General features: G+C 69.7%; 90 protein-coding genes (1 of these 90 only partly in view). 44 read left to right on the forward strand and 46 right to left on the reverse strand.

Annotation, left to right across the window (positions count from 1 at the left end):
• Nucleotides 1-551, reverse strand: the 5' portion of a protein-coding gene (locus OEB96_RS08960; RefSeq protein ID WP_266215083.1) for an SIMPL domain-containing protein. It extends 79 nt beyond the left edge of the window; only the first 551 of its 630 coding nucleotides appear in the window; it begins with the start codon at nt 549-551; its stop codon lies off the left edge, out of view.
• A gap of 164 nt (nt 552-715) precedes the next feature.
• Here OEB96_RS08960 and OEB96_RS08965 point away from each other — a divergent pair, with 164 nt between their 5' ends.
• The 3 genes from OEB96_RS08965 to OEB96_RS08975 are packed head-to-tail and all read left to right on the forward strand — an operon-like array spanning nt 716 to nt 4,555.
• Nucleotides 716-2,803: a spondin domain-containing protein gene (locus OEB96_RS08965; protein WP_266215084.1), complete on the forward strand. Its 2,088-nt coding sequence runs from the start codon at nt 716-718 to the stop codon at nt 2,801-2,803.
• Nucleotides 2,804-2,850: 47 nt separating this feature from the next.
• A complete protein-coding gene (locus tag OEB96_RS08970; protein WP_266215085.1) occupies nt 2,851-3,654 on the forward strand; it encodes a hypothetical protein in 804 nt (267 codons plus the stop codon).
• A 22-nt stretch (nt 3,655-3,676) separates the two neighbouring features.
• Nucleotides 3,677-4,555, forward strand: coding sequence for a radical SAM protein (locus tag OEB96_RS08975; RefSeq protein WP_266215087.1), 879 nt, complete (start codon nt 3,677-3,679; stop codon nt 4,553-4,555).
• A 23-nt stretch (nt 4,556-4,578) separates the two neighbouring features.
• On the opposite strand, the gene OEB96_RS08980 is transcribed toward OEB96_RS08975, so the two are convergent.
• From OEB96_RS08980 to OEB96_RS08990, 3 genes are read right to left on the reverse strand one after another with little or no spacing between them, the layout of a single operon-like run.
• Nucleotides 4,579-5,124 (reverse strand): hypothetical protein, encoded by a 546-nt coding sequence (locus OEB96_RS08980; protein ID WP_266215088.1) that lies wholly within the window; start codon nt 5,122-5,124, stop codon nt 4,579-4,581.
• Complete coding sequence (locus OEB96_RS08985; RefSeq protein ID WP_266215089.1) at nt 5,111-5,893, reverse strand: hypothetical protein; 783 nt, start codon at nt 5,891-5,893, stop codon at nt 5,111-5,113. The genes OEB96_RS08980 and OEB96_RS08985 overlap by 14 nt, the downstream gene beginning before the upstream one ends.
• A 5-nt stretch (nt 5,894-5,898) precedes the next feature.
• A complete protein-coding gene (locus OEB96_RS08990; RefSeq protein ID WP_266215090.1) occupies nt 5,899-6,192 on the reverse strand; it encodes a hypothetical protein in 294 nt (97 codons plus the stop codon).
• 1,115 nt (nt 6,193-7,307) lie between these two features.
• On the opposite strand from OEB96_RS08990, the gene OEB96_RS08995 reads away from it, so the two are divergent.
• Nucleotides 7,308-7,940: a hypothetical protein gene (locus OEB96_RS08995; RefSeq protein WP_266215091.1), complete on the forward strand. Its 633-nt coding sequence runs from the start codon at nt 7,308-7,310 to the stop codon at nt 7,938-7,940.
• A gap of 3 nt (nt 7,941-7,943) precedes the next feature.
• Here the strand turns inward: OEB96_RS08995 and OEB96_RS09000 are convergent, their stop codons facing one another.
• Entirely contained in the window at nt 7,944-8,435 is a 492-nt protein-coding gene (locus OEB96_RS09000) for a hypothetical protein (RefSeq protein WP_266215092.1), read from the reverse strand.
• Between the two features lie 67 nt (nt 8,436-8,502).
• Between OEB96_RS09000 and OEB96_RS09005 the strand changes: the two genes are divergently transcribed.
• Both OEB96_RS09005 and OEB96_RS09010 read left to right on the forward strand, forming a co-directional pair.
• On the forward strand, nt 8,503-9,018 hold the full coding sequence (locus OEB96_RS09005; protein ID WP_266215093.1) for a DUF4351 domain-containing protein: 516 nt from the start codon (nt 8,503-8,505) through the stop codon (nt 9,016-9,018).
• Nucleotides 9,015-10,778, forward strand: a complete 1,764-nt coding sequence (locus OEB96_RS09010) for a cytochrome P450 (RefSeq protein ID WP_266215094.1) — start codon at nt 9,015-9,017, stop codon at nt 10,776-10,778. The genes OEB96_RS09005 and OEB96_RS09010 overlap by 4 nt, the downstream gene beginning before the upstream one ends.
• A gap of 22 nt (nt 10,779-10,800) precedes the next feature.
• Here OEB96_RS09010 and OEB96_RS09015 read toward each other — a convergent pair whose 3' ends face one another.
• The 5 genes from OEB96_RS09015 to OEB96_RS09035 form a co-directional block, all read right to left on the reverse strand.
• Nucleotides 10,801-11,889, reverse strand: a complete 1,089-nt coding sequence (locus OEB96_RS09015) for a DUF1513 domain-containing protein (protein ID WP_266215095.1) — start codon at nt 11,887-11,889, stop codon at nt 10,801-10,803.
• A 45-nt stretch (nt 11,890-11,934) separates the two neighbouring features.
• On the reverse strand, nt 11,935-14,217 hold the full coding sequence (locus OEB96_RS09020) for an NADP-dependent malic enzyme (RefSeq protein WP_266215096.1): 2,283 nt from the start codon (nt 14,215-14,217) through the stop codon (nt 11,935-11,937).
• 106 nt (nt 14,218-14,323) lie between these two features.
• On the reverse strand, nt 14,324-15,520 hold the full coding sequence (locus OEB96_RS09025) for an AAA family ATPase (protein ID WP_266215097.1): 1,197 nt from the start codon (nt 15,518-15,520) through the stop codon (nt 14,324-14,326).
• The gene (locus tag OEB96_RS09030) at nt 15,517-16,335 is read right to left on the reverse strand and encodes an RNA ligase family protein (protein ID WP_266215098.1); all 819 of its coding nucleotides are present in this window, start codon (nt 16,333-16,335) and stop codon (nt 15,517-15,519) included. Before OEB96_RS09030 ends, OEB96_RS09025 begins: the two co-directional genes overlap by 4 nt.
• Complete coding sequence (locus OEB96_RS09035; protein ID WP_266215100.1) at nt 16,332-16,991, reverse strand: class I SAM-dependent methyltransferase; 660 nt, start codon at nt 16,989-16,991, stop codon at nt 16,332-16,334. Before OEB96_RS09035 ends, OEB96_RS09030 begins: the two co-directional genes overlap by 4 nt.
• Before the next feature lie 240 nt (nt 16,992-17,231).
• Here OEB96_RS09035 and OEB96_RS09040 point away from each other — a divergent pair, with 240 nt between their 5' ends.
• The gene (locus OEB96_RS09040) at nt 17,232-18,635 is read left to right on the forward strand and encodes a protein kinase domain-containing protein (protein ID WP_266215101.1); all 1,404 of its coding nucleotides are present in this window, start codon (nt 17,232-17,234) and stop codon (nt 18,633-18,635) included.
• Nucleotides 18,636-18,751: 116 nt separating this feature from the next.
• Here OEB96_RS09040 and OEB96_RS09045 read toward each other — a convergent pair whose 3' ends face one another.
• Both OEB96_RS09045 and OEB96_RS09050 read right to left on the reverse strand, forming a co-directional pair.
• Nucleotides 18,752-19,255 (reverse strand): hypothetical protein, encoded by a 504-nt coding sequence (locus tag OEB96_RS09045; RefSeq protein WP_266215102.1) that lies wholly within the window; start codon nt 19,253-19,255, stop codon nt 18,752-18,754.
• A 281-nt stretch (nt 19,256-19,536) separates the two neighbouring features.
• Complete coding sequence (locus OEB96_RS09050; protein ID WP_266215103.1) at nt 19,537-22,419, reverse strand: M16 family metallopeptidase; 2,883 nt, start codon at nt 22,417-22,419, stop codon at nt 19,537-19,539.
• Between the two features lie 148 nt (nt 22,420-22,567).
• Here OEB96_RS09050 and OEB96_RS09055 point away from each other — a divergent pair, with 148 nt between their 5' ends.
• The 8 genes from OEB96_RS09055 to OEB96_RS09090 all read left to right on the forward strand — a co-directional run bounded on the left by OEB96_RS09055 (nt 22,568) and on the right by OEB96_RS09090 (nt 33,263).
• Nucleotides 22,568-24,247: an FG-GAP repeat domain-containing protein gene (locus tag OEB96_RS09055; RefSeq protein WP_266215104.1), complete on the forward strand. Its 1,680-nt coding sequence runs from the start codon at nt 22,568-22,570 to the stop codon at nt 24,245-24,247.
• Between the two features lie 90 nt (nt 24,248-24,337).
• Nucleotides 24,338-25,987: a hypothetical protein gene (locus tag OEB96_RS09060; RefSeq protein WP_266215178.1), complete on the forward strand. Its 1,650-nt coding sequence runs from the start codon at nt 24,338-24,340 to the stop codon at nt 25,985-25,987.
• On the forward strand, nt 25,869-26,972 hold the full coding sequence (locus tag OEB96_RS09065; protein WP_266215174.1) for an ATP-binding protein: 1,104 nt from the start codon (nt 25,869-25,871) through the stop codon (nt 26,970-26,972). The genes OEB96_RS09060 and OEB96_RS09065 overlap by 119 nt, the downstream gene beginning before the upstream one ends.
• Entirely contained in the window at nt 26,969-27,985 is a 1,017-nt protein-coding gene (locus OEB96_RS09070) for a ParA family protein (protein WP_266215105.1), read from the forward strand. The genes OEB96_RS09065 and OEB96_RS09070 overlap by 4 nt, the downstream gene beginning before the upstream one ends.
• A 32-nt stretch (nt 27,986-28,017) precedes the next feature.
• The gene (locus OEB96_RS09075; RefSeq protein WP_266215106.1) at nt 28,018-29,112 is read left to right on the forward strand and encodes a class I SAM-dependent methyltransferase; all 1,095 of its coding nucleotides are present in this window, start codon (nt 28,018-28,020) and stop codon (nt 29,110-29,112) included.
• Between the two features lie 288 nt (nt 29,113-29,400).
• Nucleotides 29,401-31,863, forward strand: coding sequence for a protein kinase domain-containing protein (locus tag OEB96_RS09080; protein ID WP_266215107.1), 2,463 nt, complete (start codon nt 29,401-29,403; stop codon nt 31,861-31,863).
• 13 nt (nt 31,864-31,876) lie between these two features.
• Nucleotides 31,877-32,374, forward strand: a complete 498-nt coding sequence (locus OEB96_RS09085; protein WP_266215108.1) for a low molecular weight protein-tyrosine-phosphatase — start codon at nt 31,877-31,879, stop codon at nt 32,372-32,374.
• On the forward strand, nt 32,364-33,263 hold the full coding sequence (locus OEB96_RS09090; protein WP_266215109.1) for a fructosamine kinase family protein: 900 nt from the start codon (nt 32,364-32,366) through the stop codon (nt 33,261-33,263). The genes OEB96_RS09085 and OEB96_RS09090 overlap by 11 nt, the downstream gene beginning before the upstream one ends.
• Before the next feature lie 22 nt (nt 33,264-33,285).
• Here the strand turns inward: OEB96_RS09090 and OEB96_RS09095 are convergent, their stop codons facing one another.
• From OEB96_RS09095 to OEB96_RS09115, 5 genes are all read right to left on the reverse strand, one after another.
• A complete protein-coding gene (locus OEB96_RS09095; RefSeq protein WP_266215110.1) occupies nt 33,286-35,007 on the reverse strand; it encodes an FAD-binding protein in 1,722 nt (573 codons plus the stop codon).
• 63 nt (nt 35,008-35,070) lie between these two features.
• Nucleotides 35,071-36,318 carry a cytochrome P450 gene (locus tag OEB96_RS09100; protein ID WP_266215111.1) on the reverse strand — a complete coding sequence of 416 codons (1,248 nt, stop codon included), beginning with the start codon at nt 36,316-36,318 and terminating at the stop codon, nt 35,071-35,073.
• Nucleotides 36,319-36,341: 23 nt separating this feature from the next.
• Nucleotides 36,342-37,565: a PAS domain-containing sensor histidine kinase gene (locus OEB96_RS09105; protein WP_266215112.1), complete on the reverse strand. Its 1,224-nt coding sequence runs from the start codon at nt 37,563-37,565 to the stop codon at nt 36,342-36,344.
• A 172-nt stretch (nt 37,566-37,737) separates the two neighbouring features.
• Nucleotides 37,738-39,111 (reverse strand): UbiD family decarboxylase, encoded by a 1,374-nt coding sequence (locus OEB96_RS09110; protein ID WP_266215113.1) that lies wholly within the window; start codon nt 39,109-39,111, stop codon nt 37,738-37,740.
• Nucleotides 39,112-39,162: 51 nt separating this feature from the next.
• Complete coding sequence (locus OEB96_RS09115) at nt 39,163-40,230, reverse strand: Rpn family recombination-promoting nuclease/putative transposase (RefSeq protein ID WP_266215114.1); 1,068 nt, start codon at nt 40,228-40,230, stop codon at nt 39,163-39,165.
• 180 nt (nt 40,231-40,410) lie between these two features.
• Between OEB96_RS09115 and OEB96_RS09120 the strand changes: the two genes are divergently transcribed.
• Both OEB96_RS09120 and OEB96_RS09125 read left to right on the forward strand, forming a co-directional pair.
• Nucleotides 40,411-42,546, forward strand: a complete 2,136-nt coding sequence (locus OEB96_RS09120) for a CHAT domain-containing protein (RefSeq protein WP_266215115.1) — start codon at nt 40,411-40,413, stop codon at nt 42,544-42,546.
• A complete protein-coding gene (locus OEB96_RS09125; protein WP_266215116.1) occupies nt 42,530-44,686 on the forward strand; it encodes an nSTAND1 domain-containing NTPase in 2,157 nt (718 codons plus the stop codon). The genes OEB96_RS09120 and OEB96_RS09125 overlap by 17 nt, the downstream gene beginning before the upstream one ends.
• A 61-nt stretch (nt 44,687-44,747) precedes the next feature.
• Here the strand turns inward: OEB96_RS09125 and OEB96_RS09130 are convergent, their stop codons facing one another.
• From OEB96_RS09130 to OEB96_RS09155, 6 genes are all read right to left on the reverse strand, one after another.
• Nucleotides 44,748-46,328: a class I adenylate-forming enzyme family protein gene (locus tag OEB96_RS09130; RefSeq protein ID WP_266215117.1), complete on the reverse strand. Its 1,581-nt coding sequence runs from the start codon at nt 46,326-46,328 to the stop codon at nt 44,748-44,750.
• Between the two features lie 97 nt (nt 46,329-46,425).
• Nucleotides 46,426-46,662 carry an acyl carrier protein gene (locus tag OEB96_RS09135; RefSeq protein ID WP_266215118.1) on the reverse strand — a complete coding sequence of 79 codons (237 nt, stop codon included), beginning with the start codon at nt 46,660-46,662 and terminating at the stop codon, nt 46,426-46,428.
• Nucleotides 46,641-47,912: a mandelate racemase/muconate lactonizing enzyme family protein gene (locus OEB96_RS09140; RefSeq protein WP_266215119.1), complete on the reverse strand. Its 1,272-nt coding sequence runs from the start codon at nt 47,910-47,912 to the stop codon at nt 46,641-46,643. The genes OEB96_RS09135 and OEB96_RS09140 overlap by 22 nt, the downstream gene beginning before the upstream one ends.
• Entirely contained in the window at nt 47,902-49,551 is a 1,650-nt protein-coding gene (locus OEB96_RS09145; protein ID WP_266215120.1) for a GH3 auxin-responsive promoter family protein, read from the reverse strand. Before OEB96_RS09145 ends, OEB96_RS09140 begins: the two co-directional genes overlap by 11 nt.
• 5 nt (nt 49,552-49,556) lie before the next feature.
• The gene (locus OEB96_RS09150; protein WP_266215175.1) at nt 49,557-50,498 is read right to left on the reverse strand and encodes an alpha/beta hydrolase; all 942 of its coding nucleotides are present in this window, start codon (nt 50,496-50,498) and stop codon (nt 49,557-49,559) included.
• A 9-nt stretch (nt 50,499-50,507) separates the two neighbouring features.
• Nucleotides 50,508-51,290, reverse strand: coding sequence for an SDR family NAD(P)-dependent oxidoreductase (locus OEB96_RS09155; RefSeq protein ID WP_266215121.1), 783 nt, complete (start codon nt 51,288-51,290; stop codon nt 50,508-50,510).
• 236 nt (nt 51,291-51,526) lie between these two features.
• Between OEB96_RS09155 and lat the strand changes: the two genes are divergently transcribed.
• The 6 genes from lat to OEB96_RS09185 all read left to right on the forward strand — a co-directional run bounded on the left by lat (nt 51,527) and on the right by OEB96_RS09185 (nt 59,624).
• A complete protein-coding gene (lat, locus tag OEB96_RS09160; protein ID WP_266215123.1) occupies nt 51,527-52,876 on the forward strand; it encodes an L-lysine 6-transaminase in 1,350 nt (449 codons plus the stop codon).
• Nucleotides 52,877-53,063: 187 nt separating this feature from the next.
• The gene (locus tag OEB96_RS09165) at nt 53,064-54,065 is read left to right on the forward strand and encodes a glycosyltransferase family protein (RefSeq protein ID WP_266215124.1); all 1,002 of its coding nucleotides are present in this window, start codon (nt 53,064-53,066) and stop codon (nt 54,063-54,065) included.
• 84 nt (nt 54,066-54,149) lie between these two features.
• Nucleotides 54,150-56,090 (forward strand): lipopolysaccharide biosynthesis protein, encoded by a 1,941-nt coding sequence (locus OEB96_RS09170; RefSeq protein WP_266215125.1) that lies wholly within the window; start codon nt 54,150-54,152, stop codon nt 56,088-56,090.
• Nucleotides 56,091-56,213: 123 nt separating this feature from the next.
• Nucleotides 56,214-56,897: a hypothetical protein gene (locus OEB96_RS09175; protein WP_266215127.1), complete on the forward strand. Its 684-nt coding sequence runs from the start codon at nt 56,214-56,216 to the stop codon at nt 56,895-56,897.
• Between the two features lie 10 nt (nt 56,898-56,907).
• Nucleotides 56,908-58,584 carry a hypothetical protein gene (locus OEB96_RS09180; RefSeq protein WP_266215128.1) on the forward strand — a complete coding sequence of 559 codons (1,677 nt, stop codon included), beginning with the start codon at nt 56,908-56,910 and terminating at the stop codon, nt 58,582-58,584.
• A 14-nt stretch (nt 58,585-58,598) separates the two neighbouring features.
• Nucleotides 58,599-59,624 carry a hypothetical protein gene (locus OEB96_RS09185; protein WP_266215129.1) on the forward strand — a complete coding sequence of 342 codons (1,026 nt, stop codon included), beginning with the start codon at nt 58,599-58,601 and terminating at the stop codon, nt 59,622-59,624.
• Between the two features lie 13 nt (nt 59,625-59,637).
• On the opposite strand, the gene OEB96_RS09190 is transcribed toward OEB96_RS09185, so the two are convergent.
• The 6 genes from OEB96_RS09190 to OEB96_RS09215 form a co-directional block, all read right to left on the reverse strand.
• Nucleotides 59,638-60,297 (reverse strand): HNH endonuclease family protein, encoded by a 660-nt coding sequence (locus tag OEB96_RS09190; RefSeq protein WP_266215131.1) that lies wholly within the window; start codon nt 60,295-60,297, stop codon nt 59,638-59,640.
• A gap of 15 nt (nt 60,298-60,312) precedes the next feature.
• Nucleotides 60,313-61,140: an AAA family ATPase gene (locus OEB96_RS09195; protein WP_266215132.1), complete on the reverse strand. Its 828-nt coding sequence runs from the start codon at nt 61,138-61,140 to the stop codon at nt 60,313-60,315.
• 360 nt (nt 61,141-61,500) lie between these two features.
• Nucleotides 61,501-62,724, reverse strand: coding sequence for a hypothetical protein (locus OEB96_RS09200; RefSeq protein ID WP_266215133.1), 1,224 nt, complete (start codon nt 62,722-62,724; stop codon nt 61,501-61,503).
• Between the two features lie 138 nt (nt 62,725-62,862).
• On the reverse strand, nt 62,863-63,873 hold the full coding sequence (locus OEB96_RS09205; RefSeq protein WP_266215134.1) for a phosphatase domain-containing protein: 1,011 nt from the start codon (nt 63,871-63,873) through the stop codon (nt 62,863-62,865).
• A gap of 126 nt (nt 63,874-63,999) precedes the next feature.
• Nucleotides 64,000-65,025 (reverse strand): succinylglutamate desuccinylase/aspartoacylase family protein, encoded by a 1,026-nt coding sequence (locus OEB96_RS09210; protein WP_266215135.1) that lies wholly within the window; start codon nt 65,023-65,025, stop codon nt 64,000-64,002.
• A gap of 89 nt (nt 65,026-65,114) precedes the next feature.
• Nucleotides 65,115-66,293: a YncE family protein gene (locus tag OEB96_RS09215; RefSeq protein ID WP_266215136.1), complete on the reverse strand. Its 1,179-nt coding sequence runs from the start codon at nt 66,291-66,293 to the stop codon at nt 65,115-65,117.
• 97 nt (nt 66,294-66,390) lie between these two features.
• Here OEB96_RS09215 and OEB96_RS09220 point away from each other — a divergent pair, with 97 nt between their 5' ends.
• The 4 genes from OEB96_RS09220 to OEB96_RS09235 are packed head-to-tail and all read left to right on the forward strand — an operon-like array spanning nt 66,391 to nt 72,099.
• Nucleotides 66,391-68,217 carry a hypothetical protein gene (locus OEB96_RS09220; RefSeq protein ID WP_266215137.1) on the forward strand — a complete coding sequence of 609 codons (1,827 nt, stop codon included), beginning with the start codon at nt 66,391-66,393 and terminating at the stop codon, nt 68,215-68,217.
• Nucleotides 68,214-69,425 (forward strand): multiheme c-type cytochrome, encoded by a 1,212-nt coding sequence (locus OEB96_RS09225; protein WP_266215138.1) that lies wholly within the window; start codon nt 68,214-68,216, stop codon nt 69,423-69,425. The genes OEB96_RS09220 and OEB96_RS09225 overlap by 4 nt, the downstream gene beginning before the upstream one ends.
• A gap of 24 nt (nt 69,426-69,449) precedes the next feature.
• The gene (locus tag OEB96_RS09230) at nt 69,450-71,261 is read left to right on the forward strand and encodes a hypothetical protein (RefSeq protein WP_266215139.1); all 1,812 of its coding nucleotides are present in this window, start codon (nt 69,450-69,452) and stop codon (nt 71,259-71,261) included.
• A gap of 34 nt (nt 71,262-71,295) precedes the next feature.
• On the forward strand, nt 71,296-72,099 hold the full coding sequence (locus OEB96_RS09235; protein ID WP_266215140.1) for a hypothetical protein: 804 nt from the start codon (nt 71,296-71,298) through the stop codon (nt 72,097-72,099).
• A 28-nt stretch (nt 72,100-72,127) separates the two neighbouring features.
• Here OEB96_RS09235 and OEB96_RS09240 read toward each other — a convergent pair whose 3' ends face one another.
• The 5 genes from OEB96_RS09240 to OEB96_RS09260 all read right to left on the reverse strand — a co-directional run bounded on the left by OEB96_RS09240 (nt 72,128) and on the right by OEB96_RS09260 (nt 78,001).
• On the reverse strand, nt 72,128-72,568 hold the full coding sequence (locus OEB96_RS09240; protein ID WP_266215176.1) for a type II toxin-antitoxin system VapC family toxin: 441 nt from the start codon (nt 72,566-72,568) through the stop codon (nt 72,128-72,130).
• Nucleotides 72,569-72,578: 10 nt separating this feature from the next.
• Nucleotides 72,579-72,887 carry a hypothetical protein gene (locus tag OEB96_RS09245; RefSeq protein ID WP_266215141.1) on the reverse strand — a complete coding sequence of 103 codons (309 nt, stop codon included), beginning with the start codon at nt 72,885-72,887 and terminating at the stop codon, nt 72,579-72,581.
• A 71-nt stretch (nt 72,888-72,958) separates the two neighbouring features.
• The gene (locus OEB96_RS09250) at nt 72,959-73,339 is read right to left on the reverse strand and encodes a HEPN domain-containing protein (protein WP_266215142.1); all 381 of its coding nucleotides are present in this window, start codon (nt 73,337-73,339) and stop codon (nt 72,959-72,961) included.
• 203 nt (nt 73,340-73,542) lie between these two features.
• Complete coding sequence (locus OEB96_RS09255; protein WP_266215143.1) at nt 73,543-75,540, reverse strand: DNA gyrase/topoisomerase IV subunit B; 1,998 nt, start codon at nt 75,538-75,540, stop codon at nt 73,543-73,545.
• A gap of 28 nt (nt 75,541-75,568) precedes the next feature.
• A complete protein-coding gene (locus tag OEB96_RS09260) occupies nt 75,569-78,001 on the reverse strand; it encodes a DNA topoisomerase IV subunit A (protein ID WP_266215144.1) in 2,433 nt (810 codons plus the stop codon).
• 198 nt (nt 78,002-78,199) lie between these two features.
• Between OEB96_RS09260 and cysC the strand changes: the two genes are divergently transcribed.
• The 3 genes from cysC (at nt 78,200) to OEB96_RS09275 (ending at nt 82,379) form a co-directional block, all read left to right on the forward strand.
• On the forward strand, nt 78,200-78,802 hold the full coding sequence (gene cysC, locus OEB96_RS09265; RefSeq protein ID WP_266215145.1) for an adenylyl-sulfate kinase: 603 nt from the start codon (nt 78,200-78,202) through the stop codon (nt 78,800-78,802).
• A 141-nt stretch (nt 78,803-78,943) separates the two neighbouring features.
• Complete coding sequence (locus OEB96_RS09270) at nt 78,944-81,040, forward strand: DUF1592 domain-containing protein (RefSeq protein ID WP_266215146.1); 2,097 nt, start codon at nt 78,944-78,946, stop codon at nt 81,038-81,040.
• A 4-nt stretch (nt 81,041-81,044) separates the two neighbouring features.
• On the forward strand, nt 81,045-82,379 hold the full coding sequence (locus OEB96_RS09275) for a DUF1552 domain-containing protein (protein WP_266215147.1): 1,335 nt from the start codon (nt 81,045-81,047) through the stop codon (nt 82,377-82,379).
• Between the two features lie 36 nt (nt 82,380-82,415).
• Here the strand turns inward: OEB96_RS09275 and OEB96_RS09280 are convergent, their stop codons facing one another.
• The 3 genes from OEB96_RS09280 to OEB96_RS09290 form a co-directional block, all read right to left on the reverse strand.
• Nucleotides 82,416-83,351, reverse strand: a complete 936-nt coding sequence (locus OEB96_RS09280) for a hypothetical protein (protein ID WP_266215148.1) — start codon at nt 83,349-83,351, stop codon at nt 82,416-82,418.
• A gap of 57 nt (nt 83,352-83,408) precedes the next feature.
• A complete protein-coding gene (locus OEB96_RS09285) occupies nt 83,409-84,305 on the reverse strand; it encodes a hypothetical protein (protein ID WP_266215149.1) in 897 nt (298 codons plus the stop codon).
• Between the two features lie 168 nt (nt 84,306-84,473).
• Nucleotides 84,474-85,700 carry a sigma-70 family RNA polymerase sigma factor gene (locus OEB96_RS09290; protein ID WP_266215150.1) on the reverse strand — a complete coding sequence of 409 codons (1,227 nt, stop codon included), beginning with the start codon at nt 85,698-85,700 and terminating at the stop codon, nt 84,474-84,476.
• A 315-nt stretch (nt 85,701-86,015) separates the two neighbouring features.
• Between OEB96_RS09290 and OEB96_RS09295 the strand changes: the two genes are divergently transcribed.
• Nucleotides 86,016-86,543 carry a hypothetical protein gene (locus OEB96_RS09295; protein WP_266215151.1) on the forward strand — a complete coding sequence of 176 codons (528 nt, stop codon included), beginning with the start codon at nt 86,016-86,018 and terminating at the stop codon, nt 86,541-86,543.
• A 25-nt stretch (nt 86,544-86,568) separates the two neighbouring features.
• On the opposite strand, the gene serS is transcribed toward OEB96_RS09295, so the two are convergent.
• On the reverse strand, nt 86,569-87,951 hold the full coding sequence (gene serS / locus OEB96_RS09300) for a serine--tRNA ligase (protein WP_266215152.1): 1,383 nt from the start codon (nt 87,949-87,951) through the stop codon (nt 86,569-86,571).
• Nucleotides 87,952-88,006: 55 nt separating this feature from the next.
• Here serS and OEB96_RS09305 point away from each other — a divergent pair, with 55 nt between their 5' ends.
• Nucleotides 88,007-89,080, forward strand: coding sequence for a D-alanine--D-alanine ligase family protein (locus OEB96_RS09305; RefSeq protein ID WP_266215153.1), 1,074 nt, complete (start codon nt 88,007-88,009; stop codon nt 89,078-89,080).
• A 64-nt stretch (nt 89,081-89,144) separates the two neighbouring features.
• Here OEB96_RS09305 and OEB96_RS09310 read toward each other — a convergent pair whose 3' ends face one another.
• Together OEB96_RS09310 and OEB96_RS09315 are read right to left on the reverse strand one after the other, a co-directional pair.
• Nucleotides 89,145-90,122: an Rpn family recombination-promoting nuclease/putative transposase gene (locus tag OEB96_RS09310; protein ID WP_266215177.1), complete on the reverse strand. Its 978-nt coding sequence runs from the start codon at nt 90,120-90,122 to the stop codon at nt 89,145-89,147.
• 90 nt (nt 90,123-90,212) lie between these two features.
• Nucleotides 90,213-91,286, reverse strand: a complete 1,074-nt coding sequence (locus OEB96_RS09315) for a mechanosensitive ion channel family protein (RefSeq protein ID WP_266215154.1) — start codon at nt 91,284-91,286, stop codon at nt 90,213-90,215.
• Between the two features lie 197 nt (nt 91,287-91,483).
• On the opposite strand from OEB96_RS09315, the gene OEB96_RS09320 reads away from it, so the two are divergent.
• The 12 genes from OEB96_RS09320 to OEB96_RS09375 all read left to right on the forward strand — a co-directional run bounded on the left by OEB96_RS09320 (nt 91,484) and on the right by OEB96_RS09375 (nt 102,333).
• Nucleotides 91,484-92,314, forward strand: a complete 831-nt coding sequence (locus OEB96_RS09320) for a GNAT family N-acetyltransferase (protein ID WP_266215155.1) — start codon at nt 91,484-91,486, stop codon at nt 92,312-92,314.
• A 99-nt stretch (nt 92,315-92,413) separates the two neighbouring features.
• The gene (locus OEB96_RS09325) at nt 92,414-93,262 is read left to right on the forward strand and encodes a hypothetical protein (RefSeq protein ID WP_266215156.1); all 849 of its coding nucleotides are present in this window, start codon (nt 92,414-92,416) and stop codon (nt 93,260-93,262) included.
• 5 nt (nt 93,263-93,267) lie between these two features.
• Nucleotides 93,268-94,986: a DUF3556 domain-containing protein gene (locus OEB96_RS09330; protein ID WP_266215157.1), complete on the forward strand. Its 1,719-nt coding sequence runs from the start codon at nt 93,268-93,270 to the stop codon at nt 94,984-94,986.
• Between the two features lie 20 nt (nt 94,987-95,006).
• On the forward strand, nt 95,007-95,810 hold the full coding sequence (locus OEB96_RS09335; protein WP_266215158.1) for a hypothetical protein: 804 nt from the start codon (nt 95,007-95,009) through the stop codon (nt 95,808-95,810).
• Nucleotides 95,811-95,922: 112 nt separating this feature from the next.
• Nucleotides 95,923-96,765, forward strand: coding sequence for a receptor L domain-containing protein (locus OEB96_RS09340; protein WP_266215159.1), 843 nt, complete (start codon nt 95,923-95,925; stop codon nt 96,763-96,765).
• Nucleotides 96,766-96,891: 126 nt separating this feature from the next.
• On the forward strand, nt 96,892-98,175 hold the full coding sequence (locus OEB96_RS09345; protein WP_266215160.1) for a vWA domain-containing protein: 1,284 nt from the start codon (nt 96,892-96,894) through the stop codon (nt 98,173-98,175).
• Nucleotides 98,172-99,065 (forward strand): receptor L domain-containing protein, encoded by an 894-nt coding sequence (locus OEB96_RS09350; RefSeq protein ID WP_266215161.1) that lies wholly within the window; start codon nt 98,172-98,174, stop codon nt 99,063-99,065. Before OEB96_RS09345 ends, OEB96_RS09350 begins: the two co-directional genes overlap by 4 nt.
• Nucleotides 99,066-99,098: 33 nt before the next feature.
• Nucleotides 99,099-99,545 carry a group I truncated hemoglobin gene (locus OEB96_RS09355; RefSeq protein ID WP_266215163.1) on the forward strand — a complete coding sequence of 149 codons (447 nt, stop codon included), beginning with the start codon at nt 99,099-99,101 and terminating at the stop codon, nt 99,543-99,545.
• Between the two features lie 99 nt (nt 99,546-99,644).
• Nucleotides 99,645-100,517, forward strand: coding sequence for a hypothetical protein (locus OEB96_RS09360; protein ID WP_266215164.1), 873 nt, complete (start codon nt 99,645-99,647; stop codon nt 100,515-100,517).
• Nucleotide 100,518: 1 nt separating this feature from the next.
• A complete protein-coding gene (locus OEB96_RS09365; RefSeq protein ID WP_266215165.1) occupies nt 100,519-101,133 on the forward strand; it encodes a hypothetical protein in 615 nt (204 codons plus the stop codon).
• A 128-nt stretch (nt 101,134-101,261) separates the two neighbouring features.
• Nucleotides 101,262-101,915: a hypothetical protein gene (locus OEB96_RS09370; RefSeq protein WP_266215166.1), complete on the forward strand. Its 654-nt coding sequence runs from the start codon at nt 101,262-101,264 to the stop codon at nt 101,913-101,915.
• A gap of 73 nt (nt 101,916-101,988) precedes the next feature.
• Nucleotides 101,989-102,333, forward strand: a complete 345-nt coding sequence (locus OEB96_RS09375) for a hypothetical protein (protein WP_266215167.1) — start codon at nt 101,989-101,991, stop codon at nt 102,331-102,333.
• A 22-nt stretch (nt 102,334-102,355) separates the two neighbouring features.
• Here the strand turns inward: OEB96_RS09375 and OEB96_RS09380 are convergent, their stop codons facing one another.
• From OEB96_RS09380 to OEB96_RS09405, 6 genes are all read right to left on the reverse strand, one after another.
• The gene (locus tag OEB96_RS09380) at nt 102,356-103,915 is read right to left on the reverse strand and encodes an AAA-like domain-containing protein (protein ID WP_266215168.1); all 1,560 of its coding nucleotides are present in this window, start codon (nt 103,913-103,915) and stop codon (nt 102,356-102,358) included.
• A gap of 74 nt (nt 103,916-103,989) precedes the next feature.
• On the reverse strand, nt 103,990-104,472 hold the full coding sequence (locus OEB96_RS09385) for a hypothetical protein (RefSeq protein ID WP_266215169.1): 483 nt from the start codon (nt 104,470-104,472) through the stop codon (nt 103,990-103,992).
• 280 nt (nt 104,473-104,752) lie between these two features.
• Nucleotides 104,753-105,631, reverse strand: coding sequence for a hypothetical protein (locus OEB96_RS09390; protein ID WP_266215170.1), 879 nt, complete (start codon nt 105,629-105,631; stop codon nt 104,753-104,755).
• Nucleotides 105,632-105,645: 14 nt separating this feature from the next.
• Nucleotides 105,646-106,260, reverse strand: a complete 615-nt coding sequence (locus OEB96_RS09395; RefSeq protein ID WP_266215171.1) for an RHS repeat-associated core domain-containing protein — start codon at nt 106,258-106,260, stop codon at nt 105,646-105,648.
• Nucleotides 106,254-107,324 (reverse strand): RHS repeat domain-containing protein, encoded by a 1,071-nt coding sequence (locus tag OEB96_RS09400; protein WP_266215172.1) that lies wholly within the window; start codon nt 107,322-107,324, stop codon nt 106,254-106,256. The genes OEB96_RS09395 and OEB96_RS09400 overlap by 7 nt, the downstream gene beginning before the upstream one ends.
• Before the next feature lie 65 nt (nt 107,325-107,389).
• Nucleotides 107,390-108,976 (reverse strand): hypothetical protein, encoded by a 1,587-nt coding sequence (locus OEB96_RS09405; RefSeq protein ID WP_266215173.1) that lies wholly within the window; start codon nt 108,974-108,976, stop codon nt 107,390-107,392.
• Nucleotides 108,977-109,115: the final 139 nt, after the last annotated feature.

The following is a 109,115-nucleotide window of genomic DNA, read 5'->3' on the forward strand; positions in this document are numbered from 1 at the left end:
CTCTCGAGCGCCGCGGTGCGAAACGGCGAGGGCGGCGCGGCATCGACGTCGGTGGAGATCGTCATCGGCTCGCACAGCTCCACCTCGGCCGCATCGGCGAGCACCCTGGCCTGCGCAAAGGCATCGTCGACCGCGAGCTGCAGCGCCTGCGCTCGATACGGCGCGTCGTTCTGCAGGCGGTAGTCGATCCCGCTGCTCTGGTTGGCCCCCGCGGCGATGCCCTCGTCGAACACCCGTGCGGCGTGGTCGACCTTGGTTCTCACGCGGACCCCGTCGGTGGCGCGGAAGCCCACGATGCGGCTCGTCCCCGTCGCCTGGTCGTAGCGGAGCATCGGGCTCACGCCGAGCCCGAAGGTCGAGATCCCGTGGTTGGGCACGCCCGACACCGCGTCGATGACCTGCTGCGTGGCGGTGGCGTTGGCGGCCACCGCCTGCTCCGCGGTCTTGCCCTCGGTGATCACCCTCAGCTGCACGATGGCCTCGTCGGGCATGACCTCGACGTGACCGTGGCCGGTGATCTCGATCGTTCCCTGGAACGCTTGCTGTCCCATCCCTCGCCTCCTTTCCGTGGTGACGTCCTGCGCGTCGATCCACCACGCATAGTGTGATCCGCGTGATCGGCTCCGCTGGCGCCGGGTCGGGGCGAGGCGCCTGGCGACGACGAGGTCGCATGCGCTCCGCGAAACCGGATACCCTCGGCGAGAGCCCGACGATCGTGACGCGCATCCACGCCATCGGCGCCCGGTTCGGGCTGGTCTTGCTCGCGGGCGGCTGCCACGGGGCGCCGCCGCTCGACGCCGAAGGCACGAGCACCGGCGAGGCGACCGTCACGACCAGCGGAGCCTCCACGACCACCGGTCCCGACAGCACCTCCGTCGATCCCGACGGCAGCTCCGACACCATCGAGCCCCTCCCTCCCCCGGGTCCGGCCGGCTTCGTGGTGACGCTCGAGAACCTCACCCACACCGGCCTGATGCAGAGCCCGCTGTCGGCCGGAGTGTGGGCCGTTCACGCCGTCGACTCCGACGTGCTGTTCACCCCCGGCATCCCCGACGATGGCGAGGGGCTGCACGCGCTGGCCGAGGACGGTGAGCCCGCGATGCTCGCCGGATCCGTGGCCAGCCACGCCGGGGTGGTGAGGACGGGGGTGTTCGAGCCCACCACCATGGCCGGCCGCCCCGGACCGCTGATGCCGGGCGAGGCGACGCAATTCGTCGTGATCGCCGAGCCGGGCACGCGACTGTCGCTGGCCACCATGCTCATGGGCTCCAACGATCTGTTCGTGGCCACCAAGGCCCCGGGCGTGTCGCTGTTCGGCTCCGATGGCCTGCCCCTTCCCGAGCGGGACGTGAGCGCGAGCCTCCAGCTGTGGAACGCGGGCACCGAGATCGACCAGGCTCCCGGCCAGGGTCCCTGGCAAGCGCTCCACGGCGGCAGCCCCGGCCTCGGGCCGCCCGAGCTCCCCGGCGTGTTGCCCCACCGGCACTCCACGCGAGCGATCCCCCTGGGACCCGATCTCGTCGCCGTGACCGTGGACGTCGACCCCATGGATCCGGACGCCCTGATCCTGACCCTCACCAATGTCTCGCAGGATCGCGGCACCATGGTCACCGCGCTCTCGAGCCTGTCGTGGGCGCTGCACGACGACACGGTCGAGCTGCTGACCGAGGGCGCCCCCGCCTCCCCCGAGCTCGAAGCGCTGGCCGAGGACGGCGACCCCGCGCCGCTCGACGCCTGGCTCGCCGGGGTGACCGGCGTGGAGCAGCACGGGGTGGTGCTCGGGCCCTGGTTGCCCGGCGACCAGCTCGTGCTCCCGCTCGCCCCCACCGCGGACTTTCCTCGGCTGTCCCTGGCCGCGATGGTGGCGGAGAGCAACGACGCGTTCCTGGCCATGGGTCCCGGGGGCGTGCGGCTGTTCGACGACGAGGGCCTGCGCGACGACGACGACATCGCGGACGACATCGCGGCCACCCTGACCCCATGGGACGCCGGCACCGAGGCCAACGAGGTACCCGGGGCGGGTCTCCACCAGGCGCCGCGCCAGGTCGCGCCCGACACCGGGCCCCCCGAGCCCGAGCCCGTGGGCGTGCGCCGCTACGCCGACGTCACCGACGATCTGACGGGGCCGCTGGCGGGGGGCTTCCTCTCGGTCGGCGTCACCCGCAGCGGAGCGACCTTCACGATCACGCTCACCAATACCAGCGACACGACCGCGTTCGCGGGCCAGCTCTCGCCCACGGTGTGGGTGATCCACGACGACATCGTGCACGTGTTCGACGAGGGCTTCCCCGCCAGCGAGGGGATCGAGCATCTCGCCGAGGAGGGCTCGCCCTACGCATTGTTCACCGAGCTCGGCAGCTCCTTTGGGGTCTACGACTTCGGAGTGCAGGCCGACCACGCCGGGCCCGGGATCCCGACGACGGGCCCGCTGCTGCCCGGCGATGCCTACGCGATCGAGGTCACGCCCCAGTTCCCGTTCCGCTTCCTCGGTCTCCTGGCCGCGATCATGCCGTCCAACGACACCTTCGTGGCCCTGGATCCGGCCGGGGTGGCGCTGCTCGACGAGCGGGGAGCGCCGCGGCCCGCCGCCGTGGTCGAGGCGGAGATCGCCGCCCGGCTGCGGGCCTGGGATGCCGGGACCGAGGGCAACCAGGCGGGCGCCGCGGGCTACGACATGGCGGGACCGATCTTCGACCAGGGCCCGCCGCAGGGCTGGGCCTTCGTCCGCGAGGCCAGCGAGGACCCGATCTGGTCGTGGCCGCAGGCGCCGCGGGTGATGCGGATGACCGTGGCCCCGATGTGACGAGGAGGCCCTCGCCTCCCGCTCGAGCGCGCTATCGTGCGTGCGTCATGCAGCGCGCTCGGCTCTCCTTCATTCGCTCGCCCAACACGTGGATGGCGGCGCTCGTCGGCCTCGTCGCGACCGGCTGCGCCGAGGGCAACGCCACCAGCACCACCGGTCCGGACCTCGGCGCCTCGTCGTCCGGAGAGGCCGACGACAGCGAGGCCAGCTCCACGAGCACCACCGCCACGAGCATCGGCACCGGGGATGGCAGCAGCACCGGCTCGGCCGACGACGCCAGCACCAGCACCACCGACGCCCCCGGCGACACCAGCACCGGCCAGTGCCCGGCCGGCACCGAGGGCTGCCCGTGCGCGGCCGGGGCCTGCGACGACGACCTCTTCTGCCTCGACGACGTGTGCCAGGCCGCGCAGTGCGACGGCGACCTGCTCGAGCCCAACGACGACGAGGCCACCGCCACCGATCTCGGGATGGTCGACGACTCCGACGAGGGCGGGATCGTGTCGGCCTCGCTGCATCACCCCGGCGACGTCGACTGGTACCGCTACCAGGGCGACGACGACATCACCGGCAACGTCGACCCTGCGCGCGAGATCGTGGCCTCGGCGGGCCTGCGGCTGTGCAAGTTCCTCGAGTGCGACAACGGGCTGGCGCAGACCGAGTTCGAGTGCCCGGCGGGGACCCAGTATGCGCTCTCGCCCAGCGCACGGCCCGGGTGCTGCGCCAGCGATGGGATCGCCCTGCCCGACCTCAACTGCACCGGCGTCACCGAGGACAACGCGATGGTGTACATCCGCGTGGACATGCCGCAGGAGGCCTGCGTCACGTACAGCGTGTCGTATCACTACTGACCGGCTCACGGGGGACGACGCGATGGTGGACTACGTCGGCAGGATCTACAGGCCGCCCTCCGAGGCGCGCAGCTTCTTGCTGCAGGTGACGGTGGGCTGCAGCCACAACCGCTGCAGCTACTGCGACATGTATCGGGACAAGCAGTTTCGGCCCAAGGAGTGGGCGACGATCGAGGCAGATCTGCAGGAGGCCGCGCGGGTCGGACCGAGGTTTCGGCGGGTGTTCCTGTGCGACGGGGACGCGTTGATCCTGCCCACGCGCAAGCTCCTGCGGATCCTCGAGGGGATCCGCGAGCACCTGCCCTGGGTCGAGCGCGTGGGGACCTACGGCGACACGCGCAGCGTGGGACGCAAGCCCGTGGAGGAGCTGACGGCGCTGCGGGAGGCCGGACTCGGGATCGTCTACCACGGGATGGAATCGGGCGACGACGAGACCCTGCGGAGGATCGACAAGGGCGGCACGGCGGCGGAGTGCGTGGAGACGGCGGGGAAGCTGCGCGAGGCCGGGCTCGCGCACTCGGTGATGGTGCTGCTCGGGGTCGGCGGGCGGGACCGCAGCCACGAGCACGCGCAGGAGACCGCCAAGGTGCTCACGAAGATGGATCCGCCGTTCGTGGGGGCGCTGACGACCACGGTGGTCCCGGGGACACCGCTGGCAGCAGCGCAGGCGCGAGGGGAGTTCGCGCTGCCCGAGAAGTTCGCGATGCTGCAGGAGCTGCGGGAGATCGTGGCGGGGAGCGAGTTCTCGGCGTGCCGGTTCTCGGCGAATCATGCGAGCAACTATCTGCCGCTCACGGCCGACCTGCCGCAGCAGAAGCGAGAGCTGGTGGGGTTGCTCGATCGGGTGCTCGAAGCAAAGGACGAGCGGCTGCTCAAGCCGGAGGGGCTGCGGGGGTTGTAGAAGCGGGCGCACCCCGGCCTGCATCACAAGCCAATGTCCCGACCCCTCTCGACGGCCACGACCTCGACGAGTCGCGGCCTCGGCGGGGGCTCCGGGCAAGGGGTCTCATCGGCATGGATGCGCGGACCAGGGCATAGCGTGATGCCGTACCGCGCGAGCACCTGACGCTCCTTGGGTCGTGCAACTGGCGATCCATCTTCGATCCAAGCGGGCAATCCGAAGAAGTGCTCACGGTAGAGAGCTGCCACGTGGCGCTGGATCCTCCGGCAGATCCAAGCGTCATCCTCGAAGTGAAGCCATGGCGCATACTCGACGACTTCCTGCACGATGGGTGTGCAGCGGTCTTGCGTCAGATCTGCCTCGGGGTCGATCACGAGGATGCGACGCGCCAATTCGGCATCTTCCGCCACCTGCCGCTGCAGTTCGAGGCTCTTGGGGCACCACTCGGCCACGACGAGCACCAGCTTCTCCCTCGGGAGCCACCGCTCGGGTGCGAATACCAGGAGCAGCGAATACGCGCACGTGAACCCGATGAGGCCCGCGATGGCGAGCTTTCTAGGGTCCGCCATCCGCCGCCTCCTGTAGCCGCCTTTGATGACCGCGCAGATAGGGGACCAGAGACTCCACGGAACGAAGCTTGAGGACATCGTGTGCCTCGGTCAGCTCTCCCCGTCTGCCCTGCTCGGCCATGAAGTCACGGTATCGGGCCCAAGAGTCGATGAGTTTCGGCAAGCGCTCGAGATCGAAGAGAACAGGGTCCCCCCAGTGGGATTGCAGGTGTTCGTGGATCGCCGTCATCGCGGGTCGCGTCGCAGCGGGCAGCGGGATGACCACTCCCAGCCTGGCACGAGCGAGGCAGCCTATGTAGTCGTGGCAACGGGGATCGTTCGCGGACGATGCGGGCGGAATGCTGCTCTCGTCACGCAACGCGGAACTCGCGTAGACGATCGTGCCTCGTCCAGCACCGTCGCCAAGGGCGACATAGGAGATCGTATACGAGCACACGCCACGGATCGTGCCTCCGTACATCATGCTGCACTCTCGCTGTTTCTCCGCGACGAAGAACCAATCTTGCAGCTCCGCTGCGGTCTCGACCCACGACCAGTCGCCACCGATGGCCAGCGCCCGCACATCGAGGCTGTTCGTCTCGGTGTACTGCCTCCATTGCTCCGCATGGGCCGGATCGGTCGTCCATTCGAGGCTCACACTTGCCTCCGCTTCGTTGGGAATGAAGTCGGAGGGTCGACTCGAAGCGTCCTCGATCTCGGGCTGTCGATCGAGGACGACCAACGACACGCCGAACACGAGCAGTCCGGTCAGAACGGAGGGGAGTTCCACGAGTCTCACGAATCGGCTGGTTCAGCACAGGGGGCATCGGCCGCGATCCAATATCTACCACGTTCTGCAAGCTGGGACTCCGACGCCTGTCGAATGTGGTCACACGTCGACCGGATCAGCTTGTCGGGAGCGGGCACGGTGAGGATCACACAGTCTTCCGTTGGAGGATCACAGTAATTCCCCTTGTCCTTTGCGTTCAAGTCGAGAGCCGCCGCTTCCTCGTGATGCAGTCCCAAGAGGACGGAGGCGACGATGGGCAGGATGGCCAAGCCGACCAGCTTGCGTTCGTTGGTGCTCATGATCACGAGGCTATCCACGAGCCAAGGGCCGTCAAGGACCGTGAAACACTGATTATCAGAGTCGAGCCAGGACTCGCCGATGGCCGTGGCAGCCAGCCCGTCGCGGATACGGGAAGGGCTTCTCGATCCGGCTCGCGTCCCTGCCGGGAGACGACCCCGAAGAGACGAGCACCTTCACCACTGACCACCGGATCCGCTCGCTACTCATCGCGACTCCCCTCCCCCAGTCTCCTCGTCCCGTCGATTCTCCATCAACCGAAACCAGATCCGCTCGAGCAGCTCCGAGGTCTTCCCCTTCTCCGAATAGACCCCAAAGATCCGCCCCTCTCGATCGAGCACGAAGAGATGGGCTCGTCCACCTCGACTCCGGCTCGCGTCCGCTCCCTCACCGCGACGAGTTCTTCGGTGGTCCATTCCAGCGGCGCGAGGACGACGCACGGGAACTCGCTGCAGTCGATCTCGGGATCCGCGAGCCCGAACTCGGAGGTCACACCCAGCACCAGAGCCTCGAAGGCATTGGGGCGCAGCCCTTCGGGCACATCGGCGATCGATTCCCACCGAAGCGGCATCCCGCCCAGCTCTGCGAGCGCAGCCTCGGCCTGGGCTTTGTGAAGCTCGAGCCATGCGTGACGGGCATTCGACCGCGCTACCCCGGATTCTGGCGCGCTCGGGCTCGAGCGCCGCGAGGGCACGGAGGGCTTCGAGTGGAATGCATCGAGGGCAGGGCGAAGATCTGGACACGTCTCGCGCTCCATCCCCGCAGCCTGCCCTCGCGACTGCGACACCACACCGAACGCCATCGAGAGCACGCCTCCGACGACGACGGCCACACCGTGAGTGGCCACGCTCGCGACCCAACTACGTGCTCGGCGGGGGTGGTGGAGCATGAACGAGGCAGAGTTTCAGATCCTTGGCAGCACCTGTCGATGCCACGAGCACGACCGAACCATCCATCAGCCAAGAGTGAGCACGAGCAATCTGCCCGCCGCCGCGACCGCCGTCGCCTCTTGCGATCGACCCTCCGCAACGCCGGGTCGACCCGTCTCTACGACCGCAGGCGCCGCTCGTCGGCCCTCCGGGCCGTCTCGTTGCGCGCGCCGTTCTTCGCGGCGACAATGCCAGCCATCACCCTCCGCCCGACCCCCAAGAAGCTGATCCAGCGGCTCGACTCGACCGCGATGATGGCGCTCGAGCGTGCGGTCGGTGAGGCCAATCGCCTCGGGGTGCTCGAGGTCGGGCCGGAGCTCATGGTGATCGAGCTGCTCGCGGGCGGGACGTCCGGGGCGAGCCGATTGGTCGAGGCGGCGGGGAGCTCCTGCGACGAGCTCCTCGAGCCGCTGCGTAGTGCGGTCGCGACCACCGCCACCACCCCCGGTCGCCGACCGATCTTCGCGGCGTCCTTGTTCGACTGGTTCACGGACGCGTGGCTGCTCGCATCCATCGAGCTCGGCGAGTCCAAGATCGAAGCAGCCCACCTCACCTTCCTGTGGCTCACCCGTGCGCGAAGCTACGCCGCCCCCGACGTCGAGACCCCGCAGCTCCCGGGAGCCGAGTCGTTGCAGGGCAGGCTCGCCGAGTTTCGTGACTCCGGTGCAGCTCCGGCCCGCACGCCGACGACCCCGTCGCTGCTCGAGCGCGTGGAGGAGCTCGAGCGAAGGCTCGCCTCGCTCGAGGCCACGTCGTCCGCTCGAAATCGAGATCTCGACCGGCGACTCGCGACGCTGGAGACGGACGTCGACGCCTCGTAGGCCTCAGCTCCCTTCTGCCACCGCCGGTGTCCGTTGGTCCTCCGGACAGTCCGTGCGCAACCCGTCGAGCATCTCCGCACACGCCTCGGGCAACGTCGGTGCCTCGGGCGACTGCGCCAAGTGCAGCAGCCAGCCCTTCTCGGCCGGGTAGAACCGGCGGTCGCCGGCCATGATCTGCGGTCGCAGGAAGCCCTCGCAGCGTGCGTAGAGCTCGAGGTACGCGTCGCAATCCGGGACCCCGGTGATCGCCTCCACCGTCATCGGCGGCGCGATCTTCGAGGCCCCGTCCCCGGAGGCCGGCTTCGCGCTCGGAGCCACCGTCGCATCGCCCGACGCAGCCGCTCCCTCTTGCTCTTCCACCTCGGGCTGCATCTCGAGCTCGGGGGCTCGCTCGGCCGCCGCAGAGTCCGGTTCCGACGACGCACCGGTCCCCGCCGCCGCACACCCCACGAGCGCCAGCCCGAGCCCCCACTCCGCCCTCGACACGCCCTTCATCTCGACTCGAGCCTATCACCACCGACTTCCCGACGACCCCGCCCCCCGGATCTACATGGAGCTCGAGATGATCGTCCACGAAATCCACGAGAGTCCCCTACTGGCTGCGGAGCTGACCACGCTGGCACGGACCACGCTGCGCTTGCTGCGGCTTGCCGCGCTGCAACAGCTCGTCGCCGCCAACGCCGAGCGCATTGCCCGGTGGCTCGCCCAAGTCCACCGGGCCCACGGCTACGATGACTTCCGCGCCCTGCTGGAGTACATTGCACGGACGGGGAACGAGGACGCGCTGATGCAGGCGATCATCGACCATAGCGACGAGGAGCTCGCGCCAGAGGCGATGAGCATCGCCGACAAGCTCGAAGCCCGTGGTGAGGCCCGTGGTGAGGCCCGTGGCCGGGTGCAGGGCCGAGCCGAGATGCTGCTGCAGCAGCTCGAGCATCGCTTCGGTCCACTGCCCTACGCAGTCGAGGCCAAGCTCTTCGCTGCCACCGCGCCGCAGCTCGAGGCCTGGGCTCTGCGGCTGCTCGACGTCGACAACCTCGACGAGGTCTGGAACGATCCTCCAGCCGCCAGACCGTGACCACCTCTCGCCATCGCATCGCTCGCATCGCGGACCTCCCGGGCGACGGCCCTCACCCCGCCTCCGTCGGAGGCCGCGACCTCGTCCTCCTCCGCACCGACGGCCAGCTCCGCGCATTCGATGGCCTGTGCCCCCACCAGGGCGCCCTGCTCGGTGAAGGCGAGCTCGAGGGCGGCGTGCTGGTGTGCCGCAACCATCGCTGGCGCTTCGACCCCCGCACGGGCGCACGCATCGGCGGCCCCCAGTGCCTGCGCAGCTACCCCGTCCACGAGCACGAAGGCCACGTCGAGATCGAGCTGCCGGACACGGCAGGCGAGCCCGCCCCAACCACCAAAGCCAGCTCCCAGCGCGTCTTCGCCGAGCTCCCCGGCCCCCGCCCCTTGCCCCTCGTGGGCAACGCCCTGCAGCTCGACACCCGCCGCGTCCACGTCACCTTCGAGGCGTGGGCCCGCGAGCACGGACCCTTCTACCGCGTGGTCCTCGGCCGCCGCGCGTTCGCGGTCGTCTCCGATCCCACGCTCATCGCCGAGATCCTCCGCAAGCGCCCCGAGTCCTACCGCCGCATGAGTCGCATGGCCGATATCTTCGACGAGATGGGCGTCGACGGGGTGTTCTCGGCCGAGGGCACGTCGTGGCGACCCCAGCGCAAGCTCGCGATGGGAGCGCTCGATCATCGCCACCTGACCGCGTTCTTCTCCACCCTCCACGACGTGGCCGAGCGCCTGCGTCGACGCTGGGAGACAGCCGCCGATGCCGGTGACGTGCTCGACGTGCAAGAGGAGATGATGCGCTTCACCGTCGACGTCACCACCCGCCTGGCGTTCTCCGAGCCCACCGATGTGATCGGCGGCGCCAGCAGCCAGCTGCTCGACGACCTCGATCCCCTGTTCCCCACCATCGCCCGGCGGATCAACGCCATGTTCCCCTACTGGCGCTACCTGCAGCTGCCGCGCGACCGACACTTCACGCGCTCGCTCGGCCGTGTGCGCAAGTGGCTCGAGGACGTGATCGCCAGGACCCGCGAGCGCCTGCAGGCCGATCCATCGCGCGCCGAGCACCCCAGCGACTTCGTCGAGGCCATGCTCGTGGCCCGCGACCCCGAAGGACGGCCGTTCTCCGACCGGCTCTTGTTCGGCAACGCGCTGACGATGCTGGTGGCCGGCGAGGACACCACCGCCAACACCATGGCCTGGGCCGTCCACTTCCTGCTCGACGCGCCCGAGGAGCTGTCGGCCCTGCGCACGCGCATCGACGCCGTGCTCGGCTCGGCTCGCGTTCCCGCCGACATGGCGACCACGCGCGCCCTCGACGAGATCGAGGCGGTCGCCAACGAGACCATGCGCCTCGAGCCCGTGGCACCGATGATGTTCCTCGAGACGATCCCCGAGGTCACCCTCGGCGACGTGCGGCTTCCCGCCGCAACGCCCATCCTCGTGCTCACCCGTCCGTCCGCGCTCGACCCCGCCCGGATCGACGATCCCCACGCATTCCGCCCCGAGCGCTGGCGCGACGGCCATACCGCCGCCGCACTCCAGCGCGCGGGCGTGTTCGTCCCGTTCGGCTCCGGCCCCCGGATCTGCCCGGGCCGCAGCCTCGCGCTGCTCGAGATCCGCATGGTGCTCGCCACCCTGCTGCGCAACTTCGAGCTCGAGCGGGTCGGTCGCTCGCAAGACGTGGGCGAGGAGCTCGGCTTCACGCTCTCGCCCACCAACCTGCGCGCTCGCCTTCGTCGGCGGAGCGACGCCCCGGCCCCCGCGTAGCGGCCACCCCGCGAGCGGCCCGCTACGCCCAGCCCGGCAGATCGGCCACCAGGATGTGCGAGCCCGTGCACAGCGAGGGAAAGCCCGCTCGCGCCTCGGGGTCGCGGGGGGGCTCGAGCGTGAACGCATCCAGCCTGGCCATGCGCGGCGGGTTGCCGAAGTTCAGGATGAAGTCCTTGCCGTCGAGCGACACCGCCACGCCGCGCGGCTCGGGCAGCCGCAGGCTCTTGCGCAGCCGTCCCGTGTCGAGCTCCCACAGCGTGAGGTAGTGCCCCAGCGGCGTGGTGGCGGCCACCGTGCGCGTGGGCTCGTGGATCGCCACCGACAGCGTCTCGCCCTTCAGATCCCGCAGCACGTCGAGCGGCTCGGTCACCGTGCGCAGCGGGCCATCCTTGCCCCGCAGGCTCACTCCCCCCAGGTCGTGGGCGGGCGAGAGCCCGTCGCGCGGCGCCGAGATCACCGCGAGCTCGCCACCGCTGGCCACCGCCACGTGCCCGGTGTTGATCCTCGGATTGCTCGGCCGCACCTCGTCGAGCAAGGCATGGGTCTTCAGATCCACGAACGCCACGTTGGGCGGATGCTCCTCCACCCCGATCGGCGACCCGCCGTTGGTCACCACCAGCACGTCGCCGTCGCCCCACAGCACGCAATCATGCGGCGCCACCCCGTACGACGGCAGCTCGCCCAGCACCGAGAAGTCCTTGCCATCGCGCACCGCGAGCACTCCGCGGTTGCCGTCGGTCACGTCCGTCTCGGTGCAGTAGAGCAGCGAGCCGTCCCTCGAGAACACGCCGTGCCCGTAGAACTCGCGCCCCTCCCCCGCGTGCAGCGTGTGCACGATGACGCCCTGCCGCAGGTCGAGCACGCAGGCCCCGGGCCCGTGCTTCTCGAACAGGACGATGAGCCCCTCGTCGTGCGGGCTGGGCGTGAGGCCGTGGGCCAAGAACGGCAGGTCCACCGCCTGCGGAGCGGCCCCCGGCGACAGCGGCAGACGCCCGAGGTGGTGCACCATCTCGCCGGTCACCCGGTGGCGCTGCGAGCCTCCGCCGAGCACGACCCCCGGACGCTCGGCCACGGCTTCGGTGGGTGCGGTCTCCATCGTGGGATCCATCGTGGGATCCATGGTAGCGCAACCGCGACTGGGGCCATCGGTGGGCTACTGGGCGGCCCTGGCGACCACCCGCTCCTGCGCCTGCACCACCGTGAGCGCCGTCATGAGCACGATCGAGTCCACGTCGCAGTCGCGCTCGAGCACCGTCACCGGGTGCGCCATGCCCAGGAGCACCGGACCCACCACCACCTGGTTGCCCAGCTCGCGCATCAGCTTGTAGGCGATGTTGCCCGCGTCGAGGTTCGGAAACACCAGCACGTTGGCCGGACCCGTGAGCCGCGAGAACGGGAACGTCTGCTGCTGCAGCGCATAGTCGAGGGCCACGTTGGCCTGGATCTCGCCTTCCACCTCGATGTCGGGGCGACGCGCCCGCAACAGCTCCGTGGCCCGCACCACCTTGTCCACGTCGGGATGCCGCACCGAGCCGAAGCTCGACATGCTCAGCATCGCCACCCGCGGCGTCACGTCGTAGGTGCTCGCCGCATCGGCCACCATCTCCGCGATGTCGGCCAGCGCCGCCGCGTCGGCGTCGATCGTGACCGTGGTGTCGGCGAACAGGAGCAGACCGCGCTGGTGATGCAGCACCAGGTACATCCCCGCCGTGCGTCGCACCCCGGGAGCGAGCCCGAGGATCTGCAGCGCCGGTCGCAGCACCTCGGGGTAGTGCGCGTTGATCCCCGACACGATGCCCGCGGCGCGCCCTCCCAGCACCATCATCATGCCGAAGTGATTGCGCCACGCCATGTGGCGACGAGCCTCCTTGCGATCGATGCCCTTGCGCTGGCGCCGGGCGAAGTAGCGCTCGATGTACTCCTCGCGATGGGCGTCGCGCAGCGGATCGACGATCTCCACCCGCGATAGATCGAGGTCGATGTCCTGGGAGCGGACCACCTCGCGGATCTCCGCCTCGCGGCCCAGCAGCACGGGCGAGGCCACCCCCTCGTCGACCAGGATCGAGCAGGCCCGCAGGATCCTCGGGTCGTCGCCCTCGGAGAACACGATGCGCTGCGGCCGATTGCTGGCCTGCTTGATGAAGCGTCGGATCACCGACGACGACTGCCCCAGCAGCGTGCGCAGGCGCTCGCGGTAGCGTTGGTCGTCGTAGTGCTCGATGCCCGCCACGCCGCTGTCGACCGCCGCCTTGGCCACCGCCGGCGCCACCCAGTAGAGCACCCGCGGATCGAACGGCTTGGGGATGATGTAGTCGGGCCCGAAGCTGAACTCGGCCCCGTAGGCCAGGTTGACCACCCGTGGCACGTCGCGACGCGCCAGCTCGGCGATGGCCCGCGCCGCCGCGATCTTCATCTGCTCGTTGATCGCGGTGGCCCGCACGTCGAGCGCCCCCCGAAAGATGAACGGGAAGCCCAGCACGTTGTTGACCTGGTTGTTGGTGTCGCTGCGCCCGGTGGCCACGATCGCGTCGGGCCGCGCCGCCTTGGCCTCGTCGTAGGGGATCTCGGGATCGGGGTTGGCCAGCGCGAAGATGATCGGACGCTCGGCCATGGACTCCACCATCGGGGCGGTGACCAGCCCCCCCACCGACAGACCCATGAGCACGTCGGCGCCCCGCAGGGCGTCCGCCAGGGTGCGCGCCTGCGTGCGGCGCTCGAACTGCGCCTTGATCTCGTTCATCTTCTCGGTGCGGCCCTCGTAGATCACCCCCGTGGAGTCGACCATCAACAGGTTCTCGGGTCGCACGCCCAGGCTCATGAAGAACCGGCTGCAGGCCACGGCCGAGGCGCCCGCGCCGCTGACGACCACCCGCAGCTCCTCGATGGCCTTGTCCTGCAGGTGTGCCGCATTGATGAGCGCCGCCCCCGTGATGATCGCCGTGCCGTGCTGGTCGTCGTGGAACACCGGGATCTTCATGCGACGCTTGAGCTCTTCCTCCACGTAGAAGCTCTCGGGCGCCTTGATGTCCTCGAGGTTGATCCCGCCGAAGGTGGGCTCGAGCGCCGCCACCACCTCGACCAGCTTCTGCGGATCGCTGCAGTCGACCTCGAGATCGAACACGTCGATGTCGGCGAACTTCTTGAAGAGCACCCCCTTGCCCTCCATCACCGGCTTGGCCGCCAGCGGCCCGATGTTGCCCAGGCCCAGCACCGCGGTGCCGTTGGTGATCACCGCCACCAGGTTGCCGCGCGCGGTGTAGCGATAGGCCAGGCTCGGATCCTCGGCGATCGCCAGGCACGGCTCGGCCACTCCGGGCGAGTAGGCCAGCGACAGATCGCGCTGGCTGGTGAGGGGCTTGGTGGGCACCACCTCGATCTTCCCGGGTCGCCCCTGCACGTGATAGTCGAGCGCATCCCTTCGGCGAACCTTGGCCATCGCCCGCCACCCTAACGCCATGGGGGTACCGGGGTCACGCGGTCCGAACGCACCACCCACCACGCGTGGGCTCACGGGGGCTCACGCGCTCGGCAGGCTCACGGGCTCACGGATTGGGCACCAGCAGCACCTCGTGGGCCTCCGTCGGATCGGGCGGTTCCCAGCGCCGCAGCATGCGGCCCAGCACCCCCTCGGGCACCGGATCGGCGCGATTGCGGTTGCGCGCCCCCAGCTCGGACGCCGGCGCCTCCACGTGGACCAGGCGCACCCGTGCCCCGTAGTCGAGGCACAGGCCCACCACCGACTTGCGCAAGGTGCGGCCGAGGTTGGTGGCGTCCCAGCAAAACGGCTGCGCCCGTCGCAGCAGCTCGCGCGCGCGGCTGCGGGCGAGGTCGATCACCTGCCCCTGGTCGTCGCGCGGAGAGACGCCGAGCTCGCGCCGGATCGCATCGAGCTCGATCACGGGTCCGTCGCTCGCATGCTCGGCCACCCAGGTGCTCTTGCCCGAGCCCGGCAGTCCGCTCATCACGGTGACCCCAAAGCGCGTGTCGTCGTGGGCCGCCCACGTGGGATCGCGATCGGGGCGGCGAAAGTACTCCACCCGTGCGTGGTCGTTGGCAAACGCCCACGGCGCATCGAGGCAGTGCAGCTCCGCGGCATACTCGGCCAGGAGCCTCGCGTCCTCGATGCGCTCGTCTCGATCGGGGCACACCCGCCCGCGCAGATCGGCCTCGGCCAGCCACACCAGCTCGCGCAGCACCGTCGTCTGGCTCATGCGGATCACCAGCCGCTGGCTGTCGCTGCGGCTGGCCCAGTGGTAGGGCACCTGGTGGAATCGAATCAGCCCGCAGATCGCCTCGCGAACGGGCGGAGGCACGCCCAGGCGCCACAGGATCACGCGCGCATCGAGGGCCCCGCCCGGAGAGTGGCCCGGCGAGCGCACGCGCCCGTCGTCCTCCACCACCGTGCAGCGCGGCTTGGCCACGTCGTGCAGCAGCGCGGCCGCCCACAGCCGCAGGCGTCGCCGCGGATCGCCCCGCCGAAACCCCGACAGGCTCGCCATCGCCTCGCACACCATCCCGGTGTGGACCAGCACGTCGCCCTCGGCATGGAACACGGGATCCTGCGGACACCCGCGCATCGCCTCGAGCCACGGGTGCCGGGCCACCAGCGCGTCCCACTCCACCGCCCACGTCGGATCCCGAGGCAGGCCCAGCGCGGCCTCGGCCGTCCCCTCCACCACTTCCTCGACCGTCCCTTCGACGGGCTGGGTCCCCCGGTCCATCGTCTGCGGAGGGCTCATGCTCGCTGCTCCCGGGGGGGCCGCGGGTCGTAGAGATCGACCTCCGGCGCGAGGCGATTGGGCACGATCGGGCGGTCGATCCAGTGCCCTCCGGAATCGACCACCGAGGTCAAAAAGCTGTGGCGCACCCACTTGAAGCGCCCCGTGACCTCGCCGTCCTCCTCGACCTTGACGTAGAGCCCCTCGGCCAGCGACGACGGATCGGTCTGCAGCACCACCCGCTCCACGTCGAGCGCCTCGTCCGCGGCCGCCCGACGCAGCGCGTCCTGCCAGTCCTCGCTCTTGTAGAGCGACGGCGCCACGCGCTCGGCCAGCGCCTCGATCGAGGGCGCGGTGCCCTCGTGCAGCACGGGCACCGACCACACCGGCGCGTCCTGCAGCAGCTCCCGACGTCGCGCCGTGGACAGGAACGCGCCGCTTTGCCGATCGAGCACGTCGAACTCCATGAAGTAGTGCGGCAGGCGATCGTAGAACACCGTGTGCTTGGCGTAGAGCCACTCGCCGTACATCACGTAGCGCGAGCCCAGCGCGGTGAACAACGCGTCGCGGTGGCACATCGCCCAGGTCTTGAGCAGATCGAAGTGACGCTCGCGATGGCCACCGGTGAGGTAGTGGCCGCGGCTCTGCAGCCACGGCTTGCCGTCCTCGTCGAAGCTCACCGCCGCGTTGGCGCCGTCGAGCTTCTCCTCGACCACCAGCGGGCGCCCCTCGAGCTCCGAGAACGGCGCGGCCGACAGATCCTCGTCGCCGGGCTGCAGGCGCGAGCCCATCAGGTGGCGCGTGCGCGGGTACTTGCGCAGCGGGGCCGGGCTCATCGTGCGGGTTCCTCGACGCGGATCACCGCGATCATGTGCCCGAGCACGTGCTCGATCTGCACGCGACGCGCCCCCCGATCCATGAACATGTCGCGCAGCCGATCGGGGGTGAACAGCTGGATGTGCTGCGGGTTGTCGTCGGGCCCCGAGGGCACCGAGACCACCACGAAGCGGCTCGCCACCCGCAGCAGCTCCGCGGCCGCGTCCTCGGGGTTGGTCAGGTGCTCGAGCACCTCGAGCGCGGTCGCCACGTCCACCACACCGTCCGACACGGGCAGCGCGGCCGCATCGCCTTGCAGCGCCCGCAGGCGCTCGATCCCGCCGTCGTGCACCGCCCGCAGATCGCGAACCCGCAGCGGATCGGCATCGAGGGCGGTCACGGACAGCCACGGCATCTCGTGCAGCAGCGGCCACAGGAACACCCCGCGACCGCTGCCCACGTCGAGCAAGGAGCCTGGCATCAGCCCGCGCAGGATCCCGAGCACCTTGGCCACGCGAGGCAGCGTGGCGCTGCGCTTGAACTTGTGCAGCGACAGCCCCTGCGCCTTGCCCTCGCGAACGAGCGCCTCCACGTCCGGCCCGGCCGCCGCGAGCGCGGGCAGACGACCGCGCACGAACGCGGCCGCGAGCTCCACGTAGTATCGCTCGGGATCCATGCCGTGCTCTGTCTACCAGAGGGTCGAGGGCGATTTCGCCACGAGCTTTCGCGCTTCGTCGGCTCGCTCGTCGGCCTCGCGCGATTCGAACGACTAAGCGATCGCCTTACATCATGAAACATGCGTATCCCCATTCACACCATTGACAACGACGTTCGCCCCAGGCGTACTAGACGAGTCAGGCCCAGCTGGTCGGGGAGCCCGACCGTCCTCTCCCTCTTTACCCTTCTTGTTCGTGTCATGGACGATGCGTGCAGAACCTCCGATGGGGCGTTCGACGCCGCCGAGTACCACGTGGAGGATCGAGACCCCACGACTCGCTTCGATGCCAGCGAGCTCGAGGCCGAGAGCGAGCGCGACATCGAGCTGCCCAGCGATGGGCTCATCGATGGTCGCTATCGCGTGATCGATCGCGCGGGTGACGGTGGCATGGGGGTGGTGTTCCGGGCGCACGACCTGCGCCTCGATCGCGAGGTCGCCCTCAAGATGATCCGCCCCCACCTCCGGCTCGAGCCGGAGCTCGTGCAGCAGTTCCTGCAAGAGGCCCGGGCCATGGCGCAGCTGCGGCACCCCAACGTGGTCGAGGTCTACGACTTCGGCGAGCACGAGCGACTGCCCTACTTCGTGATGCGCCACGTCGCCGGGCCGGATCTCCACACGTGGGTGCGCAAGCAGCCGCTGCCGCTGCCGATCGACGTGGCGCTGGGGCTCCTGGGTCAGGTCTGCGACGGCGTGGCCGCGATCCACGATGCGGGCGCCGTCCACCGCGACATCAAGCCCGAGAACATGCTGGTCGACGCCGACTTCCGCGTGGTGGTGACCGACTTCGGGCTCGCGCGCGTGGTCGCCGACGTCGACGTGAGCACGGGTGGGGTCAGCGGCGGAACCGCGGGCTACATGGCCCCCGAGCTCGCGCGGGACGACGATCCGATGATCCCTGCTCCGCTGGCCACGCGCGCCGACGTCTATGCGCTGGGCATGCTGGCCTACTGGCTGCTGGTGGGTCGGCACCCGTTCACCGCCACGTCGCGTCGGCAGATGCTCGACCTGCAGCTGCGGGCTCGGGTTCCGCCGCCGAGCGAGGTGCGGCCCGATCTGCCGCGCGAGCTCGATGCGGTGGTGCTGCAGGCCCTGCACAAGGATCCCCGCCATCGCACCCCCAACGCCCGGGTCCTGGCCGACGAGCTGCACAAGGCACGTCGGCGGATCGCCAGGCCGCGCCCTCGGGTGGTGGTGGTCGACGAGGATCCCGAGTGCCTCGAGTGGATCCGGCGGACCCTCGTCGATGCCATGCCCGATGCCGAGGTCCTCACCGTGTCCGACGGCCACGAGGCGCTGCGGCTGCTCGAGGCCGATCCGCTGGCGCTGCTCGTCACGGCGCTCGAGAACGAGGGCACCAGCGGGCTCGAGCTCGCGGCCACCGTGCGGGGCAACCCGGCCACGCAGGCCGTGCCGATCGTGGTGGTGTCGGCGGTCGGCGGCGCCGCCGAGTGGCAGGCGCTCCATCGGATCGGCGTGCAGGGGTTCGTGCTCGAGCCGCTGGTGCGCGAGGCCTTCGTGCCGCTGGTGCGGGGCTTGCTGCCGCAGGCGCCCATGCCTCGGTCGCCGCGAGCGGCGACGCGGAAGGCGGGGGGCTCGGCGTGAGCGCGGGGCAGCGGGCGGATCGACGCTGACGTGGGAGACCGCGGCCGACCCCGGGTGCGGGGCAAATTCGAACACGTGTTCGTATTTGGCGAAGACTGCGCGCCACTCCGATCCGATCACCGCCGCGCGTGCAGAGCCTCCGCCTCCACCTTGGCCTTGCTCGTGCCATCGCACGGCTCGTCGATCGCCTCCGGATCCGGCACCCTCATCTCCCCATCCACCATCTGCTCCGGATCGGGCACCTCGATCTCGCCCTCGACCATCGGCTCCTCGGGGATCACCGCCGCCCCGGCCATGGGCACCGCGTCGGGCTTCGGCCCCTCGACCTCGACCTTGGTCGTCTCGGGCTTGGCGACCTTCGCCGGGATCGACACCTCCCGCGGCGGCTCCCCGTGCGGAGCACAGGCCGCCAGCGCCGCGCTCACCCCAAGCGCCGCCACCAGCCCGGCCCGTCGCGAAGGTCGAGCCCGCAGCCGCGACACTGGCACGAGCACCGGCTCGGCCACGACCTCCGGCTCCGGCCGAAACCGAATCCGCCCCTCGGCATCGCGCGCGTACGACACGCACATCGTCTGCCCCTTGTGCTCCCGCAAGAACGACCGGGCTTCACCGCGGGTCATATTCGAAAGGATCGTGACATTCTTCGCGCAATGGGTGCAGTGGGACACCCGTGAGTCGCGATCGAAACCAATGGCGTCGAGGTCGATGGGACAGGGGCCGGTGATCGGGAGCTGGTCGGCGTGCATGGCGAGCGGGCCCCTACCACGCACGACCTCGAGCGAGGATCTGGTCTCGCAGGGAGTGAGTTAGGCAGGCGCCGGTTTGGGCTGTCCTTGGCGGGCCCCTTCGGGGGCGTCGCCTGGCGGCGCCGCGGGCCCTTCCGGCAGGCTACGCCTGCCTATTACTTGCTCGGATCCACCACCTCGACCGGCCCGATCTTCTCGAGCTGCTTCTCCAGCACCTTCGCCGAGCCCACCACCACGATCACCAGCTCGTCCTCGTGCACCAGCCGCTTGGCCACCGCGTTCATCTGCGCGCTGGTGACCTTGGCGATCGCATCGAGGTACTGCTGGTAGTACCCCTCGGGCAGCCCCTCGACCTCGAGCATCCACAGGTCGCCCACGAGGTCCTGCGGGGTCTCGCGCTGCCCGGCGAAACGCCCGAGCAGGTAGCTCCGCGAGAACTGCTCCTCCTGCTCGCTGGGCGCCTCCTTCTGCAGCCGGCGGATCTCCTCGAGGATGGTCTTGACCGTCTCGCCCACGGTGGCGTTCTTGGAGAACGTGCTCACCACGAAGCGTCCACCGAAGCGATCGGCAGAAAAGCCTCCGCCCGCGCCGTAGGTCAGGCCCTTCTTGACGCGGATGGTGTCGTTGAGCCGGCTGTTGAAGCCGCCGCCGAACACGTCGGACAGCACCCGCGCGGTGAACCAGTCCTCGCTCGTGCGATCGATCCCCACGTGCCCCACGCGGATCTGCGCCTGCTCGCCGGGCTTGTCGACCAGGTAGATCTTGGTCTTGCTGCGCGGCGGAGCGGCCGGCACCGAGACCGTGGGCGCGGCCCCGGTGGCCTTCCACCCGCCGAAGTGCTCCTTCGCGAGCGCGAACGCCTCGGCCTTGCTCAGGTCGCCCGCCACGTAGAGCACCGTGGTGTCGGGCCGCACGTGCCCGCTCCACCACGCCTTCATGCCGTCGACCGTGATCGCGTCGAGCTCGGACGCCTGCGCCTCGGGCAAGCGCGCATAGGGGTGGCCCGGGAACATGCGGCGCCGCAGCTCGCGATCGGCCAGGTACTGCGGCGAGCGCTCGGTGATCGCCAGCCCGGTGCGGGTCTGCTTGACCAGCTTGGGCAGCTCGCCCTGGGGGAACGTGGGGCGCTGCACCACCTCGGCCAGCAGCTTCATCGCGCGCGCGGCCTGGGGAGTCACCGCGCTGGCCGTGACCGAGCCCGTGTCCATGCCCACGCCGGGCGAGATCGAGATCGCGTGGGTGTCCAGCTCGTCGGTCAGTGCCTTGTAGTCGTAGCCCTCGGTGCCGCGGGTGAGCATCGAGGCCGCCAGCGAGGCGGTGCCCGGCATGTCGGCCGGGTCGGCAAAGGCCCCGAACCGCAGGCCCAGCCGGTAGCTGACGAACGGGACCTCGTGGTTCTCGATCACCACCACCTCGAGACCATTGGGGAGCACCTCGTCGACGTGATCGATCGCGACCTTGGGCGCCTTGGGCGGAGCCACGGGGGGCTGCACGCCGAGGCCCTCGGGACGGACCAGCCCCGGCTTGCCCGAGCCCTCGCCGGTGATCTCCTCGGGCCCCTGCGGCCTGTCGTCCTTCTTCTTCTCGTCCTTCTTGCCGCGGAACTGGTCGACGAGGAAGCCCACCAAATTGGGCTCGATGCGCACGACGATCTCGCGCTGCGGGTCGAAGTACTTGGCGGCAGCCGCCTTGAGGTCGGCGGCCGAGATCGCCTCGATCTCCTTGAAGCGACGGTTGACCGCGGGCAGGTCCCCCTTGATCAGCGCCGCGTCCCCCAGCAGCTGGGCCTTGGAGGCCACCGTGAGCTGTGAGGTGACCACGTCGCGCAGCATGCCGTTCTTGGCCTTGCGCAGCTCGTCCTCCGTCACGCCGTCGGCGACCAGCTTGGCCACGTGCTGGCGAATGGCCGCGAGCGCGTCGTCGGGCTCGTCGCCGAACGGGGACATCACCGCGCCCGCGCCGAACATTCCATCGTCCTCGAGCGAGAACCCGGCCGCGAGCGCCACGATCGCCAGATCGCGATCGGTGACCAGATCGCGATAGAGGCGGCTGCTCTCGCCCCCGCCAAGGATCTGCCCCAACATCTCCAGCGCCAGCTCGTCCTCGTGCCCGGTGGGCACGGTGCGATAGCCCACCGCCACGATCGGCACGGGACCGTTGCGCTCCTTGATCTTGACCTCGAGCGGCTTGCTCAGCGGGGGCTCCTTCACCGTGACCCGCGGCGGCTCGGGGTAGCTGGGGATCCAGCCGAAGTACGTCTCGGCCAGCTGCACGATCCGGTCGTGCTCCACGTCGCCCACCACCACCAGCGCCGCATTGTTCGGCACGTAGTAGGTGTTCCAGAACTCCTGCAGCTCGTCGGCCGAGGCCGCGGCCAGCTCGTCCATGTCGCCGATCGGGGTCCAGCGGTAGGGATGCTGCTTGAAGATCTCGCCCAGGATCTTGTCGGGCGCGGTGCCATAGGGCTGCTCGCGACCCAGGCGATACTCCTCGGCCACCACCTGGCGCTCGGTGTCGAAGTAGCCCTCGTTGATCTTGAGGAAGGCCATGCGCTCGGCCTCGAGCCACAGCACCATCTCCACCTGGTTGCTGGGGATCTCCTGGATGTACGTGGTGTTGTCGAACGAGGTGTAGGCGTTGCAGTCGCCCCCCACGCGACGGACGTACTCGAAGTGCGCCTTGGGCCCGATGTTCTGCGTGCCGCGAAACATCATGTGCTCGAACATGTGGGCGAAGCCGCGCCGGTCGGGCTTCTCGTCCTTGCTGCCCACGTGGTACCAGACCTGCACCGCCGCGATCGGCGTGCTGTGGTCGGCGAGGGTGATGACGCGCATGCCGTTCTCCAGCGCGGTCTCCTGGTAGTCGAACGGACGCTCGGGCAAGAGCGCCGCGGCCCCGTCGGCGGCGTCGTCGTCGATGGCCGTCCCATCACCACCCCCACCATCGGGATCGGTGGTGGTGTCCTTGGTCTTGCAGCCGGCGGGGCCGAAGGTCGCGAGGGACAGGGCGAGGGTGACGAGCCACGGTCGAAGGGACATGATGGTGCGCATCCTGGGCTGGCGGACTCTAACAGGCTCCCCGCGACCACCGTAAGTGCTCGAAACCATTTCGGCATGGCGACCTGCGGTCGATTCGCCGCAGGGTCACCAACCCCCGAGCGACGCAGCCCGCTACCATGGGGCGGTCATGCCTGGACCGAAGCCGTATGGTGCTCGACGACCGTGGATCCTCGTGCCCGCCGTGCTGGCCACGCTGACGGCCTGCAACGACGATCCTGGCAACGACCCGTTCGAGACCAGCCCGGTCCCCGGGAGCACGAGCACCGGCACGGTGTCGGCCTCGGAGACCACGGCGGGCACCGAGGTCGCCGATTCCACCGCGAGCGGGACCACCGCCGATACGACCGGCACGATCTTCGACCTCGAGGCGCCGCCCGACATCGATCCCACCGGGATCCAGCCGAGCTGCGAGGTGGTCGACGATCTCGACGGCGTGGGGGACTGCCGCCAGAGCGCCCCCGCCGAGAGCTTCAACCCCCAGGTGCAGTGGACCTGGCAGGGCGGCGAGTCGGCCGTGACGCCGCTGGTGGCCAACCTCACCGACGACGACGGCAACGGCACCATCGATCTGTGCGACACGCCCGACGTGGTGGTGGTCACCGGAGGCCTGGTGGGCCAGATCCACGTGCTCGACGGCGCCACCGGCAGCGAGCACTTCGCGATCCCGGGCGCGGTGCACTCGTTCGTCACCCCGGCCATCGGCGACATCGACGGCGACGGGCTGCCCGAGATCGTCAGCGCCTCTCCGGTGGGCTTCTTCACCCTGGCGTTCACGGCCTTCGAACACGACGGCACGCCGATCTGGACCTCGGAGACGGTGTGGCCCCACGACCAGGGCGGCGCGGTGGGCATCGCCGACTTCGACAACGACGGCTCGCCCGAGATCTACGGCGACGGAGCGATCCTCGACGCCAACGGCAACACCCGCTTCGTGGCCCCCGCCCAGACGGGATGGTTCATCGGCCAGCGCAACACCGCCACCACCGCGGCCGATCTCGACGGCGACGGCGACCTCGAGCTGGTGCTGGGGCAGAGCGCCTACCATCACGACGGCACCGTGATCTGGAACGACCCGAACATCCTGCCCGGCTACCCGCAGATCGCCGACCTCGACGACGACGACGATCCGGAGATCATCGTCAACAACAGCGGCGGGATCACGATCCTCGAGCACGACGGCACGATCAAGTTCCAGGACATGCGGCCCACCGGAGATCCGGCGGGGCTCGGCAACTGGTTCCGTCCCTCGACCGTGCACGACTTCGACGACGACGGGCTGTCGGAGTTCGCGGTCTCGTCGGCCAGCCACTACTCGGTGTTCTTCCGCAACCTCACCGTCATGTGGTCGACCAACGTGGCCGACGGCAGCGGCTGGGCCGCGGGGACCGCGTTCGACTTCCTCGGGGACGGCGGGGCCGAGGCGATGTACGCCGACGAGGAGAACCTGTTCGTGTTCGACGACATGGGCATCCCCGTGCTCACGGTGCCGCGCTCGTCCAAGACGCTCATCGAGTACCCGGTGGTGGCCGACGTGGACAACGACGGCTCGGCGGAGATCGTGGTGGTGTCGGCCTCCAACTGGGACGACGTCCAGACCTCGCCCACCGTGCAGGTGATCCGCGACGCCGAGGACCGCTGGATCCAGGCGCGACGGATCTGGAACCAGCACACGTACCACGTGACCAACGTCCGCGAGGACGCGACCATCCCCGCGGTGGAGCCGCCCTCGTGGCGCGAGCTCAACACCTTCCGCACCAATGCGCAGATCGAGGGCGGCACGGTGTGCCTGCCCCCGCCTGCGGGCTGATGCTGCGCGCACCCCTCGGGTCCGTCGACTGCGGCCCCTCGCCGAGCGCGAGCGATGCCGCGTGCAACCCGATGCAGTACCATCCGTGCCATGGCCGTGATGCAGCCCGCCATCGCGCTCGGGCTCGGGGCGCTGCTCTCGATGCCCCTCTCCCTGGCGTGTACGCCCTCCATCGAGCGGCTGATTCGCAACGAGGAGTACAACGACGCCATGCGGGCCGCCGCGTTCGGCCGTGGCGCGGCCGCAGAGCTCGAGCACGACCGCGAGGTGGTGGCGGCGAGCGTGGCCCGAGCGCTCCGCCCCTCGGTGACCGTGCACGTCGTCTCGCGAGCCGCGCTCCTCGGCTCCGATCCCGACCTGGTGGTCCCCCGGGCCCTCGACGAGGACGTCGTGGTGCTGAGCGTGGACCACGACTCCCACCACCGCTCCCTGGGGCCGAGCGTGGAGCTCGAGGTCTGGGCCGGTGACCGGCAGCTCGAGCTGCTCCCGTTCACCGAGCAACGGGCCGCTCACCTCACCGGAGAGCTCGAGAGACTCGAGCGGCTCTCGGGGTCCCGCCAGATGAAGCGGGGCCGCACTCTGCTCGAGGGGATCTTCAACGCCGTCGACTGGATGACGGGAGGAGGCCAGTGGGTCCCGCCCTCGCACGAGAGCGGACGGCTGGCTGCCCCCCATGCCTATGCACTGGTGAACGCGCTCGGTCGGCGCGCGAGCGACTCGGACGAGTCCTCACGGCTCGTCCTCGTGATGATGCGTCCCCGGGAGACCTCCCGGCTCGACATGCGAATTCGGCTCACCACCTCGGCCGTCTCGACGTACCACGATCGCCTCAGGCGGGAGGTCGACGAGGGACTGCATGCGCGAGGTCTGCCCCACGACGCCCTCGCGAGGCTACGCTGGGAGGTACGACGGACGCTCGACCTCGAGGCGCCACGACCGAGCATTGCGGTCGACGTGCTCGATGATGCGATCCCGGCCCAATGGGTCGAACCCACTCGAGCAACCGGGACTCGTCCCTCGCCACCGGCCGAGACCGTGCTCATTGGTCGAGCCGGGCTTCGCGGCACCCTCTACTGCTCTCGCTTCACGGCGCGGCCCGCCCTCGAGCCGCGCCGGATCACCATCGGGCAGGTTCCGGTCGAGGTGAGCGAGTGGGGGTGGTCGCAGAAGGTGCATCCGGGAGCCATCGTCGTGGCCGTCGGCACCCCCATCCCCGCATCGGAGCCCGAGCCGCTGCTGCGGTGGGACCTTGCAGAGTGCGCTCCCGGCACCAACCTCGCGGGACGGGAAGTGGTCGCGTTCGGGCACGAGCTGGTCCCGGCCCAGGTCCCGATGCCCGAGGCCTTCGACGTGCGCAGCTTCGACTGGACGACCACCCGCGTCGGACCAGGCCTACCGCGACGCGCTGGCGGGCTTGCTGTCCGTTCGCCCCGGATAGCGGGCCGCGCCGCCCTTGCGCCGCCTGTGCGCCGCCCCGAGCGACGTCGACCCGCACGCCCGTGGGAAGGGGATACTATCCTCGTCGCCCATGGTCGACACCGAGGACCTGGCTGCGCTCGCGGCCGATCTGGAGAGCTTCCGAGTCGAGCGGAAGGCCTCCTTCACGAGCGTCAAGAGCGAGATCGAGGAGGCCATCTGCGCGTTCGCCAACGACCTGCCGGGCACTGGGCAACCTGGCTACGTGCTCATCGGAGTGACCGACAAGACCGGCCAGCCGACGGGGCTGGCCGTGACCGATGAACTCCTACGTGCGATCACCGACATCCGGAGCAGCGGCAACATCCTGCCCTTTCCGGTGATGAACGTACGCAAAGCATCCTTGCAAGGAAGGGACGTGGCGGTCATCGAGGTGCATCCCTCGCACGAGCCCCCCGTGCGACTGCGTGGTCGGGTGTGCGTACGATCCGGGCCACGCAAGGGTACCGCCACCAGGGACGAGGAGCGCGTCCTCAACGAACGACGCCGTGGATGGGACGGCCCCTTCGATCAGCGCCCCATCTCGGGGGCAGCGCTCGAGGAGCTGGATCTTCGGTTCTTCGAGCAGGACTACCTCCCCAACGCAATCGATGCCCAGGCACTGCGGGAGAATGGCCGCTCGCTCCCCGAGCAGCTCGCAGCGCTCCACCTCGCATCACCCGATGGCGTGCCCAACGTCGCGGGCATGTTGATCCTGGGTCGCGAACCCACCACGTACCTACCCGGAGCCTACGTGCAATTCCTGCAGATCGATGGAGTCGAGCTCACCGATCCCATCGTCGATCGCAAGGAGCTGACGGGATCGCTTCCGACGGTCCTCCGTGCGATGGATGAGATCACGTCCGCCCGAATCCGGGTTGCGACCACCATCACGGGCTCCACGGTCGAACGGCGCAGCCCCGACTACCCCATGGACGCCATGCAGCAGCTGCTGCGCAACGCGGTCATGCACCGCAACTACGAGACCAGCAACGCCCCCGTGCAGTGGTACTGGTTCTCCGATCGCATCGAGATCCACAATCCCGGAGGGCTGTTCGGGAGGGCCACGGAGGCGTCCTTCGGCCAGCCTGGAGGCAACGACTACCGCAACCCCACGGTGGCCGGTGCGCTGCACGTGCTCGGCTTCGTGCAGCGATTCGGTCTCGGCGTTCCCCTGGCGCGCAAGGCATGCAGGGACAACGGCAACCCGGAGCCGGAGTTCACCTTCGGATCCAGCAACTTCGGCGTCACCGTGAGGGCCCGCTCGTGACTCGCGTTGCCTTCTGCAACAACAACGGCGGTGGCGGCAAGTCCACTCTCGTGTTCCACCTCGCCCACATGCTGGCGGACCTCGGACGACGTACGTTGATCGTGGATCTCGATCCGCAGTCGAGCCTCACGGCCATGTGCGTGTCGGAGGAGCGGCTCGAAGCCCTGTGGTCGACCGGGCCTGCACACTCGCTGACGATCATGGGAGGGGTGAGACAGCTCCTTGCTCAGGACCGGCATGCTGGCGAGGTCCACGTCGAGCCACTCCGAGACGGGCTCGGCTTGGTCGCGGGCGATCTGGGGCTCTCGAGCATCGAGCAGGCATTGGCAGCGGCTTGGGAATGGGAACGAGCCCGCGACGAGGCATCGCTGCGCGAGCTGTCGGTGTTCCATCGCGTCATCGAGCACGCCACCGCGGCACACGACACCGAGATCGTGCTGATCAACGCGGGACCGAACCTCGGTGCCATCAATCGTGCAGCGCTCCTTGCCGCCGACGTCACGGTGATCCCGATCGCGCCCGATCTGTTCGCCGTGCAAGGGCTACGGAGCCTTGGCCTGGCGCTCGCGGAATGGCGCCTCGGCTGGGAGCAACGCGTCACCCACCAGGCCAAGCACGGACCCGAGCCCGGGCTTCGACTCGGCCTGCCCGAGGGCCGCTTGATGCCGCTCGGCTACGTCGTCATGCAGGCGGCCATGCGCCTCGCTCGACCCGTCCTCGCCTACGATCGGTGGCTGCGGCAGGTGCCCACGGAGTACCACGACGCGGTGGTTCGAGACGCAAAGCAGCCGACGACCACCGCGGACGATCCCTGGTGTCTCGGCAGCATGCGCCCCTACCCCGGCCTTGCGCTGCTCGCTCGCGATGCCCGCAAGCCCATGTTCCACCTGCGCCCAGCGGACGGCGCGACCGGAGCCCATGCGACCGCCGTCCTGCGCTGCCGCGACGACTTCGCACGCCTCGCCGCGGCGTTGCTCACGCGCATCGAGGAGACCAAGACCACGATGGCGTGATGGGCCCGGGTCGTACTACAACCCCGCCCGCCATGCACCCCAGGATCGCTCCCCTCCTCACCGCCCTGCTGCTCACGGTCGCCTGTGATGGCGGCAAGACCGACGCCAAGGCGGACGCCAAGAAGACCGATGCCAAGGCCGCCGATGCCAAGGCCGACGATGCCAAGGCCGACGATGCCAAGGTCGCCGACGCCAAGGCCGACGACACCAAGGCGCCCGACACCAAGGCCGCCGACGATGCGGCCAAGGAGGCCGAAGAGCGCAAGGCTCGAGTCGCCAAGGGCCTCGCCGAGCTCGAGGAATGGAAGACCGCCGAGGCCACCCGCTGGACCGACGAGGTCGAGGCCGAGGCCAAGCGCCTGGCCGAGTCCGACTGGAAGGACGCGAGCGAGGCGCTGACCGCCGTGCTGGCCAGCAAGCACCGCCACCCCACCAACGTCGAGCGCGATCCGTACCGCCATCCCGCCGAGACCCTGGCATTCCTCGGCCTGCGGCCCGACATGACCGTGGTGGAGGTGGGCCCGGGCTGGGGCTGGTACACCGAGATCTTGGCGCCCGTGCTGGCCAAGCACGGCAAGCTCCTCGTCACCGACTACGATCCAGCCGGGCCCGAGGACGAGGGCACCACCCTCTACGCCCGCCGCTTCCAGGCGTTCATGGCCCGCTCGCCCTCGGCCTACGGGAAGATCGAGCGCATCGTGCAAAAGGACAACAAGACCCTCGACCTCGGTCCCGATGGCAGCGCCGACATGGTGCTGGTGGTCCGCGGCCTCCATGGGTGGGTGAACCGCGGGGTCTTCGACGAGAACGTCAAGAAGATTCACGCGGCGCTCGAGCCCGGCGGGGTCGCGGCCATCGTGCAGCACCGCGCCAACGACGACGCCAAGCCCGAGGAGTCGGCCGACAAGGGCTACCTGCCCCAGCCGTGGGTGGTCGAGCGCTTCACGGCGGCCGGCTTCACCCTCGAGGAGGCCTCGGAGATCAACGCCAACCCCAAGGACACCAAGGACTACGCCGAGGGGGTGTGGACGCTACCGCCCACGCTGACCCTGGGCGAGACCGACAAGGCCAAGTACGTGGAGATCGGCGAGAGCGACCGGATGACGTTGCGGTTTCGCAAGCCGTAGCCCCGTGCAACGGCTCGCACGGGGGCGGTTCGCGCCTGCGCGCGATTGGCCGCCGATGCCGCGAAACGGCGGATATCCCCCCAATTGGGGCCTGGCCGCTGGCACGAGACGAGGGCCGGGCTCGACCATGAGCCTGGCCCAGCGCCCAGGGGGTCCAAAGAGCAGCTCTGCGCACCCTTACCGACACTTCACCTGATTTGCCGTGGTGACGACGCGCGGGATAGCATCGGCCCGAGCATCGTGGTGCACCAGTCGCAGGGACACGCGCCAGGCATACCGGCGGAAGGGGTGCACGGTGCGAGCCACGAGGTCCTCGGGCGGCTCGCCGTGGGCGGCATGGCCGAGATCTACCTCGCCCGCTCCACGTACGAGGATGGGCGCCGCGAGATCGTGGTGCTCAAGCGGATCCTCCCGCACCTGTCCGAGGATCCCGAGTTCGTGCGGATGTTCCGGGACGAGGCCTACCTCGCCGCGACCCTCGACCACCCCAACATCGTTCGCGTCCACGACCTCGGGCAGGACGGGGACGACTACTTCTTCACCATGGAGTACGTCCATGGGGAGAACGTCCGCTCCATCATCAAGGCCGCCCAGAAGGTCGAGATGGACATCCCGCTCGAGCACGTCGTCCAGATCATCCTCGGCGTGTGCGAGGGGCTCCACTACGCACACGAGCAGGTCGACGAGGACGGCGAGCACCTGCGGATCGTCCACCGCGACGTCTCCCCCACCAACATCCTGGTGTCGTTCGATGGCGAGGTGAAGATCGTCGACTTCGGCATCGCCAAGGCCGCCGCGGCCACCCACGTGACCCAGGCGGGGATGCTCAAGGGCAAGGCCTCGTACATGTCGCCCGAGCAGTGCCGCGCCGAGCCGGTCGATCGCCGCAGCGACGTGTTCGCGATCGGCATCCTGCTCTACGAGATGACCACGCTGACGCGGCTGTTCCGCGGCGACAACGAGCTGGCGGTGCTCCATCAGATCCTCACCGGGCAGGTGGAGTCTCCCTCGACCCGCGTCGAGGACTACCCGGCCGACCTCGAGCACATCGTGATGCGAGCGCTGGGGCCGCGACCGGGCGATCGCCATCCCACCGCGCTGGCGCTGCGCGACGACCTGCTGCGCTTCGCTGCCGCCCGCAACCTCGCGCCCTCGCCCGAGGGGCTGGGCGAGTACATCCGCGATCTATGCGGCGAGCGACCCCATCCGTGGGACGACGACGAGGACCTCGAGGACGACGGGCTCGATGCGGCCGACGAGTCCGGCTCGTCCACCTCGCTGGGCAACTTCGAGGACGACGAGGACACGCAGGTCAACCGTCGCAACCCCGACGCACGCACCCTGGTGCCGACCGGACCTCCCCCGCGCGCGAACGGCCGCTCGACGGGCCCATCCACGGAGGTCACCGGAACGACGAGTCGTCGGGTCGCCCCCATCGAACCACGAGGAGCAGCACGGGGAGCCGTGCGAGGGCCCGCACGGGGAGCCAGGGCGGCCGTGGCCCCTCCTCCGCAGACGGGGCCGCGCCCAGCCGGGGGTCGTCTGCGGCTGCCTCCTCGCGGCATGGCGACCAAGCGCCGCCCCTCGTCCACGGACGTCACGGTGGAACTGCCCGACGGCGACGAGCCGGACGCGACGACCTCACCCGTGGCCAACCCCCGCGCCGTTGCGAACAAGCGACACGGTCCGATCTCGGATCGACCCCGTCCATCGCCCTCCGACGCGCCGACCCGACCCGAGGGCGCGGGCTCGGGACCCGTGGCCCCGCCGTTCGGCGCCGTTGCCCCGTTTGCGCAGAGCGGCCGCACCCTGCGGGGCACGGCCGGTGGCATGAGCGGTCCATTGCCCGCTCGCAGCGGACGCACGGTCCCGGGGGGCTCCTCGTCGCCGCTGGCGGCCTCCAGCGCAACCACCCCGTCGTCGCCATCGTCGCCATCGTCGCCATCGTCGGCCACGCCCGAGGCGAACGTGACACAGCCTCCGCCCGGAGGGGGAACCGATCGCACGATGACCGCGGGCGCCGGCTCGCGACCCCGCGCGCCCACCGGCCAGATCCGACCCGGTCGGCGCCCGTCGACGCCCGCCTTGTCTCCGTTCGACAGCCGGAGCAAGTCGCAGGCGCCCGCGGCAGCCGACCGCACGATGGCGATGACGGCCGAGCAGGCCCGGGCAATCGCGCAGTTCGGCGCCGGCGGGGCGCCTCCGCTGCCGCACGGGCCCGATCCGTGGTCGGGACACGGCGTCATGCACACCGAGGTGGCGCCTTCCGTGCCGTTCGTGCAGCCACCGGCACAATCATCCGTCCCGCTACCGGCCACACCGGGCCGCAGCGAGGTCGACGAAGGCGCTCGCACCCTCGCGATCCCTCGCTTCGATCGCTCGATGCTGGCCAACCCCAACCAGGAGTTTCCCAAGGGGCCCATGGGGTGGGGAGGAGAGGATCCGATGTCCCGCACGCAGCGCAATGCCCCCTCGTCCGCGAGCGACGGGGGAGCGTTGACCTCGACCCAGAAGTCGCCGGTCGCGTCGATGAGCGAGGCATTCGCAGGCCATGGCATGCAGGCGGCCGAGCTGCGCCGCCCCGAGATGCGCTCGCCCGCGCCGCGACCCGAGGGCACGTCGCGCTCGATCTGGGTCCCGCTGCTGATCGTGGTGATCGTGGGCCTGGCCGGAACCGCTGCGTTCCTGTGGTGGCGCAGCACCCACGCCGCCGAGCCCACGACCGCGGTCGAGACCGGCCCTCGCTCGTAGGCTGCCCCCGCTCATGCCCATCACGCGCGTCTGCTTCGTCTGCCTCGGCAACATCTGCCGCTCGCCCACCGCCGAGGGCGTCTTCCGCCACCTCGTGGCCGCGGCCGAGCGCGAGCACGAGTTCGAGATCGACAGCGCGGGCACGGCCGCCTACCACGAAGGCGAGCGACCCGACCGACGCTCGCTGGCCACCGCGCGGGCCCGCGGGGTGGATCTGCCCGGACGGGCACGGCAGTTTCGACGCGGCGACTTCGATCGCTTCGACCACGTGCTGGCGATGGACCTCGACAACCAGCGCGCGCTGCTGCGGCTGGCGCCCAACGAGGCCGCGCGCGCCAAGGTCTCGCTGCTGCGGAGCTTCGACCCCGCATCGCCCTCCGATGCCGAGGTGCCCGATCCCTACTACGGGGGACCGGATGGCTTCGATCGCGTGTTCGAGATCTGCATGGCGGCCTGCCAGGGCCTGCTGACCCGGCTGTCTCCGCCATCCGAGGCCCGGCGTGACGGCTAGGGCCCACCACGGGACCGCCGCGCTGCATCCCGGGCTGGGCCCTGCCCTGCAAGCGGCTCTCGGGGGCTCGATCACGGATGCGCAGCGGCTCGGTGGAGGCGACATCAACGAGGCCTGGGCGGTGCGACTCACCACCGCCGACGGCCCGCGGCGCGCTTTCGTCAAGGCCCGACGCGGAGCCGAGCGCGACACGTTCACCGTCGAGGCCAGGGGCCTGCGATGGCTGGCCGAGCCGGGCGTGCTGCGAATTCCCACCGTGCTCGCGGTGGGCGAGGACCCCCCGTTCCTGGCGCTCGAGCTCGTCGAGACCGGGGCGCCCACCGAGCACACGGCACAGGCGCTCGGCCGTGGCCTCGCGGCCCTCCATCGCGCCGCGCCGCCCTCGTTCGGGCTCGATCACGACGACTTCATCGCGCGGCTACGACAGGACAACACGCCCGGCGACGACTGGCCGAGCTTCTACTGGGAGCGCCGACTGCTGCCGATGCTGCAGCGAGCCGAGCGCGAGGGCCTGTGCGACGCGGCGCTGCGCCACGACTTCGATCGCCTGGCCACCAGACTCCCCGAGCGCTGCGGGCCGACCGAGCCACCAGCTCGACTGCACGGAGACCTGTGGAGCGGCAACCTCCTCGTCGACGCGCACGGTGCCCCGGTGCTCATCGATCCCGCGGTCTACGGCGGCCATCGGGAGATCGACCTGGCGATGATGCGACTGTTCGGAGGCTTTTCGCCCCGCACGTTCGAGGCCTACGCCGAGGCCTGGCCGCTGGCCCCCGGGTGGGAGCAGCGAGTGCCGCTCTACCAGCTCTACCCCTTGCTCGTGCACGTCAACCTGTTTGGCCGCGGCTACCTGGACTCGGTCCGGGCGGCCCTGCGGCAGGTGCTGTGAGCCGCGGTCCCCTCCCCGCGCGTCAGCCCCACGGCATGATGCGGATCCGGCCCTGGTCCTCCCAGCCGACCTCCTCGTTGATCCACTGCTTGCGCAGCACGAGCTCGCCCTGCGCGTCACGACTGACGAAGATGTTGGCGAGCCAGTGGGCATCGTCGCGCTCGGGATGATCCGCGCGGTAGTGCGAACCACGGCTCTCGGTACGAAGCGTGCCGGCCTGGGTGATCACCTCCGCCACGTCGAGCAGGTTGCGCTGCTCGAACGCCAGCACGTGGTCGAAGGGCTCGGCGATCTGGAGGTCCTCGTGCATGCGGCCGCGCTGGTCGTCGATGAAGCGCTGGGCCTGGGCCAGCTGCTGCGCGTCCTTCTCGACCAGCAAGCGCTCCCACATCGCCTGCTGGAGCGCACGATGCAGCACCTGCGGACGCGTGCCGCCCTTGGCCTCGCGCTGCCGAGCCAGGCGCTCGCCGAGCAGGCGCTCGAAGTCGTCGGGGTGCAAGTCGCCCTGCGGGCGCTCTCGGGCCACCTCGGCCGCCTTGGTGCCCGCCCGCCAGCCGAACACCTGCGAGCCGCCGAGCATCGTGCCGCCGAGGCGATCGGCTCCCTGCCATCCCGCCGCCTCGCCGCACGCGAACAGGCCGCGCACGAACGGCGACTGGGCGTCGGTGTCGATGCGGATCCCCCCGTTGCTGGTGTGGTGGTGGAGCTGGACCTGGAGGAGATCGGTGCCGATGTCCAGGCCGTTCTCCTTCATGTAGGCATCGAAGACCTCGGGCTGGAAGCCGCGCTGGGTGCCCGAGAGGTCGAGGAACACGGCGTCGTGCTCGGTACCGCGGCCGGCGAGCACCTCGCCGTGGATCGCTCGATCGAGATGGATCGCGGCGTCACGACAGCTGACCGGCCAGTGGTAGGCCTTGAGCTTGGAGGCGTCGAGCACCGACAGGCCGTCGGGGAGGTAGTCGGCGAGGAACGCCTTGCCGTGGCGGTTCAGCAGGCGATACGGCTCCTCCATCTCGTAGAGCATCACCATGCACTGGGTGGGCCAGGTGGTGGCCAGGCCCTGCTGCATGAACTCCATGTTGAACAGCGCCGCTCCGGCGCGCAGGGCCATCGCATAGCCGTCGCCGGTGTTGCCGGGGGGATTGAAGGAGTACTTGAACAGCTGGCCCACGCCGCCGGTGGCCATGATCACGGCGCCGGCGTGGACGACGAAGGGGTTGCCCTCGTCGTCGATGCCCACGGCGCCACGGCAGCGCCCCTGGTCGACGATGAGATCGGTGAGGTTGGCGTGCTCGAGCACCTGCGTGTTGGTGCCGGCGATCACGGCCTTTTGGATCTGGACGATGTTGTTGGTGCCCTTGCTCTCCTTGGTCGCGGGCATGGTGGCGAGCATCTTGCTCTGGAAGCGCATGCCCATGCTGCGCAGGCGCTTGATGGCCTCGGTGACCTCGTCGACGAAGATGCGACACAGGGCGGGGTCGGCCAGGCCCAGGCCGGCCTGGAGCATGTCCTGGTAGGTGAGATCGGGCGGGTTGAACAGGCCGCCCTTGGGGCCGACGGTGCGGATGGTCCAGAAGTCGGCCTTGGGGTTGCTGGTGGCTCCCGCTCCGCGCACGCCGGGGACGCCGAACTGGCCCTTGACGGCGAGCATGGTGCGGGCGCCGGCATCGTGGGCAGCGATCGTCGAGGCCGTGGCCGCTCCCCCTCCGCCGACGACCAGGACGTCCGTCTCGTAGGTCTTCATCGGGGGGAGCATGCCGGATCCGAGGCGAGGGGTCACGCGGAGCGAGCCCGTGGAGGGCGCACGCTACGTCAGCTCGAGCCGCAGCGACTTCCAGCCCCGCAGGAGCATGGTCGGGGCGCGTTCGAGCGTCTGCTCGGGGAGGCGAAGCTCACGGGTGCGCGCGAGCAAGGTGCGAAACGCCACGCGAGCCTCGATGCGCGCGAGCGGCCCGCCGATGCAGTAGTGCGGGCCGAAGCCGAACGACACGTGGTCCCCCGCGTTGTCGCGCTCGATGTCGAAGCGGTTGGGATCGGGGAAGTGCTCGGGGTCGCGATTGATGGCCGCCGAGACGAAGTACACCATCTGCCCGGGCTCGAAGCGATGCCCCTCGTGCGAAAACCCCTCGGCCACCACCCGGGTGTTGACGGTGATGGGCGGATCGCAGCGCAGGGTCTCGTCGATCCAGCCGTCGATGTGCCCACCGCTGGGGCCACCGCTGGAGGACGCGTCGCCCCGCGCCCGAGCCACCTGCTCCGGGTCGCGCAGCAGCAGCTGCAGCCCGTTGGAGATGAGGTACGTGGTGGTGTCGTACGCTCCGATCATGATGAACACCGCCAGGTCGATGATCTCGTCGACGGTCAAGGTGTCGTCCCCCTCGATGGCCTGCACCAACCCGCTGAGGATCTCGCCCTCGCGGGGGGCCTTGCGTCGCTCCTCGATCGCGGCCACGAAGTACTCCTGGATCTGCGCGCGAGCGGCCGCCACCGCGTCGATGATCTCCTCGGTGCCGAGGCTGGCCGACAGGAGGTTGTTGATGTTGGGAGCCCACTGCGTGAACAGGCCCGCGTCCTCGTCGGGGATCCCCAGCATCTCGCAGATGATGGTGCGCGGCAGCGGAAACGCCAGCTCGCTCAGCAGCTCCATCTCCCCGCGCGCGATCGCAGCGTCGAGGATCGGCTCGACCACCGCGACCATGCGGGCCTCGAGCGAGCGGAGGCTGGCCGGCGCGAACGCATGCGCCGCCAGGCGACGCAGCCGGCGGTGATCGGTCCCGTCCCGCATCACCATCCACTCGGCATACCAGGCCACCAGCGGGGCCGCGCGCTCCTGCAGCGGCGGCGGGGTCAGGGCGCTGACGTAGGCCGAGCGCTTGGCCGAGATCCGCGGGTCTCGCTCGAGCGCCTTGGTCACGCGGTAGCTGCCCACCATCCATCCGTTGACGCGTGGATCGAAGAACACCGGCGCCTCCGCGTGCATGCGGTCGATCATGGGCACCGGGTCGTGCACGAAGTCGGGTGACAGGAGATCGAGGGGGTACGTGTGCGTCTGCATCGATGCGCTCGTTGCTCGGGTGTTCAAGGGGAGATCCGCGGGAGGGACAGTCGAAAGCAGGCGCCATGACCGAGCCCCTCGCTGTGGGCGCTCAGTGTACCGTTCATCGTCTGCGCCGCGATCGCGGACGTGTGCAGGCCGAATCCGTGCCCGCTGCGCGCGGTCGAAGGCTCGTTCCGAGCGAACAGCCCGGCGAGTTCCTCGGGGTCGAGCCCACGGCCGTTGTCCTGCACGTCGAAGTGGATCGCGTCCGCCTCGACGCGCAGGCGAATGGAGAGCACGCGTCGGCGCTCGCTCGTCTCCAGCGCCGCGATCGCGTTGCGGATCAGGCACTCGAGCACCATCAGCGTGGCCTTGGTGTCGAGCACCACCTTGCCCACATCGTCGAGCGTCAGCTCGATCTCGATGACACGGAACTCGAGCTCGAGTTCGAACAACGACAGCGCCTGCCGGACCAGCCCCCTGGGCTCGGTGGGTCCGGCGAGCTCACCGAGCCGCGCGATGCGGTGCTGGCTGGCGATGAACGAGCGCATGCGTTCGACGAGCTGCCGTATGCGCGCCGACATGGCCCGCATACGCTCCCGCTCGAGCCTCAGCTCGCGGATCAATGCGGTCAACAGCACGGGAAGCTTGCGGCCCCGTGGCTCATCGGTGATCAGCTCGGCAAGCCCGCCCTCGTGCTCGTCGAGCATCGCCACCGTGCGCTCGAGCAGGTGCAGCCGGGAGCCCTCGAGCTCGGTCGCCAACGCCTCCGAGGATGCGTAGACGCCGTTCAGCAGGTGTCCCACGTCGTGCAGCACGCGGGTCGCGACCTCGGCCATGCCGGCGCGATGCGAGGCCTCCCGCAGCTCCTGGTACAGCGCCTCGGCGCGAGCCTCGGCGGCGCGCTGCCGGGTGACGTCGGTCATGATCGAGATCATCCCGCCACCGGAGCCATCCGCGACCTCGTACGAGGAGATCTGGTTGGAGTAGTAATAGCGCTGGCCGTCGGGGGCATCGAGGAACGTCTCGTAGTGCTGCGCCTGGCCCGTGGCCCGCGCACGCTCGAACACCTGCTCGAGCTTGCGGCGCTGCTCCGCCGACACGAACTCCCCGTGTCGGCGCCCGAGCACGTCCTCGCGCTTGTAGCCCATCGCCACGCGACTCACGTAGATGATGCGCATCTGCGCATCGGTGATGATGATGTAGCCCGGCGCCTGGCGCAGAGCCTCGTGGAGGAGGTCGACGTCGACTGGCGTCGGCGTCATCGACGGCGCTCCATCGGGCCGATGATACGCCCACACGTGGCTCGTTGGTCACATGGTGCCAACGGGCCACTCGATCTCGATGTCCAAAGCGTGACGGTGAGTACAGAAGTTCGCGAAGCGAGGCTCACCCCCCGTGCCACGCGTTCGGCACGCACGTCGGGAGCCCGGGTGGTTACTTGCGGCCGAGGACCTGCGCGAGATCGATGGAGTCGAGCACCTCGGGGGGGATCCGGTTGCGGGTGACGGCGCGCGCGGGCGCCAGCGGGCGGGTGGCGTCGATGCCCATCTTGGCGGTGCGCCCTCGCTCGGTGGGGGCGCTGGGGTCGAGGGGAGTGCCCTGCCGGTCGGGGAACACGTGGACCTTGGTGTCGGCCTGGGTCTGGAGCGCGATGGCGACCATCACCTCGCGCAGGTCGGAGGGGTCGACGTCGGCGTCCACGATGATCACGTGCTTGGCGTAGATGTCGCCGAGCAGGGCCTCGATGACGCGCCGGGGCTCGTCGTCGTCCTGCTTGGCGAGCGAGACGATGGCGGTGAGCGGGGCCGGGAGCGCGATGCGGCGCACGCCGGGGGCCACGGCACGGGCATCGCGGAGGGTGCGGTGCTCGAGCGCGGGCAACGACAGCAGCAGGTGCTCCATGTTGCCGCTGACGATGTCCTGGAAGTAGGGCTGGGTACGATGGGTGATGGCCTCGACGTGGAACACGGGGGTGCGCGTGGGGCCGGTGCCATAGCCGGTGAACTCGCCGAACGGTCCCTCGGGGATGGTCTCGTCGATGGAGACCGCGCCCTCGAGCACGATCTCGGCGGCGGCGGGGACGAGCAGGTTGGTGCCGGTGACGGTGCGGGTCACGGGCAGCGGTTGGCCGAGCAGGCCGCCGATGATCTCGTACTCGTCCTCGTCGGCCCGGCCGGCGTAGAGCGCCCCGAGGGTGATGGCCGGGTGCACGCCCAGGACCACGGCGATGGGCATGGGGCGGCCGAGCGCAACGTGGGCCTGGTGGATGCCGTGGAGGTGGCGGCCGGGCTCCATGTAGATGCCGGTGGTGGTGGGGCCGGCGATCATCATGCGGTGGTAGGAGAGGTTCTGGACGCCCGAGTGAGGATCGCGAGCGACCACCATGGCGGCGGTGAGGTAGGGGCGATCGGTGTCGTCGGCGTGGTAGACCAGCGACGGGAGGAAGCCGAGGTCGACGTCGGAGCCGCGGAGCACGACCTCGTGCACGGGGGCGTCGGTGGTCTCCACGGGGGGATGGCGGTGGGCGGCGGCCTGCTCGAAGCGGGCGCCCACCTCCGGCAGTGCGCAGCCGAGCGCGAGGGCGAGGCGGCCCATCGAGCCGCCCACGTTGGTGACCACGGGCAGGTGGGTGCCGGTCACGTTGCGAAAGACCAGCAGCGGTGAGCGACGCTTGGCCTCGAGCGCGGTGAGGATGGCGGCGGTCTCGTAGCGGGGGGAGACCTCGCGGGTGACCTCGACGTAGTCGGCACGGCGGGTGCGGGCGACGAGCTCGAGGAAGGAGCGGAGATCGGGCGCGGGGTCGCTCATGACGCCGGAAGCATCGCACGAGGGCGGCGGAATGGGAGACCTGCGCACTGATCAGTCGGGGTCGCTGAAGACCTCGTCGAGCGTACGGGCCTCGATGGCGCGGTCGAACCACCGCTGCAGCCGTTCTTGATCGGTGCAAGCGGTGATCCGCGACTGGACTTCGGTCGTGATCGGCAAGCCCCGTCGCTCGAGCAGGCGCACGAGCATCTGCTCCATGCCCTCGGTCCTGCCCTCGGTCCTGCCCTCGGTCTTGAGCTTGTCTGCGAGCGATACGAACACCTTGCGAGTCTCCTGACTGGCGGCCGCGTAGAGTATATCGCGAAGCCGAGAGTCCGAGCCGAACGCCGACAGCACATACGTGAGGCATGCCTGGAGGTCCTCCGTGCACCACTCTCGGCCAACGGTATCCAGCAGTGGGCTCAATGGCGCCAGGCGCTCCTCGGTGATCTCCTCGGGGTGGAACGCCAGGTAGAGCAATGTTCGTAGCGCCTGCGTGAGGGCGACGGCGCGAGCGCGGGCCTGGCTGTCGGCGACGGGCGCGGTCAGCTCGTCGATGGTGAACGACAGCTCGATCGGGGCGGGGAATTCGGCGAGCAGCTCGGGGGGCACGTCGAGGAGCTCGGAGAGCCGGCGCGGCTCGGCCCAGCCGTCAGCGCCCTGGTAGAGCAGCAAGGGGACGAGCAGGGGGAGCGACTCGATGGTCTTGGGGTGCTGGCGCTCGTAGCGTTCCCATACGCGGCAGGCATACTGCAGCAAGCGCCACGCCATCATCCGCTGCGGCGAGGACTGGTGCTCCATCAGCACGTAGACGAGCACGGTGCGAGGAAGCGTGGGGTCGGCTTCGGCGTCAGCCGTCGTGGGGTCGGAGCCGAGTTCCGGGCCCGGGTCGCTCCTCGCGAGCGCGATGGAGTAGAGGATGTCGCTGTGCCGCGGCCGGAGCTTGGGGTCGATGTACGAGCCCGGTACGTGGCGGAGGCTCGACCAGTCCAGGCGGCTCACGAGCGCCGGGGGCAGCACCGTGCGCAGCTGCACCGCCGCGACCTCGGGGCGCTCGAGGAAGCGCTTGACCAGGCCATCGTGCGGGTGCGTGACGATGTCGGGGTGCTCGGGCTCGGCCATGCGCGGGGCGAGGGTACCGCGCAATGGTCAGTCGAGGTCGGTGAAGACCTCGTCGAGCGTACGGGCCTCGATGGCGCGGTCGAACCACCGCCCTCCCCTCGATCACCCACGCAGGGCGCCCGTGCTACCGTCAACCGTCGCGCGACGAGCGGCTCGTCGTCGACGCGCGGGCAGGTCGTGATGGCCGACGAGTACTACACCCTGCGGATCTCCATCCACCGCGTACTCGAGACCTACCAGGTCGAGCTGTCCCACCAAGACCCGACGAGCCAGGCTCAGGTCGCTCCCACGCGTGGCGCCGCCGCCTTCGACCTCGACGCGCTCCAGCGGCTCCACCCCCGGCACGCAGACTACGGCCAAGCGCTGACCCAGCAGCTCTTGTCCGACCCGGATCTCACCCAGCGCTTCGTCCAAGTCGACACCGCGGCCCAGGCCGCCGGCTGCTTCCTGCGCGTGCTCGTCTGCATCGATCCCTCCGCCCAGGAGCTGCAATCGCTGCGCTGGGAGCTCCTGCGACACCCCAAGACGAGCGCCGCCCTCGGCACCTCCGAGCGGATCCTGCTGTCGCGCTTCATGGTCTCGCGGGACTGGCGTCCGGTGACGCTGCGCGCCCGCACCGAGCTGCACGCGCTCATCGCCATCTCGGCCCCCACCCCCGAGTCGCTCGCGCGCGCCAAGCTGGCCCCGGTCGACTTCGAGGGCGAGGTCACCCGAGTCCGCCGCGCGCTGCCCGACATCGCCGTCCGCGTGCTCGGCGGCCCCGACGACCCCTGCACCCTCGACCGCTTGCTCGACGCCCTGCGCCGCGGCGTCGACATCCTCTACTTCGTCGGCCACGGCATGATCGGGCGCCGCACGGGCACCCCCGCGCTCGTGCTCCAGGACGAGACCGGAGCCTCCACGATCGTCACGGGCGAGGATCTGACCAGCGCCATCGCCGAGCTGCAGCGAGGCCCACGCCTGGTGGTGCTGGCCTCGTGCCAGAGCGCCGGCGACGGCGATCGACCCGGCGCCTCGTCGAGCACCACCGCCCAGGCCACGCTCGCCGGGCGCCTGGCCAACGCGGGGGTCCCCGGGGTGATCGCCATGCAGGGCTTCATCACCATGGCCACCATCGAGACGTTCGCGCCCGCGTTCTTCGCCGAGCTGCTGGTCGATGGCCAGATCGATCGCGCCCTGGCCGTCGCTCGCGCCAAGGTCCGTGATCGCGACGACGCCTGGATGCCCGCGCTGTTCAGCCGCCTGACCGAGGGCCGACTGTGGTACACGCCGGGGTTTCGCGGCAAGCAAGGCCAGGAGGTGTGGCGACGCCTGCTGCTGCCCGTCGCCAACGGCAAGGTGGTGCCGATCATCGGTCCGCGCCTCAACGAGGCCGCCCATGGCACGTCGCACCAGACCGCCCAACGCCTGGCCGGTGCCACCCACTACCCAATGGCGAGCCACGAGCACGACGATCTGCCGCGCGTGACCGGCTACATGAGCGTCAAGGAGTCGCGCTACAACGTGCTGCAGGCCTACCAGAACCAGCTGCTCGACGACCTCGTGGCGCAGCACCGCGGCTGGCTGCCGCCCGAGGAGATTCCCCCCCACAACCCCAGGCCCAAGCTGGGCAAGCTGCTGGCGCTGGTGGGTGACCACCTGCGCCACGACGCCGACGACCCCCACCGGATCCTCGCCGAGCTACGAGCCCCGCTCTACGTCACCACCAACTTCGACCCGCTGCTCGAGCGCGCGCTGCGAGCCGCCGACCGACCGCCCCAGCAGGTGCTCACGCGCTGGCGCTACCGCAAGGCCCCGCGCAGCGCGGACGAGCAGCCCATCGCCGAGCCCACCGTCAACGCGCCGCTCGTCTACCACGTGTTCGGTGCGTTCGGCTCCACGCAGGACGACGGCCTGGTGCTCACCGCCGACGACTACTTCGACTTCTTGATCCACACCGCGAGCGACAAGCTGATCCCGGCCGAGGTGGAGAGCGCGTTGGTCGACAACTCGCTGCTGTTCCTCGGCTTTCGTCTCACCGACTGGCACTTCCAGGTGCTGTTCCGCCTGATGATGAACCTGCCCGGACGCGAGCGCCTCAAGCAGTACTGCCACGTGGCCGTGCAGCTCGACCCCGACCTGCAGAGCATGGCCGACGTGGAGGGAGCCAAGGCGTTCCTCTCGGAGTACTTCGGCAAGGAAGCCAACATCGACATCTTCTGGGGCAGCTCCCAGGAATTCTTGACCGCGCTGCGTGACGAGCTCGCCCGGGCCGGCGACCTCGGCCACGACGACGATGCGCCCGCGCAGGAGGACGACGATGAATGGGACTTCTAGCCTCGGCCGCAATCCATTCGTTGGTCCCCGCCCAATCCAGAAGGGCGAGACGCTCCATGGCCGAGCTCGAGAGCTCCGCGAGCTCTTCAACCGCCTGCAGGCCCGCCGCATCGTGGTGCTGCACTCCCCGTCGGGCGCGGGCAAGAGCTCGCTGGTGCAGGCGGGCCTGATCCCCAGGCTCGAAGCGGCGTCGTTCGACGTGTGGAAGCCGATTCGGGTCAACCTCGATCCCACCGGGCTCCCGGGCGTGCCCGTGGGCATCAACCGCTACCGGCTGAGCGCGATGGTGAGCCTCGAGGACGAGCTGCCCCCCGCCCATCGCCGCTCCCCCGAGCAGCTCGCAGCGCTCGACTTCGCCGAGTACCTGCGCACCCGTCCCCGTCGCAAGCACCGGGCGGGGCGCAACGTGGTGCTGCTGTTCGATCAATTCGAGGAAGTGCTGACCACCGCGCCGCTGGCCGTGGAGGCCAAGCACGCGTTCTTCTCGGCGGTGGGCCGCGCGCTCGAGCACGAGGACTACTGGGCGTTGTTCATCATTCGCGAGGATCATCTGGCCGCGTTCGCCCCCTACCGCGACAAGCTCCCCACCCAGCTGTCCAACACGTTTCGGCTCGACCTGCTCGGGCTCGACGGCGCGCGCGAGGCCGCGGTCGAGCTCGCCAGGCAAGGCGGTCGCAGCTTCCCCGCCGTGGACGCGCTCATTCGCGACTTGTCCACCATTCGAACCCAGCAGCCCGACGGCAGCTTCGTGGTGGAACAAGACGTGCACGTCGAGCCCGTACACTTGCAGGTGGTCTGCCGTCGCCTGTGGGACGCGATGCCCAAGGACGATCCCAGCATCGACGAGGAGGACATCGACGCCTACGCGAGCGTGTCCGAGGCGCTGGGGGCCTACTACGCCGACGCCGTGCGCTCGATCGCCAAGACGAACATGGCGCTCGAGCGCTCGATTCGCGAGTGGGTGGGCGAGACGCTGATCGTGGGGGGGATCCGCTCGCAGGTGCGCCAGGAGACGAACACGAGCGCGGGGCTGGACAACCGGCACATCGAGCGGCTGCTCGACAGCTATCTCGTGCGCGCCGAGCAACGCGCCGGTGCCAATTGGTTCGAGCTGAGCCACGATCGGCTCGTCGAGCCGATCCTGCACGACAACGACCGCTGGGAGCAGGCACACCTGCACCCGCTGCAGGTGCAGGCCAAGCTGTGGGAGGACGGCAAGCGAGACCGCGCGCTGTTGCTGCGCCCCGAGGCGCTGATCGGAGCGCTCCTGTGGGCCCGGAACAACCCCGACCGCCTGACCGAGGGAGATCGTGAGTTCCTCGCGTGGTCCGAGTCGCTGCGCAAGCAGGAGCTGCGCCGCCGAGTCCTGCTGTTGCTGGTCACCGCGACCTTCGCAGTGGTGGCCATCCTGGCGGTCCTCTCGGCCAGGAAGGCCCAGCGCGAGAGCCAGAGGGCCCACGAGGCCAGGCTCGCAGCCGTCGAGGCCGGCGAGCGGGCCGAGCAGGCCAGCCTCGACGCCCGGCGCAAGGGGGTGCAGCTCCAGGCCGCGCTCGAGAAGGCCGACTTCGAGACCCGCGCGGGGCGAGACCTGCTGCGCCTTTCCTTGGCCCAGTTCATCACCTCGCGAGCGTCGGTGTCGAAGGACGACCGACGGGTGGCGGCCGGACTGCTCGCCGACATGGAGCTCGAGGAGATCCAGGAGCAGTTCAAGCACCGGATCCCGCAGCAGGGCTGGGAGCTGCTGCTGTCGATGATCCTCGACCTGCCGCGGGACCAGCTCGATGTGCTGTCGTCGCTTCGATCCATGGAGCTTCGCGCCCTGATGTGGAGCATGGGTCGTTGCCCCCCGGCCGAGCTCCACCAGGAGTTGATGCACGTCGAGTCCGAGGTGGCAGAGGCCAGCGTCCAGCACTGCGAGGCCCTGGACGCGTGCTGGAAGTGCCGAGGTGCCGAGGACTGCGTCGCGGATCCCGAGACCCTACGCCTGCCCCCGGCCCGCCAGCGCGAGTTCGAACGCTGCCACGCGCTCACCTCGGAGCGAGGCGCAGCGCTCCGGCACCAGCACCACGTCTTCGACACCGCCCTGCTCGACGACGACTTCCTCGAGCCCGACGACCCGACGCAGGGATCGGTCCCCTGACCTGGCGCCGCTCACCTCGCCACCCGCGCCCGGCCCGAGCCGTCGTCGTCGTCGACGACGACTACTCCTGCTGCCGGGTCGCCTCGAGCAGCTGCGCCTTGAGCTTGCTGCGGCTGACCTTGCCCGAGGCCGTCTGCGGCAGCTCGTCGACGAGCACGAACTCCTTGGGCACCCGCACGAACGGCATCGCGGCCAGGCAGTGCTGCTTGAGCGCGCTGCGATCGAGCTGCACGCCATCCTTGGGGATGATGTACGCGACCACGCGCTCGCCGAGGGTCTCGTCGGGCAGGCCGATCACCGCGACCTCCTGCACCCCTTCGAACCGGTGCAGCACGTCCTCGATCTCCTGCGGGAAGATCCGCTCGCCCGCGCTCTTGATCATCTCGGAGCTGCGGCCCACGAGGTAGAGGTGCCCGTCCTCGTCGATCCGCCCCAGGTCTCCGGTGCGCAGGCGGCCCGCGTCGTCGATCTTGCCGAGCTCTCGCTCGTCACCGCTGACGTAGCCCTTCATGATGTTGGGACCGCCCGCCGCGACCTCGCCCACCACGTTGGGACCCACCGGCTCCTCGTTGGGGCCCAGGATCTCGAGGGTCACGTTGGGCAGCGCCCGTCCCACCGAGCCGCGCTTGACGAACAGCTCGTCGGGCCCGATCCAGGTGATGCGCGGCGCCGCCTCGGTCTGTCCGTAGGCGAGGTGGATCCCCACCCCCGGCAGCGCGCTCCGCAGGCGCTCCAGGCCCGAGGGCGACAGCGCGCCGCCGGTGATCAGCACGTACTCGAGCTGCTTGGGAGGATCCTGCGCCAGCTTCGAGCGGTCGAGCAGCTGCGAGAAGTGATAGGGCACGCCCGAGAACCCGCGCACGCCCGACTCGCACAGCTCGCGGTGCACCTTGGCCGGGAACGTGAAGCCGGCCGAGAACACCACCGTCCCGCCCGTCATCGCATGCATCAGCTGCTGCATGCGCCCGTGGATGTAGTAGAGCGGCACGACCATCAAGATGCTGTGGTCGGCGGTGAGCTTCATCAGCTCGTTGGAGGCCCGAAGGTTGCTGACGAAGTTCTCGTGCGACAGCATCACCCCGTTGGGCCGCCCCGTGGTGCCCGAGGTGTAGACGATCATCGCCACGTCGTCGGCGGTCACGGCCGGATCGGGCACGGGCGAGGACTCGTCGGCCTCGATGGCGGCGAGCAACGCCACCGCGCGCCCCTGCGCCGCCGCGGTGGCCTCGCCCTCGCCCCACGTGATCACCAGCTCGGGCAGCGACAGGCCTCCGCCATGGCCGGGGTTGGAGGGGCCGCCGTGCTTGGCGAGCTGCTTGGGATCGATCACGATCGCCCTGGGCGCGGCCTCGTCGAGGATCGCCTGCAGCACGTCGCGCCCGGCCAGCGTGGGCATGTCGACGGTCTGGGCGCCCGCCTCGAGGATCCCCCAGAAGCACACGACCGCCTCGGGTGCGTTGTCGCTGAGGATCGCGACCCGATCGCCCGGACCGATCCCACGCGCGTGGAGGGCGGCCGCCACTCGATTGCTGCGGCGCCACAGCTCGCCGAACGGCAGCGAGGCGTTGGCCAGGGAGAAGATCCCCGCCGGCTTGTCGGGGTGGGCCTCGGCGCTTTGACGGAGCAGATCGAAGATGAACACGGCAGGACCTCGGCTCGGGGTGGCTCGACGACGACCCGCCCGCGGACGGTCGGCCGAGCCGAGGCCGCCCCGCGCACGCGCCGTGACGAGGAGAGGGCTACTTCCGCTTGTTCTTGTCGATGTAGGCCACGATCCGCTCGATCGAGCCGAAGTTGTCCGGCGTGATGTCGTCGATCTCCACGTCGAAGCCGCACTCGCCCTCGATCCACACCACGAGCTCCATGATCGCGGTGGAATCGATCACGCCGGCCAAGCTGGTGTCGGACTCGATCTTGGTCTCGCCGCTCGACAGATCCTTGCGAATGTACTCGGTCAGTTTCTCTTGGATGTCCATGGTCGTTCTTCTGCCGCTGGGCTCGCTCTTGACGAAGTCTCTCGGGAGTTCGAAGGGGAAGGAAGGTGCAGCGCCCGTCCTCGGGCACGCCGCGCGATGATCTCCGGATCCACGTCCACCCCCAGGCCGGGAGCGGTCAGTGGCGTCACCGCAGCAGGGTCCTTGGCAGCGTCGGTGGGCCCGGCCAGCACGTCCTCCTCGAGAAGGAAGCGATTTTGCCCCTTTCCATCGAGACAGGCAAACCCGGGCACGCAGCGTCCGAAGACCTCCGCCACGCGTGACAATACGCCCGACTCGCCCACCATCGTGCCCAGGTGCACGCCGATGCCCGCCGCTCGCGCGTGCTCCACGATCGCGAGGCTGGCCAGGACCCCGCCGTGCTTGCCCACGCGCACGTTGAAGATGTCGGCCGCCCGTGCGCGCACGATCGCCTCGGCATCGGCCAACGAGCACACCGACTCGTCGGCCATGATCGGCGCCCCGGCGTGCTCTCGGAGCCAGCGCATGCCCGCCAGATCGCCCGCGCCCAGCGGCTGCTCCACGGAGTGGATCGGGATCCCGATCCGGGCCAGCGTGAGGATCTCGGCCGCCGCCACCTCGGGAGGCGCCTTCGCCCATGCCTCGTTGGCATCGAGGCGCAGCGGCACGTCGGGCCCGAACACGCGCGTGATCACCTGCAGGCGCTCGTCGTCGTCGGGCAGGCCCACCTTCACCTTGATGTGACGGTGCCCCTTGTTTCGCAAGAGCGCGCAGTACGTCTTGAGCTTCCGGGTCGCGATCTCGAAGCCGATGATGACCCCCGCCGGCAGCGACGGGCCGAACTGGTTTCCGGTCGGGTTCCCGGTCTGGTTTCCGGTCTGGCCCCCGAGCACGTCGGCGAGCGAGAACCCCATGCGGCGCCCCGCCAGATCGAGCAGCGCGAGCTCGAAGCCGCCGAAGGTGGCGAGATCGCGGCCCACCGTCGGTAGCGTCTGGCGGATCCACGCCTCGACCATGGATCGATCGGACAGCTCGACGCCGAGCAAGCGCCGCGCCTGCTGGGGTCCCGTGCGCTCGAGCACCCCCTCGAGGGTCTCCCCGGTCACGTAGGCGCGCGGGAGGATCTCCCCCCACCCCACCCCGCCCTGGTCGTCGCGCAGCTCCACGAACACCGCATCGCTGCAGCTGCGCTCGGACGACGCATGCCCGAAGCGCTGCTTGCCGGCAAACGGGATCTGGACCCGATGCAGGACGGCGGCATCAATCCGCATGGAAGCGCTCGACGATCTCGAATTGGTCGACGAAGTTGGCGTCGCGCGTGAGGTGGGTGGGCTTGAGCTGCGAGTCGCTGGTGCCGCCGGCCAGCCGCTGGCGACGGCGCTGCTCGTAGCCGCCGGGACGCACCAGCCACACCTGCGGCGCGGCCAGTCGCTGCGACGAGCGCTTGGAGCCGTACTCCATGTTGTGCTGCTCGAGCGCCTCGTCGAGCCGTCGCGGCAGCTCGGCGAGCACCGACCGCTCGGCCTCGCGCTGCAGCTCGATCATCGCCACGTAGTGGGGAAAGCCCGACTTGGCCGGGGCCAGCGTGAACGACTCGAGCCGCAGGCCCAGCTGCTCGGCCACGTCGGACACGGCGGCGGTGACCTGCCCCTCGGTGAGCTTCTCGCCGGTGAGCGAGCAGGTCGAGCCGGCCCGGTGCAGGAACTCGATGACGGGCGTGCGCTGCTGCAGGCGCACCACCCTCACCACGTCGCCGATGTTGTAGCGGTACAGCCCCGATGCGTTGGACAGGATGATCACGTACGTGCGGCCCACCTCGAGCTCGTGGGGCGACAGCACGGGGGGATCGGGATCCTCGATCCGCTCCTCGGGCACGAACTCGTAGAAATTGGCGCCGAGCGCCAGCACCCCGCCGCTGCAGCCGTCCTCGATCGGCACCGCCATGACCCCCTCGGAGGCCATGAGGATGTAGTCGCGCTGAGCAACGCCTTCGAAGTGCGGGGCCAGCAGCTCGATGTAGGGCTGGAGCATGGGGCTGCGCCAGCAGATCGCCAGGTCGAGCGCGGGCCACACCCGGTGCGCGAGCAGGCCGGGGGCCGAGCCCGCGAGCTCTCGCAGCGCCGCCGCCCGCTCCGGGTTGCCCGCGTAGTTCGTCGCCACGTAGTCGCGCACCTCGTCGCTCACCGCCAGCTCGGCCGCCCCGATGCCCCCGCGCTCGACGTCTTCGACGAGCGCATCGGCGTACTGGGCCACCTTCTGGAACAGCAGCAGGATCGTGCTGGGGTTCAGGGTCATGATGACCGAGAACGCCTCTTCCAGCAGGATGCGAGCGATTGCGTAGTAGCGGCTGTCGGAGTCGCCGATCTGCGCCACCGCCTTGGGGATGATGGGCCGCTCCTTGAGCTGGGTGGCGCGGGTGACCCCCGCCCAGTACGCGCTCTCCGAGCTGCACGGCAGCCCCCCCGGGGCCCGCACCGCCTTGCCCGAGTCGGAGAAGTTCGTGACCATCCGACCGCTCTGGGCCGTGGGATGGGCCCCGAACACCAGGCTCCAGTAGATCCCGAACGTGCGGCTCTTGTTGCGCACGAACCGGTTGGTCACCGGGATGTACTTGGACCGCGAGGTGGAGCCCGAGGTGAGGAAGAAGCGCTTGATCGGCTCGCTGGTCAGCAGGCCCTGCTCGCCGTCCTGCACCGCGCGCTCGATCAGCTCGGCGAAGCCGTCGTAGGTGGAGATGGGTACGGCGCGGCGGTAGTCCTCGATCGACGCGATCTTGTCGAAGGCGTGGCGCCGACCGAGCTCGCACTCGACGTTGGGCGCGAGGATCTGCTGCTGCAGGAACTCGTCCTGTACGCGCTCGGGCTCGGCCAGGCTGGCCAGGAACGACTGCGCTTCGCGCGATGCGAACATGTCGGTCACACTCCTAGCGCGTCCCGGGCCCAGGCGTCGAGCCGCTCGGCCAGCGCCCGTGGGGCGTCGAATTGGAGCCCGTGCGCTCCGGGCAGAGATGTCACCGAAACGTGATTCTCGGGCAACCGCGCCAGATCCGCGAGGATCGCCGCGTTGTCGGTGGTGGCGTCGTCCTCGGCCAGCGCCACGAACATCGGCAGGGGCACGGGCGTCGCGAGCTTGCGCAGCCGCATCCGTGCCGCCATCGACAGCTTGGTCGAGACCTCGAGGAAGCGCGGAGAGAACCGTCGCCAGCGCGCGTCGTCGCGTCGGATGAACCCGTCGAGCGCAGGCCCGGCGGTGAACATCTCGTCGGTGATGGGGCTCTCCAGCGCGGGTCGTGCCGGGGGCAGGCCCTTGGCCTGCTCGGCCAGCGCTCGCATGCGCGCGAGCACCTGCGCCGAGGGACGGATCCCGGGGGTGAGCAGCGCCAGGCCGTCGATCCCTCCCTCGGGGTCGGCGGCGTCGAGCAGGCGCAGGGCCACGTGGATCCCGAGGATCGCCCCCCAGCACCACCCCACCACCACGAGCGGTCGTCCGGGCGCCCGCGCGTGCTCGAGCTCCCGCAGCGCGTCACCGATCAACGCCTGCGCCGACGGGACGTCCTCGAGCCCCTGGTCGTGCTCCTGCGGCGGCCGAGCACTCCAATGATTCAGCCCGCTGCCGCGCCGCTCCAGCCCCACCACGCGGTAGCCCATCGCCCGCCAGCGCTCGGCGAGCGGACGAAACCAGGCGGTGTTGCTCATCACCCCCGAGAGCACCGCCAAAGTGGCTCGCGGCGGATCCACGGGCTCGCGCCACACCCGATGGCGCAGCGCGGGCTGCGGGTCGTCGGCCGGACCCTCCCCCGGATCCTCGGCGGGCACGGTGGCGATCGTCTCGCCTTCGCTGAGCGCGAACGGATCCATCACCTGCCGTCAGTCCATCACGAACCCACCGTCGACGTTGATCGCCTGGCCCGTGATGCCGCGCGCGTCGTGGGACATGAGGAACACGCACGTGGCGGCCATCTCGCGGGCCGTCATGATGCGGCCCTGCGGGTTCTCGGCGATGATCTCGGCCAGGTACTCGTCGGTGGTCTTGCCGAACATCTTGGCCCGGCTCGTCATGGCCTCGCGCACCATCTCGGTGTCCACGTGCCACGGGCACACCGCGTTGACCGTGATCCCCAGCCGCGCCACCTCGCGCGCCACCGACTTGGTGAAGCCGATCATGGCCGCCTTGGACGACGCGTAGGCCGCGTTGTACGCCGCGCCGACCTTGGCCGAGACCGACGAGATGTTGATGATCCGCCCGGACTTGCACCGGATCATCCGCTTGAGCACCAGCCGAGTCAGCCGGACCATCGCAAACAGGTTGACCTCGTAGAGCTCCCGCCAGCGATCGTCCTTGGACATCACCAGGTTGGCCACGTAGTTGATGGCGGCGTTGTTGACCAGCACGTCGACCCGTCCGTACTCGGCGATGGCCGCGTCGACCACCCCGGCCGCGGCCTCCGTCACCGCGAGGTCACAGGCATGGACCAACGCCTGGCCCCCCTCGGCGCGGATCGCCTGCGCCACCGTCTGCAGCTGGGGCTCGGTGCGAGCCACCAGCACCACGCGGGCGCCCGCCGAGGCGGCGACCATCGCGACTTCCCTGCCGATCCCCCGGCCCGCGCCGGTGACGATGACGACCTGATCCGTAAGCTGCACGTTCACGCGCTCGTCCCTTCCCTTCGCGCCCGCACCCGGAGCCGACCGGAGCACGAGCGGGCCCGAATGTGGCACAGGTGAAGGGGGGTCGCGTGCCGTCGCGGCCAACGACGGCACGGCTGCGCGCGTGCGAGCCGTGAGCGACCTCAACCGCGGCCGGTCCCGGAGGCGGGCCAACGCGCCGCAACCCCTCAACAATCGCGCCGGACCCGCAGCAGCCCTCGGGCTAGAGTCCTTCGCCCATGGTCGATCACCCGCTCTACAAGACCGCCCCCGCCGAGGTCCACAAGACGCTCGGCCGCTGGATCCTGACCGATGGTTTCCCGTTCGTGTACGACCCCGAGCGCAGCCACGACGCCTTCATCGTCGACGCGGTCACCGGCGACGAGTACCTCGACCTGTTCTCGTTCTTCGCCAGCATGCCGCTGGGGCACAACCACCCCGGGATGCACGACCCCGAATTCCTCGCCCGCCTGCAGCTGGCCGCCGTCGTCAAGCCCTCCAACTCGGACATCTACACCCCCGCGATGGCCGACTTCGTGGCCACGATGGGGCGCACCATGCCCGAGCCCTTCGTCCACATGTTCTTCATCGAGGGCGGCGCGCTGGCGGTGGAGAATGCGCTCAAGGTCGCGTTCGACTGGAAGGTGCGCAAGAACATGAACAAGGGGCTCATCCCCCGCGAGGGCGACCAGCAGCTCGGCACCCAGGTCATCCACTTCCGTACGGCGTTCCACGGGCGCTCGGGCTACACGCTGTCGCTGACCAACGGGTTCTCGCTCGAGAAGACCCACTACTTCCCCAAGTTCCCGTGGCCGCGCGTCACCACCCCGTCGCTGCGGTTCCCGACCGACGAGCACAACCTCGCCGCCACCACCGCCACCGAGCAGCTCAGCCTCTCCGAGATCCGCAAGGCGTTCGCCGACAACCCCAACGACATCGCCGCGATCATCATCGAGACCATCCAGGGCGAGGGCGGCGACAATCACTTCCGCCCCGAGTTCTTCCGCGCGCTGCGGCAGCTGTGCGACGAGCACGAGGCGATGCTCATCTTCGACGAGATCCAGTGCGGCATGGGCATGACCGGCAAGTGGTGGGCCTTCGAGCACTACGACGTCGCCCCCGACATCTTCTCGTTCGGCAAGAAGGCGCAGGTGTGCGGCATTGCGGTCACCAAGCGCGTGGACGAGGTCGCCTCGTGCTTCCAGGTGCCCAGCCGCATCAACTCCACCTGGGGCGGCAACCTGGTCGACATGGTGCGGTGCACCCGCTACATCGAGCTCATCGAGCAGGAGGATCTGCTGGCCAATGCGGCCGAAGTGGGCGGCTACCTGCACGCGCGGCTGCTCGAGCTGCAGGAGAGCTATCGCCTGGTGAGCAACGTTCGCGGCCGGGGCCTGATGTGTGCGTTCGACCTGCCCAACACGGCCCAGCGCGCCCGCCTGCTGCAGCTCCTGGCCCAGCGCAAGGTCCTGCTGCTGCCCGCCGGCTCGCAGAGCATCCGCTTCCGCCCCGCCCTCGACACCAGACGCGAGCACATCGATCTGGCGATCTCCAAGATCGAACAAGCCCTCGATCAACTACTATCTTAGCCCCCCGCCACCCTCCGGGTTCCCGAGCAACCAGCTGCCCCCCAAGGGGGGCTCTCTTCGGCCTCTCTCCCTCTTCTGCTACTGCGCCCGCCACCCTCCGGGCTCCCGAGCAACCAGCTGCCCCCCCAAGGGGGCTCTCTTCGGCCTCTCTCCCTCTTCTGCTACTGCGCCCGCCTCGGATATCTCGATGCGCTTCTTGTTCCTCGTTCCGGACTTCGTCCCTCCCGGGCCTCGCGCGCGCCTGCTGTCCGCGTGGCAGGGGCGGGGCTACCTCGCGTTCAACCCGGCCGTGCGTCGGGTGTTCGGGCACCCGTTCCTGCGCACCTGGGTGGCGTGGGGCGGCACGCTGAACATCATGCGCCACTGCTGGATCGCCCGGCAGCTGGGAGCCGAAGCCGCGATGTCGACGCCGAGCGGCAACGACACGTACGGACGGAACTGGCGGATCCTCGACCTGCCGTACGTCAAGTGGTCCGAGCGGCAACCCGACGACGTGGTGGTGGTGCCCGACTTCGCCTCGGATGTGATCGACGCGGTGGAGGGCCGCGTGATCGCGTACATGCAGGTCCCCATCCACATGCGCCAGGACTTCGACTGGCGCTCGGAGCGGATCACGATGTGGACCGACTCGCCCTTCATGCTCGAGCTGTGCCAGAAGGCCTACCCGGGCAAGGAGGTTCCGATCGTCCCGAACATCGTCGACGACGAGGTCTTCCCCTTCATCCCGCAGGATCACCGCGAGGAGGGCCTGGCGTTCGCGTTCCCCCGCAAGGGCCCGCAGTACATCGCAGAGACTCGTCGCATCTATCGCGAGCGCGGCGGTCGGTTCTGGCGCTTCGAGCTCATCGACGGCATGCCGCTGATGGACCTGGCCAAGGAGATGCAGCGCCCCCAGCTGTTCCTCGCCTCGGGCGAGATCGAGGGCTGCGCCCTGCCCCCCCAGGAATCGATGGCCGCGGGCATCGTGGTGATCGGCAAGAACGCGCGTGGCGCCAACTTCGCGATGGACCACGGCAAGACGGCGTTCGTGGCCAACACCCCCGAGGAGGCGGCCCAGTGCCTGTTCGAGGCCGAGGACGCCCAGCGACGGACCCGCATCGCGCAGGCCGCCCACCAGCAGATCAGCCGCTACTTCCCGCGCAACGAGCCCACCGAGTTCTGGCGCAGGAACATCCGCGAGTTTTCCTAGCCCCCCGCAGCCCGCCAGCTTCGAGCATCCGCCCAGCTTGCCCCCGAGGGGGGCCTAGCGTTCATACTCGGGTCGCGCCCACCCATGACCGCGATCGACATCAAGACGCTCGGCCGCAGCTCGATCACCACCGGGCTCGTGCAGCTGTGGCGGATCGCGTCGCGGCTGGTCCTCACCCCCATCATCATCGGCAAGCTCGGGTGGGCGGGCTACGGGGCGTGGACGCTGGTGTTCAGCGTCGCCGCCTACGTGCAGATGACCAACGCCAGCTTCGGGCTGGCCTACACAAAGTTCACCGCCGAGTACGTCCGGCACCGCCGCTTCGACGAGCTGACCCACATCATCGGCTCGGGCATGGCGGCGGTGGGCTCGACCGCCGCGGTCGGCCTGGCGATCGCGTGGCTGGTGGGCGAGCCGCTCATGGCGTGGCTGGGGGTCCCCACCCCGCTGGTCGCCGACACCTCGCTCGCGCTGGTGATCGTGCTCTCGGTGCTGGTGCTGCGCATGACGTGGGGCTGCACGCTCGAGATCCTCGGCGGCCTGCAGCGCCTCGACCTCACCCAGCGCCTCAACGCCCTAGGCTACCTCATCGAATTCCTGGTCACCGTGCCGCTGCTGTTGTGGGGGCCGGGTCGGCTCGGAGGGATCGTGGGCCTGGCGGTGGGTCATGCCACCGGTCAGCTCGTCACCAACCTCGCGGCCTACTCGATGGTGCGCGCACGGCTGCCCGACGTGCGGATCTCGCCCCGATTCGTGTCCCGCGCGGGCCTGCGCGCGGTGATGTCGGTGGGCGGCCGCTTCCAGCTGCTGTGGGCCGTCAACACCATCGTGATGCAGGGGCTCAAGTTCCTGATCTCCAAGCTGGTGGGGGTCGAGGCGGTCGCGATCTACGATCTGGCCGACAAGCTCATCAACCTCGGCAAGACCGCGTCCGAGGCCGTGATCGCGCCGCTGATGCCCGCGTTCGCCAGCCTGCGGGCGGGCGGCGAGCGAGCGCGCGAGCGCCTGTTGTTCCTCAAGGGCAGCAAGGCCGACGCGCTGATGGGCGGGGCTTCGTTCGCGTTCCTGGCCCTGCTCGCGCCGTCGCTGCTGCTCTTGTGGACCGGCGAGACGGGCCCGCAGGTCGAGGAGGCCGCGTGGACCCTGCGGGTGCTCGCGGTGGGCGAGGCCTCGCTCTTGCTGACCTCGGTGGTGTCATCGAGCCTCCGCGCCCAGGGCAGGGTTCGACTGGAGCTGACGTGGGCCATGATCACCACGGGCGTCGTGGTGGTGCTGCTGTTTCCGCTGGCGCCCCTGTGGGGCTACACCGGCATGATCGTGGCGCGCCTGCTGGGCCAGCTGTGCGGCACCGTGTGGTACCTGCGCGCCTACTTCGGCTTTGCCGAGATGACCTGGGGCGAGTACCTGCGTGGCACCGGGATCCCCCGGCTGATCGGGATCCTGGCCGCGATCGGCGGCGTGCTGTGGGCGGGGCACGAGCTGCTCCCGCCGCTCGGCCCGCCGGGCCTGCATCCGCGGCTCGCCGCCGCGCTCGAGGTGATCGCGTGGGGCGTGCCCTACGCGGCGCTGCTGAGTGCGGCCGTGTGGAAGCTCTACCTCGAGCCCGACGATCGCGTGCAGGTGGCCACGCTCGCCGCCGCGGTGTGGGGCAAGCTTCGCGGACGCCCCACGCCCCCGCCGCCCGCCCCCGACGTGGTGGTGGTGACGGGGGACGACCCCACCGCGCTCGTGGAGGCCGCGCAGGCACTGGGCACCGTGGCGGCGATGACCGTGGCCGAGGCGGGCGCGTTGCTGTCCGCGGGGGTCCGCGTGAAGCTGGTCCTGGTCGAGCTCGCGGCGGGAGGCGATCCCCGGCCGACCTGGGACTGGATCTCGGAGCAACGCCCCGATCTGCTCGGACGGCTGGCCTACGTGGGCGTCGGCCACGAGCCCTTCTTTCGCGAGACGGGGGTCCGACGCTACCCGGAGCCGCCGTCGGGCGCGGTCCTGCGCGCCGAGTGGGGCTCGGCGTCGCCCCCCACCTGAGCCGCACCTCGCGCCTGTACACCCCTTCAGTAGATCGACGAGCCGTGCCCACGGCCGGCTCGCCGAAGCGACCCCCTCGCGTACAATCTGGGCGTGAATGACTTGGCTCGATGCTCCCTCGTGGTGCTCTGTCTCGCAGCCGGAGCGTGCCCGGCCGGCGACGACATCACCGCCATCTCCACCACTGGATCGACGTCCACCTCCGACACGTCGTCCTCGGGCGGGATGACCACGGTCCTTCCGCCTGCCACCACGACGACGCAGGGCACCACCACCGACGTTCCGCCCGGTACGAGCGACGAGACCACCGCCAGCGTCGACGACTCGACGAGCATGCCCACCACGATCGACGACACCACGGGCGAGGTGTCCGTGTGCGGCAACAACATGATCGAGGGCGACGAGGTCTGCGACCTCGCCCAGCTGAACGGTGAGACCTGCCAGTCGCTGGGCTACCAGGGCGGCCAGCTCGGCTGCTTGCTGACCTGTGCGGACTACAACCTCCTGGGCTGCTTCATCTGCGGCAACGAGGTCATCGACCTCGCCGAGGATTGCGAGGGCAGCGTCCCCCCCGAGGTCACCTGCCAGTCGCTGGGCTACGAGGGCGGGGAGGTCATCTGCGGTGCCGATTGCCTGTTCGATCTCAGCGAGTGCTCGATCTGCGGCGATGGCATCCAGCAGGGCCCCGAGGACTGCGACGGCATCGACTTCGACGGGCAGACCTGCGTGACCCTCGGCTTCGGCGGCGGCAACCTGGCCTGCAACCTCGCCTCCTGCAGCTTCATCACCTCCAACTGCACACCCTAGAGCCACCGCCATGCACGCGATGCACCGACGACTCGCACCGATCGCTGGGCTCGGCCTCGGAATCGCCCTCGGCCAGGGCTGCTACGACGGTCCGCTCCCCGTGGACACCGACGTGGGGAGCAGCACGGGTCCGTATTTGTGCGGCCCCGGGTTCGTGACCTGCCCCGACAACTCGTGCCAGCCACCCGCTCCGGGCGCGTGCTGTGGCCATGGTGGGCTGTGCCCCAGCGACGACACGGGGCCCGTCGACCCGACCAACACGACGCTCACCACCAGCACCACCCTGCCGCCCACCAGCACCACCCTGCCGCCCGACACCACCACCGACATGACGGCGTCGGCCACCGACACCAGCAGCAGCGGAGGCGAGAGCAGCAGCAGCGGAGGCGAGAGCACCAGCAGCAGCAGCGGAGGCGAGAGCACCAGCACCACCACCGGTGGGATGCTCCCCGGCTGCTACGACCCCATGACCTTCCCGTGGTCGGGGCCGCTGTGCGGGCCTGCGGCCGCCCCGTGCGTGGTGCAGGCGTCGGAGACCATCGAGCCCATGCAGCTGCCGCGCAATGGCACGCCCTCCATTGCGGTGAACGACGACTGCGAGCCCGCGGTGCTGCATGCGACCAGCCAGGGCGGAACGCTGGGCTTCTTCGCCCAGCGCACGGCTCCGGGCGTCTGGGACGTGCAGCCCACCCCGTTCCCCATGAGCCAGGGCGGGCTCGACTTCGATCCCGTCACCGGATTCTTCGGCGCCATGGTGTACGAGGGGGCCTTCCAGGTCTCGGCCCGGATCCACGACGGCGTGGCCTGGAACGGCGGCGATCCGCTGATGGGCAGCCAGTCGCTGTCGACCAAGGCGTTCGCGCTGACCGGCGACGCGACCCTCCACGGGGTGCTGCAGCAGCCCGCCGTCGGGTTCGTGGACGCCACCTGGCCCGGCGCCTGGATGCTGGCCGGCATGCCGAGCGGCGGACCGACCGACCTCAGCCCCGCGCTGGCGGTGGCGCCCGACGGCACCCATCACTTCACCTACTGGAGCACGGGAGGGATGTCGCCGATGCTCCGCTGGGAGACCTCGGCCGGTGGCCTCGAGGACGTGATGCCCTATGGAATCGGGCCCGTGTCGCCTGCGCTTGCGCAGGAGCTCGTGCTCACCGACGACGGTGCGGGAGCCATGGTCCCGCACGTGATCGCGGGGGCCCAGACTGCGATCGGCAATCGGGTGCAGGTGATCCATGCCCGACGCGACGGCGCCGCGCTGTGGACCACCTCCGTGGTGGCCTCCGAGGACCCCACCGGCGAGACCACCTGCGACGTGCCTCCGCTGGGACCGGGCGAGCTGTGCACCCTCGACCGCACGACCTACCGGCCGCTGGCCATCGCCTCGAGCCTGGGAGGCGACGTGCGGTGGCTCTACACCGAGGTGCACGAGCTGGTCGACTACGCCAGCGACTGCATGCCCGGCTGCGAGTGGGTACCGCTCGTGGACATGAGCACCTACGACGTGCTGCTCGGCTGGCTCGAGGGGGGCGCGCCGCAGTCGACCGTGATCCTGCCCGACGTACGCGCGATCCGGGCCAACATGGAGGTCGATGGGCAGGGGGTGATGCACGTGGTGGCGTATGCCGAGGAAGTGCCCGACGCCGCCGCCACCGGGCTGACCGTGGAGTACTTCCAGCTCGCGCCCTAGGAGGGGAGACGAAGATGCAGCGGCTCGGGATCGCGATCGGAGCATGGCTTGCGGCCTTCGGAGGCTGCGGCAATTCGTCGACGCCACCGGTCGGCGAAGGGTCGAGCTCGGCGGCGTCGACCATGACCGCGGCCAGCACCAGCGCCGCGACCTCGCCGATGACCGCCACGTCCTCGACGACGATGCCGGGGGAGACCACGCAGCACAGCAGCGCGTCGACCAGCGCCGACGAGACCGCCGACCCCACCACCACCGGCGAGCCCGCATGCAGCAAGAACGTGGTGCTGATGGGCTACTGGCCGCCCACCAACGAGATGCTGCGACCGTGGAGCCAAAATCCCCTGCAGAACACCCGGGCGTGGATCGGGGCGGACTGGGAGGGGTTCGGCTACGACGTCTACGCGTTCTTCCCCGAGTTTCCGCCCGATGGGGATCCGAGCAACGATCCGATCGGATCGCCGGGCTCGGTGGGCTCGGACGAGTTCGAGCTCCAGGTCGACTACCAGGCCACCTCGGAGGACTTTTGGCGCATCGTGGACGAGCTGCGGCCGATCGTCCTCATCACCAACAGCCGCGGCGGGGGCATCGGGTGGGAGCTCGAGGCGATCGAAGGCGGACACGGCATGGGCAACCCCGGGGATCCCTCGATGGACTGGAGCTCGGATGGCTACGGGATGGAGACCCGACCGACGATGGGCTCGGTGGATCCGCGCACGTGGGATGCGATCTCGACCTACCGCCAGGGGACCACGCTGGCCAGTCAGCTACCGCTGGACGAGATCTTCGACGCCGCGTTCGCGCTCGGGATCGCGAGCGTGGAGATCGACGAGGACGGCACCAGCGGCAACTACCTCAGCGGGTTCATGGGTCTGCACGGGGTCTATTACAACCAGATCGCGCCGCACAACGTGGCCGCGGGGCACATCCACGTGGGGAACGGGCTGCCGGTGGAGACGGCGAGCACGCTGATCGAGCAGACGCTGCGCGTGGTGCTGGAGGTTCATCCAGCGGACGCGGTGGGGTGCTCGACGAGGACGTGACGAGCCGTTGCGATCAATCGAAGAGATCGCGCACCCCCAGGTGCACCAGGCTACGCATCAGCATCGTGAAGGGGGCGCGGCGGGAGAGCACGGCCGCAAGGCCAGCCGCGGCCTCGGTGTCAGCCCGCCCTCGCTCGCGGGCACGCCGGACCTTGAGGTGAAGGGGGTGGACCCGCTCGAGGTAGTGATCGTGGATGGTGTCCAACAAATCGTGCGTCGCATGCCGAGCACGGGGTGAGCGGGCCTCGTGCACGGAGTGTAGGCGCTCGAGTTCCTCTGCCGTCGCGCGAGCCTTGTCGTCGTTCAGATCCTTGGCCACGAACCGACACTCGATCGTCGTACCCGTGTGATCGAGCAGCGCCACCTGCTCGATGCGACGCTCGATTCCGTCGCCTGGAGACAGCAGGCTCGCGCGTGGATACGACTTGGACCTTCGCCCATTGCAGAATGCGCAACAGGGAAAGAGATTCGGCCAGCAATATGCGCCCTCGGGCCAGTAGGAGATGGGGCGCCGATGATCGACCTGGATCTCGCCGATCGACAACCTCCGCTCGCAGAGGTAGCACTTGCCCAAGAAGTCGCGGTGGAGGGCCTCGAGCACGTCATCGTCGGCCCAGCTGGTCTCTCGAGCGAGGGACGCAGGAACGACCCTGGAGCGCTCGACGTCGATCACGGCGAGAACCCCGGATCAAGGTGCACTGAATTCGAGCCTTTGATGCGCCTGGGCGACGAGCAGTGATGGACGATCGGAGAGCTCTGCAACCAGACGTCGCAGTTCCTCTCGCTCGGGAGTTCCCGGGCGTGGATCGAGATCGAACAGAGCCTTGAGCCGAACGAGCTTGCGGCTGGTGGCCCGATCGATGTCGGTGGGAAGACCGAAGTGCTCCTTGAGGATCGTGCCATAGCGAATGCCCAGGTAGTCGGTGCTGGAGCGCACCACGTGCGTTCGAAGATCGAAGATCGTGGCGTTCGAGAGACTCGCCAAGACCTCGGGAGAATGCGTGGCCACGATGAACTGCACGTTGGGATGCATCTCGGTGAGCAAGGGCAGGACCATCTCTTGCAACCGCGCATGCAGATGCAGCTCGGGCTCGTCGATGATGGCCCAGCCCGCGGGCTCGATGACTCCGCCGCGAAGCAGGTAGTGCACCGGAATCATCAGCGTCGCCCACAGGAACAACACGCTGGCGATGCCATCGGCCAATTCGTCGAAGGCGATCGCCCTACCATCACCCAGCACGATCTTGAACTCGAACGACGTCCGATCGAGCTGCAGATGAGCCCGATCGTCGTCGAGGATCTGCCGAAGGTGTCCTTCGAGCGCATCGAACCGTCGCGCGATGCGCTCGACCGCGGCCTGATCGCCGTCCTCGCGCGCATAGGCCTGCTCGGTTCGAAGGTTGACCAGGAATTGCAGCAGCATGGCCGCCGCTCCCTCGGAGCGGAGGAACTGGTGCTCATCGAACCGCGCGGGCCCAGCGGGATGATGGAGGTCCAGCGTGCGTCCAGCACTCATGTACGCAACGAAGCGCTCGTCATGACCTGCCGATGGCGCACCGCGGACATCCACGAGCGGCGGTCCCTCTGATCTCGCAGCAGGGACTCCAAGGGTCGAGAGAGTCCGGTACAGCCCTCGAAGAACCGAAGTCTTACCGCTACCGTTGGGTCCGGTGAGGATCAGGTGACGTCGAGGAGCGTCGGGGAGCGCAATCGGAATCTCCAGATCGCGCACGGAGAACGCGCTGCGCACATACAGTGAGGTCAGAAAGTGCTCAGCGTCCGCAGACACGTCGACGATGGTAGCGCATCGTGCTCCACCCCGTGAATGACTCGATGGGGGTCGCCCCTCATCGGCACGGCTCTTATCACCCCAGGCTCATCCAAAACGGAACGACCTCCATCGATCCCGCGTGGATGTGGACGACTTCGAACGACTCTGGTGCACCTCGTACCGGCACGGGCGACGCGACCGCAGCCCGAACAAGACGCCGAGCAGCGCCAGCGGCCCCGCAGCACCGCCGGGCGCGGTCCGGCATCCGCAGCCGCCGCCGCCTCCACCATCTCCATCGGCCCCCGGCTCGCCGGTGGTCGCCCCGGCGGTGCCGTCGGCCTCACTCCCGGTTTCGGTCCCGCCCGCCTCGTTGCCTCCGCCGGTGGCGTCGGCCCCACCGCTCTCGTCTCCGGGCATCCCACCGGTGGTCTCCCCGTCGCTGGTCGTCCCGGGATCCTCCTGGGTCGTGCCCACGTAGTGGATCGCGTTGGCCAGGATCTGGAAGTTGCTCCCGTTCACGTCGTCGAGCGCATTGGGCTGGTACTCGCCTGGCTGATAGAACACCACGTGCCCCATCCACCCGGCGCGCCGCAGGTCGTAGCCGAGCACCCTCGGGGTCCCGCCGGTGTCGCTGGCAAACAGGATCGTGCGCTCCTCGCCGCCCTCGGTGAGCAGATCCAGCGCGTCGTAGCGCTCGTCGGGGGTGTTGTTGAAGAACCCGTACTCGCCATCGGCAACCCCGACGCCCCCGAAATTCCGCGTGCTTGGGTAGCGCATGCCCTGGTCGACCACGAAGTGCCCGGGTGCCACCGCGATCACGTCCTGCCCTGCGCCGGGGTCCCAGGCGATCGAGCTGGCCCGCCCGCCGAGCAGCTGCAGGATCGGCTCCTTGCCGCCGGCCTCGTAGATCCCGTGGTGGAACACCACCACGCCGCCGCCCGCCTGCAAGTGAGCCTCGAAGGCCGCCGTGAGCTCGGCCTGCCGATCGCTGCCGTCGCACCCCGTCGCCGAGAGGTGGGCGAAGTACACGACCACGTCGACCGAGCCGGGAGTGCCCAGCATCGTCAGCGGATCGTCGATGCACTGGCTGCTCACCTCGTCGATGAACTCGACCTCGATGCCAGCGCCGGGACTCTCGATGGCTGCCGCCAATTCGCCGGGCTGGGTGAGCTGGTCCTCCGGCAGTCCATGAGGATTGACCTCGTCGCTGATGATCACGATGCGCAGGGGATCATGAGCGGGCAGCTCCGCCCCCGTCGCCACCGCCGGCCCCACCAGCACCATCGCCCCCGCCGCCCATCCCTGGGCCCGCTTCTTCAAGCCACGCATGACGGGAACGCTACCATCGATCTTCGCTTGGCGGCCCGTCGAAAAGCGTCGCCTGACGGCGCCGCGGGGCCTACCGCCAGGCTTCGCCTGGCTCCTTGGCGGCCCGTCCAAAAGCGTCGCCTGACGGCGTCGCGGGGCTCATCCCTCGCCGACGAAGCGGGGCGGCGTCCACAAGCGCTCGGGGCCTCGACGCCACACGGCCTCCCACTTGGGGTCGGGGAGCCCTGGATCGGTGAGCGGCGGAATCTGCTGCTGCGCGGCCATGCGCTCGCCGAGCGCCATCGTCTGCTCGGGCGAGAGCAACGCGCGGCCGCACAGGTCGCGCAACCGCTCGCTCAGCTGCTCGGGGGCCAACCCCCGCAACAGCAGCGAGCCAGCCACCCGCAGCACGCCCTCCTCGGACACGCTGCCTTCGCGCATCAACACCGCGGCCATCTGGAACGGACCACGGCAGCCGATGACCCCGGGCCCATAGTCGAGGAACACGTCGGGGTCGACGTAGCGCTCCATGCGGATGTAGGCGCGCTTGACCCCTCGCCCCGGCGCCAGGCGACGCCGGGCCGTGACGATGGCCGCGGCGTCGCCCTCCATCACTCCGTTCAAGCGCAGGATCCGAAACAGATCGGTCACCGGGATCCGCCCGGCGAGCACGTCGGCGTAGAGGGCAAAGGTCAGCGGATCGGTCTCGAGATCGTCGCCGATCAGGTTCTCGATGGCACCACGCGGCAGCTCGGCGCGCCCGGCCAACAGCGCAGTGAGCTTGAATCCGACCTGCTCTCGCAGCCGGCGCAGCCGCAGCTTGCGGAACACCCCCACCCAGTTCTTGAAGGTGGTGCCGTCGAAGCCGATGCCGTCGAGCATCATCTTGCGCTCGATCACGGGCCGCAGCTGGGCGGGACTGGCCGAGACGAAGTAGAGCGGCGTGTCGCGCCGCTCGGGGCCTGGACCGCGACGGATCTCGCGAAACAGCCGCGCCATGCCGGCGATGTCGACCTTGTCGGCCGCGCGCTCGAACGGGATCCGAGCCATGCCCTTCATGCTCGAGATCTCGGTGGCGAGGTACGTGCGATCGATGTCGGCCACGAACACCTCACCCTCCCAGCCGGGCTCGAGGGTGCGGTAGTTGGCCCGGTGAATCGGGAAGCCCACGCGCACCCCCACCTATCAGACCGCGTGGAGGAAGACCAGTGCCCCGACCGTGATCGCGATCCCGCCCGTGGTCACCAAGGCGCTCGACGAGGCCTCGGCCGCGCCCCCGCGGCCACGATCCTACGGCTAGTCGTCGGACACGACCTTGGGCCACGAGGCGAGGGTCGCCCCCGGATCGGGGAAGTCGGGGGGCAGCCCCTCGATCCCCAGGTGCAGGATCCGCGAGCCCGCTTGGTTGACCGGATTGACGCTCTTGCCCACCACGATGCCGGCCTCGGGTGCCTCGTACTCGCAGACGGTGTCCCCGAACATGTCGGAGACCCGCGCGATCCGCTGCCCGGCCGTCACGCGCTCCCCGACCTCGGGGTACACGTCGAGCAGACCACCGCGGTCGGTGTAGATCCAGTACGAGCGCCCGCAGATCACGGGGTCGGCCGAGTGCAGCGGCGCCCGCTCGGGCACCATCTCGAGGTGCTGCAGCACGTTGAAGCTGCCGCGCACCGAGCTCTGGATCCGATCCCGCTGGAAGCGCGAAGGATCTCCGATCTCCACCGTGATCGCATGCACGCCCATCGCAGCCGCCGCCGAGCGCAGGGTGCCGTCGGCACTGGCGTTGTGGACGATGATCTCGGGACGCTCGAGATACGCCATGCGCGAGGTGACCGCGTTGCGCAGATCGGCGCGCACGTAGAGCGAATTGACCCGTCCCGCGCTCGCGGTGTGGAGATCGATGAGGTAGTCGAGATGGCGGATCACCCGCTCGATGAAGCGATGGGCATAGACATGGGACATCGCGCCACGGGGCACGCCCGGCATCACGCGATTGAGGTCGGCGTTGTCGTTGAATTCACGACGACCGGCGAGGTAGCCCGGCACGTTGACCACCGGCACTGCCACGACCGTACCGGCGAGGGTCTCGGGCTCGATCGACGGGATCACGCGCTGGATCACCCGCACCCCGTTGAGCTCGTTGCCGTGGACGGCCGCCGTGAACCCGACGCGAGGACCAGGGCGCGCCCCCTTGACCACCATCACCGGCAAGCGAACCATCTCGCCCATGCCGTCGCGCACCATGTCGACGCGAAAGCGGGTGACGCTGGCCGGGGGGAGCGCATCGAGATCGAGGGCTTCGACGACTTGGATGACGGGCATCGCTGGAACCGGCCTGCTAGCGTACAGGGCTCGGGCACGGCGCGATACGGGCAAGCACGATCGGCGAGGCCCCCGGGCCCGAGACGAGGTCAGGTGGCATGGTCCGCGCCCTCGGGGCGCAGCTCGAGCAGCTCGTTGGTCAACCAGCTCGTCGCCAGCACGCGCAGCTCGTCTCCGGGCACCACGCCGAGCCCCACGATCTGGTGCGTGCGCGGCATCTCGTGGGTGCGGTGCAGCATGTTCCGAAGATCCACCAGGGTCACCGTCGAGCCGCTGAAGTCGGCGATGGCCACCCAGCGGCCGTCGCCGCTGATGTCGATGGTCCGGGGATTGTCGCCGGTGGGTGCTTCTCCGAGCACCTCACCGGTGCGGGGATCGAACCAGCGCAGCGCGTCATCCCCACTGCAGGAGACGTAGAGCCGCGCCTGGTCCGGCGAGAGCACCAGGTGCCGAGGGTTCTCGCAGGCCTCGAATTCGAGAGCCGGCCGCACCTGTCCCGGGGCATAGACCTGCACGCGGTGATCCCACATGGCCCCGACCAGGAGCGTGCCGTCGGACATCAGCGCCATGCCACGCGGACGCCGACCGGTGCGGAGGGTGTGGTCGACCCGCCGCGCCGGAAGGTCGACCGCCGAGACCGTACGCGCCGACCAGTTGGACACGTACAGCAGCTCCCGCGCCTCGTCGACCACCATGAACTTGGGGTTGTTGCCCACCTTCACCTCGTGCCGGACCTTCAGCGAGCTCGCGTCGACGACCTCGATCACGCCTCGCGCGAAGTTGGACACGTAGACGGTGGATCCATCGGCCGAGACCGTGGCCTCGGCCGCGTTGCCGCGAAAGTCGATGTGCCCCACCCGCTCGAGGCTCGCGGCATCGTAGACGTAGACGTTGCGGCGACCGGCGTGGCCGAAGTTGCACACGTAGAGGCGCGAGCCGTCGGGCGAGATCGTCACGCTCTTGGGCTGCACGCCGGTACGCACGCGGCGGGTGATCTCGAGCGCGGGGCCTCCGGGGGACGCGATGAGCGGACGCTCGGGCGGCGGTGGCTCGGGCGGGGGCTCGACCGGGGGTGGCTCGTGAACGAGCGGCGGCTCGGGCTCGGGCGACGGCTCGGCGGCGGTGGGCTCGACGGTCGGCTCGGCCTCGGCGATGGCGACTGGAACGGCGTCCAGGGGCTCGGCCGGCGTCGTCCGCTCGGACACCGGCTTGGGGGTGCAAGCGAGCGTCGACGACAACAGGCCGATCGCTGGCCGAACATGACGCATCGGCCAACCCTATCACTTGCGCCCGAGTCGCTCGATCCGATGCAATGCCGGGGGCTCCCCGGGCGTGCTGACCGGGTGGAGCCATCCACGGTGCCCCATGCGCGAACCATTCCTCGTCCCCGTCTTCTCGATGCTCGGATTGCTGGCGGCATGTGGCGCAGAGCCACCCGCGAACCCAGCCGAACGACCCGCCGAGCCCGTGGTGCCGAGCAATGCGTCGGACGCGACACCAACCGACGCCCAGACCACCCCGACCGGCACGGCTCCGGCTGACGCTGCCGCGGCCGAGCCCGCTGCGCCCGACACCACGGCCGATCCCACTCCGACCATACCGGGCTCGACGCTGCACGTGGTCGCTCTGCGCGAAGGGGCCGTCGATCTCTTCGTCCACCGACAGGCTCCCGTGCTCTCGCTGGAGGGCGAGCCGGTCCCATGGGTGAAGGGTCGCTTCGTGCCCGAACCGAACGGCGCTCGCGGCCTTCCTCCCAGCTTCGAGCCCATGGCCCACATCGGCTTCACCCGCGCCATGGGTGGCGACTCGCAGGCGCCCCTCCCCACGTGGGTCACCCTCGAGACCATCTACGACCGCGCGGGCGCGCGCTACGACGTGCATCGGCGCGATGGCGATCGCTGGCGACCAGTCGAGCGTACCAAGGGTCCGATCGTGGCCCACTACCACGCCTACGTGGAGCGCGAAGGAGCCCTGCTGGGCCTGCAGGTGTGGAGCCCGACCGAGGAGTCCTACTACGACGAGTCGGAAGACGAGGAATCGATCGCGGCGGCTGCCGCACTGGAGCGAGCGCTGAAGCGCGCGCGCCCCACGTGGGTACGCCTGGTCGGCGCCGAGGTCCCGATGCCCAAGATCCCGGCCAAGACCGCGTTGACGGGTGCCGTCACCACCTCGGATGGGACCCTCTACGCCATCACCGAGCGCAGGAGCGAAGACTCGCCGCATCGGCTGCTGCGGTGGCGACCGGGAGGGGTCGACGCCGAGTCGGTGGTCGTGCCCGGGCTCGACCGCACCTACGAGGCCTCGCTCTCGACGAGCGGCGACTGGGTCCTCGCCCATGGTGGCATCGAGGGCGAGGGCGAAGGCCAGGCCGACGAGGCCTACCTCGCAATCGGGCATGCGGACGCCTGGGAGCGCATCCCCATGCCGCTTCCGCTGGGCGACCGCGACATGCCCCCGAACGTCCTGGCCGCGAGCCGAGCCCCCAACGGCGAGCTGTGGATCGCCCTGGGCGTACGCGACCTCCCCATGGGGGGCGAGCCAGTCCCGGTGTGGCGCAAGCCGGTCGATGGCGCGTGGGAAGCGGTCCCCTTGCCCAGGGTGGAGCTCGGTGCGTTCGGGCCGAGCAAGACATGGATCTTCGAGGGCGAGCACGGCCGCAACACCTGGGTCGAGCACGAGCGCGAACCGATCGATCACTCGTCGACCCGCGTGGTGGGACTGACCTGGGCCGCGGGTGCGATCTGGGTGGCGCTGCAGCTCGATGGCGACTCCGCCGACCACGGGCCGCGCTCGGTGGTCCTGACCAACGATCCCACGGCCACCGCGGTGACCGTGCTTCCCCCGGTGTGGAAGACCGAGCTCGAGCGCGCCAACGCAGCCAGCGGCTCGGCCAAGCCCGGTGAGCGCGGGTGCGATTCGTTCACGGTGGTGCTCGGGCCTGCCTCGCTCGCGACCGAGCACCCCGAGCGCGTCGACGCGGTCGACGCGATCGAGGTCGAGGACGTCATGCAACCGGTGAGCACGATCTACGTAGCCGAGCTCGGTGGAGCCAAGGTGCTGGCGACCCGCAGCCAGGTGAGCTCGCCCGCCGAGGCCGAAGCGGTCCGCAAGGCCGTCGCTGCCGTGGTGGGCACCGAGGTCGAGCTCGTGTGCCACAACCCGATGCTGGAGACGGTGGTGAAATCCCATTGAGCGCGCTCGGCCCATCGTGGTGGGCGCTGCTGGGGCTGCTGGTCGTGGCGTGCGAGGCCGGCCCGGCCGGCCCGGCCGTGGTGGTGCCGCACATCGAGCCCACGTCCACCAGTCCGACCATGGCATCCGAGCCCGAGCCGGTCGTCGTCCGACCCGCGTGGCGTGACGGCGACGGCGCGCTCGTCCGGGCCGAGCACTGGCTGCCCGGCCCGGCTCGACTCGATGATCCCCCTCGTGATCCCGCCGCGCGCCACCTGGCCGATGGAGCATGCCAGCGCTGCCATCACGCGATCGCCCACGATTGGCTCGGCTCGCAGCACGCGGGATCATGGAGCAGCCCCGCGTTCCAGCGCGCGTTCGCGTCCGAGCCGCGTGCGTTCTGCCAGCGCTGCCATGCCCCCGAGGAGCGAGCGTCCACCGCCGTCGGGGAGGTCACCGAGCCCGCCGCGAGCCTGGGCGTGGGCTGCGTCACCTGCCACGTGCAGCCCGGCACGACCGAGGTCTGGGCCGCCCCCCGGGCCGGTGCGCATCAACCCGATCGACCCGCGCCCCACCCGATCGCACGCAGCCCGGCCTTCGCAGGTCCGCAGGCCTGCGCCCGCTGCCACGAATTCCCGTTTCCCGATCATGCGCTGCGCGATCACCCCCTGGCCATGCAGTCCACCGTGACCGAGCACGGCCGCTCGGCCTTCGCGGCGCTCTCGTGCGCCGATTGCCACATGCCGCGCGACGCCGACGGCCGGCGAAGCCACGGCTTTCCCGGTGCCTACGACGGCGCGATGCTGGCCCAGGCGCTCGAGATCGACGCGGCGCGTCCAACCCCGTCCACCATTCGGATCCGCCTCGCCCCCGGGCGTGTCGGACACGCCGTGCCCACCGGCGATCTGCTGCGCCGGCTCGAGCTGCGGGTGCAGGTCGATGGTGAGGACGAGCCGGCGTTCACCGCCACCAAGCTCTTCGGTCGTCGCTTCGGCCAAGCCTACCAGTCGAGCGGCGTGATCGTGCGCGACGAGCTGGCCGACGACCGCGTGGGCACGGGACCGGACGCTGGCGTGCACGTGGCCACCTTCACCCTCCCCGCTCCGCTCGCCGGCTCTCCCGTGCGCTGGCAGGTGCTCCACCAGCGCGTGGCCGCGATGAGCCGAGATCCATGGCGCGCTCCGATCGAAGGCCAGGTCCAGGTTGCGGCTGGGCTGCTCGTTCCGTGAGGACCGACTCTCCCGAGGTTCGTCATGATCCGTGAAACTGCCATTGCGTCCCTGCTCGTGCTTCCCATCGCGTGTGCCCGCTCCGAGGACCCGCCGACTCGGACCATGGCCAACGACCCGGCCGCCTCGACCGTCCCCGTTGCGCACTCGGCCGAGCCTGCACCGGCGGCGGCCGTCGAGCCCGCCGCGGCCGTCGAGCCCGCCGAGCCCGCCGCGGACGTCGAGCCCACCGCGATCGTCGAACCCTCCCCGCCCGTGACCGGCGACCTTCACCTCGTGGCCATTCGCGAGGGCACGCTCGAGCTCCTGCCCTACCACGACGCCCCCTTCGTCGTCCTCGACGGCGAGCCCATCCCCTGGGTCGATGGCCGCTTCACCCCCGAGCCGTACAGCGCACGCGGGCTGCTCCCCCTTCGCGATCCCCTCGTCATGCGAAGGAGCACCCTGGCCCTCGGCGGTGGGCTCCAGGATCCACGACCGACCTTCGTGACCACCGAGCAATACGACGATCGCAGCGGCTCGGTCTACGAGGTCCATCGACGCCAGGACGGCCGCTGGCGTCCACTCGATCTCCGCGAGCCTCCACTCGCGTCTCACTACTCGGCCTACGTCGAGCGCGAGGGAGCCCTCCTGGGCCTACGCGCCTGGGACCTCGGCGACGTGCTCGTCATGGACGGGCCCCCCGACGAACTCGACGACGAGCAGAGCGAGGCTCGGTACGAGGCCAACCGCCGGGCGCTCGCCCGGGCGCGCCCGTCATGGGCTCGGCTGTCCGGGCCGTCGATCGCCCTGCCCGAGATCCCCACCGAAGCAGTGCTCGTCGCGGCGGTCGGCACCTCCGACGGAGCCCTGTTCGCCATCGACTCGCCCCGCGGCAAGAACCCCGGGCGTCGGCTGCTGATGTGGCCGACCGGCGCCACGACGGCCGAGACCATCGCCCTGCCGGAGCTCGAGCGGGCGCGGCACGTCGAGCTCTCCGCCAGCGGCGACTGGGCGCTCGCCTACGGGAGCCTGGCGAAGGGCGGCCGGTCCACCGAGAGCTTCCTGGCGGTGGGCCGCGGTCCCGAGTGGGAACGGATCCCCGTCGAGTCGACCCCTCGCGGTCCGGGCGGCACCGCCGACCTCGTGGGTGCGGCTCGGACCCCGACCGGCGAGCTATGGATTGCGAGCCACCACGCCGAGCCGGTGTGGCGCAGGCCCGTGGGCGGTTCGTGGGAGCCAGTGGCGCTGCCCAACCCGCCCACCGATCCGTTCGGCCCCAGCGAGGACTGGTTCTTCGAGGGCATGGAAGGGCGCTTCGACTGGACCAAGCTCGAGCGAGGACCGCTGCGCATGAGCGCGACCAGGGCCCGAGGGCTGACATGGGCCGCCGGTGCAGTGTGGGTGACGCTCGAGGTCGTCGCGTCCCAACCCGACCGAGTGCCGCGCACCATGGTGCTCGCCAGTCGACCCTCGGCCGACGGACACCAGGTGCTCACCCCCGCGTGGCTGACCGAGCTCCAGCGCCATAACGCCGATGTCGCCGACGCCGAGCCCGGCAGTGTCGGCTGCGAGGTGTTCTCGCTGCTGCTGGGTCCGGCCTCGCTCGCCCGCGAGCGGCCCGAGCTACCCGACACGCTCGACGGGCTGGCCCTCGATCCGGACACGTTCGGCGCGATGTACGTGGGCCAGCTGGGCAAGTCCGCGAAGCAGCTCGTGGTGCGCACCTTTGCCATCGGGACCGAGCGCGTCACCGCCACACGCGAAGCGGTGCAAGCCGCCACCGGGCTCTCGGTCACCCTCGACTGTCGCATCGCCCACCTCGAGACCATGGTTCGCCCACCACCTCGGGAGTGACCGCCTCGCGCGGTACACTCCCGCTCGAGTTCCCATGCAACGCGTTCACCTGGTCGAGCTCGAGGACCTCCCCTGGTTGCCCAAGCCCATCCGCGACGGCGGCACCGACGTGCTCGACTTCATGTTCGCGCGCATGGGCTTCTACCGGGCGCTGGTCCCCGAGCTCGCCGCGCTGATGGAAGCCACGGGCACCCGTCGCCTCGTCGACCTGTGCTCGGGCGGAGGCGGGGGTGCCATCGCGATGCGAGCCCTGCTGCGCGAGCAGGGGCACGACGGCTTCGAGCTCGTGCTCACCGACCGCTACCCCAACGCCGCCACGGCCGAGCGGGTCACGGCGCTGGGCGATCCCGACGTGCACTGGCGCGCCGAGCCGGTCGACGCGTTCGACGTGCCGCCGTCGCTTCGCGACGGCATCCGCACCATGTGGAGCGCGCTCCACCACTTTCGCCCCGAGGGCGTACGGCAGCTCGTCCAGGCCGCCGTGGACGACCGCGTGCCGCTGGCGTTCTTCGACGTGGCCGCTCCGCCCGCGCTGCGCAAGCTGCCCGGTGTCGTGGTGCCCCTGCTGGCGATCCCCAACATGCTGGTCCTGTTCACGGCATGCGTGTTGATGGTGCCGTTCGTGCGCCCGTTTCGCCTCGGCCGAGCCCTGCTCACGCTCCCGCTGCCCGCGATTCCCCTGCTCTACGCCTGGGACGGCATGGTCTCGGGACTCCGCGCCTACACCCCCGAGGAGCTCCTCGAGCTCGCCCACGCGGTTCGGGGCAGCGAAGGCTACGAGTGGAAGGCCACCCGCGGCGGTCCGGCGCTGTGCCTGCTCGGGCGCCCCAAGCCGTGATCACTTCGCCGCGGCATGGCACTCGCGACTACGGCTCGACGGTCAGGTCATCGGGATCGATCTCGTTCCAGTGCCGAACGTCGAGGCCGGGCACCGTATGGAACACCTTGTCGGCAGTGATGACCACTGCGCCCTCAACGAGCGCCTGAGCGGCGATGATCGCGTCGGAGTCCGAGAGTCCCTCTCGTTGGGGCCCTTCTCGCCGCGTCGCCGAGGCCAGAGAGGCGGCCCGCGTCATCACATCCACGGACAGGGGTACGAACCGCAGAGACCTCGACATCTCCTCGAAGTGCTCGAGGCTCCGTTCGGCGCCCCTGAGTTCGAGGGCGCGGCGGAGCTCGTAGACAGCTACGACCGAGACGAGGAGCTCCGGAGGAGACGGGGCGAGCAGGAGGCGTCGGAACCACTCCTTGGCATCCTGATGTCGACCGGGGATGCAGACCTCGAGGAGCACATTGGCATCCAGCATCAGCTTCACGTCAAGCCGCTCCTCGTAGACGCAATGGCTCGATGTCTCCGACATCGACCGGTGGGTCCGTGTCCGCCCTCTCGTCGATCCATTGCGCCACGAGCTCGGCCAGTACCTTCCGATACCACCCGTCCACCACGTCGGCGTAGAGGCGGCGCGACTCGGCACGCGTATGGAACACGATGACGAGCGGCCCACCCGCCGTTTCGTCGAGTTGCGAGCGCACAGGCCGAAGCCTGCGAAGGAGGTCGCGTTGCTCGTGAGCGTCTGCGTCGAAGACTTCCAGCGTACGATCGCGCCCATCGAAGTCGCAGGCCATCTCGCCCCAGCGCACGGGCCTGCGATCGAGCAATTCGGAGACTCGGGCGGGGATGGCGTCGCGCTCGAGGGTCATGCTGCCTCCCCCAAGAGCCTCGCCACCAGCCGTTCCGCGCCTTCGTACGCGAGCAAGGCCTCGTCGAATTCGACTTGGTCTTCGAGGTAGTCTGCCCTGATGCGGAGCGAGTAGAGCAGCTCCAGCTCCTCCGCAGCGTCGGTATCGAGGATGCCCCATGACCTGGCGTCCCGAGGAAGCCGATCGTGACGGAAGTAGCACTGCCCGTCGTCGGTGAACGCCACGCCGTCCCGCAACGCACGATCGGCGACGGCAAGGTAGGCCGCGTAGTAGATGCGCGATGCAGCCGCGTTGAGCAGGCCTTCACGGCCCTCCTCGTCGGGCAACAGCCGCTCGGCCGCCTCGAGATTCTCCTTCGCCTTCTCGTCCAGCCGCACCCAAGAAGGATACGCGATGTTCCTCGAGCCGACCAACGAAGGACATGGCTCGATTGGAGTCACTCGGGCGCCGTGCACGGCATCGATACGCCCATGATTCGACTCGGTCCGGGTCCGTGTCATCGGCGGCACGACCACCACCAACCAGTTCGACTCGGGCGGGCCATGCCCGCGATTCCCCGAACGCACCTCCCCCTTGGACATCAGATGTCCAGCTCGTCCGCCTCCGACGCGCGCTCCATGATGAACGAGTAGCGCGCCCCCGCGTCCTTGCCCATCAGGTCCGAGATCGTCCGATCCGTGGCCAGCTCGTCGCCGATCGACACCTGGATCAGCTGCCGCTTCTTCGGATCGAGCGTGGTCGACTTGAGCGTCTCGGGCATCATCTCCCCCAGCCCCTTGAAGCGCTGGATCTCGGGCTTGCCGCGCTTGATCTCGGACAAGAGCCGCTGCAGCGCGGCGTCGTCGGCCACCCAGTGGGTCTCCTTGCCCACGTCGACCCGATAGAGCGGAGGCTGGGCCAGGTACACGTGCCCGCGCCGCACGAGCTCGGGCATGTAGCGGTAGAAGAAGGTGAGCAGCAGCGTGGCGATGTGGTGCCCGTCGGAATCGGCGTCCATCAGCAAGATGACCTTGCCGTAGCGCAGGCGCTGGAGTTCGAAGTCCTTGCCGATCCCGCAGCCGAGCGCCTTGACCACGTTGCCGAGCTCCTCGTTGCCGAGCACCTTGGCCAGGCTCGCCTGCTCGGCGTTGAGCACCTTGCCGCGCAGCGGAAGGATCGCCTGCGTCTGCCGATCGCGCCCCATCTTGGCCGAGCCACCGGCGCTGTCGCCCTCCACGATGAACAGCTCCGAGCGCCGTGGATCGGTGCTGGCGCAGTCGGCCAGCTTGCCCGGGAGGTTCAGCCGCCCCGCGGCCGCGTTCTTGCGCGAGACCTTCTGGCTGGCCGCGCGCGAGGCCATGCGAGCCCGCGCCGCCGCAATCACCCGCGCCACGATCGACTCGGCCGCGCTGCGGTTCTCGTGCAGCCACTGCTCGAGCGCCGGCCGCAGCGTGCCCTCGACCTGCGTCACCACCTCGGGGTTGTTCAGGCGGTTCTTGGTCTGGCTCTGGAACTGGGGCTCGAGCACGTAGGTGCTGAGGATCACCACCAGCCCCTCGCGCATGTCCTCGAGCGTCACCGCGACGCCCTTGGGCTCGAGCTTGTGGGCCTGCATGTACGCCCGCAGCGCCTTGCCCAGCGCGTTGCGCAGCCCCTGCTCGTGGGTCCCCCCGTCGGGGGTCGGCACGCCGTTGACGAACGAGTAGGTCGCGTCCTCGGTGGACTCGGTCCACGCCAGCGCGGCCTCGAGCTTGGGCTCGTCGTCGCGCTCGCACGTGAACAACCCCGGGTGCACGGCGGGCTTGCCCCGCACCTGCACCAGCTTGGCCAGGTAGTCCACGATGCCCTGCGCGTGCTGGAATTCCTCGCGCGTGGGGCCCTTGGGATCCACGAACACGATCTTCAAGCCGCGATGCAGGTAGCTCTTGGCCTCCAGCCGCTCGCGCAGCACCAGCGGGTCGAACGTCACCTTGGGGAACATCGTGGAATCGGGCCGCAGGTGCACCCGCGTTCCCGAGCCGCGCGAGGACCCGAGCTTCTTGAGCTTGCCCTCGGGCACCCCTTGCAAGAAGCGCTGCTGCCAGCGACCTCCGTCGCGCCACACCTCGACCGTCAGCTCCGACGACAGCGCGTTGGCCACGGCCGCCCCCACCCCGTGCAGGCCGCCCGAGTGCTTGTAGCTCTGATCGTCGAACTTGCCGCCGGCGCCGAGCTTGGTGAACACCGCGACCACCGCGGGCACCTTGAGCTGCGGGTGCAGGTCCACCGGGATCCCGCGGCCGTTGTCGACGATCGAGATCCCCTGGTGATCCGCGTCGAGCTCGACCGTGATCTCCGAGGCGTGCCCGTTGATCACCTCATCGACCGCGTTGTCGAGGATCTCCCAGATCAAGTGGTGCAGGCCGTCCTTGTTGAGCCCGCCGATGTACATGCCGGGCCGCTTGCGAACGTGGTCGACCCCCTCGAGGAACTGGATCGCGGTTGCGTCGTAGCCCTTGCCGCCCGCGGCCCGCTTGGTCGACTTGCTCGCGGCGGTCTTGCCGCTGCCAGCCTTCTTGCTGCCCGACTTCTTGCTGCTGGTCTTCTTGCTGTTGGCCATGATCGCATGCCCTCGCGCTCGCGTGCGCTCAGCCCTCGGCGTCCTCGCCCTCGGGGTTCAGGTCGGGGACCGCAGGTGGCGGCAGCTGCAGCCGCTTGACCTGCCCACGCTTGAACACCGGCCGCCCCTTGCCCCCGCGGGTCGCCGGCTCGCGATCGCTCCCGCCGAGCTTCTGGGTGCCCCCGGTCGACTTCTCGATCTCCACCTGTACATCGGCGGTGAACGCTCCCACCACCTCGTCGCCGGCGTCGAGCTTGATGAAGCGCACCCCCTTGCCGGCCCCCGACAGCAGGTTGACCTCGCCCGCCGAGCAGGCGAGGAGGCGCCCCTCGCGGGTCAGGGCGCACACCACGTCCTCCACGTAGACCTTGAACACGGCCACCACCTCGTCGCCCTCGGACAGCCGCGCGAACATGCGGCCGCGGCTGGTGCTGGGCTCGCGGTGCGCCCACAGGGCAAAGCGCAGGCTCTGGCCCTGCTTGGTGATCGCCAGGAGGTGCGGGTACGGCTCCTCGTACTCCTCGCCGAGCTGCGGCTTTTCTTCGGCGAACTCCGGCATCACCCGCCGGTCGGTGCCCACCGCCCCCACCACGCGCTCGCCGTCCTTGAACTTGAACAGCTTCTGCACGGGCGTGCCGTGCCCGGTCGAGGGCGGCACGTCGTTGATCCGGCACACGTAGGCCGAGCCCATGTTGGTCAGGATCACCACGCACTCGCGGGTGCTGCCGCCCACCAGCGCCAGCGGCTCGTCGCCCTCGCGCATGCGGGTGGTCTCGAGGTTGATGGTCCGCTGGCGCTTGATCCAGCCGTCGCGCGTCAGCAGCACCACCGCGTCTTCCTCGACGATGAAGCTCTCGGCCGAGAACTCCTCGGTGATGTCCTCGGCACCGAGCTTGGTGCGTCGCGAGTCGGCAAAGCGCGTGCTGACCTCCTCGAGCTCCTGCTTGACGAGGTTGCGGAGCTTGGCCTCGCTCTTGAGGATCGCCCGGATCGCCTTGGCCTGCGCGCGCTTGTCCGCCAGCTCCTCGCGGATCTTCTGGATCTCGAGCTTGGCCAGCCGATAGAGCTTGGTCTCGAGCACGGCATCGGCCTGCTCCTCGTCGATGCCGAACGCCTTGCACAGCTTGGTCGAGGCATCGGCCTTGCCGTCGGAGGCGCGGATGATCTTGATGGCCTTGTCGAGCGCGTCGAAGATCTTCTCGAAGCCCTCGAGGATGTGGATCCGCCGCAGCAGCACCCGCAGGTCGTGCTCGAGCCGGCGCCGCACCGTCTTGATGCGAAAGTCCAGGAACTGCTGCAGGATCTGGCGCAGGTCGAGCCGCGCCGGCGCCCCGACCTCGGGGTTGTCGGTCGGCACCAGCACCGTCAGGTCCACCTTGACCGAGACCTGCAGCCGCGAGTGCTTGAACAGGTAGGCCATGATGAGCTCGGGATCGACCGTCGACTTCCGATCGAGCTGCAGCTCCACGTAGGTCTCGCGGGTGCTGAGGTCTTGCACGCCGATGAGCGCCGGGAGCTTCTTGCTGAGGATGATCTGCCCGATCTCCTCGCAGAGCGCCGCCTTCTCGACCCCGTAGGGGATCTCGGTGATGACCAGGGTGGGCCCCTGCTTGGACTCCACCTGCTTCCAGCGCCCGCGGAGCTTGAACGAGCCGCGCCCCGACTCGTAGATCGCCAGCAAGTCGGCCCGGCTGCCCACCAGCTCGCCTCCGGTGGGGAAGTCCGGGCCCCGCACCGACTTCATCAGCTGCTTGACGGTGAGCTCGGGCTGGTCGAGCAGCGCCGTGCTGGCGCGGATCACCTCACCCAGGTTGTGCGGGGGGATCGCGGTCGCCATGCCCACTGCGATCCCGGTGCCGCCGTTGACCAACAGCTGCGGGAAGCGGGCCGGCAGGACCACCGGCTCGCGCCCGGTGCCATCGAAGGTGTCGCGGAACTCGACCGTGTCCTTGCCGAGCTCCTCGAGCAGCTGGCTAGAGATCTCCGACAGCCGCGCCTCGGTATAGCGGTAGGCCGCGGGCGCATCGCCGTCGATCGAGCCGAAGTTGCCGTGCCCGTCCACCAGCGGGGCGCGCATCACGAAGTCCTGCGCGAGCCGGACCATCGCGTCGTAGACCGCCGAGTCGCCGTGCGGGTGATACTTGCCGATCACGTCGCCGACCACCTTGGCGCTCTTGCGGTGGCGACCGTCGTACACGAGCCGCAGCTCGTGCCACATCGTGAACAGGATCCGGCGCGCGACCGGCTTGAGACCGTCGCGCACGTCGGGAATGGCCCGCGCCGTGATGACGCTCAGCGCGTAGTTCAGGTACTTGCGGCGGGCCTCCTCGGCCAGATCGCCGCGGATCTCCCGATCCCCGCTGCCCCCCTCCGGGGTCGCGGTGGCCCCGGGGGCCTCGGGCGAGACGACAGGCGCAGTTCCCTGGGACAGGGCGGGCGGGAGCAGCTCGAGCTGGGTCATGGCGCGAATTCGTGCGGCCGAGGTGCTTCGGTCGCGGGGGTGAACGGTCGCGCAGGTGATCGGCCACGTCCAATTTCTTGCATTCCCGGGGCGGGTGATCGGGGTCTCATGTGCGCATACTTCGCACAGAGGCCCACGGCGTCATGGGCGCAAGCTCGGTCTTTACGGGCGCGAGGGCCCCGCGCTATTGCCAGGGGCATGCCGGAGCTGTCGGTGGGAGACCTGGGCACTGCACGCCTCGAGCCGGAGGACCGCGAGCGCCTCCATGGCCACGGCGGGGCGCTGTTGTGGTTCACGGGCCTGTCGGGCGCGGGCAAGAGCACCATCGCCAACCTGGTCGACCACGCCCTGCACCAGCGCGGGCGGCACAGCGTGCTGCTCGACGGCGACGTGGTGCGGACGGGCCTCTGCGGCGACCTTGGGTTCTCGCCGCACGATCGGGCCGAGAACGTACGGCGGATCGGCGAGGTGGGCCGGCTGTTCGCCCAGACCGGCGTCATCGCGATCGTGGCCGTGATCGCCCCCTACGCGCAGGATCGCGACGCGGCCCGGGCCCGCATGCGCGAGGATCGGTTCATCGAGATCTTCGTGGACGCACCGCTGCAGGTCTGCGAGGAGCGCGATCCCAAGGGCCTCTACGCCAAGGCCCGCGCGGGGGTGATCAAGGACTTCACCGGGATCGATGCGCCCTACGAGACGCCTACGAGACCCGAGCTGCACCTCGACAGCAGCGGGGGCGTGGGCGCGCAGGCGCTGGCGGAGCAGGTCCTGGCCTACCTCCGCCAGCACGGGTTCGCCTGAGCGATCACGTGCGGTCGTCTTGGTGGGCGAGCCTCCGCCCCTGTCACGGAAATTCCGCTCACCACCCCTCGGAACGGCCTTCCAAGGCCAGGAATCCCATGTAGTCTGGAGTAGGAGGGGCCAGGCCGGGTGCGGAGGACGATGAAGCAATCGCGATGGACCACCCGTGCGGTCGGGTGTGGAGCGTGGCTTTGGTTGGCCACGATGGCGGCGGGCTCGGGCTGCTACGCCGGGGCGGTCGACCCCGGGGTCGACGGCAGCGGAACCGGGGACGGCGAAGACGACGACACCGCCGACTCCTCGGGCGGCGACGACAGCGACGATGCAGCCATCCCCTTGCAACCGCTGCACCGCCTGAACCGCCTCGAGTACGACAACACCGTGCGCGACCTGCTCGGCACCGAGCTGCGCCCCGCGGTCGCCTTCGGCCCCGACCCCGAGGCCAACGGCTTCGACAACATGGCCGACCAGCTCGGGCTCTCGCCCGTATTGCTCGACGCCTACGAAGAGGCCGCCTTCGCCGTGATCGCCGATGCGATCGACGAGCGCCCCGCGTTCTCCTCCCGCTTCGCCTCCACCGAGATCGGTGCCGCCGGGGGCTACCCGGTCGGCGAGCTGTGGGCGCTGACCGGCAACGTCGCCAGCGTCGAGGTGGTCGTGCCCGAGGGCGGCGACTACGAGCTGGTGCTCACCGCCGGGGCGAGCACCATCGGCCCCGCGCCCGTGCCCACGGCGGCGCTCGAGGTCAACGGGGTGGTGATCGCCAACCTCACCGTCATGGGCAGCGCCGCCAACCCCGAGGAACACGTTCGCCCGATCACCCTGGTGCCCGGGGTGCACCACGTTCGCGTGCTGCCCACCAACTTCATCAACGACGCGGTCGCCAACACCAGCAACAACGTGCTCGTGGCCGCCCTGACCCTGCGCAGCACCACGATCACGCACGGGCCCGGGCACGAGCGGGTGTACGTGTGCGAGCCGAGCCAGGCGGCGACCCAGGACGACGCGGCGGCCTGCTACCGCGACATCATCACCCACTTCGCGTTCCGGGCATGGCGACGGCCGCTGCTGACCGAGGAGGAGGACTCCCTGGTCCAGCTGTTCGCCGGGGTGCGCGCCCACGGCGAGTCCGAGGACGATGCGCTGCGGATCGTCATGCGCGCGGTGATGCTCTCGCCCAAGTTCTTCTACCGCTCGCGCACGATCACCGACGCCGACTCCGAGCAGTGGCTCGACCCCTACGTGCTCGCCAGCCGCCTGTCCTACTTCCTGTGGAGCTCGATGCCCGACGCGCGGCTGTTCGCGGCCGCGGCCGACGGGAGCCTGGCCACCGACGAGGGCCTGTCGGAGGCCGTGGCCTGGATGCTCGAGGATCCCAAGGCCAAGGCGCTGGTCGATGGCTTCGGCGAGCAGTGGCTCTCGACCCGCCACTTCGCCACCTCGAGCCCCAGCCCCGAGGTCTACCCCGCGTTCGACGAGGCCCTGCGCGAGGCGATGACGCAGGAGTCCAGGCTGTTCTTCGGCGACTACCTCGACAACGGGGCCGCGGTCGCCTCGATGCTCCAGCCCGACTTCGCCTACCGCAACGATCGCCTCGCCGAGCACTACGGGCTGCCACCGGTCGGCTCCACCGCGATGTCGCGGGTCCCCGCCGGCCCGCAGGACCGCCGCGGCGTGCTGTCGCTCTCCGCGTGGCTGGTGGCGCACTCCGACTCCGAGCACTCCTCGCCGATCAAGCGCGGGCGCTGGCTGTCCGATCGGCTGCTGTGCACGCCCGTCCCCCCGCCTCCCGCCGGCCTCGAGATCGACCCCGTGGAATTCGGCGGCGAGCAGACCGTGCGCGAGCAGCTCGAGCAGCACCGCTCCGATCCCACCTGCGCCGCCTGTCACTCGCTGCTCGACGTGCTGGGGATCGGCCTCGAGGAGTTCGACGGCGTGGCCTCGCTGCTGAGCGGGCCCGACGTCGACACCCTCGGCGAGCTCCCCGATGGACGCTCCTTCGAGGGCGCGGCCGCGCTGGCCGGGCTCTACGCCGAGGACGACACCTTCACGGGATGCCTGACCCAGAAGCTGTTCACCTATGCCCTGGGCCGTCCACCCCGCCTCTACGACCTCCCCCACGTCGAAGAGATCACCGCCCGCATGATGGCCGAGGGGGGCGACCTGCCCCGGCTCATCGATGCCATCGTCCACACCCCGGCCTTCCGGTCCCCCGCCGCCATCGAGGGAGGAGAGTGACGCCATGCGCTCCACCATGTCCCGCCGCCGCTTCCTCATGGGCACCGCCGGAGCCACGCTCGCCCTCCCCGCGCTCGAGCTGTTCACGCCGCGCGAGGCCATCGCCGGCACCCCGCCGCCTCGCCTGCTCGTCTACTACTTCCCCAACGGGCGGCGCCCCGAGTGGTGGGTGCCCTCGGCGGGCGCGGGCCTGACGTTCCCCGCGCAGGCAGCCGCGCTGCAGCCCTTTGCCGACCAGGCCCTGTCGCTGGTCAACCTCACCAACCTCGCGGCGATCGGCAGCCCGGGCGCGGCCCATGCCATGGGCACGGGCACGGTGATGACCGGCTCCACCATCCCCGACGTGGCCGGGGGCCAGCTCCACAACGACATCTCGCTCGACCAGCTCGTCGTCCAGCAGCTCGCACCCGACACCCGGTTCTCCTCGCTCCAGTGGAGCGCGGGCGAGCCCGGTCCCTGCGACGTGGGCGGCTCGTCGTGCGCCTATACCCAGAGCCTGTCGTGGACCGGCCCCGCGGGCCCGCTGGTGCCCACCATCGATCCTCGCGCCGCGTTCGAGCGCCTGTTCGGCACCGGCGTGGACGGGCTGCAGGGCCCCGCCGCCGACATCCGCCGCCAGTCGCTGCAATCCACGGTGGACTTCGTGCGAGACGACGCCCGTGCCCTGCAAGCCCGGCTCGGCCACGAGGACCAGCTGCGGCTCGAGGAGTACTTCACGGCGCTCACCGAGCTCGAGAAGAGCCTCACCTCCACCGTGGGCGAGTGCGACGCCGAGCTCACCCCGCCGATCGGCGGGCTGGCCTACCCCGAGCGCGTGGCCGCGTTCCACCAGCTCATCAAGCTCGCGTTCCAGTGCGACCAGACCCGCGTGATGACCTTCATGATCGAGTTCGGGCTGTCGGGGCGCTCGCACGACTTCCTGGGCGCCCCTGGAGCCCACCACGCGCTGTCGCACTACGGCGATCAGACCGGCCGCGATCGCCTCGAGGCGATCGAGACCTGGCACGCCCAGCAGCTCGGCGGCCTGCTGCAGCTGCTCCGCGACACCCCGGGCACCACCGCCGGCACGCTACTGGACGAGACCATCGTGCTGGCCATGCCGAGCATGGGTGAGGGCAACGGCCACGATCACGCCCACAACTGCCCGATCCTGTTCGGCGGCACCGGCGTCATCGCGGCCGACGGCCGCCAGATCGCCTTCAATGCCGCCACCCCCGAGCCGCTGCCCAACCTGCACGTCAGCCTGCTCCAGGCGTTCGGCATCGAGGGCACGTTCGGCAGCAACGGGGCGATCTTCGGGGATCACGGGACGGCGACGATCCCCGGCATCGTGCTCTAGCGAGTGAGGAGACCGGTCCGCTCGCGGCCCGCACGGCTACGGTCGCCACAGCTGCAGCTCGTCGATCTGCACGTCGAACACCTGCCCCGGGGACACCTGCCACTGCACCTCGATGATCTGCCCGGGGTCGAAGGCCGCCGGGATCCCCCAGCCCTGCTGCAACAGGTCGCCCCACTCCACCGTGTGCTCCTGCCACATCGGCCCGAGCACGAGGTTGATCCCGAAGTGGTCCGCGCACTGCCCCATCCCCGGATCGCAGGTCCCTCCCTGGGCGATGGGATGGGTGGCCCGCGTGGTCACGAGCAGTCGCACCGGCACGTTGCCCCGCCCCCAGAACGTGATGCCGTCGTAGCTCGATGCGTCGTAGGGGCAGTCGCCCGAGAAGTCGTTGTTGAGCTTGACCCCCATGCCCGCGCCCCACGAGACGAAGCCCTGGCCGGAGGTCCCGGCGCTGTAGCCGGTGCCCGCCGCTCCTCCCACCGACGGCTGGAAGCTCCCCGGCACCGGGGTCTGCATCGCGGCCGGGGTCCCATCGTTGTAGGTGAACCAGTAGCCGACGCGGCCGTCGTGGTTGGGAATCTCGTCGTCGGGCAGCATCTGCCCCGGCTCGAGCTCGAGGTCGTCGATCAGCGGCTCGTCCCCCGCCATGGGGATGGTGGGATCGCAGTACGCCGGCAACGGAGGATCACCGCCCGTGGAGCCCTCGGAGCCCGAGCTCGCGGTGCTCTCTCCATCGCCGGGACCGGTCGACTCCGAGCTCGTGCCCGGACCGGTGCTCCCGCTGGTGGCCGATGACGACGTGGTGCCATCGTCGTCGGGCCCGGTGTTGCTCACATCGCCCACGCCGGTGACCAACGAGCCGATCGAGAGCCCCGTGGTCTCGTCTCCCGTGTCGGCCGTGGACGTCGTCGCGGCCGGCATCTCTGCCGTGCCCGCGCACCCGACCGCGAGCACGAGGCTCGCGCCAGCCATGAGTTCCACCGAAAACCACCGCATGTGCATTTGCTCGGGCTCCCTGGATGCAAGCCATCAGTCCGTCAGGAACACCAACTCGTCGACCCACACGTCGAAGGAGGCGCCGGGGGGGACCTGCCAGTGCAGCTGCATCACGGTGCCCGGATCGAACACCGCGGCCTGGCCCCACCCCTGTTGAGTCATCTCGTTCCAGCGCACCTCGTGGTAGGTCCAGCTTCCGGCGGCCGCCAGATCCACCCCGTGGTCGTCGTGACACATCCCGGGCGCCGCGTTGCAGGTGCCGCCGAGCTCGGGAGGCACCGTCGCCTGCGTCGACACGTGCATCCGCACCGACCCCGTGCCCTGCATCCAGAACCCGATGCCGGTGTAGGCCGACACGTCGTACGGACAGTCGCCGCTGAAGTCGTTGTTGAGGCTCACCGCCATGCCGGCGCCCCAGGCATCGAACCCGTTGCCCCAGGTCCGGGCCCCATGGTCGGTGCCATCGGCTCCGCCGGCCGACGGGGTGAAGGGGTCGGGCGGCTCTTGGGTACCGCCCGCCGATCCATCGTTGTAGGTGAACCAGAACCCCACACGCCCGTCGATGCTGGGGATCAGGTGGTCGGGCTCCATCTGGCCCGCCTCGAGCTCGAGATCATCGATCAGAGGGTCGGCGCCCCCCACCGGGGTCGGCCCGCACTCCATGGGCGGAGGAGGTGGCGGACCGTCGGCGCTGGTGTCGGGATCCGGCGGCGGCATCGTGGTGCTGGTGGTGGTGGGCGAGGTCGTCGACGTCATCGTGGACGTCGAGGGATCCGGATCTCCGCTGTCCCCGGTGGAGTCGTCGGAGCCGCTGGTTCCCGGCGTGGTGATTCCTCCACCGGTCGAGAACAGCGATCCGTCGTCGCTCGGCTCCTCTCCACAGGCTCCCAGGAGCATCGCCAACCCCACCACCATCGTCTTGCCCTGCATCTGCACGTCGCTGACCCCTCCCGGCCCACGCCGGCCGTGGGGGCTGGCCAGTGCAAGGACCGAGCCGTTGCTCGACCCCCATGTCCACGGCGATCCATGGGGGAACGGGAACTTCCGACGGCACGTGTCGATCCGACGCCGCGGCTCGGATCACTCCGGTCCGCCGGCCTACAGCATGTCGTTGCGCCGGAGCTCGCGGCGGATCTTGGTCAGCGCTTGCTCCTGCAGCTGCCGGATCCGCTCGCGCGACAGCGAGTACTGCTCGCCGATCTCCCGCAGCGTCATGGGTGCGTCCTGATCGAGCCCAAAGCGCTTGCGGAGCACGTCGGCCTCGATCGGCGGCAGCCGCCCCATGAACTCGAGCACCCGGTCGTTGAGCGCGGCCTGCTGCAGGCGCTCGTTGGGCGGCGGCACCGAGTCGTCCTCGAGCAGATCGGCCCCGGTACGCCCGTCGTCCTCCGACAGCGGGGTATCGAGGCTCGGGCCCTGGTCGAGCAGGCACTGGCGCATGCGCTCGATCTTCTCGAGCGAGACGTCGGCGGCGCGGGCCAGCTCCTCGTCCTCGGGAGGGCGCCCCTCCTTGGCCTCGAACTCGCGACGCACCCGGGTGAGCTTGTGGTGCAGCTCGAGCATGTGCACCGGCACCCGCACCTCGCGACCCTTGTCGGCCAGCGCCCGGCTGATCGCGTGGCGGATCCACCAGCTCCCGTAGGTCGAGAAGCGAAAGCCCCGGCGGGGATCGAAGCGATCGACCGCCTTCATCAGGCCGATGTTGCCCTCCTGGATCAGGTCGGGCAGCGACATGCGGCCACGATTGAAGCGACGGGCCATGGTGACGACCAGCCGCAGGTTGGCCCGCACGAAGTCGTTCTTCTCGCGCCACAGCGCCATGTGGGCCAGCTGCACCTTCTCCACGTAGCGGCGAAACGGCGCGCTGTCCTGGCGGGGCAGCGTGACCTCGACCCGCAGGCCCTCGCGCTGACCATCCCGGATCGCCTCGAGGTCGTGGATGATGACCGCGGTCGCCTCGCCATCGGGATCGGCCATCGCCATGCCCGCGGAGGCCTCGTTGATCGCGTGGGTGAACGCCTCCTTGTGGGCCCGCGTCTCCCGATCGCGAACGCGTCGCGAGGTCTTGCGCAGCTCCTCGAGCGCCGCGTGGGGCCAGCGGTCCTGGTCGATGACCTGCTCGACCACGTTGACCAGCCCGTCGACGAAGGGCGGATAGTCGAAGATGGCGCGCCAGTAGGCTTCGCGATGCGAGACGATGCGATTGGCCGCGGCGCGCTCCTCGTCGGGCGTCATCAGATCCACGGCGCCCATCTGGCGGAAGTAGATCCCGAGCGCGCTGAGGTCTTCCTCGACGGCCGACTCCTTGGGAGAGGCCTCGGTCAACGGGTCATCGGACACTCGACTCGGCGTCGAGCCCAACTCGCCCGAGCCACGAGGGGAAGACGGGCTGTGTCGATCGTTCGGATCGTTGGCCACGGTACGTTCGGTCTGGCAAGGATACCGCAACGCGGCACCCACGTGGGGTTCCCACGACCGAGATGGGGCGGACCACGGCGGGCCGAATCGCTCCCATCCAATCCCCGACGAGGTCGGACCACGGGTCCTTGGCGGTCCGATCGCGGTCCATGGCTGCCCGTGGCCGTCCGTGGCCGTCCGTGGCTGTCCGTGGTTGGGGGGCCTGCGGTATCGTAGGCCCCCATGGCCGGACCCTCTGTCGCACCCTCTGCTCCCACGTGGTCCATCGGTACCTGGCTCGAAGGAGTCGCCGTGGCCGCGTGGTTGGTGGGCTGTGACGCATGGGTGAAGATCACCGCCCGCGTGGCCACCTGCCCCTCGACGCCGAGCGTGGGAGAAGCGGCCGGCGAAGTGTGGTCGCTCCCCACCGGATGCGGCGACACCGACTTCTGGGGCATTGCGCGCCTTTCGCCCACCGAGGCCATGATCGGAGGGGACGCCGGCATGGGGGTGGCCGTCGGCCTGCTGGTGCTGGCCACCGTGGTCTCGGTGCTGGTGATCCGCTGGCGCTGGCGCACGCGCGCAGATGCGGCGGCCCTGGGCGTGCTGTGGGGCGCCGCCATCGTCGGCGCGGTTCCTCGTCTGCTCGGTGGAGGCACCGGCTTGGCCGAGCTGCAGCTGGGGGGCATGCCCATCGGGCTCGGCGATCTCGGCCTTCTTTGGGCTGCCCTGTGGCTGGGGTGGCGGGCCGTGGCCGAGGCCCGCGCTTGATGGGGTGCTCCGCCCCAGCGGACCCTCACCGAGGCCCGATGCGGTCGAACCCGAGGTAGGGCTGCAGCACCTTGGGCATCGTCACGCTGCCGTCCGCCTGCTGATGGTTCTCGAGGATGGCCACGATCGCCCGGCTGGTCGCCACCGCGGTGCCGTTCAGCATGTGCACGAAGCGATTCTTGGCTTTCTTGTTGGATGTTGGGTTGGACGCAGGGTCGCCCTCGCCCACCCGGTGCCGGATCTTGAGCCGTCGCGCCTGGTAGTCGGTGCAGTTGGACGTGCTGGTCACCTCGCCGTAGGCTCCGCGCCCCGGCATCCACGCCTCGATGTCGAACTTGCGCAGCGCCGGCCCGCCCAGATCGCCCGATGCGATGTCGAGCACGCGGTAGGGCAGCTCGAGCCCCCCGAAGATCTCCTCCTCGATATCGAGCAGCCGCTGGTGCATGGCCTCCGAGACCGACAGCTCGCCCGCCGTGAACGCGAACAGCTCGACCTTGGTGAACTGGTGCACCCGGTAGAGCCCCCGCGATTCCTGCCCCGCCGCCCCGGCCTCGGTGCGAAAGCAGTGCGACAGCCCGCAAAGGAGCAGCGGGAGCGACTCGGGCTCCATGATGGTGTCGGCCAGCATCCCGCCCAGCGTGATCTCGGCCGTGCCCACCAGGCACAGATCGGTATCGGCCACGCTATAGACCTGGGTCGATGCGCCGCGCGGATTGAACCCCAGGCCCTCGAGGATCTCCACCCGGGCCAGGTCGGGCGTGGTGTGCAGCGTGAAGCCATGGCGTAGCGCCACGTCGAGCGCATACCGCTGCAGGGCCAGGTCGAGCAGCACCGCCTCGCGCGTGAGGTAGTAGAACTTCTGGCCCGCCACCTTCGCCCCCGCGGCGAAGTCGCACAGCTGCAGGGACTCGGCCACCTCGAGGTGGTCGCGCGGGGAGAAGCCCTCGGCCGCGAAGTCGCGAGGCGTCCCCACGCGACGCAGCTCGCGGTGATCGTCGTCGGTGTTGCCGCGGGGGCTCTCGGGATGGGTGAGGTTGGGGACCCGACGCCAGGCCTCGTCGCGGGCCACGAGCGCGGCCTGAGCCTCGTCGTTCAGCTCGCGCTCGCGCTCGCGCAACGCCCGCCCTTCCTCGACCAGCGGAGCCCGAGCGGCCGCCTGCTCGTCCTTGGGCCGCTTGCCCACCTCGCGCATGGCCAGCGAGTTGGCGTTCTGCCGCTGGCGCAGCTGCTCCTGCTCGTGCAGCAGATCGCGATAGCGCTGGTCGAGCCGACCCAGGCGCTCCACCGTGCGGGCCGCCCAGTCGTCTCCCTCCGACGGGGACGAATCGTCGAACACCCGGGCGTTGCGGTCTCGCAGGTTGTCGCGCAGCCGGTCGGGCTCCTCCCGCAGCAGCTTGATGTCGAGCATGGCGGCGAACGATAGCGTTTTTTGGTGCGGAGCGCCTCGAGCGTAGACTGCCGCCATGTCCCCCACCCGCCTGCTCGTCGCCTTTGGCGGCGCCTCCTCGGAGCACGAAATCTCGCTGCGCAGCGCCTCCTCTGTGCTCTGCGCGGTGGACCGCCAGCGCTGGCAGCCCGTGCCCTTGGCGATCGCCCGCGACGGTACCTGGCGCACCGGCTCGTCGTCCGACCAGCCCGATCCCACCGAGCTCGCTGGACTGGTGGCCAACGGCGAGGTCGTCGCCGACCTCCGCGCGCTGAAGGCCGAGCTCGCCTTCCCCGTGCTCCACGGACCCTACGGGGAGGACGGCACGATCCAGGGGCTGTTCGAGATCCTCGGCCTGCCCTACGTGGGCTCGGGCGTGCTGGCCTCGGCGCTGTGCATGGACAAGTCGGCCCAGAAGCACCTGCTCGCCTCGGCGGCCCCCGACGTCCCGCTGGTCCCGTGGCGAGAGTTCCTCGCATCCGACCTCGCCACCGATGCGGGCATCGAGCGCGCGGTCCAGGAGATCCGCGACACCCTGGGATTTCCGTGCTTCGTCAAGCCGGTCAACATGGGCTCCTCGGTGGGCGTGAGCCGGGCCCGCGGCGTCGACGAGCTCCCCGCCGCCCTGCGAGGCGCGGCACGCTACGACCATCGCGTGATCGTCGAGCAAGGCATCGACGCCCGCGAGATCGAGATCGCCGTGCTCGGCAACGGCGGCGACGAGACCCGGCTGTCCTCACCCGGCGAGATCGGCCTGCCTCCCGGCGTCTGGTACGACTACGAGACCAAGTACGTCAACGACGTCAGCACGCTCCACATCCCCGCCTCGCTCCCCGACGACGCGGTGGAGACGATCCGTCGCACGGCCCTGCGCGCGTTCCAGGTCACCGGCTGCAAGGGGCTGGCGCGGATCGACTTCCTGCTGTGCCGCAAGACCGGCACTGCCTACCTCAACGAGCTCAACACCATGCCCGGCTTCACCTCGATCAGCATGTACCCCAAGATGATGGGGCACGCCGGGGTGTCGTATCCGGAGCTGATCACCGCGCTGTGCGAGCTGGCGCTGCAGCATCACCAGGCGCGACGGCAGCTGTCGAACCTTCGCGAGTAGTCCATCGGGTCGGCGAAGCTCGTCGGCCAAGCCATCGTTGCATCGCGAACAGCATCACGATGGCTCAGCATCGCGATGGCTCAGCCCCGAAGACCTCGTCGAGGCTCTTGGCTCCGAGCACCCTCAAGCCCCACGCGCGCAGCTCCTCGGCCGTGCCCGCTCGCACCCGTCCCCGGACCACCTCCGATGGAGGACCAAAGAGCGCGCCGAGCTGCTCGAGCAGGAGCGTGGCCCGGCCTTCGTCGCGCCCTTCCTCGCGACAGGCCTCGAGGTCGAACCGATGGAGCTTGCGCGCATCCTCGCGCTCGAGCGCCCGACGGCGGAGCTCGGGGTCTCGAGAGATCTCCTCGAGAGTCTGCGTGGCCAGGGCCATGATGGGATCCTCGGCGGCGAGCTGGGCGAGCGTCTCTGGGTCGTCGTAGCCCATGAAGAACCGCCCCCAGCGCTCGACGAGGACATCATAGCCCGTGGCCTGGGACGGCGGTAGCGCCGAGAGCTGGATGACATGGATCGATAGGTGACGGCCGAGCGCGATGCCCCGACGGCGCTCGCGCAGCTCGAAGATCGAGTGCAGTTCATCGGCGAGCTCGGGCAAGAGGGGCTTGGGCAGCCACACGATGACGACCGAGGGGGTGAGTCGCTCGTAGCCCTGCCCTCGACGGAGCTGGTCCACGAAGTCCCGGGCAAGGTAGTACGTGAACCGGCCGATGGAGAACGGAGTCAGGCGTAGCTGCATCTCGATGATGGCACGAGAGCCGTCGTCGAGGACCACACGAACGTCGAGCACGATCTCCTTGTCGCAGACCAGCTCGCCGGGAATGTCCGGGTCGATGACCTGCACCGTGCGGATTGGGCGACCGAGGACCCCCTCGAGCATGTGGCGCAAGAGCTCGACCCGGCGTGTGAGCATCGTCTTGAAGACGAAGTCGTTCTTGGGGTCGAGTAACCCGAGTTCGGGGGGCTCCGCGGGACCCGGCCCACCGTGGGACGGGAGAGCACGAAGGAGGGGAGCGGGAGGATGGGGGTGCACGAGGGTGTTCATCGACCACCGCCGCGCATCGTTGCGTGGAAAGTGAAGGTGCCACCCCACCGCGCATGGATGGAAGCTCACGAGCGCATCGTCGTCACGGGCTCACTCGGGGAGGCGACCCGGCGGCATCTGCTTGATGTAGACGTCGTGCTTGCTGTACGGGATCTCGATGTCGTTGGCCGCGAATGCCTTGTAGACCGCCACGTTGAGCCGGTCGATGAGCAGCGCGCGGCTGTAGGCGTCCTCGAGCCACACGAACAGCTGGAACTCGAGCCCCGAGCCCCCGAACCGGCGGAACCGCACCTGCGGGGAGGGGGTGTTCTCGGCCAGGGGCTCGGCCGCCGCGCACTCGAGCAGCACCTTGCGCACCCGATCCACGTCGCTGCCGTAGGCCACGTCGACCGCGATCTCCACCCGCTGCTTGGGATCGGGACCGCCGTTCTCGTTGATGAGCTGGGCGTTGGCGATGAGCGAGTTGGGGACCGTGATCTCCACGTCGTCCATGGTGAGCACCCGCGTGGAACGGATGCCGATGTGGGTGACCTTGCCGCGCAGCTCACCGCGCACGGTGCCGTCGACCACGATCCAGTCGCCGAGCTTGTAGGGGCCGTCGGCCAGGATCGAGAGCCCCGCGAACAGGTTGCCCAGGCTGTCCTTGGCGGCAAAGCCCACGGCAATGCCCAGGATCCCGGCCGAGGCCAGCCACGCCGTCAGATCCACGTGCCACGCCACGAACACGAAGTAGATCGCGACGACCAGCACCACGATCTTCATCAGCATGTCGAAGACCGGGATCGTGCGAGGCTGCAGCACCGACCCCCGGCGGCTCGCGTTGCCCAGGCTGTGGATCACCATGCTGCCGATCCGCATCACCGCGGTGGTCCACGTCACCACGGCAAAGGTCTTGAGCCCGGCCATCACCACGAAGCGCCCCGGATCCTCGAGCCCCACCGAGGCGGTCGCGAACCCGAGCCCCCCGAAGATGACGCTGAGGAAGATCGGCCGGCGCAGCGCCTCGATGATGTGGTCGTCGAGATCGGTGGCCGTCTTGCTGGCCATCACCACCAGCGTGCGTCGAATGACGAGCTCCACGAGGTAGGCCAGGCCGATCGAGGCCGCCACGATGAGAGTGGGCTCGACGAACGGCTGCTCGAGGAAGGCTCTGAGCGTCTCCATGGACGGCGGGGTCGCGCCCCGCTCCGTGACCACGCGATCGGGCCGGGCTGGCGGGGCGACGACGAGGGACTTTAGATCGAGCCCCTGGCCTTGCGCAGGAGCGCCGCTGCGGACTTGGCGCCGTTCTCCGAATTCCCCCGTGTCCACGGGATCTTGCGCCCATGAGCCGACCGCATCTGCCATGCTGCGGTCGGCTCATGGGCAACGCACCGCCCCGCATCGTGACCGCGGCCGAGCTGCCCGATCCCGCGCGCCTGGAGCTGCTCGCGCGCCGGGTCTTCGGCGACGGCGATCGCCCCGAGGGCTGGTTCGATCGCAAGCTGCGGCGCGAGTGCGTCGACCTACGCCTGTCGCCGGTGGCGGTGCACGCAGGGGCATCGCTCGCCGACCCCGAGGGCTGGCTCGGCTACGTGCTGGTGGGCACCCCGCCGAGCCGACCCGGCGCGGCACGAACCGCTGGCACCGGGGTTCGTCCCGACGCGCGTGGGCAGGGCCTGGGCGGGCGATTGCTCGACGCGGTCGCCGAGCTCGCCTCGCGTGCGGGGCTCGGACGCATCGAGCTCTGGTCGCAGGCCGAGGTCGAGCCGTTCTATCGCCGTCATCGCTTCGAGCGGGTCATGGCCACCGTCACCGCCCTCGGCTTCGGTCGCAGCCCGAGGCCCCCGCAGCTGCACGCGCCCCTACCCTGGCGCGCCCTCGAGCCCGGCGAGCACGAGGTGATCGCATGGCTCCCCGAGGCGTGGGCGGGCACCGAGCCCGACCGCCGCCATGGACTCTCGTGGTCGACGAGCGGCGGAGCCGTCACCACGTGGCTGTCGCGAGAGGGCCTCGCATGGCTGGCCCAGCGGATGGTGGGATTCCGTGCGGCTGCGCTGCCCGAGCTGGCCGACGCCCTCCTGGATCGCCTTCCCGCCCCGGCCCCGGTCGTGCTGCCGCAGCTCCCCGAGTCGGCACCGAGCACCCGGGCGCTGTGGGCCTCGGGCTGGCAGCCCGCACAGCGGGCCGTGCTGCTCGAGCGCCGGCTATGACGGCGTCCTTCGTCCCTTGCCTTACCGCGTCGCCCTCCTCCATGATGGCACCGCGCCGCACGGCGCCCGCGCTGGTCCGGGGACCACGGAGACATGCTCATGCACTACGAGTCGATTCGAACGGTGACCCTGGCATGGATGGCGGCCGCGAGCCTCGCCGTCGTCGCCTGCGGTGACGACACCAACCCGCCCAGCGCCGACGGCACCACCAGCGCCGCCAGCACCAGCACCACCGGCAGCTCCACCGGCGGCACGGTGAGCGCCACGGGCCAGGTCGACACCACCGCTGGCAGCGAGTCCAGCACCGGCCTGGCCGACGGCTCGTTCCTCGATCCCGACTCGAGCGGCGCCGACGGGCCCATCCCCCAGGGCAATGGCTCGCAGTGTGCCGACGACGCCGAGTGCGTGTCGGGGTTCTGCTACCAGATCCCCACGATCGGCGGCGTGTGCTCCGAGTGCATCGACGACGACGACTGCGAGATGGGCACCTGCTCGCTGGACCCCATGGCGCTCCACGCCGTGTGCACCGATGGCTCCCTGGGTGTGATGTGCAGCAGCGACGAGGGCTGCATGGGCGCCCTGGTGTGCGCGCCGCTCGTCGACACCGGCGGCCTGTTCCCGCTCGACTTCTGCTCCGAGTGCAACGACACCACGCCGTGCATGGGGGGCCAGATCTGCACGCCCGTCTACGACCTCGACGCCTTTGCCGGCTACCTCGGCTGCGTCGATCCGGGCTCGGTGGAGAACGGCGGCGGCTGCCCGCTCGACGGCCTCATGGGCGACGGCACCGTGTGCCAGTCGGGCTCTTGTGGAGTGGCCGACCTCGGCGGCTTCGTCCCCCTCGGAGTCTGCGGCGAGTGCCTGGACGACATGGACTGCATGCCCATGCAGACCTGCACTCCCCCCATGGCCGACATGACGGGCCTACAAGGCGCCGTCTGCATGTAGCCCCGATGGGACTGCTCGATCCGGTTCCCACGCCCTACGACCCACTGGAGTGGGATGCCAAGCCCTTTCCCGAGAAGGCCCGCATGGTCTGTCGGGCCTGGGCCCTCCAGGGCTATGGCACGCCCATCGCCGCGTACGGGCTCTATGCGCTGAAGATCTGCGCCTACGTCGGGGTGTGGATCGTGCTGTGCGGCACCACCGAGGGGCTGGGGGATCCGTGGACGATCGGGCAGTGGTGGTCGCATCCCATCGCGTTCCAGAAGGCGATCCTCTGGAGCATGATGTTCGAGGTCTTGGGCCTGGGATGCGGCAGCGGGCCGCTGACCGGCCGCTACTGGCCGCCGGTGGGCGGGGCGCTCTACTTCCTCCGGCCCGGCACCACCAAGCTGCCGCGGTGGCCGGGGTTGCCGGGCCTGGGCGGGCGCACCCGCGGCCTGCTCGACGTGGCGCTCTATCTGGCGCTGCTCGTCGCGCTCGGCCGGGCGCTCGTGGCCCCCGCCCTCGGGCCCTCGGAGCTATGGCCCATCGCGATCCTGGTCCCCCTGTGCGGCGTGGCCGATCGCACCCTGTTCCTGGCCGCCCGCGCCGAGCACTACTGGGTCACCGTGCTCTGCTTCGTGCTCGCGCCCGCCGTGGCGGGAACGGCCACGTGGATGGCCGGCGCCAAGTGGGTGGCGCTCGCCTTGTGGTTTTGGGCCGGGGTGTCCAAGCTGAACCACCACTTTCCCGCCGTGGTGTGCGTGATGACCAGCAACAGCCCCGTGCTGCGCTGGCCGTGGCTGCGGCGTCGGATGTATCGCCGCTACCCCGACGATCTGCGTCCCAACCGCTTCGCGGAGCGCCTGGCCCACGGCGGTACGGCCCTCGAGCTCGGGGTCCCGCTGGTCCTGCTGCTCGGCTCGTTGCTCGGCTCGTTGCACGGGGGTGGCGACGTGACCTTCGTGGGCCTGCTGCTGATGGTCCTGCTGCACGCACACATCACCAGCAGCGTCCCCATGGGGGTTCCGCTCGAGTGGAACGTGATGGTCGTCTACGGCGGCTTCGTGCTGTTCGGCGCCCACGCCGACGTCTCGCTGCTCGCGGTGGGGTCGTGGCCGCTCGTCGCCATCTTGGTGGGCATGCTGCTGCTGGTCCCGCTGCTGGGCAACCTGCGCCCCGATGCCGTGTCGTTCCTGCCCTCGATGCGCTACTACGCCGGCAACTGGGCGTGCTCGATCTGGCTGTTCCGCGGCGACGCCTACGTCAAGCTCGACCGGCTCACCAAGAGCGCCCCCTGGCTCTTCGAACAGCTCGACCGCTTCTACGACCGCGCCACCGCCGTCGGGCTGGTGGGCAAGGTGATCGCGTTCCGCTTGATGCACCTGCACGGCCGTGCGCTGCCGCTGCTCTTGCCCAGGGCCGTCGAGCGACCCGAGGACTACCTGTGGGCCGACGGCGAGCTGATCGCCGGGCTCGCGCTCGGGTGGAACTTCGGCGACGGCCACCTGCACGACGAGCGCCTGCTGCTCTCGCTCCAGGCGCAGTGCGGTTTCGACCCGGGCGAGCTGCGCTGCATCTTCGTCGAGTCGCAGCCGCTGCTGCGCTCGTCGCTGCACTGGCGGATCTGGGATGCCGCCACCGGCAAGCTCGACGAGGGGCACGTAGAGGTCGCGCGGCTGCGTGAGCTCCAGCCGTGGCCCGAGGACGATCCACCCAAGGACGATCTCCCGACCGACGCGGCGTGATCGGAGGTACGATCCTCCGCATGCGTGCGCCGATCGTCACGGGGTTGCTGTCCATGGGGTTGGCCGGGCTCGCATCCGGCTGCGGCACCGCCGACGAGGGCCGCAGCAGCGCCGAGAGCGGGCCCGCGGATGGGCCGGTGACGCTGACCATCGGGGAGGACGGACCCGAGCCCACCGACGACGGTCCGGGCACCACCACGGGCACCGGGGGCGGCTCGGGCTCGGCCACCACCGCGACGACCACCGGCGTCGACGACACCACCGGCCCGGGCGTCCTGTTCGATCTCGGCGACGCGCCCGACGTGGGCGGCCCCATGACCTACCCCGTGCGCATGCTGCCGGGGCTGGTGTCGATCACCTTCTACGAGCGCACCGGTGGGGCCGCCCCCGATGCCTTCACCTTCACCGTCGATGGTCCCGAGCTCACCGTGCGCCTCGCCGATCCCCTGTCGGTCGGCAACTTCGACATCGACGGCGCGACGGGCGAGTTCTACGACGTGTACTACTCGGACCAGGACGGCAACTTCGAGCTCGACGGGCGCTACCTGACGATCTCGGGCACGTTCGGGCAGGCCCTCCCCGCGGGTGGAGGGCTGAACCTGGCCGAGATCGGGCTGGACTTCGAGGATGCCACCACCGAGTTCGGCAACTACGTGGCCAGCCACGTGATCCTCGGCGACAACGCGGCGCAGCCCGACGGCAACGTCGACAACGCGATCGATGGCGATCTGCAGACGCACACCACCATGGGCAACACGGTGGGGACCAACGAGCGCCTGCGGGTCACCCTGGGATTCCTGTCGAGCTCGGGGCCGCCCGGCTGACGGTTGCGGCTGACGGTTGACGGCTGGCGCGCGGCGGGTTTCACCGAGGCGGGCGCACCGCCATGACCTTGCCCATGGACGGGGCCGATGGCTCGGGAGTATGTCGCGAACGATGGATCTCCTCGAGCGTTGCTCTTCCTCCATGGTGCTGGCGTTGCTGCTGGGCGCGTGCACGATCGACGACCCCGACGCAGCTGGCGACACCGCTGGCGACACCGATCCCGCCACCACCACCGGATCGGTCGACGGCACTGCAACCACCACCGAGACGAGCACCACCAGCGTCTCGAGCACGGTGGACGAGTCCGGAGGCGCCGACACCTCGGCGCTCCACACCTGCGAGGAGCCACAGCCGCTGCCCCCCGCGCCCGTCGACTGCAGCGGAGCCGACGGGGTCATCGATCACGACGTCTACGTCGAGCCGCAGTCGGGCCATCCGGCCGAGGCGCTCGAGGGGGTCGTTCGCGTCGAGGGCTCGATCTACGTCAACCGCACGGACCTCACCAACCTCGACTTCATGGCGTGCGTGCAGGAGGTCACCGGCAGCATCACCATCTATGACAACGACCAGCTCACCAACGTCGACGGCCTGTGGAGCGTGACCACGCTGGGGGCGGACTTCGTGTTCAGCGAGAACGGCAGCCTGGCCGACTTCGACGGGCTGCCCAACGTGGTCGAGATCCCGGGGGCGCTGGTGATCAAGAACAACGACGGCATGCAGTCCCTCAGCGGCCTGCATCAGCTCGAGGCGGTCGGCGACCTCTACGTCCAGAGCAACCCGGCGCTGCGGGACATCGACGGTCTGGGAGGTCTGCAGGTGGTCGGCGGCATGTTCGCGGTCACCAACAACGCCAGCCTGTGTCTCAGCAGCGTCAATTGCGTGGGCCTGGGCATCATCGATCCCGCCGAGCCCCGTGAGGAGTGGAGCGCTCGGGCCAACGACGAGGGCTGCTGAGCCCGAATTCGGCCGAGCCGCGCCCGAGAACGACGTCGGGAGGACGGCGTGCAATCGCCCCGCGACGTCGACGACGCTCGTCGGCCGGCGGTCCTCCGGACACGGCCATTGAGGTACGCTCGGACCATGCAGGATTCCGTCGTTCCCCCCTCGAGGCTCTGGCCGCTCCTGCTCGTGGCGCTGGCCCTGGGCTGCTCCAAGAACACGATCGAGCTCGAGACCGACGAGAGCACCGACGGCTCCGGCTCCAGCACCGGCTCCACCACCAACGCCACCTCGCCCCCGACCTCGACGACCTTCCCCACCGACCCGGACAGCGGCAGCAGCACCGACACCGGTCCCGCGCCCACCGAGCGCGCGGTCGACATCCTGTTCGTCGTCGACAACTCGGGCTCGATGGGCGAGGAGCAGGGCATGCTCTCGAACGGCGTCGCGACGCTGGTGAACGTGCTCGACGCCATCACCCCGCCGATCGACTACCGCGTGGCCGTGACCACCACCGACAACGGCAACCCCTGGTGTCAGGGCACGGGCCCGGAGGCGGGCAAGTTCGTGGCCACCAGCTGCCTGAGCCGCCCCACGTCGTTCGTGTTCAACGGCGCCATGACGATCGACGCCTTCGACGAGGCCTGCGGCAACATCTGCACGATCCCCGACCTGGGCCTGACCGAGCCCTGGATCGACGTCCAGCGCTCCACGGGCACCACCAACGTGCCCGGCGACGCCGTGCTCGAGGCGATGCAGTGCATGCTCCCCCAGGGGATCGACGGCTGCGGCTTCGAGCAGCCGCTCGAGTCGATGTGGAAGGCGATCCGGCGCACCGAGACCAACGGCGAGAGCGAGTACGGCTTCCATCGACCGGGCGCCCTGCTCGCGGTGGTGCTCGTCACCGACGAGGCCGACTGCTCCTACAACGCCGCGCACGAGACCATCTTCTTGCCCGAGGGCAACCGGGTGTTCTGGTCCGATCCCGATGCAGCGGCCCCCACCTCGGCCGTGTGCTGGAACGCCGGCGTGACGTGCAGCGGCGGCTCGTGCACGGCCACCAACCTCGACGAGGACGGCAACGAGGTGCCCGCCGCCAACGCCGACGACGATGCGGTGCTCCAACCGATCCATCGCTACGCCGACCAGCTGCAGGCGACGGGCGCGTTCATCATGGGCATCAACGGGGTGAACTCCGACGGCTCGGTGACCTATCAGGAGTCGCTGATGGATCCTCAGTTCCAGAGCGACTTCGGCATCGGGCCCGGCTGCGAGAGCTCGGCCGGGCGCGCGGTGCCCCCCGTCCGCGCTCACGAGATCATCGGGGCGATCAGCGGGCCGGGCAACGAGTACTCGATCTGCAGCGGGGACTTCTCGATCCCCATGGAGGGGCTCGCCGAGGCGATCCTCGATCGGCTGCCATGAACACGAGCAAGATCATCTCCACCCTGGCGCTCGGGGCCCTGCTCGGCTGCAGTGATCCGGCGCTGCCTCCGGCCGACGCGGGAGGCACGGACCCGGGCACCACCACCGAGGGCGCGACCGGGGCCACGAGCACGGGCTCGAGCACGGGCTCGGCCGACGGGGTCGACGAGACCGCGTCGAGCTCGGGGAACGCCAGCGACTCGGGCCAGGAGGAGGACTGCCTCACGCCCAAGCCGATCCCTCCGCCCCCGGTGGACTGCAGCGGGGCCGACTTCGTGGTCAACACCCACGTGAACATCGAAGGAGACGGCCTGGGCGACGACCCCGTGCTCCTGGCCAGCGTGCGCCGCATCGAGGGCTCGCTCCGCATCAACGGCACGTCCCTGACCAACCTCGACTTCATGGCCTGCGTGCAGGAGGTCACCGGCGACATCACGATCTTCGACAACGACCAGCTCACCAACGTCGACGGGCTGTGGAGCTTGTCGTCGATCGGCACCGACGTCATCTTCTCCGGGAACGACGCGCTGGAGATCTTCGACGGTCTGCCGAACCTCGAGCGGATCCCCGGCAGCCTCGTCATTCGCGACAACGCCTCGCTCCAGAGCATCCGCGGGTTCCAGAGCTTCGTGGGCCTCGAGGGCTACACCTTCACCAACGAGGACGGCACGGAGGAGTTCGCCGGTGGCAACTTGACGATCCAGCTCAACCCGGTGCTCGAGGACATCGATGGCCTGGGCGGGCTCTTGGTGGTCAACGGGGTGTTCGCCGTCACCAACAATCCCGAGCTATGTTGCAGCAGCATCGCGTGCGTCGGCGAGGGCATCGTGCAGCCGGCCGAGCCGCCCCCGTCATGGGGAGACACGTGCGGGCTCCGTCCGAACTGCTGAGCGCGCCGAGGCATGATCTCCGAGCGCTCCCCCATGCCCCTCGACGACATGACCCCCGAAGCTCCGCTTCCGCCCCTTCCCCCCGAGGAGGAGCTCTCGGCCCTCGCCAAGACCTTCTACGACAAGGTCTACGCGCACCCGTGGATCGGCCGGTTCTTCCGTCACGTCGACCAGGCGCGGCAGGAGGTCAAGCTGGTGCGCTTCTTGCTGCTGTCGTGGGGCGACGCCTCGTTCGGCTCCTACCAGGGCCAGTACCTGCGCGAGGAGCACGCCAACCTGTACATCACCGACGAGCTGTTCGACCTGCGGCAGGCACTCTTCGCCGAGACCCTGCGCGAGCACGGCCACGGCGGGGCGCTGGTGGGAGCCTTCCTCGCGTTCAACGAGCGCTGGCGCTCCTTCGTGGTCAAGCGCTCGGTGCAGGAGTGCGAGCCCACGTACCCGGGCGAGGAGATCGTGGTGGTCCCGCGGCCCGCCTGAAGACCGCGGTTCCGGCCGTGGACGCCGCTACCGGGGGCCTACGGCCGTTTCGTGCCCTGCTCCGCCCAGGAGCAAGCGCCCCTGCTAGCATCCGGGCCCATGATCGGACCAGTCGGACCCGTCGGACCAGGCCGCTTCCCGTCCCTGCTGCTCATCCTCTCGCTCTCGCTGGCGGGTGCCTGCGACTCGGGACCCAAGGACACCACGCCCGCCAAGGCCGAGAGCAAGGCGTCCGATGCCAAGGCCCCCGATGCCAAGGAACTCGCCAATCCCCACGAGGGCAACCCGCACGCTGGCATGCCGCCGGCCGGCAACCCGCACGCCGGCAACCCTCACGCCGGCATGCCGCCGATGATGGGCGCTCCCCAGGCGCCCAAGGGTCCGCCGCGCGACGTGACGCCCTCGGGCGAGGTCGTCGCCGAGACCCTGCCCGGCTTGTCGTTCGCGGTGCCCAAGGAGTGGGAGAAGGGCACGCCCTCCAATGCCATGCGGCTTGCCCAGTACGTGCTGCCCGGGCCCGGTGGTGACGGCGAGCTGGTGGTGTTCCGCTTTCCCGGGGGCGCCGGTGGGATCGAGCAGAACCTCACGCGCTGGAAGGGCCAGTTCCAGCCGCCCGAGGGCAAGACCATCGACGACGTCTCGACCACCAAGACCCTCGAGGCCGGCGAGCTCAAGACCACCCTGGTCGACGTGACCGGCACCTACGTGGCCGCCATGTCGCCGGGCGCCGAGGAGAAGCACGACGACGCCGACCAGCGCATGGTGGCCGCGATCGTCGAGGGCTCGGGCGATCCGTTCTACTTCAAGGCCGTGGGCCCCAAGGCCACCATGGACGTGTGGACCGGGGCGTTCGACGCCCTCGTGGCCAGCTTCGCCAAGGTCGGTGCCGCTCCGGGTGGAGGCGCACCGCCGCCGGCCGACGACGCCAAGGCCGACGATGCCAAGGCCGATGCCAAGGCCGGTGGAGGCTGACATGCACGCGTCCCCGCGGCGTGGTGCGGCCGTCGTCCTGCTGTTGCTCGCGGCCTGTGCCGAGGATCGCCAGCCGCCCTCCGATGACACCACCAGCGGGGGCTCGACCACGGGCGAGGCCGGGAGCACCACCGGCCAGCCCATGCCCGACCTGCCCGCGGGGGACGAGAGCACCGGCCCGAGCTGGCCGCTGCCCACCGACGACGACCTGCTCACCTGCGTGCGGACCTGCGAGCTGCCGAGCGACTGCTGCCCGCCCGGGAGCGAGGGCCAGTGCCCCGGCGGCACCTATCCTCACAACTACTCCTGCGTCGACGGGCTGTGCATCTTTCCCCCGTGCCTGGCCGACACCGACTGCCTCGGCGAGGGCGAGCAGTGCCTGCTGGTGCGTGGCTACCCGAGCTGCGTGCTGCCCTGCGATGGCGACGATGCGCCGTGCATGGCCATCGAGTCGCACCTGACCTGCTCGGGCACCACCGACGAGGGGCAGAGCTACTGCTTGGAGCACTGCGGCACCGCCGGGGTGTTCTGCGGCAACCAGACCTGCGATCAGCGGACCGGCGAGTGCGTGTGCGCCGACGCGGGGCAGTGCATCGCCACCTGGGACTGCGTGTAGCGGCCGTCGTCCGCGACGGCTCCAGCGGCGACGGCTCCCGAGCGGGCTCACCTCGTGGTGTGAGAGTCCTCTGCTCGGCGTTCGAAGGCCGGGTGCAACCTTCGTGGCATGGTCCGTCCCCCGTGCAGATGACCCGCTCCATCCTCCTCTCCCTCCTCTCCACCGCCCTGCTCCTCTCCGGCTGCGACAAGAAGGACGCGGCCGCCGACGGCAAGGCCGCCGACGACAAGGCCAAGAAGGACGACAAGGCCGACGCCAAGGCCGACGTGAAGGCCGAGACCAAGGAGGAGCCCGAGCCCGAGACCAAGGAGGAGCCCAAGCCCGAGGAGGTCAAGGCGCCCGAGCTCGAGCCGCTGGCGCTCGAGACCTGGGGGGTCACCATGTCGGCGCCCAAGGGGGCCAAGCTCGGCGAGTTCGAGGACGGCGAGGGCATCACGGCCGACACCGTCGACATCGACGCCGAGGAAGGCTGCGGGGTGGAGATCGAGCTCTACCGCCACCGCAAGAGCAAGGACGGGGTGGCCGAGATGTTCAAGAACGCCACCGGTCCGTCGGGCAACAAGGACGACCAGTTCCCGATCAAGGAGTCGGACGACAACGGCTACCGCGTCAAGCACTCGTGGGTCATCCCCCTGGGCGACACGATGTGGTCGGTGGAGGTGGGCAAGGTGCTCGGCGATCACCTCTACCTGTGCGGCGCCGGCACCCTGATGGGCGTGGAGGAGAAGGCCGCCGAGTGTGCGCTCGCGGCCTGCGAGACGCTGGCGCTCACCGGGGGGTGAAGTCGAGCGTCACCGGCCGGGCGACGGCGTGCTCGGCCGTGTAATGGCGTGGGATGGCTGGCGTTGGATGGGGATGCGCCAGCCGATCCTCTGTGTCCTGCTCGCGTCGATCGCCTGTGGTCCCATCGTCACCGACGTGGCCGATGGCTCCGGCACCACCACGGCGGGAGGGCACGAGGAGCAGGAGTGCCTGCCGTGTGCGCAGGAGGTCTGCGACGCCGAGCTCGAGGCCTGCCGCAACGATGCGGAGTGCTCGTGCATCGCCGAGTGCGTCGACGAGTGGGACGGGCCCGTGGAGGACGACCCCTTCTTCGTGTGTGCCGACTTCTGCGGCAAGCTCGAGCTTCCGCAGTGGCGGGAGCTCTCGGAGTGCGCCAGCGAGATGTGCGGGATGTGTCCGGCGATGCAGGGGAGCTGACGGCTCGCTTCTCGACCGCGCTTCAGCATCCGACGATCCGCACCGCCTTGCCCTGGTGTTCCACCTCCCGCACGAACAGCTTCTCCGCCCAGCTCGGTCCCTTGCGCAGGTCGAACATCACCAGCCATCCCTCGCCAAGCCCGAGCCCGTCGAGGTACCGCGTCACCTGGTCGAGCGCGTCGGCCTCGGTCTCCGTGTCGCGCCGCAGCTTGACCTCGATCGCGTGCTGCTGCCCTTGCCACTCGATCCGCAGATCGAGCGCCCCCCGCCCGAGCCCGTACTCCCGCTCGACCCTCCCGCCGCCGTTGATCACCCGCTGCAGGAACGCCATCAGCATCAGGTGCGGGCCGGACTCCCGGTAGCCGAAGCCCTCGGCGGCCAGGTGCCCGTCCTTGCGCCAGAACGTCTGCCAGCCCGTCATCAGCTTGGGCACGTCGAGCGAGCCGTCCTCGCGCACGTACCACGTGGTGGGGTGGGCGATCTGGAGCTGCTGGCCATGGGTCAGCGCGCGCGGGAGCACTTCACGGTAGATCGGATTGGCGATCTCGAGCTGCCCCTGATGCCTGCGCACGAGCCCGAGCCCCATCACATAGGCGAGATCGTCGTCGAGCACATCGCCCGTGACGCGGTCGCCCGCGAGCATCGGGTCGAGGATCCTCCGCACCCGCGGCTCGCGGAGCCGAGCCACCAGCGAGTCGATGTGCGAGCGCCGCTCGACGATGATCGTCTCCTTGGCCGCCTCGACGTGCGCGGCCGTGATCGGCACCGTGCGATCGGGGACGTCTCGGCGCACGATCTGCTCGGCGAGCGCATTGGTCAGCCAGGGGTGTCCCTGCCCCAGCGCATGGAGCCGTGCGACCGCCTCGGGCTCGAAGCGCTGTCCCGTGGCCTCGGTGTGCTGCGCCAGGAGCTCCCCCACCTCGGCCTCGGTGAATGCGGCGAGGGTCAGCGCCTCGGCGGTGATGTTGAACGGCGAGGTGGTGCCCAGCCACGCCACCGCCGCCCGATCCTCCTCCCGAAGCACGTAGTCCCGCACCTGCCGCTGGCCCACCAGCACCACGCTCGCGGGAAACGGCACGTCGGCTCGCTCGATGTACCCCTGCCGCAGCTGGGTGAGGAACGAAACCATCGCCCGGCCCACCAGGCCATCGGCTTCGTCGAAGAGCATCACCAGCGGCTGTGGAGCCAGCGCGGCCAGCCGGCCGAGGAACACGAGCAGCGCCGAGTCCGGCACGGCGAGCATGGCGTCGAGCTCGGCCCGGTCGGGGCGCGGGAGCTCCGGCATGCGCAGCGAGAGCATGCGATCGAGGTGGGTGAGCACCACCGTCATCACGCGCGCCACATCGTCCTGCTCGCGCGCCAGCTCCAGATCGAGCCACACCGCGCACCAATGACCCGTGGCGTTGAGGTGACGCTCGAGCCAGCGCAGGCTCGTCGTCTTGCCCGTCTGCCGCCCCGCGTGGAGGGTGAACAACAGGTGCTCGTCGATGAGCTCGAGCACCCGCCCCAGCCGGCGCTCGGGGGGCAGCATGTAGTGCCGCCCCGGGATGCACGGGCCGGCGATGTTGAACGAGGGCCGCACCCGTGCACCCTAGCGTGCACGGCGGGGCGGGGGAAGAGACCGCGCCGGACCACCCGGCTTCCCTGGATTGGTCACTAGGCAACGTGCAGCGGCCCACGGGCGTACAGGCTCATCCACGCCGCTACCGCGTCCGGGGCCACGTCGCCAGTCGTTGGATCGACGAGCGCGGGGCCACCGGAATCCAGGAGACGTTGCGCTGCCCCCCAACGTCGCCACCGCCGTGCATGCGTGAGACCGGCGACGATCCCGGCGATGGAGTCGGCCTCATCGGCGGACGCGACCAACGAGCGCTGGGCGGCAGCGACGGCTTCGCAATCGCCCCAGCCGCATCGGTTCGCCGCGGCGAGGTCATCCGAGGCGAAGGCAAGCTCCCGATCGATGAGATCCGGACCACCGAGCTCGCGGAGGTGCCTGGCGGCATGCACTCGCCGCCACCGGCGGTCGGCGCTCAGCTCTTGGCTTATCTGCTCGAGCGGCAGGAAGCTCGGGCTCCCCACGGCCGCCCACCACTCCCGGAAGATCTCCTCCCGCTCTTCGAGCGATTCGGCATTCCACACCGCGTCGACGACGTCCGGCGGTGCGTCGGAGCACAGGTCGCGAACGACGAAATCGCCGACGCAGTACCCGTAGAGGTTCTCGTCGCCGCCGTTGAAGAGGTTGAAAGCCCGGGTTGGTGTCGATCACCACGACGCCCCAGGCGTCGTAGTCGAGCGGCTGGCGGCTTCGACGATGATCATGCTGGTGCCGAGTCCGGTGGTGCACTCGCTGATGCACCGGGAGCAGTCAGGGCGGGGGACCTCTCGAGTCGCCGTCCGACGATGAGTGTCCGTCGTCGAGTCATTCGGACGCGGTGAGGGCTTTGAGGACCAATTCCCGCACGGGTTCGTTCTCGTCGGGGGGCAGCTCTCGAAGTAGCAATCCCATGAGGTACAGGACTCGCCCGTTGCCTTCGGCGTGCGCCCGTCGGGCCTTAGTGATGTACTCACTGGCAGCCTCGAAGTCGCCTGAGGCCACGAGTGCCACGCCAACGGTTGCCAGGTTGAATGCGGTAAAGTCATCGAACAGCCCCGGAACCGGCGTACTGAGCTGTTCTTCCAACTCGTTCCAGAAGCGCGAGGCTCGTTCCGAGTCATTGCATGCCAATGCGAGAGACCGGCAGAGCAGGTGGGTCGAGATGGAAGGAAGTCCATCGACCCACTTCTCCAGCGCGTGCTCGCATGATCGGAACGCGGAGCCAATGTCCTCGTCGATCTGGGCGATGCCCTGCACCAACTCCGCATGGGCACCGCAGTGCTCATCGTGAAACGCGAAGGCCATCCACCATGCGGCGTGTCGCCAGCGGCGCTTGGAAACGTACGCTCGCCCTACCGTATAGGGAACCTCGGCCAGGGGTATCGCTCCGATCTCCCGGGCTCGGCCGGTCGGAATCACGTCCGCTATCTCTGTGACTCGACCGAAGGGATCGCGGTCACGCAGCGTGCTCGCAACGCACAACTCGAGCGCATCGATACCTGGCCCGTCGTACTGGTTCCGGTAGGAAGCGACGGTGGGGTCCGGTGACTGCAGTCGCTCGCTGATAGTTGCGTGCAATGAATTGAAATCGCCAGATTCGATTCCTACGATTCTCGCGAGCGCTTCAAGCGCGTGGAGGGGCCAGCCTTGCAGCGGGATCTCCTCCTCGCAACAACGAACACAGAATCGGATGCTCGCATTCATTCGCTTGCTTTCCCTCACAAAGGTAACAGTTCTGCTGGATAGTCGGGACAGCCATCCGGACCTGGAAACTCACGATGGAAGATCGCCCTCTCCCCGGCGCTGCATCGGTAAAAACACTCGTTATTGAAGCTCAAGAGTCTCCTGCAGTTCCACTGTGGTGGGGACCGGTACGGATCGAACGTCATCGGGATCGGCACCGCACGCGGCTGAGGCTGGCAAACGTTGTCCCGGGCCCTGTCCAAGACTTCCTTCCAGTCGATCGGCCTCCAGGACGGGAAGAGGCACGTGCCCGATTGAATGCACGCGAGCGCGGCGCCCAACCCCAGGGCGCCGGCGATGTTGGCCGCGGCATTGGCGACCGCGGCCACGCACGCCGGGTTGGCTGCGCAGGCGGCCGCGACTGCCACTGGGTTGTTCCCCGTCGGGTCGATGTAGTTGACCGGATCGCCGACGCAGTACCCGTAGAGGTTCTCGTCGCCGCCGTTGAAGAGGATCGGGTCCTTGGAGGTCCATCGGCCGACGTGGGGATCGTAGTCCCGTGCTCCGAAGCGTAGCAGGCCGGTGTCGGGATCATACAGGCCGCCCGCGAAGCCGAACGGTTGAAAGCCCGGGCTGGTGTCGGTCACCACGAGGCCCAGACGTCGTAGTCGAGCCGTTGGGCGATGGCGCCAGTGTCGGCGTCGACGACCAGACGGACCGAGCCGAGGTGGTCGGTGATGAGCCGGTAGGTCGTGCTGCCCACCACCATGAAATCCGGGACGTGGCCGCTCGAGCCGTACACGAAGCGGCTGACAACGGCGCCCTCGTCGTCGATCTCGGCGACGATGTTCAGGGCGTCGCCGTACAGCCACGCGCGGTCGAAGACCTCGTCGACGAGCCTGCCGACACGGCGGCCGCGAGCGTCGATGACGTACTCGATGAGGGTCGTGTCCGGGAGTTCGACCGAGCGCAGGTTGCCGAGCGCGTCGTAGACGAATTGGGTGACGTCGCTGGTGCCGGTGTCCGTGACGAACTCGAGTTCGCCGTTCTCGTTGTACTCGTAGTCGAGGTCACCGTGGCTCAGCAAGCGGTCTTGCTCGTCGTAGGTGGCGGTGGTGGTGCCGCCGGGGGTCGTGACCGACGTGCGGTTGCCGTTCTCGTCGTAGACATAGGTAGCGATGAGAGTCGAGTTCTCGGTCACGGTTTCGAGCCGGCCGGCATCGTCGTAGGTGTACTCGAGCGTGCGGGAGACGCTGTTGACGGTCTCGTCGATCTCGACGATCCGACCCAGGGCATCGCGGGGGCCGTAGGTCGCATCGAAGAGCGTCGTCGAGTCGACCGTGGTCGTCGTCGTGTCCAACCCGCCGAACTGGTCGTAGGTCAGCGCGGTCGCGGCGTCGACGACGTCGATGTCCGTGAGCAGGCCCGTGCCCGAGTCGTAGGCGAGTGTCGCGGCGCCGACCGACAGGAGCAGGCCATCATCGTCGTAGGTGAAGCTCGCCGAGTTGCTCCCGTTGACCGTCTGCGTGACGACCCGGAAGTCGTCATCGTAGGTCCAGGCCACCACGCCCGCGACATCACCGCTCAGGGTCTCGGAGGTGCGGAGGAATCCGTCGTAGGTGTATTCGAGCGCGCCACCGTCGGGGTCCGTGATCTCGTCGACTCGGCCGGCGCTGTCGTAGGACAGGACGTAGTTGCCGCGAGCGGTGGTCATAGTGTCGAGGCGGCCGGTGATGGTGCCGTAGGCCAGCGCGATCGTCTGTGCATCGGGCCGGGTGATCAGATCGATCTCGTGGTCGTCGGTGTAGGAATAGTCCGTTGCGGGGGCCGAGACGCCGGTGACGACCGGCGGCTCGTAAGAGGCCAGGCGATCCGTCGTGTCGTAGGCGAAGTCGTGCGCTTCCTCGTTGGGTGGGGTGAGCGTTGCCAGGTCCCGTTGGCGTCGTAGCTGTAGGTGACCACCTCGAGGTCGGGGCGGGTCAGGATCTCCAGGCGGCCGGCCAAGTCGTGCTGGAACCCGTGTGTCCGGTTTGCGGGGTCGAGGATCTCTTCCAAGAAGCCGTTGGAGTCGTAGGACAGGCTCGCAACTCGCGCGGCCCCTCCCGTGCCCTGCGTGACCTCGTCGACACGACCGGTGGCGTCGTAGTCGAAGTCCATGGTGGCCAGGCTGGCGACCTCGACCGTATCGACGGCGCCGAGTGTGGTGAGCGTCGTGACGACCTCGCGACCCTCGGGCGAGGTCATCGTGATCTCGGACGTCGAAGCATCGTACGCCCAGGTCCACGTATTGCCGTTGACGGTCTGGGTCTCCGTCAGCGCGGTCAGGCTCAGCGGATCGCCCTCCGTCGCCAGCGTCACGGTGCGACTCCTCATCGTCACCCGCTCGAGCGAGCTCGGGGTCGTGACGGTTTCGGACGCCCTGACCGGGGCCTGCATGCCGAAGCGGGGGTCGCCGACCTCCGCGGAGACGACCACGGTACCGTCGGCGTGGGTCATCGTCGTCACGCCGTCGGGGCCGATCACCCGGATGATCTCGGTGCCGTCCGGACGGATGTTGGTGCGCGTCTGCGCCCCGAACGCGTCGTGTTCCACTCGGAAGGTCATCTCGCGGCCGAGCTCGGTCGTCAGCGTGACTTCGTAGTCCCGAGGCCCGAGTTCCTCGCGTGCGAACGCCTTGCTCCCACCCTCGGGATCTTCCGCGAGGATCAGCCGGCCGGCCGTGTCGTAGGTGTAGTCGTACTGGTGATCCAGCGGCGTGCGGCGCCAGTCGAGCTGCCCGTCCGCGGTGTAGTGGAACTCGTGCGTCTCCCCCTCGGGGTTGGTGATCGCCTCGAGGTACCCGCCCATGCCGATCGTCAGCGACGTCTCCACGCCGTCGGGCGAGACGATCGCCTCGGCGACTCCGTTGCCGTCTCGTTCGATCACGGTGTCGCGACCGTAGGCGTCGGTCATCGAGATCAAACGGCCCTCGGTGTCATACGCGAAGGTCCACAGCGTCGTCCCCGTGAGCGCGTCGAGCGTTCCTTCGTGCCGGCCCTCGGCGGAAAAGACGTACAGCTCGCGGTGGTCGGTGCTCGCGACGATGACGTCGTCGTCCGCCCAACCCATGCCGGCCGAGGACACTCGACGGATGCGCTGGTACGTCGAGGAATCAGAGCTGCCGCCCGCGACGTACAAGGCGCCGTCATTGCCGATAGCGATACCCCATGGACGCCGGATGCAGCCGCGCCCGGCCGGGCCATCGTCGCCGATCTCGGTGCAGCTGCCTCCCATGCCGGCGAACGTGCGGATCTGGCCCCCGGCGTCGATGAAGCGAATCCGGTGCCCCGAGCCGGGATGCGAAGCACTGCCCGAGAAGTCCGACACGTAGACCCGACCGTCGGCGGAAACCTCGACGTCGCGCGCCTGCCAAAATTGCGCGTCTAGGCCTAAAACAAGCGCTTGCGGTAGGCAGTCCGCCCGCTCACGACGCCGGGCTGCTGAGCGCGTGAGTCCCCTTCCGAAG

Source organism: Paraliomyxa miuraensis (assembly GCF_026337845.1).
In the GTDB taxonomy this organism is placed as follows: Bacteria; Myxococcota_A; Polyangia; order Nannocystales; family Nannocystaceae; genus Paraliomyxa; species Paraliomyxa miuraensis.

Excerpts from the sequence above, each read along its gene's own strand:
- OEB96_RS08970 (WP_266215085.1), top strand. The coding sequence starts at position 2,851 with ATGCAGCGCGCTCGGCTCTCCTTCATTCGCTCGCCCAACACGTGGATG.
- OEB96_RS08975 (WP_266215087.1), top strand. The coding sequence starts at position 3,677 with ATGGTGGACTACGTCGGCAGGATCTACAGGCCGCCCTCCGAGGCGCGC.
- OEB96_RS08980 (WP_266215088.1), bottom strand. The coding sequence starts at position 5,124 with ATGGCGGACCCTAGAAAGCTCGCCATCGCGGGCCTCATCGGGTTCACG.
- OEB96_RS08990 (WP_266215090.1), bottom strand. The coding sequence starts at position 6,192 with ATGAGCACCAACGAACGCAAGCTGGTCGGCTTGGCCATCCTGCCCATC.
- OEB96_RS08995 (WP_266215091.1), top strand. The coding sequence starts at position 7,308 with ATGCCAGCCATCACCCTCCGCCCGACCCCCAAGAAGCTGATCCAGCGG.
- OEB96_RS09000 (WP_266215092.1), bottom strand. The coding sequence starts at position 8,435 with ATGAAGGGCGTGTCGAGGGCGGAGTGGGGGCTCGGGCTGGCGCTCGTG.
- OEB96_RS09005 (WP_266215093.1), top strand. The coding sequence starts at position 8,503 with ATGATCGTCCACGAAATCCACGAGAGTCCCCTACTGGCTGCGGAGCTG.
- OEB96_RS09015 (WP_266215095.1), bottom strand. The coding sequence starts at position 11,889 with ATGGATCCCACGATGGAGACCGCACCCACCGAAGCCGTGGCCGAGCGT.
- OEB96_RS09020 (WP_266215096.1), bottom strand. The coding sequence starts at position 14,217 with ATGGCCAAGGTTCGCCGAAGGGATGCGCTCGACTATCACGTGCAGGGG.
- OEB96_RS09025 (WP_266215097.1), bottom strand. The coding sequence starts at position 15,520 with ATGAGCCCTCCGCAGACGATGGACCGGGGGACCCAGCCCGTCGAAGGG.
- OEB96_RS09030 (WP_266215098.1), bottom strand. The coding sequence starts at position 16,335 with ATGAGCCCGGCCCCGCTGCGCAAGTACCCGCGCACGCGCCACCTGATG.
- OEB96_RS09035 (WP_266215100.1), bottom strand. The coding sequence starts at position 16,991 with ATGGATCCCGAGCGATACTACGTGGAGCTCGCGGCCGCGTTCGTGCGC.
- OEB96_RS09040 (WP_266215101.1), top strand. The coding sequence starts at position 17,232 with ATGGACGATGCGTGCAGAACCTCCGATGGGGCGTTCGACGCCGCCGAG.
- OEB96_RS09045 (WP_266215102.1), bottom strand. The coding sequence starts at position 19,255 with ATGACCCGCGGTGAAGCCCGGTCGTTCTTGCGGGAGCACAAGGGGCAG.
- OEB96_RS09050 (WP_266215103.1), bottom strand. The coding sequence starts at position 22,419 with ATGTCCCTTCGACCGTGGCTCGTCACCCTCGCCCTGTCCCTCGCGACC.
- OEB96_RS09055 (WP_266215104.1), top strand. The coding sequence starts at position 22,568 with ATGCCTGGACCGAAGCCGTATGGTGCTCGACGACCGTGGATCCTCGTG.
- OEB96_RS09060 (WP_266215178.1), top strand. The coding sequence starts at position 24,338 with ATGGCCGTGATGCAGCCCGCCATCGCGCTCGGGCTCGGGGCGCTGCTC.
- OEB96_RS09075 (WP_266215106.1), top strand. The coding sequence starts at position 28,018 with ATGCACCCCAGGATCGCTCCCCTCCTCACCGCCCTGCTGCTCACGGTC.
- OEB96_RS09085 (WP_266215108.1), top strand. The coding sequence starts at position 31,877 with ATGCCCATCACGCGCGTCTGCTTCGTCTGCCTCGGCAACATCTGCCGC.
- OEB96_RS09095 (WP_266215110.1), bottom strand. The coding sequence starts at position 35,007 with ATGAAGACCTACGAGACGGACGTCCTGGTCGTCGGCGGAGGGGGAGCG.
- OEB96_RS09100 (WP_266215111.1), bottom strand. The coding sequence starts at position 36,318 with ATGCAGACGCACACGTACCCCCTCGATCTCCTGTCACCCGACTTCGTG.
- OEB96_RS09105 (WP_266215112.1), bottom strand. The coding sequence starts at position 37,565 with ATGACGCCGACGCCAGTCGACGTCGACCTCCTCCACGAGGCTCTGCGC.
- OEB96_RS09110 (WP_266215113.1), bottom strand. The coding sequence starts at position 39,111 with ATGAGCGACCCCGCGCCCGATCTCCGCTCCTTCCTCGAGCTCGTCGCC.
- OEB96_RS09115 (WP_266215114.1), bottom strand. The coding sequence starts at position 40,230 with ATGGCCGAGCCCGAGCACCCCGACATCGTCACGCACCCGCACGATGGC.
- OEB96_RS09120 (WP_266215115.1), top strand. The coding sequence starts at position 40,411 with ATGGCCGACGAGTACTACACCCTGCGGATCTCCATCCACCGCGTACTC.
- OEB96_RS09125 (WP_266215116.1), top strand. The coding sequence starts at position 42,530 with ATGAATGGGACTTCTAGCCTCGGCCGCAATCCATTCGTTGGTCCCCGC.
- OEB96_RS09135 (WP_266215118.1), bottom strand. The coding sequence starts at position 46,662 with ATGGACATCCAAGAGAAACTGACCGAGTACATTCGCAAGGATCTGTCG.
- OEB96_RS09140 (WP_266215119.1), bottom strand. The coding sequence starts at position 47,912 with ATGCGGATTGATGCCGCCGTCCTGCATCGGGTCCAGATCCCGTTTGCC.
- OEB96_RS09145 (WP_266215120.1), bottom strand. The coding sequence starts at position 49,551 with ATGTTCGCATCGCGCGAAGCGCAGTCGTTCCTGGCCAGCCTGGCCGAG.
- OEB96_RS09150 (WP_266215175.1), bottom strand. The coding sequence starts at position 50,498 with ATGGATCCGTTCGCGCTCAGCGAAGGCGAGACGATCGCCACCGTGCCC.
- lat (WP_266215123.1), top strand. The coding sequence starts at position 51,527 with ATGGTCGATCACCCGCTCTACAAGACCGCCCCCGCCGAGGTCCACAAG.
- OEB96_RS09165 (WP_266215124.1), top strand. The coding sequence starts at position 53,064 with ATGCGCTTCTTGTTCCTCGTTCCGGACTTCGTCCCTCCCGGGCCTCGC.
- OEB96_RS09170 (WP_266215125.1), top strand. The coding sequence starts at position 54,150 with ATGACCGCGATCGACATCAAGACGCTCGGCCGCAGCTCGATCACCACC.
- OEB96_RS09180 (WP_266215128.1), top strand. The coding sequence starts at position 56,908 with ATGCACGCGATGCACCGACGACTCGCACCGATCGCTGGGCTCGGCCTC.
- OEB96_RS09185 (WP_266215129.1), top strand. The coding sequence starts at position 58,599 with ATGCAGCGGCTCGGGATCGCGATCGGAGCATGGCTTGCGGCCTTCGGA.
- OEB96_RS09195 (WP_266215132.1), bottom strand. The coding sequence starts at position 61,140 with ATGAGTGCTGGACGCACGCTGGACCTCCATCATCCCGCTGGGCCCGCG.
- OEB96_RS09200 (WP_266215133.1), bottom strand. The coding sequence starts at position 62,724 with ATGCGTGGCTTGAAGAAGCGGGCCCAGGGATGGGCGGCGGGGGCGATG.
- OEB96_RS09210 (WP_266215135.1), bottom strand. The coding sequence starts at position 65,025 with ATGCCCGTCATCCAAGTCGTCGAAGCCCTCGATCTCGATGCGCTCCCC.
- OEB96_RS09215 (WP_266215136.1), bottom strand. The coding sequence starts at position 66,293 with ATGCGTCATGTTCGGCCAGCGATCGGCCTGTTGTCGTCGACGCTCGCT.
- OEB96_RS09220 (WP_266215137.1), top strand. The coding sequence starts at position 66,391 with ATGCGCGAACCATTCCTCGTCCCCGTCTTCTCGATGCTCGGATTGCTG.
- OEB96_RS09230 (WP_266215139.1), top strand. The coding sequence starts at position 69,450 with ATGATCCGTGAAACTGCCATTGCGTCCCTGCTCGTGCTTCCCATCGCG.
- OEB96_RS09235 (WP_266215140.1), top strand. The coding sequence starts at position 71,296 with ATGCAACGCGTTCACCTGGTCGAGCTCGAGGACCTCCCCTGGTTGCCC.
- OEB96_RS09240 (WP_266215176.1), bottom strand. The coding sequence starts at position 72,568 with ATGCTGGATGCCAATGTGCTCCTCGAGGTCTGCATCCCCGGTCGACAT.
- OEB96_RS09245 (WP_266215141.1), bottom strand. The coding sequence starts at position 72,887 with ATGGCCTGCGACTTCGATGGGCGCGATCGTACGCTGGAAGTCTTCGAC.
- OEB96_RS09255 (WP_266215143.1), bottom strand. The coding sequence starts at position 75,540 with ATGGCCAACAGCAAGAAGACCAGCAGCAAGAAGTCGGGCAGCAAGAAG.
- OEB96_RS09260 (WP_266215144.1), bottom strand. The coding sequence starts at position 78,001 with ATGACCCAGCTCGAGCTGCTCCCGCCCGCCCTGTCCCAGGGAACTGCG.
- cysC (WP_266215145.1), top strand. The coding sequence starts at position 78,200 with ATGCCGGAGCTGTCGGTGGGAGACCTGGGCACTGCACGCCTCGAGCCG.
- OEB96_RS09270 (WP_266215146.1), top strand. The coding sequence starts at position 78,944 with ATGAAGCAATCGCGATGGACCACCCGTGCGGTCGGGTGTGGAGCGTGG.
- OEB96_RS09275 (WP_266215147.1), top strand. The coding sequence starts at position 81,045 with ATGCGCTCCACCATGTCCCGCCGCCGCTTCCTCATGGGCACCGCCGGA.
- OEB96_RS09280 (WP_266215148.1), bottom strand. The coding sequence starts at position 83,351 with ATGGCTGGCGCGAGCCTCGTGCTCGCGGTCGGGTGCGCGGGCACGGCA.
- OEB96_RS09285 (WP_266215149.1), bottom strand. The coding sequence starts at position 84,305 with ATGCAGGGCAAGACGATGGTGGTGGGGTTGGCGATGCTCCTGGGAGCC.
- OEB96_RS09295 (WP_266215151.1), top strand. The coding sequence starts at position 86,016 with ATGGCCGGACCCTCTGTCGCACCCTCTGCTCCCACGTGGTCCATCGGT.
- serS (WP_266215152.1), bottom strand. The coding sequence starts at position 87,951 with ATGCTCGACATCAAGCTGCTGCGGGAGGAGCCCGACCGGCTGCGCGAC.
- OEB96_RS09305 (WP_266215153.1), top strand. The coding sequence starts at position 88,007 with ATGTCCCCCACCCGCCTGCTCGTCGCCTTTGGCGGCGCCTCCTCGGAG.
- OEB96_RS09310 (WP_266215177.1), bottom strand. The coding sequence starts at position 90,122 with ATGAACACCCTCGTGCACCCCCATCCTCCCGCTCCCCTCCTTCGTGCT.
- OEB96_RS09315 (WP_266215154.1), bottom strand. The coding sequence starts at position 91,286 with ATGGAGACGCTCAGAGCCTTCCTCGAGCAGCCGTTCGTCGAGCCCACT.
- OEB96_RS09320 (WP_266215155.1), top strand. The coding sequence starts at position 91,484 with ATGGGCAACGCACCGCCCCGCATCGTGACCGCGGCCGAGCTGCCCGAT.
- OEB96_RS09325 (WP_266215156.1), top strand. The coding sequence starts at position 92,414 with ATGCACTACGAGTCGATTCGAACGGTGACCCTGGCATGGATGGCGGCC.
- OEB96_RS09330 (WP_266215157.1), top strand. The coding sequence starts at position 93,268 with ATGGGACTGCTCGATCCGGTTCCCACGCCCTACGACCCACTGGAGTGG.
- OEB96_RS09335 (WP_266215158.1), top strand. The coding sequence starts at position 95,007 with ATGCGTGCGCCGATCGTCACGGGGTTGCTGTCCATGGGGTTGGCCGGG.
- OEB96_RS09340 (WP_266215159.1), top strand. The coding sequence starts at position 95,923 with ATGGATCTCCTCGAGCGTTGCTCTTCCTCCATGGTGCTGGCGTTGCTG.
- OEB96_RS09345 (WP_266215160.1), top strand. The coding sequence starts at position 96,892 with ATGCAGGATTCCGTCGTTCCCCCCTCGAGGCTCTGGCCGCTCCTGCTC.
- OEB96_RS09350 (WP_266215161.1), top strand. The coding sequence starts at position 98,172 with ATGAACACGAGCAAGATCATCTCCACCCTGGCGCTCGGGGCCCTGCTC.
- OEB96_RS09355 (WP_266215163.1), top strand. The coding sequence starts at position 99,099 with ATGCCCCTCGACGACATGACCCCCGAAGCTCCGCTTCCGCCCCTTCCC.
- OEB96_RS09360 (WP_266215164.1), top strand. The coding sequence starts at position 99,645 with ATGATCGGACCAGTCGGACCCGTCGGACCAGGCCGCTTCCCGTCCCTG.
- OEB96_RS09365 (WP_266215165.1), top strand. The coding sequence starts at position 100,519 with ATGCACGCGTCCCCGCGGCGTGGTGCGGCCGTCGTCCTGCTGTTGCTC.
- OEB96_RS09370 (WP_266215166.1), top strand. The coding sequence starts at position 101,262 with ATGACCCGCTCCATCCTCCTCTCCCTCCTCTCCACCGCCCTGCTCCTC.
- OEB96_RS09375 (WP_266215167.1), top strand. The coding sequence starts at position 101,989 with ATGCGCCAGCCGATCCTCTGTGTCCTGCTCGCGTCGATCGCCTGTGGT.
- OEB96_RS09390 (WP_266215170.1), bottom strand. The coding sequence starts at position 105,631 with ATGAATGCGAGCATCCGATTCTGTGTTCGTTGTTGCGAGGAGGAGATC.
- OEB96_RS09400 (WP_266215172.1), bottom strand. The coding sequence starts at position 107,324 with ATGACCACCGCTCGCGGCAACTACGTCCTGTCCTACGACAGCGCCGGC.